Origin of the sequence: Sporomusa rhizae, assembly GCF_041428845.1 — a bacterium.
In the GTDB taxonomy this organism is placed as follows: domain Bacteria; phylum Bacillota; class Negativicutes; order Sporomusales; family Sporomusaceae; genus Sporomusa; species Sporomusa rhizae.
The window spans coordinates 5,457,120-5,572,462 of the sequence record NZ_CP156925.1 but is presented as its reverse complement, the minus strand read 5'-3'; the positions used below and the strand labels follow the sequence as shown (position 1 = coordinate 5,572,462).

At 43.7% G+C, this 115,343-nt stretch carries 105 protein-coding genes, 3 tRNA genes and 1 riboswitch (2 of these 109 cut by a window edge); of the genes, 87 read left to right on the top strand and 21 right to left on the bottom strand.

The annotated features are described in order from the left end of the window. A protein-coding gene (locus SRRS_RS26035; protein WP_371364579.1) for a hypothetical protein crosses the window boundary here: on the bottom strand, nt 1–621 show its 5' portion. 66 nt of this gene lie to the left of the window's left edge; the window shows 621 of its 687 coding nt (coding positions 1–621); it begins with the start codon at nt 619–621; its stop codon lies beyond the left edge, outside the window. Nucleotides 622–1,564: 943 nt separating this feature from the next. Here SRRS_RS26035 and SRRS_RS26030 point away from each other — a divergent pair. The 6 genes from SRRS_RS26030 (at nt 1,565) to SRRS_RS26005 (ending at nt 4,891) form a co-directional block, all read left to right on the top strand. Further along, entirely contained in the window at nt 1,565–2,005 is a 441-nt protein-coding gene (locus SRRS_RS26030) for a hypothetical protein (RefSeq protein ID WP_371364577.1), read from the top strand. Nucleotides 2,006–2,064: 59 nt separating this feature from the next. Continuing rightward, nucleotides 2,065–2,430: a LuxR C-terminal-related transcriptional regulator gene (locus tag SRRS_RS26025; protein WP_371364575.1), complete on the top strand. Its 366-nt coding sequence runs from the start codon at nt 2,065–2,067 to the stop codon at nt 2,428–2,430. A gap of 39 nt (nt 2,431–2,469) precedes the next feature. After that, nucleotides 2,470–2,730 carry a hypothetical protein gene (locus SRRS_RS26020; protein ID WP_371364573.1) on the top strand — a complete coding sequence of 87 codons (261 nt, stop codon included), beginning with the start codon at nt 2,470–2,472 and terminating at the stop codon, nt 2,728–2,730. A 274-nt stretch (nt 2,731–3,004) separates the two neighbouring features. After that, on the top strand, nt 3,005–3,901 hold the full coding sequence (locus SRRS_RS26015; RefSeq protein WP_371364572.1) for a hypothetical protein: 897 nt from the start codon (nt 3,005–3,007) through the stop codon (nt 3,899–3,901). A gap of 203 nt (nt 3,902–4,104) precedes the next feature. Then, entirely contained in the window at nt 4,105–4,314 is a 210-nt protein-coding gene (locus SRRS_RS26010; RefSeq protein WP_371364571.1) for a hypothetical protein, read from the top strand. 220 nt (nt 4,315–4,534) lie between these two features. Continuing rightward, the gene (locus SRRS_RS26005) at nt 4,535–4,891 is read left to right on the top strand and encodes a BhlA/UviB family holin-like peptide (RefSeq protein ID WP_371364569.1); all 357 of its coding nucleotides are present in this window, start codon (nt 4,535–4,537) and stop codon (nt 4,889–4,891) included. Between the two features lie 187 nt (nt 4,892–5,078). Here SRRS_RS26005 and SRRS_RS26000 read toward each other — a convergent pair whose 3' ends face one another. Both SRRS_RS26000 and SRRS_RS25995 read right to left on the bottom strand, forming a co-directional pair. Beyond that, entirely contained in the window at nt 5,079–5,453 is a 375-nt protein-coding gene (locus SRRS_RS26000) for a helix-turn-helix domain-containing protein (protein WP_371364568.1), read from the bottom strand. Between the two features lie 376 nt (nt 5,454–5,829). Beyond that, nucleotides 5,830–6,138 (bottom strand): helix-turn-helix domain-containing protein, encoded by a 309-nt coding sequence (locus SRRS_RS25995; protein WP_371364566.1) that lies wholly within the window; start codon nt 6,136–6,138, stop codon nt 5,830–5,832. A gap of 452 nt (nt 6,139–6,590) precedes the next feature. On the opposite strand from SRRS_RS25995, the gene SRRS_RS25990 reads away from it, so the two are divergent. From SRRS_RS25990 to SRRS_RS25925, 14 genes are all read left to right on the top strand, one after another. After that, entirely contained in the window at nt 6,591–8,606 is a 2,016-nt protein-coding gene (locus SRRS_RS25990; protein ID WP_371364564.1) for an OPT family oligopeptide transporter, read from the top strand. Between the two features lie 24 nt (nt 8,607–8,630). Beyond that, the gene (locus SRRS_RS25985) at nt 8,631–9,743 is read left to right on the top strand and encodes an aminopeptidase (RefSeq protein ID WP_371364562.1); all 1,113 of its coding nucleotides are present in this window, start codon (nt 8,631–8,633) and stop codon (nt 9,741–9,743) included. A 94-nt stretch (nt 9,744–9,837) separates the two neighbouring features. After that, nucleotides 9,838–11,550, top strand: coding sequence for an ABC transporter substrate-binding protein (locus SRRS_RS25980; protein ID WP_371364560.1), 1,713 nt, complete (start codon nt 9,838–9,840; stop codon nt 11,548–11,550). 50 nt (nt 11,551–11,600) lie between these two features. Then, on the top strand, nt 11,601–12,569 hold the full coding sequence (locus tag SRRS_RS25975; RefSeq protein WP_371364558.1) for an ABC transporter permease: 969 nt from the start codon (nt 11,601–11,603) through the stop codon (nt 12,567–12,569). A gap of 12 nt (nt 12,570–12,581) precedes the next feature. Continuing rightward, a complete protein-coding gene (gene opp4C, locus SRRS_RS25970) occupies nt 12,582–13,514 on the top strand; it encodes an oligopeptide ABC transporter permease (RefSeq protein ID WP_371364556.1) in 933 nt (310 codons plus the stop codon). A gap of 11 nt (nt 13,515–13,525) precedes the next feature. After that, a complete protein-coding gene (locus SRRS_RS25965; RefSeq protein ID WP_371364554.1) occupies nt 13,526–14,509 on the top strand; it encodes an ABC transporter ATP-binding protein in 984 nt (327 codons plus the stop codon). Then, on the top strand, nt 14,503–15,471 hold the full coding sequence (locus SRRS_RS25960) for an ABC transporter ATP-binding protein (protein WP_371369930.1): 969 nt from the start codon (nt 14,503–14,505) through the stop codon (nt 15,469–15,471). The genes SRRS_RS25965 and SRRS_RS25960 overlap by 7 nt, the downstream gene beginning before the upstream one ends. Before the next feature lie 31 nt (nt 15,472–15,502). Next, nucleotides 15,503–15,655 (top strand): hypothetical protein, encoded by a 153-nt coding sequence (locus tag SRRS_RS25955; RefSeq protein WP_371364552.1) that lies wholly within the window; start codon nt 15,503–15,505, stop codon nt 15,653–15,655. 78 nt (nt 15,656–15,733) lie between these two features. Beyond that, complete coding sequence (locus SRRS_RS25950) at nt 15,734–17,083, top strand: S-layer homology domain-containing protein (RefSeq protein ID WP_371364550.1); 1,350 nt, start codon at nt 15,734–15,736, stop codon at nt 17,081–17,083. Nucleotides 17,084–17,306: 223 nt separating this feature from the next. Then, nucleotides 17,307–18,683: a TldD/PmbA family protein gene (locus SRRS_RS25945; RefSeq protein WP_371364548.1), complete on the top strand. Its 1,377-nt coding sequence runs from the start codon at nt 17,307–17,309 to the stop codon at nt 18,681–18,683. Next, complete coding sequence (locus SRRS_RS25940; protein WP_371364546.1) at nt 18,683–19,987, top strand: TldD/PmbA family protein; 1,305 nt, start codon at nt 18,683–18,685, stop codon at nt 19,985–19,987. The genes SRRS_RS25945 and SRRS_RS25940 overlap by 1 nt, the downstream gene beginning before the upstream one ends. Nucleotides 19,988–20,301: 314 nt before the next feature. Continuing rightward, a complete protein-coding gene (locus SRRS_RS25935; RefSeq protein ID WP_371364544.1) occupies nt 20,302–21,762 on the top strand; it encodes an ABC transporter transmembrane domain-containing protein in 1,461 nt (486 codons plus the stop codon). A 295-nt stretch (nt 21,763–22,057) separates the two neighbouring features. After that, nucleotides 22,058–23,803 (top strand): ABC transporter ATP-binding protein, encoded by a 1,746-nt coding sequence (locus SRRS_RS25930; RefSeq protein ID WP_371364542.1) that lies wholly within the window; start codon nt 22,058–22,060, stop codon nt 23,801–23,803. 300 nt (nt 23,804–24,103) lie between these two features. Next, nucleotides 24,104–24,922, top strand: coding sequence for a transposase (locus SRRS_RS25925; RefSeq protein ID WP_371364540.1), 819 nt, complete (start codon nt 24,104–24,106; stop codon nt 24,920–24,922). A gap of 282 nt (nt 24,923–25,204) precedes the next feature. Here the strand turns inward: SRRS_RS25925 and SRRS_RS25920 are convergent, their stop codons facing one another. Together SRRS_RS25920 and SRRS_RS25915 are read right to left on the bottom strand one after the other, a co-directional pair. Then, nucleotides 25,205–26,512, bottom strand: a complete 1,308-nt coding sequence (locus SRRS_RS25920) for a metallopeptidase TldD-related protein (RefSeq protein WP_371364538.1) — start codon at nt 26,510–26,512, stop codon at nt 25,205–25,207. Further along, on the bottom strand, nt 26,512–27,942 hold the full coding sequence (locus SRRS_RS25915; RefSeq protein ID WP_371364536.1) for a TldD/PmbA family protein: 1,431 nt from the start codon (nt 27,940–27,942) through the stop codon (nt 26,512–26,514). The genes SRRS_RS25920 and SRRS_RS25915 overlap by 1 nt, the downstream gene beginning before the upstream one ends. Before the next feature lie 238 nt (nt 27,943–28,180). Here SRRS_RS25915 and SRRS_RS25910 point away from each other — a divergent pair, with 238 nt between their 5' ends. The 16 genes from SRRS_RS25910 to SRRS_RS25835 all read left to right on the top strand — a co-directional run bounded on the left by SRRS_RS25910 (nt 28,181) and on the right by SRRS_RS25835 (nt 46,420). Then, complete coding sequence (locus SRRS_RS25910; RefSeq protein ID WP_371364534.1) at nt 28,181–28,843, top strand: transcriptional regulator; 663 nt, start codon at nt 28,181–28,183, stop codon at nt 28,841–28,843. Between the two features lie 298 nt (nt 28,844–29,141). Next, the gene (locus SRRS_RS25905; protein ID WP_371364532.1) at nt 29,142–29,525 is read left to right on the top strand and encodes a RidA family protein; all 384 of its coding nucleotides are present in this window, start codon (nt 29,142–29,144) and stop codon (nt 29,523–29,525) included. Nucleotides 29,526–29,538: 13 nt separating this feature from the next. Then, a complete protein-coding gene (ilvA, locus tag SRRS_RS25900; protein ID WP_371364531.1) occupies nt 29,539–30,747 on the top strand; it encodes a threonine ammonia-lyase in 1,209 nt (402 codons plus the stop codon). A 20-nt stretch (nt 30,748–30,767) separates the two neighbouring features. Next, nucleotides 30,768–32,171 carry an amino acid permease gene (locus SRRS_RS25895; RefSeq protein ID WP_371364529.1) on the top strand — a complete coding sequence of 468 codons (1,404 nt, stop codon included), beginning with the start codon at nt 30,768–30,770 and terminating at the stop codon, nt 32,169–32,171. Between the two features lie 85 nt (nt 32,172–32,256). Continuing rightward, nucleotides 32,257–35,772: a pyruvate:ferredoxin (flavodoxin) oxidoreductase gene (gene nifJ, locus SRRS_RS25890; protein ID WP_371364527.1), complete on the top strand. Its 3,516-nt coding sequence runs from the start codon at nt 32,257–32,259 to the stop codon at nt 35,770–35,772. Nucleotides 35,773–36,046: 274 nt separating this feature from the next. Next, a complete protein-coding gene (locus SRRS_RS25885; protein ID WP_371364525.1) occupies nt 36,047–36,856 on the top strand; it encodes a MerR family transcriptional regulator in 810 nt (269 codons plus the stop codon). A gap of 45 nt (nt 36,857–36,901) precedes the next feature. Beyond that, entirely contained in the window at nt 36,902–38,248 is a 1,347-nt protein-coding gene (locus SRRS_RS25880; RefSeq protein ID WP_371364523.1) for an MATE family efflux transporter, read from the top strand. Nucleotides 38,249–38,464: 216 nt separating this feature from the next. Further along, entirely contained in the window at nt 38,465–39,937 is a 1,473-nt protein-coding gene (locus SRRS_RS25875; RefSeq protein ID WP_371364522.1) for an apolipoprotein N-acyltransferase, read from the top strand. 213 nt (nt 39,938–40,150) lie between these two features. Further along, nucleotides 40,151–40,633, top strand: coding sequence for an HIT family protein (locus SRRS_RS25870; RefSeq protein ID WP_371364520.1), 483 nt, complete (start codon nt 40,151–40,153; stop codon nt 40,631–40,633). 246 nt (nt 40,634–40,879) lie between these two features. Then, nucleotides 40,880–40,958, top strand: a tRNA-Arg gene (locus SRRS_RS25865). A gap of 317 nt (nt 40,959–41,275) precedes the next feature. Continuing rightward, nucleotides 41,276–41,740 carry a cupin domain-containing protein gene (locus tag SRRS_RS25860; protein ID WP_371364518.1) on the top strand — a complete coding sequence of 155 codons (465 nt, stop codon included), beginning with the start codon at nt 41,276–41,278 and terminating at the stop codon, nt 41,738–41,740. Nucleotides 41,741–42,173: 433 nt separating this feature from the next. Then, nucleotides 42,174–43,199, top strand: a complete 1,026-nt coding sequence (locus tag SRRS_RS25855; RefSeq protein WP_371364517.1) for a LamG-like jellyroll fold domain-containing protein — start codon at nt 42,174–42,176, stop codon at nt 43,197–43,199. Nucleotides 43,200–43,796: 597 nt separating this feature from the next. Further along, nucleotides 43,797–43,940 (top strand): hypothetical protein, encoded by a 144-nt coding sequence (locus tag SRRS_RS25850; RefSeq protein ID WP_371364515.1) that lies wholly within the window; start codon nt 43,797–43,799, stop codon nt 43,938–43,940. A gap of 121 nt (nt 43,941–44,061) precedes the next feature. Beyond that, on the top strand, nt 44,062–44,529 hold the full coding sequence (locus tag SRRS_RS25845; protein ID WP_371364513.1) for a DUF5662 family protein: 468 nt from the start codon (nt 44,062–44,064) through the stop codon (nt 44,527–44,529). Nucleotides 44,530–44,585: 56 nt separating this feature from the next. Beyond that, nucleotides 44,586–45,761: an MFS transporter gene (locus SRRS_RS25840; protein ID WP_371364511.1), complete on the top strand. Its 1,176-nt coding sequence runs from the start codon at nt 44,586–44,588 to the stop codon at nt 45,759–45,761. A 374-nt stretch (nt 45,762–46,135) separates the two neighbouring features. Next, nucleotides 46,136–46,420 carry a hypothetical protein gene (locus SRRS_RS25835; RefSeq protein ID WP_371364510.1) on the top strand — a complete coding sequence of 95 codons (285 nt, stop codon included), beginning with the start codon at nt 46,136–46,138 and terminating at the stop codon, nt 46,418–46,420. Nucleotides 46,421–46,738: 318 nt separating this feature from the next. On the opposite strand, the gene SRRS_RS25830 is transcribed toward SRRS_RS25835, so the two are convergent. Continuing rightward, the gene (locus SRRS_RS25830; RefSeq protein ID WP_371364509.1) at nt 46,739–46,945 is read right to left on the bottom strand and encodes a DUF5652 family protein; all 207 of its coding nucleotides are present in this window, start codon (nt 46,943–46,945) and stop codon (nt 46,739–46,741) included. 536 nt (nt 46,946–47,481) lie between these two features. Between SRRS_RS25830 and SRRS_RS25825 the strand changes: the two genes are divergently transcribed. Next, nucleotides 47,482–48,651 (top strand): LamG-like jellyroll fold domain-containing protein, encoded by a 1,170-nt coding sequence (locus tag SRRS_RS25825; protein ID WP_371364507.1) that lies wholly within the window; start codon nt 47,482–47,484, stop codon nt 48,649–48,651. 56 nt (nt 48,652–48,707) lie between these two features. Here the strand turns inward: SRRS_RS25825 and SRRS_RS25820 are convergent, their stop codons facing one another. Together SRRS_RS25820 and SRRS_RS25815 are read right to left on the bottom strand one after the other, a co-directional pair. Further along, the gene (locus tag SRRS_RS25820; protein ID WP_371364505.1) at nt 48,708–48,902 is read right to left on the bottom strand and encodes a hypothetical protein; all 195 of its coding nucleotides are present in this window, start codon (nt 48,900–48,902) and stop codon (nt 48,708–48,710) included. A 165-nt stretch (nt 48,903–49,067) separates the two neighbouring features. Beyond that, entirely contained in the window at nt 49,068–49,556 is a 489-nt protein-coding gene (locus SRRS_RS25815; protein ID WP_371364503.1) for a CBO0543 family protein, read from the bottom strand. A 151-nt stretch (nt 49,557–49,707) separates the two neighbouring features. Here SRRS_RS25815 and SRRS_RS25810 point away from each other — a divergent pair. Next, nucleotides 49,708–49,782: transfer RNA gene (locus SRRS_RS25810), tRNA-Met, on the top strand. Nucleotides 49,783–49,824: 42 nt separating this feature from the next. Here the strand turns inward: SRRS_RS25810 and SRRS_RS25805 are convergent. Beyond that, nucleotides 49,825–50,040, bottom strand: a complete 216-nt coding sequence (locus tag SRRS_RS25805) for a hypothetical protein (RefSeq protein WP_371364501.1) — start codon at nt 50,038–50,040, stop codon at nt 49,825–49,827. Between the two features lie 278 nt (nt 50,041–50,318). Then, entirely contained in the window at nt 50,319–50,462 is a 144-nt protein-coding gene (locus SRRS_RS25800) for a hypothetical protein (RefSeq protein WP_371364499.1), read from the bottom strand. Nucleotides 50,463–51,162: 700 nt separating this feature from the next. Between SRRS_RS25800 and SRRS_RS25795 the strand changes: the two genes are divergently transcribed. The 7 genes from SRRS_RS25795 to SRRS_RS25765 all read left to right on the top strand — a co-directional run bounded on the left by SRRS_RS25795 (nt 51,163) and on the right by SRRS_RS25765 (nt 57,520). Next, nucleotides 51,163–52,389, top strand: coding sequence for an SLC13 family permease (locus SRRS_RS25795; RefSeq protein ID WP_371364497.1), 1,227 nt, complete (start codon nt 51,163–51,165; stop codon nt 52,387–52,389). Nucleotides 52,390–52,503: 114 nt separating this feature from the next. Next, nucleotides 52,504–53,139, top strand: coding sequence for a flavodoxin family protein (locus SRRS_RS25790; protein ID WP_371364496.1), 636 nt, complete (start codon nt 52,504–52,506; stop codon nt 53,137–53,139). 272 nt (nt 53,140–53,411) lie between these two features. Beyond that, nucleotides 53,412–54,317 (top strand): quinolinate synthase NadA, encoded by a 906-nt coding sequence (nadA, locus tag SRRS_RS25785; RefSeq protein ID WP_371364494.1) that lies wholly within the window; start codon nt 53,412–53,414, stop codon nt 54,315–54,317. After that, a complete protein-coding gene (gene nadB, locus SRRS_RS25780) occupies nt 54,317–55,903 on the top strand; it encodes an L-aspartate oxidase (RefSeq protein WP_371364493.1) in 1,587 nt (528 codons plus the stop codon). The genes nadA and nadB overlap by 1 nt, the downstream gene beginning before the upstream one ends. Beyond that, entirely contained in the window at nt 55,900–56,730 is an 831-nt protein-coding gene (gene nadC, locus SRRS_RS25775) for a carboxylating nicotinate-nucleotide diphosphorylase (protein WP_371364491.1), read from the top strand. The genes nadB and nadC overlap by 4 nt, the downstream gene beginning before the upstream one ends. A 152-nt stretch (nt 56,731–56,882) precedes the next feature. Further along, a complete protein-coding gene (locus SRRS_RS25770) occupies nt 56,883–57,305 on the top strand; it encodes a DUF523 domain-containing protein (RefSeq protein WP_371364489.1) in 423 nt (140 codons plus the stop codon). Between the two features lie 14 nt (nt 57,306–57,319). Beyond that, nucleotides 57,320–57,520: a uracil-DNA glycosylase gene (locus tag SRRS_RS25765; RefSeq protein WP_371364487.1), complete on the top strand. Its 201-nt coding sequence runs from the start codon at nt 57,320–57,322 to the stop codon at nt 57,518–57,520. A 130-nt stretch (nt 57,521–57,650) separates the two neighbouring features. On the opposite strand, the gene SRRS_RS25760 is transcribed toward SRRS_RS25765, so the two are convergent. Further along, nucleotides 57,651–58,211: a UbiX family flavin prenyltransferase gene (locus SRRS_RS25760; RefSeq protein WP_371364485.1), complete on the bottom strand. Its 561-nt coding sequence runs from the start codon at nt 58,209–58,211 to the stop codon at nt 57,651–57,653. Nucleotides 58,212–58,397: 186 nt separating this feature from the next. Between SRRS_RS25760 and SRRS_RS25755 the strand changes: the two genes are divergently transcribed. The 4 genes from SRRS_RS25755 to ribB all read left to right on the top strand — a co-directional run bounded on the left by SRRS_RS25755 (nt 58,398) and on the right by ribB (nt 62,049). Then, on the top strand, nt 58,398–58,841 hold the full coding sequence (locus SRRS_RS25755) for a DUF188 domain-containing protein (protein ID WP_371364483.1): 444 nt from the start codon (nt 58,398–58,400) through the stop codon (nt 58,839–58,841). Between the two features lie 103 nt (nt 58,842–58,944). After that, a complete protein-coding gene (locus tag SRRS_RS25750; RefSeq protein ID WP_371364481.1) occupies nt 58,945–59,949 on the top strand; it encodes a nucleoid-associated protein in 1,005 nt (334 codons plus the stop codon). Between the two features lie 77 nt (nt 59,950–60,026). After that, nucleotides 60,027–61,130 (top strand): diguanylate cyclase, encoded by a 1,104-nt coding sequence (locus SRRS_RS25745; RefSeq protein ID WP_371364479.1) that lies wholly within the window; start codon nt 60,027–60,029, stop codon nt 61,128–61,130. Between the two features lie 38 nt (nt 61,131–61,168). Then, nucleotides 61,169–61,315, top strand: a riboswitch (FMN riboswitch). Nucleotides 61,316–61,410: 95 nt separating this feature from the next. Beyond that, entirely contained in the window at nt 61,411–62,049 is a 639-nt protein-coding gene (ribB, locus tag SRRS_RS25740; RefSeq protein ID WP_371364477.1) for a 3,4-dihydroxy-2-butanone-4-phosphate synthase, read from the top strand. Between the two features lie 132 nt (nt 62,050–62,181). Here ribB and SRRS_RS25735 read toward each other — a convergent pair whose 3' ends face one another. From SRRS_RS25735 to SRRS_RS25725, 3 genes are all read right to left on the bottom strand, one after another. Then, entirely contained in the window at nt 62,182–63,939 is a 1,758-nt protein-coding gene (locus SRRS_RS25735) for a radical SAM protein (RefSeq protein ID WP_371364476.1), read from the bottom strand. After that, nucleotides 63,932–65,107: a cyclic nucleotide-binding domain-containing protein gene (locus tag SRRS_RS25730; protein WP_371364474.1), complete on the bottom strand. Its 1,176-nt coding sequence runs from the start codon at nt 65,105–65,107 to the stop codon at nt 63,932–63,934. The genes SRRS_RS25735 and SRRS_RS25730 overlap by 8 nt, the downstream gene beginning before the upstream one ends. A gap of 163 nt (nt 65,108–65,270) precedes the next feature. Further along, nucleotides 65,271–66,929 (bottom strand): ATP-binding protein, encoded by a 1,659-nt coding sequence (locus tag SRRS_RS25725; RefSeq protein ID WP_371364473.1) that lies wholly within the window; start codon nt 66,927–66,929, stop codon nt 65,271–65,273. A 408-nt stretch (nt 66,930–67,337) separates the two neighbouring features. Between SRRS_RS25725 and SRRS_RS25720 the strand changes: the two genes are divergently transcribed. The 10 genes from SRRS_RS25720 to SRRS_RS25675 all read left to right on the top strand — a co-directional run bounded on the left by SRRS_RS25720 (nt 67,338) and on the right by SRRS_RS25675 (nt 81,344). Beyond that, on the top strand, nt 67,338–68,894 hold the full coding sequence (locus tag SRRS_RS25720; RefSeq protein ID WP_371364471.1) for an acyl CoA:acetate/3-ketoacid CoA transferase: 1,557 nt from the start codon (nt 67,338–67,340) through the stop codon (nt 68,892–68,894). 17 nt (nt 68,895–68,911) lie between these two features. Continuing rightward, on the top strand, nt 68,912–70,054 hold the full coding sequence (locus SRRS_RS25715) for an acyl-CoA dehydrogenase (protein ID WP_371364468.1): 1,143 nt from the start codon (nt 68,912–68,914) through the stop codon (nt 70,052–70,054). 46 nt (nt 70,055–70,100) lie between these two features. Further along, complete coding sequence (locus SRRS_RS25710) at nt 70,101–70,886, top strand: electron transfer flavoprotein subunit beta (RefSeq protein WP_371364466.1); 786 nt, start codon at nt 70,101–70,103, stop codon at nt 70,884–70,886. Nucleotides 70,887–70,903: 17 nt separating this feature from the next. After that, complete coding sequence (locus tag SRRS_RS25705; protein WP_371364464.1) at nt 70,904–72,100, top strand: FAD-binding protein; 1,197 nt, start codon at nt 70,904–70,906, stop codon at nt 72,098–72,100. 87 nt (nt 72,101–72,187) lie between these two features. Next, complete coding sequence (locus SRRS_RS25700; RefSeq protein WP_371364463.1) at nt 72,188–72,973, top strand: short-chain-enoyl-CoA hydratase; 786 nt, start codon at nt 72,188–72,190, stop codon at nt 72,971–72,973. Nucleotides 72,974–73,273: 300 nt separating this feature from the next. After that, a complete protein-coding gene (locus SRRS_RS25695) occupies nt 73,274–74,227 on the top strand; it encodes a 3-hydroxyacyl-CoA dehydrogenase family protein (protein WP_371364461.1) in 954 nt (317 codons plus the stop codon). A 237-nt stretch (nt 74,228–74,464) separates the two neighbouring features. Further along, the gene (gene atoS, locus SRRS_RS25690) at nt 74,465–76,306 is read left to right on the top strand and encodes a two-component system sensor histidine kinase AtoS (RefSeq protein ID WP_371364459.1); all 1,842 of its coding nucleotides are present in this window, start codon (nt 74,465–74,467) and stop codon (nt 76,304–76,306) included. Further along, a complete protein-coding gene (locus SRRS_RS25685; RefSeq protein ID WP_371364457.1) occupies nt 76,299–77,675 on the top strand; it encodes a sigma 54-interacting transcriptional regulator in 1,377 nt (458 codons plus the stop codon). Before atoS ends, SRRS_RS25685 begins: the two co-directional genes overlap by 8 nt. A gap of 221 nt (nt 77,676–77,896) precedes the next feature. Further along, nucleotides 77,897–79,222 (top strand): TIGR00366 family protein, encoded by a 1,326-nt coding sequence (locus SRRS_RS25680; protein WP_371364455.1) that lies wholly within the window; start codon nt 77,897–77,899, stop codon nt 79,220–79,222. Between the two features lie 148 nt (nt 79,223–79,370). Beyond that, nucleotides 79,371–81,344 (top strand): methyl-accepting chemotaxis protein, encoded by a 1,974-nt coding sequence (locus SRRS_RS25675; RefSeq protein WP_371364454.1) that lies wholly within the window; start codon nt 79,371–79,373, stop codon nt 81,342–81,344. 214 nt (nt 81,345–81,558) lie between these two features. Here SRRS_RS25675 and SRRS_RS25670 read toward each other — a convergent pair whose 3' ends face one another. The 3 genes from SRRS_RS25670 to SRRS_RS25660 form a co-directional block, all read right to left on the bottom strand. Beyond that, complete coding sequence (locus SRRS_RS25670) at nt 81,559–82,416, bottom strand: 3-hydroxybutyryl-CoA dehydrogenase (protein ID WP_371364452.1); 858 nt, start codon at nt 82,414–82,416, stop codon at nt 81,559–81,561. An 87-nt stretch (nt 82,417–82,503) separates the two neighbouring features. Continuing rightward, the gene (locus tag SRRS_RS25665) at nt 82,504–83,682 is read right to left on the bottom strand and encodes an acetyl-CoA C-acetyltransferase (RefSeq protein ID WP_371364450.1); all 1,179 of its coding nucleotides are present in this window, start codon (nt 83,680–83,682) and stop codon (nt 82,504–82,506) included. A gap of 76 nt (nt 83,683–83,758) precedes the next feature. Beyond that, nucleotides 83,759–85,309: an acyl CoA:acetate/3-ketoacid CoA transferase gene (locus SRRS_RS25660; protein WP_371364448.1), complete on the bottom strand. Its 1,551-nt coding sequence runs from the start codon at nt 85,307–85,309 to the stop codon at nt 83,759–83,761. A 427-nt stretch (nt 85,310–85,736) separates the two neighbouring features. Here SRRS_RS25660 and SRRS_RS25655 point away from each other — a divergent pair, with 427 nt between their 5' ends. The 3 genes from SRRS_RS25655 (at nt 85,737) to SRRS_RS25645 (ending at nt 88,177) form a co-directional block, all read left to right on the top strand. After that, a complete protein-coding gene (locus SRRS_RS25655; RefSeq protein WP_371364446.1) occupies nt 85,737–87,509 on the top strand; it encodes a sigma 54-interacting transcriptional regulator in 1,773 nt (590 codons plus the stop codon). Nucleotides 87,510–87,631: 122 nt separating this feature from the next. Next, on the top strand, nt 87,632–88,081 hold the full coding sequence (gene tadA, locus SRRS_RS25650; RefSeq protein ID WP_371364444.1) for a tRNA adenosine(34) deaminase TadA: 450 nt from the start codon (nt 87,632–87,634) through the stop codon (nt 88,079–88,081). Nucleotides 88,082–88,087: 6 nt separating this feature from the next. Beyond that, a tRNA-Ser gene (locus tag SRRS_RS25645) sits at nt 88,088–88,177 on the top strand. A gap of 164 nt (nt 88,178–88,341) precedes the next feature. Here the strand turns inward: SRRS_RS25645 and SRRS_RS25640 are convergent. Continuing rightward, a complete protein-coding gene (locus tag SRRS_RS25640; RefSeq protein ID WP_371364442.1) occupies nt 88,342–88,575 on the bottom strand; it encodes an IS3 family transposase in 234 nt (77 codons plus the stop codon). Between the two features lie 459 nt (nt 88,576–89,034). Here SRRS_RS25640 and SRRS_RS25635 point away from each other — a divergent pair, with 459 nt between their 5' ends. The 10 genes from SRRS_RS25635 to SRRS_RS25590 all read left to right on the top strand — a co-directional run bounded on the left by SRRS_RS25635 (nt 89,035) and on the right by SRRS_RS25590 (nt 94,947). Further along, on the top strand, nt 89,035–89,544 hold the full coding sequence (locus SRRS_RS25635) for a PadR family transcriptional regulator (protein WP_371364441.1): 510 nt from the start codon (nt 89,035–89,037) through the stop codon (nt 89,542–89,544). A 32-nt stretch (nt 89,545–89,576) separates the two neighbouring features. Further along, on the top strand, nt 89,577–90,173 hold the full coding sequence (locus SRRS_RS25630; protein WP_371364439.1) for a flavodoxin family protein: 597 nt from the start codon (nt 89,577–89,579) through the stop codon (nt 90,171–90,173). Further along, on the top strand, nt 90,170–90,700 hold the full coding sequence (locus SRRS_RS25625) for a 4Fe-4S binding protein (RefSeq protein WP_371364437.1): 531 nt from the start codon (nt 90,170–90,172) through the stop codon (nt 90,698–90,700). Before SRRS_RS25630 ends, SRRS_RS25625 begins: the two co-directional genes overlap by 4 nt. Then, nucleotides 90,667–90,903: a 4Fe-4S dicluster domain-containing protein gene (locus tag SRRS_RS25620; RefSeq protein ID WP_371364435.1), complete on the top strand. Its 237-nt coding sequence runs from the start codon at nt 90,667–90,669 to the stop codon at nt 90,901–90,903. Before SRRS_RS25625 ends, SRRS_RS25620 begins: the two co-directional genes overlap by 34 nt. Before the next feature lie 457 nt (nt 90,904–91,360). Next, on the top strand, nt 91,361–91,648 hold the full coding sequence (locus SRRS_RS25615; RefSeq protein ID WP_371364433.1) for a putative quinol monooxygenase: 288 nt from the start codon (nt 91,361–91,363) through the stop codon (nt 91,646–91,648). 168 nt (nt 91,649–91,816) lie between these two features. After that, nucleotides 91,817–92,149, top strand: a complete 333-nt coding sequence (locus SRRS_RS25610) for a hypothetical protein (RefSeq protein ID WP_371364431.1) — start codon at nt 91,817–91,819, stop codon at nt 92,147–92,149. Nucleotides 92,150–92,358: 209 nt separating this feature from the next. After that, on the top strand, nt 92,359–92,862 hold the full coding sequence (locus tag SRRS_RS25605; protein WP_371369928.1) for an alpha/beta fold hydrolase: 504 nt from the start codon (nt 92,359–92,361) through the stop codon (nt 92,860–92,862). 32 nt (nt 92,863–92,894) lie between these two features. Further along, entirely contained in the window at nt 92,895–93,122 is a 228-nt protein-coding gene (locus SRRS_RS25600) for an alpha/beta fold hydrolase (protein WP_371364429.1), read from the top strand. A gap of 178 nt (nt 93,123–93,300) precedes the next feature. Further along, nucleotides 93,301–93,969 carry a 4Fe-4S double cluster binding domain-containing protein gene (locus SRRS_RS25595; RefSeq protein ID WP_371364427.1) on the top strand — a complete coding sequence of 223 codons (669 nt, stop codon included), beginning with the start codon at nt 93,301–93,303 and terminating at the stop codon, nt 93,967–93,969. Between the two features lie 252 nt (nt 93,970–94,221). Then, the gene (locus SRRS_RS25590; RefSeq protein WP_371364425.1) at nt 94,222–94,947 is read left to right on the top strand and encodes a flavodoxin family protein; all 726 of its coding nucleotides are present in this window, start codon (nt 94,222–94,224) and stop codon (nt 94,945–94,947) included. Between the two features lie 236 nt (nt 94,948–95,183). Here the strand turns inward: SRRS_RS25590 and SRRS_RS25585 are convergent, their stop codons facing one another. Both SRRS_RS25585 and SRRS_RS25580 read right to left on the bottom strand, forming a co-directional pair. Continuing rightward, nucleotides 95,184–95,798, bottom strand: a complete 615-nt coding sequence (locus tag SRRS_RS25585; RefSeq protein ID WP_371364423.1) for an MFS transporter — start codon at nt 95,796–95,798, stop codon at nt 95,184–95,186. Nucleotides 95,799–96,300: 502 nt separating this feature from the next. After that, a complete protein-coding gene (locus tag SRRS_RS25580; protein ID WP_371364421.1) occupies nt 96,301–96,645 on the bottom strand; it encodes a winged helix-turn-helix transcriptional regulator in 345 nt (114 codons plus the stop codon). 253 nt (nt 96,646–96,898) lie between these two features. On the opposite strand from SRRS_RS25580, the gene SRRS_RS25575 reads away from it, so the two are divergent. Next, complete coding sequence (locus SRRS_RS25575; protein WP_371364419.1) at nt 96,899–97,783, top strand: MBL fold metallo-hydrolase; 885 nt, start codon at nt 96,899–96,901, stop codon at nt 97,781–97,783. Between the two features lie 121 nt (nt 97,784–97,904). Here the strand turns inward: SRRS_RS25575 and SRRS_RS25570 are convergent, their stop codons facing one another. After that, complete coding sequence (locus SRRS_RS25570) at nt 97,905–98,246, bottom strand: winged helix-turn-helix transcriptional regulator (protein ID WP_371364417.1); 342 nt, start codon at nt 98,244–98,246, stop codon at nt 97,905–97,907. Nucleotides 98,247–98,351: 105 nt separating this feature from the next. Here SRRS_RS25570 and SRRS_RS25565 point away from each other — a divergent pair, with 105 nt between their 5' ends. From SRRS_RS25565 to SRRS_RS25500, 14 genes are all read left to right on the top strand, one after another. Then, nucleotides 98,352–98,735: a RidA family protein gene (locus tag SRRS_RS25565; RefSeq protein ID WP_371364415.1), complete on the top strand. Its 384-nt coding sequence runs from the start codon at nt 98,352–98,354 to the stop codon at nt 98,733–98,735. Between the two features lie 708 nt (nt 98,736–99,443). Beyond that, entirely contained in the window at nt 99,444–99,671 is a 228-nt protein-coding gene (locus SRRS_RS25560; protein ID WP_371364413.1) for a hypothetical protein, read from the top strand. 547 nt (nt 99,672–100,218) lie between these two features. Next, entirely contained in the window at nt 100,219–100,749 is a 531-nt protein-coding gene (locus tag SRRS_RS25555) for a hypothetical protein (RefSeq protein ID WP_371364411.1), read from the top strand. 999 nt (nt 100,750–101,748) lie between these two features. After that, a complete protein-coding gene (locus tag SRRS_RS25550; protein ID WP_371364409.1) occupies nt 101,749–102,354 on the top strand; it encodes a GntR family transcriptional regulator in 606 nt (201 codons plus the stop codon). A gap of 167 nt (nt 102,355–102,521) precedes the next feature. After that, nucleotides 102,522–104,891 carry a formate C-acetyltransferase/glycerol dehydratase family glycyl radical enzyme gene (locus SRRS_RS25545; RefSeq protein WP_371364407.1) on the top strand — a complete coding sequence of 790 codons (2,370 nt, stop codon included), beginning with the start codon at nt 102,522–102,524 and terminating at the stop codon, nt 104,889–104,891. Further along, nucleotides 104,878–105,783: a glycyl-radical enzyme activating protein gene (locus SRRS_RS25540; RefSeq protein WP_371364405.1), complete on the top strand. Its 906-nt coding sequence runs from the start codon at nt 104,878–104,880 to the stop codon at nt 105,781–105,783. Before SRRS_RS25545 ends, SRRS_RS25540 begins: the two co-directional genes overlap by 14 nt. A 218-nt stretch (nt 105,784–106,001) precedes the next feature. Continuing rightward, the gene (locus SRRS_RS25535) at nt 106,002–107,168 is read left to right on the top strand and encodes a M20 family metallopeptidase (RefSeq protein WP_371364403.1); all 1,167 of its coding nucleotides are present in this window, start codon (nt 106,002–106,004) and stop codon (nt 107,166–107,168) included. A 268-nt stretch (nt 107,169–107,436) separates the two neighbouring features. Further along, on the top strand, nt 107,437–108,099 hold the full coding sequence (locus tag SRRS_RS25530; protein WP_371364400.1) for a nucleoside recognition domain-containing protein: 663 nt from the start codon (nt 107,437–107,439) through the stop codon (nt 108,097–108,099). Next, nucleotides 108,092–108,598, top strand: coding sequence for a nucleoside recognition domain-containing protein (locus tag SRRS_RS25525; protein ID WP_371364398.1), 507 nt, complete (start codon nt 108,092–108,094; stop codon nt 108,596–108,598). Before SRRS_RS25530 ends, SRRS_RS25525 begins: the two co-directional genes overlap by 8 nt. 116 nt (nt 108,599–108,714) lie before the next feature. Further along, entirely contained in the window at nt 108,715–112,221 is a 3,507-nt protein-coding gene (gene nifJ / locus SRRS_RS25520; protein WP_371369926.1) for a pyruvate:ferredoxin (flavodoxin) oxidoreductase, read from the top strand. Between the two features lie 47 nt (nt 112,222–112,268). Then, the gene (locus tag SRRS_RS25515) at nt 112,269–112,646 is read left to right on the top strand and encodes a RidA family protein (RefSeq protein ID WP_371364397.1); all 378 of its coding nucleotides are present in this window, start codon (nt 112,269–112,271) and stop codon (nt 112,644–112,646) included. A 161-nt stretch (nt 112,647–112,807) separates the two neighbouring features. Beyond that, nucleotides 112,808–113,680, top strand: a complete 873-nt coding sequence (locus SRRS_RS25510) for a methyl-accepting chemotaxis protein (RefSeq protein ID WP_371364396.1) — start codon at nt 112,808–112,810, stop codon at nt 113,678–113,680. Then, the gene (locus SRRS_RS25505; protein ID WP_371364394.1) at nt 113,673–114,839 is read left to right on the top strand and encodes a M20 family metallopeptidase; all 1,167 of its coding nucleotides are present in this window, start codon (nt 113,673–113,675) and stop codon (nt 114,837–114,839) included. Before SRRS_RS25510 ends, SRRS_RS25505 begins: the two co-directional genes overlap by 8 nt. A 492-nt stretch (nt 114,840–115,331) precedes the next feature. Beyond that, nucleotides 115,332–115,343, top strand: partial view of a nuclease-related domain-containing protein gene (locus SRRS_RS25500; RefSeq protein ID WP_371364392.1) — the 5' portion only. It continues 840 nt past the right edge of the window; the window shows 12 of its 852 coding nt (coding positions 1–12); its start codon is at nt 115,332–115,334; its stop codon lies off the right edge, out of view.

Sequence of the window (115,343 nt, the reverse complement as noted above, 5' to 3'; positions counted from 1 at the left end):
ACTTTCATCCAACAACTCTTTTAGGGTAATCTTCCCAGAAAAATAATCGCGTAATGTAACTGTATTAGCCACGAATTCTATTTGAGGAAATTTTTCACCCTTTTCGTCAAAGCAAAAATTCAACTCGAGCCTATCAGGAGCCTGATCTCCAAAATAATTAATGAGCTTCTGGGTATAGGGAAGGATGACATTTTTTACTGCATAGGATGTGTTTTCATCTCGAAGAACCCAAAAACAATAGTATTTTGAATCAATATTATAAATACCGAGGACAGTAGATTCGCGACCTGGTACGATATATTTCGACTGGACATTTGTACTATATTCTATTACGAGATCACTATAGCCGTCTCCTGATCCTATTCTTTTAACTTTTTTCTTTTTTCCATCCTTGGTCATTTCGGAATATTCATATCTTATAATATCAGAAGGCGTGTAAAAATGGGTATCTGTTTCTATAAGGAAATTCGATAGCGTTTCTTTTATGGGGATATCTGATTGTTTTAGTAGATCCGCGATATATTGAGGAGAGCCTTTTTCTATAGGTGCAGCAAGGGTGGAACCAGTAAATAACAATGTAAAACAAAAACCAAAAGTTAAGATAAATTTTAAATTTTTCATACTTTCCTCCTATCTAGACATCAACATATTTATTGTATCGTAATTTATATGAGTTTCATTAAATATTTACCAGATGATGAAAAAAAGCAGGCTTTTTGACCTGCTTTTTGGTTTCTTTAACATTGCTTTTCCCTTGCCTTGACTGTCGGTTAATCTACTATGTATCACATGTATAACATGTAAAAAAACCACATTAAATGTCATATTTAAGTCAGTTACAAATTTTAAAAAAAAGTGTATGTTATGTATATGGAAGAAAAAATCAATAAAGTAAATATATTACATTTTTAACCCTTTGTTGTGTTTTACGCTCTTCTTCATCCGGTTGGAGCTTGGCCTAACCTGGATGCTTGCTCCAAGTCACCATGATACTGATTGTATCCAATAAAAGTTTACTTTACATTTTGTGTAACAGTTAAAATTGCTTCACCATAAACAGCAATAGGAAGTGATGGCATTATCAATGGGACATGATCGCAAGTCTGTGAATATAAAACTAGATTATAAAGGGGGATAGCGTTATCGAGGGGTATTGTTCTGCAAATAAAATTGCGTTTTTTAAGCAATCGTTGATGTTCATGAGAAACAGTAATGACTGCCCCGATCGCTTCGGTCACTCATTGATAATCCAATTATTTTTTTATAAATCCATTATAGCCGCTATTATACAGCCATCCTTCACCGATTCAAACATAGATTATATCACTGATAAGTTCTCATTAAGTTCATTGCGGTAAATTCCGATTTATATGTTCTCTGCATCCAGTACTTATGGTTCGAGTTTAATTGTTTCTTCGCCTCATAATTCGTTCCACTCGTTTATAGTTGACGAGGGTCTGGTGCCTGAATAATAAATTCGGAGAAGAGTAGGTTTGCTCTAAAAAGAGTATGCTCAGATGTGGATAGGCTTCAATGTTTTTTAAAATTACATGGGGGTGGAATAATGGAAAGTATAGAGTGGCAATTAGAGCACGATAGAGACAAATCTCAAAACCTTTGGGGAACAAAGAGGAAAGTTGAGTGGCACGCCGAGTCAGCCCCAAATCAACAATTGGTCATGCAAATAGAGTCGGCATTGTACGATTATCCTATGTGGAAAGTTAACTTATCGCAAATTCAGTTCCAGAACGAGAGTCAGGAGTGTAAACATGGGAGTATGGAAGAAAGAAGTGTTGTACGCTGCGAGTTTGCAGTAATGGTCAAGCTTGTAGATAATGCACTTTCTTCTTTAAGTCCTGTGCAGCATAGATTCGTCACTCTGAGATATTTTTCCAGAAAGCCATTTAAGAATATTGCCGAGGAACTGGCGATGACCGAACGCCACTTGTATCGCATTCGTCAAGAGGTTATCAGGCTGTTTGGCATTGCTTTCGGTTGGCAATAACTTCGACTGCTAATTAACTCTGTCGATTACAAAATGGATACAAGGGGAGTAAATAAGTTATGGACAGTAGTTACACGCTAAAGCAGGTAAAACGTACCCTTGAGCGGTATCACGAACTTCGTAGCACCGCTGGAGTGGGAATCTCCCGTTTTGAACAAATACGTGCCAGTGGAATAACTAATTATCAAAATATGGAAGAAATTATTTGCATGTTGGCAGATATCGATCGGGCCGTCATTACGCTGACCTCACGGCAGCGGGCAATCGTTGAGTTAGTTAAAACAGGTTATTCGCCTACTTTAATCAGTCGCAAACTTAACATAAGCAAATCAACCTTCAAGGGTCATTTTGGCGCTGCAATTTCACGTATTACCGCGTATCTAAATTCTATAAAATATGTAGATAAAGACCGGGTGATATTGTAAAGCAGGGAAGTTATTGGTTAGACGTAAGGAGAGAATGTTATGAGAAAAGAAGTGGTTGTACTAGAAAAACATTGTGACTGGTTGCTTACTCTGCCGAATGTGGTAGGCGTGGGTATTGGTAAAAAAGTAAGGGAGGGCGAGATTATTGGTGAACTTGCCGTAGTGGTACTGGTAACCCATAAAGTGGCTAGATGCCATTTAACGCCGGAAAGCATGATTCCAGCCGAGTTGGACGGTGTAGAAACAGATGTTATAGTGGTAGGCGAACCTAAGCTGTTAGGAAACATGGGGAAAACATGACCTGCTTGTCCAGTATATTATTAAATTTCATAGTAACCGTGTAAGCCCTCACTATTGTGGGGGCTTACGCTTTTCTACAGTAAAAATTTTTGATTGTCATAGTCCAATTCTGCTTGCGATGTACGGATAAAGAGTGAGAGGAAATCTCTGAATACCACGTCAGAAACAGATCACAGCCGGATAGAGACGGTACTGGCGAGTAAGGAAGGGACAAGCTTTCAGGGTATGCAGAGAGTCTTTTCGTTGGCGATCAAAATTTTAGGAGGGCTTATTAATGGAAGAGTTAAAGGTAATGCAAAAACATCAAGACCGGATTTTTAACCTGCCCAATATAGTCGGTGTAGGTATCGGCTGCAAAGTGCAGAATGGTATTGTTTCTCAAACACCTGCCATTGTCGCTTTGGTTGTTAAGAAAGTGGACAAAGCTTATTTGCCGGAAGCAAGCATGGTTCCTGCCGAATTGGATGGTGTAGTTACCGATGTCAGAGAAGTAGGGGAAATTAAACTTCTTGGACGTACCGATAAACAACGGCCGGCATGTCCTGGCATCAGCATTGGTCATTACAAAATTACCGCCGGTACTTTCGGCGCAATGGTTTACGACAATCAAACAGGTGATCCACTTATTCTCTCAAACAATCACGTTCTGGCCAATGTAACCAATGGGCGTGACGGCAGAAGCACCATTGGTGATGCAATATATCAACCGGGTAGTTATGACGGAGGTACCTCGGCGGATACGATTGCCCACTTGCACCGGTTTGTACCGGTTTATTACGGTTCGGGCTCGAAAACGAATCTGGTAGATTGTGCAGTAGCTAAGCCGATAAGCAATGATCTCATAATCGATGAAATCATGGAAATTGGTAAAGTTGCCGGGGTTGCTCAGGCCGCGGTAGGTATGGATGTGAAGAAAAGCGGCCGGACTACCGGGCTGACAACAGGCACTATCGACACCGTGCATACCACAGTAAAGGTGAATATGGGCATTGGTACAGCTACTTTCAAGGATCAGATCGTGGCCGGTGCAATGTCCCAGGGAGGCGACAGCGGGTCATTGGTGCTTAATAACCAAAACGAAGCGGTAGGATTATTGTTTGCCGGTTCCGATTCTACGACTGTGTTCAATGACATCCAGAATGTATTGAGCGCCCTGAAGGTAAAATTTTAAAGTAAATTGTAGTAGCCTCCATTCCAATTCTGTACAGGGTAAGGCGCAGAGGTTTTAGTAACGCAGGTTGACAGGCAACTGCGTACATATAAAGGATCGCTCCAATTTGGTCATATACCAGGTGGATAGCGGTCCTTTATATCTTGTCTTTTTCAATGGTGCAGCTTTATAGGGACAGATAAAGGAAGGCTGGGATAAAACCTATGAAATATTATACATTGGAAATGCTGAAAACCATCTACCGTGAAGAGTATTCCGAATTGCCTGCGAACGAAATTCACGATAAAGCCAAAAAATTGCATACGCAGCTTAATACTCTGGATATTTACTGGAAACGTAGCAATCACCGCTTTTACGATAATGTTGATTTATACGGAGGGATCCAGGACCGGGAAGCCAGGTATCGGGATTAGTTATCCTAAGAAATGTAGGAACACAATTTTGTGAGAGGATACATTGATGGATAATAGGACGCGGCGTGGATTGATTTTCCTTGCCGCGTCTTTTAGCTTTTTGGTCAAGCTGGGCAACTATTAGCCCGCGCGAACCTTGACGTCAGTAAGCGGTTATTTTATTGAACGGGTTTTTGTTAGTTTCTAGGATGTTAAAAATGTAGGAAATGAGGGGTGGAGTATGGAACAAATAATTCCATTTGGAGAGATAGCAAGAAATCCAAACACCGCCTGGGCAATACTTGCGATAACCTTAGTTATCTATGTCATGAAGGATAGTGGCAAGCGGGAAGAACGATTGATGGAGATAATTGAAGGTACGTTAGCAGAGCAAACCAAAACATTGAACAATGTCAATGATAGCCTGTTGAGCATGAAAGATGCGGTTTATGACGTAAAGGCCAGAGCTGAGGACATTGAGGACTTAATGGTATCCAGAAAGAGGAAAAGAAAGTTGGACAAAACATGTACTGACCCCGAACACGCCGGAGGTAAGATGGCGGCTGGGGACGTCAGGCTGCGCGAAAACACTAACTAAAAAAGATTTCTAAAGATCCGCCTAACCATGAATACCAAGGGTTGAATGATACTGGTTACGTCTTGGCTGACATAAACAAGGCGAATATAGCAAAAAGCGAAGAATTCCTTAAACGTGGAATTTTCCGCTTTTTTTGTTAGGTGAATTAATTTGGTTTATTGTTTTAATCTTCCTACAGACGAGGTTATCAATATATCTTGTCTTTACCTGATGAATTCACAGCAGAGTTCTGCAAAATGGTTTTGATCGTGCCTAGTAAGATTGCCTGCTTATCGGGAGTAAGTGAATCAAATATTTGCAAAAGTTCAGTACGAAAAACTTTTGGACTTTCAGATTTCGAGCAAGCAGTTGAGTTGTTGCCTGTAAGTATCCAATCAACGGAATAACCAAAGACATCATGAATAGCCTTTAACGCTATAGCACCGGGAAGCGCCCGACCAGATTCCCAGGCACTAATATTTCCGCTTGATTGAATCCCTAATGCTTTCGAAAATTTGTCCATTGAAAGGCCGGTTTCTTTGCGTATCTGTTTAAGGCGTTCTACTATTTCAGCATTGTCCATATAAATCCTCCTTGAAAGGAGTTGTAAATTAACATTTTACTTAAATATTTGCTTGACTTTAAGTAAATATTTAAGTAAAATTAAAACAAGAAAAAATATTTCAAATAGCCTAAAGTCTGTTTTAGGGTGTTAAAAGGTAGAAAGGAGCTGATCTATAATAGTTTGTCCGTAAATTAATAAAAGTGAGGTGAGACCTAGTTGAAAAGCCAGCATTGCAAGTCGCCAAGCACACATGCTGCTGGTTTCGTGTACCCAAAATGCGATATGGCATTAAAGTCCAAAAGAAAAACTTTACATCTATTTTATTATAGCCTAACCACTTTAAAACGTAAATCCAATTATAAAAACGATGCGGTCTTATCGTGAATAAGAGCCATTAATCATTACTTTTCATAAGGTCAATTAATTCAATAAATTTCTCTCTTTCAGCCGGGGTAAGTTTCTTGGCAGAGTGAAGAAACCGTTGCAATTCTGGTTCTATTTCAGTTTTTTCAACTGCAAAGAATTCACTCAGAGGAATGCCAAGCGCAGTACAAATACGTTCTAGAGAGTCTATGGATGGTTTAGTAACATTATGTTCTATCTTATTAATTTGCGAAGGCACAAGACCAATCTTTTCCGCCAGTGCTTTACCGGATATGCCTGATTGCTCTCGTAAAAAACGTAAACGTTCGCCAATATTCATGCTAGCTATCTCCTGTAAAATTTCATTTTCTATATTATTCCCTAAATTAATACAAAATTAGTGAATTATAGGAACAAAAAATATTGACATTGTGAATATAAATCACTATAATAACCGTATGGTGTGAATTATAAGCACATAAAAACGAGAGTAAGATGTTTGTACAACAAAAAAGGTTGATTCAAAATCAACTAAAAAAAGGAGTGTGATTTTTAATTACCTGTCCCCAAACCATTTAAAAGCGAGGTGACAACCTAATCCAAAAAGCAGCATTGTACCGCCAAGCACACATGCTGCTGGTTTTTTGCGCCCAAAATGCGGTATAGCATGAAAGCGCAAAAGAAAAATTTTACACCTATTTTATTATAGCCTATCCACTTTGAAACGTAAATACAACTGCAAAAAACGATGCGGCCTTAACACGTAATACCATAAACAAGGAGGCTTACCCTATGGCTCATCCCCAGGTTGGAAAGTTTCAAATTGATTCGGAGGTGGAAGAAAAGGTACAGGCCCTGCCCGACAATGCCTTTACCCCGCTAGCGGACGGAGAAGAGTATGTGCCCGTTTTATCGCCACAGAAGGAATATAAGGAAGTAACCCTGTATTCCGCTTCGTTGGGGCTGGTACTCGGCGCTATATTCACTGTGGCGGCTACTTACATGCCGCTCAAAGTCGGTCAGGGCATAACATCCGATGTGCCGATTGCCGCGATTGGCATTGGTCTGGCAGCCGTTCTCGGGCGAAAAAATGTCTTAGGTGAAAATACCATAATGCAGTGTATCGGTTCTACCGGTTCCATGGTGAATTCCGGCATTCTCTTTGTCTTACCGGCGTTGTTCATTTTACAAATGCAAAATTCGTACAGCCAATTTGTCTGGACAACCATTCTGGGCGGCGTTTTGGGCATTGCCTACGCCATCATTTTGCGTAACTATTTTGTTCAGCATATGCATGGCAGGTATCCGTTTCCCGGCTCACTGGCGACTACGGAAATACTACTATCCGGCTCGCAGGGAGGCAGCAGCCTGAAAGTGCTGGTGAGCAGCAGTATCGTGGGCGGTCTGGCTGATTTTATCACCAATTCTTTTGGCTGGTGGAACTCGGTATTTACGTCCCGGTTCTGTGCGTTAGGGGAACAGGTGGCCGGTCAATATAAAATGCTTCTTGCCATTGACGTAGAAGCAGCTGTGCTGGCTATGGGTTATATGACAGGACTGCGTTATGCCGCCATTATTGCCGCCGGTTCGCTGTTCGGCTGGTGGTGCCTGATTCCCTTTGTCAATTTTTTTGCTGACGGTCAAACGGTTCCGGTAGGAAACAATGTGGTAAAACTGATTAAAACCATGTCCCCGGAAGAAATATTCCGTAACTACGTTAGATTCATCGGTATTGGTACCCTGGCGATGTCCGGGATACTGGGCGTCTTCAAAATGGCTCCCTTTATCGGTATTGCTTTCAAAGATGCCCTTACCGGAATATTGAAAACCCGTTCCCAGAGCGGGGAAGTGTTACGTACCCAACGCGATCTTCCCATGCCTTGGATCATGGGCGCAATCACTGCGGTTGCAGTTATCTTTACGGTTATTATGAAATCAACCTATGCAGATACCTGGATCCAGTCTGTGCTGATTACGGCGGTTCTCTTAGTGGGCTCATTTCTCTTCTCTGTTGTCGGTACTACCTCCATTGCTTTTACCGCCTCGGAGCCGGTATCCGGTTTAACCTTGCTGACGATTCTTATTGGGGCGCAAGCCATGATCAGCACAGGACTGGTGGGGGATGCAGGCATTATGGTGGTGCTGCTAATGGCAGCTGTTGTTTGTTCTTGCCTGTTTATGACCGGTTGTTTTGTTGGCGACCTGAAAGCTGGCTTTTGGCTGGGGATTACGCCCCGGAAGATGCAGGAATGGAAACTCATCAGTATTATCATTTCTGCTTTTATTTCGGCCGGAGTCGTGATGTTACTGGCAAAAAGTTTTGGCTTTTCCGGCCAGGGCTCGCTGGTAGCGCCGCAGGCCAATGCGGTAGCTGCGGTTATTTCGCCGATGATGTCCGGTCAGGCTGCGCCCTGGATGCTGTATATTGTGGGAGCCTGGTTGGCTGTTTTCCTGGATATGATGAAAGTACCGGCGCTGGCCTTTGGCCTGGGACTGTATATTCCGCTGGAATTGAATCTTCCGCTCTTAATTGGCGGTCTGATTTCTTATATTGTCTCTAGCCGGAGCAAAGACAGTCTGCTCAATAAACTCCGCCATCACCGCGGTATACTCATAAGTTCCGGCTTCGTTGCCGGAGGTTCCCTGATGGGAGTACTCAGTGCCTGTCTGCGTGTAGCAGGCTATGATTTTGCCGCACTGCCCTGGGGACACACCGAAAATCCGGAATTCTGGTCACTCATTATGTATGGTTTGCTATGTTCCTACTTTATCTGGTATGCTACCAGACCAAAATCCTGCGAGGAGTAACACAAAAAAAAGGAGGGTTTTATCATGGATGAAAGAGTCCACGAGTTAGCGAAAAATCTGATTGGGTACTCGGTTCGTCTGCGGCCGCAAGAGAAGATCTTGATTGAAGTGTTTGACGAGGGACTGCCGCTGGCGCAAGCCTTGGTGAAAGAAGCTTACCGGGTCGGCGGGATGCCGTTTGTTACCGTTAAAAATAACAGAATAATTCGTCAACTGCTAAGAGAGGCAACGATTGAGCAGCTAAAAATGATAGCCTTGTGGGAATCCCAGCGAATGGACAGTATGGACGCCTATATCGGCGTGCGCGCCGCTCCGAATATCTGCGAGCTGTCCGATGTTCCCACCGAGCAAATGCAATGGTACCAGCAATACTGGACCAAGCCGGTGCATACGGATATCCGCGTGCCGAAAACCAAGTGGTGCGTGCTGCGCTACCCCAATCACTCGATGGCCCAATTAGCCAATACCAGCAGTGAAGCGTTTGAGGATTTCTATTTCGACGTCTGCAATCTCGATTATGCCAAAATGGATCAGGCCATGGAGCCGTTAATCCATTTGCTGGCGGTTACCGATAAAGTCCATATTGTCGGCCCAGGTACGGATTTACATTTCTCCATTAAGGGCGTTCCGGCGGTGAAATGCTCCGGCCTGATGAATATTCCCGACGGGGAAGTGTATACGGCGCCGGTAAAAGATTCCGTCAACGGTTATCTCGCCTATAATACGCCTTCCCTGCAGGGCGGTATTACGTATGAAAATGTCCGTTTTGAGTTCGTCAATGGAAAAATCGTAAAAGCTACGGCCAATCAAACCGAAAAACTAAATAAAGTGTTGGATACTGACGAGGGTGCCCGCTATATTGGCGAATTTGCGCTGGGCGTTAATCCCTATATCACAACCCCCATGAAAGATACGTTATTTGATGAAAAGATACGGGGCAGTTTCCATTTCACTCCGGGAAGTTGTTATCAGGACGCCTATAACGGCAACCGTTCCGCCATTCACTGGGATTTGGTCTGTATCCAGACGCCGGAGTATGGCGGCGGGGAAATCTGGTTTGACGACCGGCTCATCCGCAAAGACGGCGTGTTTGTCATCCCGGAACTTGCCGGATTAAATCCGGAAAACCTGTTGTAAGGATTACGGTGCCTGAATGGTGGGGGAGGATTAAAGGCTCAGGCATTTTCATAACGTGTTGTGCCTGAAAGTAGCGAAAGGAATGTTCGTAAAGATGAAAAGAGGAAAGTTAAGTATTGTACTGGCAGCCATGCTGGCCCTGGCGGTAGCTATGACCGGATGCGGCGGCGGCCAAACCGCCAAGACTGTGGAACAAAAAGGCGATTTGTCGAGCAAGCTCACCGAGGTTATTAAGGCGGAACAGCCGGAAAAAAATCCTGACCTGGCGAAAAGCCGCAAAGACACGTTAATTATCGGTGTAGATACGCCGGATGGGGTGTTAAACCCCTTATATGCAGACTCTAGTTATGATAACAAAATCAATACAACAATATTTGATTATCTTCTGGGCAAGGACCCGCAAGGGCAGCCGGTGCCTGGTGTGGCCGAACAGTGGGAGATTTCCGCCGACGGGTTGGAATATACCTTTCATCTGCGCAAAAATGCTACTTTTCATGACGGGAGTCCGGTGACGGCGGAGGATGTTGCCTTTAGTTATTACATATTGTCTGACAGCAGTTATGACGGACCCAACGATGTGTTTTCTTCTTTCATCAAGGGCTGTAAGGCATATCATGACGGCATAGCCACGACGATTGAAGGAATACAAATTATTGATCCGTATACGATTAAGTTTGTTTTGGAGAAACCGAATGCTTCTGTTCTTTACAGTTTCACGGAGTACTTTTCGCCCATTTTGTCTAAAGCCTATTATGGCAAAGACTACAAACAGGGTAATACCGAAGGGATAAAAAAATTGCACCGGGCGCCCATGGGCAGTGGGCCGTATAAGTTTGTTCAATATAAGGAAGGAATCGAAACGATTCTAACCGCGAATGAGAATTACTGGAAAGGCAAACCCAAAATAAAGAATGTTATTTACAAAGCTACGAATGAAAATACCAGAATTCAGATGCTGAGCAGCGGTGAAATTGATCTGGACGAGGTCACGGTAAATGCCAGAAATGTTGCGCAGTTAAAAACGGCCGGTTTTCTTACTATTCAGATGCATCCGACCAATGGTTACGGTTATATGGCCATGAACATAGCCAACCCCATGTTTAGTGACCGTAAGGTACGTCAGGCCTTAGCGTATGGCCTCAATCGCAAACAGGTTGTTGATGCTGTGTACGAAGGCTATGCCGATGTGGCCAATGAACCGGAGTCCAAGGTTGGCTGGGCCTTTAATCCTGATGTCAATACCTATGAGTATAATCCGGAAAAAGCGGCTCAGATGCTGGAGGAAGCCGGCTGGCGAAAAGGGGCGGACGGTATCCGGGAAAAGGATGGCAAGAAATTTATCATTCATTTCACTGCTTCTAGTCCCAATCCGGTAAATGACGCGCTTATTCCTGTGGCCAAGCAGAATTATGAACAGTTAGGGATAAAGTTTGTTCCTGAACAGATGGAATTCAATGGGGTCGTGAGGAAACAAAAATCCGGTGAGGCGGAAATGTTCTTTATGGCCTGGGGTCTGAATACCGACCCTGATAATTCGACTATATTTAAAACCAAGGGGACACAGAATTATTTACATTACAGCAATGCCAAGGTCGATGCCTTGCTGGAAAAAGGCTTAGCCACAACGAATCTGGCAGAGCGCAAGCAAGTGTACCAGGAATTATATAAGGAACTCAATGAAGACCTTCCGTATATTTTTATGTATCAGCGCCGTGATATGTATCCCATTAATGCCAGAGTGCAGGGGATCAGCATATCGCCATACCGGAACTTTACTTATGACTTATGGCAGGCTGAAATAATATAAGCCGGTAAGTCAATGCTTTTGGCATACGTTTTAAGGAAAGGCGGGAGGACGTGCGGCAGTACATAATGCGCAGGGTACTTCAGATGATTCCTGTATTGTTCGGTGTTTCGATAATTCTGTATATTTTGTTTACTATGGCCCCTGGCGATGTGGTTACCAATATGGTGCAAAGTAATCCGAAGATGTCTATAGAAAAACAGGAGCAGCTAAGGCATTTATACCATTTGGATGAGCCTCAAATCGTGCAGTACGGCTATTGGGCCCTGGGGGCGATTCAGGGCGATTTCGGTGATTCCTATAAATATAAGCAGCCTGTGGGCAAAGTGATGAACAGCTATATTTGGAATTCGTTCTATCTGGGGCTGGCGTCGCTCATTGCTGCGGTGCTGTGCGCGATTCCGATTGGTGTTCTTTCTGCGACCAGGCAGTATTCTGCTTTTGATTACTTTTTTACCGTGTTGGCCATGGTCGGGATATCGATCCCCTCATTTTTCATGACTATGCTGCTGATCAAATGGCTGGCGATTGATCTGCCGATTTTCCCGGTAGGCGGTATGGTTACCACCGGCAGCAGCGCAACCGGTTTTGCCAAATTTACGGATGTACTCTATCATATGGTGCTGCCCTTCTTTGTCCTGACTTTTATGGAAGTAGCCATGTTCATGCGCTACACTCGGACAAGCATGCTGGAAGTCATCAGACAGGATTATATCCGGACGGCAAGGGCCAAAGGACTTGGGGAAAAGATTGTTATCTATAAGCATGCTATGAAAAATGCCTTAATTCCAATCATTACTCTGTTGGGTATTTCGCTGCCGGTGTTGTTTGCGGGTGCTATTATCACCGAAACGATTTTTTCGTGGCCTGGCATCGGACCGGTAACGTTATTGGCAGTGAATAACCGGGATTACCCCTTACTTATGGGTATTAATATGCTATTGGCGGTTTTGACCCTGGTAGGGAACCTGCTGGCAGATGTCGCTTATGCTCTGGCAGATCCAAGAATTAGGCTTAAGTAAGGGGAGAGAAGGATGGAGGCAAAAGTAGAAGTTAGAGTACAGCCCAAGCCCAACCCGGATTATAAGCAGGAAAAGGCTGTAAGTCCCGGCAGGCTTGTCTGGAACCGGCTTAGTAAAAATAAATTAGCTATAAGCGGCATGTTTATTTTGCTGGTTATCGCTATCGTGTCTGTGGCCGGGCCCTGGTGTTCGCCCTATACCATGGAATCCATGGATTTTTCCAGCAGACTCATGGGACCCAGTGGCGCGCATCTACTGGGCACCGACCACCTGGGACGGGATGTGTTTACCAGACTTATGTATGCCGGGAGAATATCCTTAACCATTGGCATTGTCGCTGTGCTCATAGAAGTGGTCATTGGCGGCGGCCTGGGGGCTGTTGCCGGTTTTTACGGTGGGAAAATTGATGGGATTATTATGCGCGGTGTTGATATATTCTTATGTCTGCCTTTTTTACCGCTGCTCATTGTATTAGGCGCAATACTTTCCGATTTCAAGGTTTCGCCCCAGTATCGAATCTATATGGTCATGTTAATTTTAGGGTTAGTTGCCTGGCCGGTAATATGCCGTGTTGTTCGCGGGCAGATTTTATCGCTGCGGGAACAGGAATTTATGCAGGCAACGGAGGCTGTGGGCTTAAAGGACAGACGGAAAATTTTCAATCACTTGCTGCCCAACACCTTTCCCGCGATTATTGTTGCCGCTACCTTAGGGATAGGCTCAGCTATTCTAACCGAATCAGCATTAAGTTTTTTAGGTTTGGGAGTTATGCCGCCCACCGCGTCCTGGGGCAATATGATCCAGGTGGTGAATGACCTCTACTCCATTCAGCATTATTCATGGTTATGGGTACCCCCGGGAGTATGTATCTTACTGACGGTAATGGCCATTAATCTGTTCGGCGACGGGTTAAGAGACGCTCTTGATCCTAAGTTGAAGAAATAGGGGGAAGGGCAATGGCTGAAAATTTAGTTGAGTTTAAAAATGTAAAGACCTATTTTTTTACGGAAGAGGGCACCGTCAAAGCCGTAGATGATGTTAGTTTTGCGATACAAGAAGGACAAACCCTGGGCGTAGTTGGTGAATCAGGTTGTGGCAAAAGTGTTGCCGCTATGTCGCTTTTACGGCTTATTCCCAATCCTCCCGGTAAGATTGTTGACGGACAAATATTATTTGAGGGGAAAAGTTTGCTGGACTTAAGTGAGGAGGAAATGCGCTCTATACGCGGCAATGACATTTCGGTAATATTTCAGGAACCGATGACCTCACTCAATCCTGTATTTACTATTGGCGAGCAGATTGGTGAAGTGTTAATTCTGCATCAAAACATGAATCATTCGGAAGCTAACCGGAAAGCCGTGGAAATACTGAAACTTGTTGGGATACCCCGGGCAGAGGAAATAGTGAATTGCTATCCGCACGAACTAAGCGGCGGCATGCGGCAGCGGGCGATGATTGCCATGGCGATAGCCTGCAATCCGAAGCTGTTAATTGCTGATGAACCTACCACCGCTCTGGATGTAACGATTCAGGCCCAGATATTGGATCTGATGAGAGGCTTAAAGGAACAATTAAATTCCGCTATTATGCTGATAACCCATGATTTGGGCGTTATTGCCGAAATGGCAGACTATGTGGTTGTCATGTACTGCGGCAAGGTGGTCGAAGCGGCTCCGGTCAGGGAACTTTTTGCGCATCCGCTGCATCCCTATACTGTCGGACTGCTGCAGTCGAAACCGGCCATTCATCAAGATACCGACAGGCTGTATTCTATTCCCGGTCAGGTTCCTAACCCGCTGCATCTTCCCGCCGATTGTCACTTCTCGCCGCGGTGCGGTAAAGTTTGTTCGCAATGTAGAGAACAGGAACCGCCGCTGATAACGATAAGTGAGGGCCACCGGGTGGCCTGCTGGCTGTATGGGGAGGGGAAAATATCATGAGTGAAACGTTAGTGGAAGTCGAAAATCTAAAAAAATATTTCCCCATTGTGAAAGGCGTATTTTCTAAAACAGTAGGCTATGTTAAGGCGGTTGATGATGTATCTTTTACCGTCAGACGGGGGGAAACCTTAGGACTTGTCGGTGAATCAGGCTGTGGGAAGTCAACCTTAGGCAGAACCATCCTAAGACTATTGGACAAGACAGCAGGAAATGTATTCTTTCAGGGCCAGGATTTATACAGCTACAAAAAAGAACAGCTGCGCAGGCTGCGGCCGAAAATGCAAATTATTTTTCAGGATCCCTTTAGTTCCTTAAATCCCAGAATGACGGTGGAAAATATTATCGGCGAAGCGTTAATTGACCATGGAATTGTTCCGCGAAATGAGGTGCGGGATAAGGTGATTGAGGCCATTCAGGATTGTGGGCTGGCGCCTTATCATAGTAAACGGTATCCCCATGAATTTTCCGGCGGACAGCGGCAGCGGATCGGGATTGCCCGCGCTTTGATCCTGAGTCCGGAATTTATCGTTGCCGATGAACCGGTATCTGCGTTAGATGTTTCCATCCAGTCGCAAATTATTAACATGCTGGGAGATTTGCAGCAGCAGCGGGGTTTTTCCTATTTATTTATTTCTCATGATTTAAGCGTGGTAAAACATATCAGCCACCGGGTCGGTGTGATGTATGTGGGCTCCTTGGTGGAGATGGCGGCGAAAGAAGAATTATACCATCATCCGGCTCATCCATATACCAAGGCCTTGCTGTCGGCGGTGCCGATACCTGACCCTGCGGTGAGGCGGCAGAGAATCCTATTGCAGGGGGATACGCCGAACCCTGCCAACCCGCCGCCGGGCTGCAAATTTCATACCCGCTGCGCCTATGTCACGCCCAGGTGCAAGGAAGAAGTTCCTGCTTACCGGGAAATTGCCAAGGACCATTTCGTTGCCTGCCATGTTATCTAGAAGACGAACATTTTTGGCGGAGGCAGAAGCGGTGAAGGATATTGACGAAGCCGGAACCCGGATTGGCGGAAAAGACCTTGTGGCTGTTATGATTGCCCAGGTAATGATATTACTACCGGTCATTCTGTTAATTGGCTTTAGTATCGGCGTGGTGATCTGGATCATGATGAGATTTTGGTGTTAGTGAGTCCCCATAAAGCTCAAAGGCAATTGGCTCGTGCCATTTTGTGCCTTGAGAAAAACGAAAGGAATGGTTATAAGTATGAAAAAACAAGTTGTCCTTGCTCTTGCGGCCACTTTTATAATGAGCGTTGCCGGTACTGCTCTGGCTGCTCCTGTTAATCACTTCAATGACGTTCCTGCCAACCATTGGTCCTATGAGGCCGTGACCAAATTAAATCAGGCCGGGATCGTTAGCGGGTATGGTGATGGCACTTTTCGCGGGGAAAGAACCTTGACTCGCTATGAAATGGCCCAAATCGTGGCCAATGCTTTGACGAAGCTGGAAAAAGCTACTGATGAGCAGAAGGCGTTAATTGAAAAGCTTTCTATTGAGTATTCCTCCGAACTGGAAAATCTCGGCGTTCGTATGGCTGCTATGGAGGCAAAATCTGATAACGTAAAATTCAATGGCGAATATCGGATCAGGTACCTCGGGACGCATGCCACTGACGAAGACGGTGTAAAAACGAAAGATAACGTGGTGGATGGTCGTCTCCGCTTATGGCTCACCGGCAAAATCGACGACAGATGGCAATTCAAGACCCGGTTGCAACAGATCAGTGACTTAAAAACCAGTGACGGTCACTACGGGAGTAGTTATCTAAAAGCTTTCGACGGTGATAACCGTGCCACCTATGGCAATGAAGGAATTGACGGCACGATAAGACTGAACCGTGTTTATGTTCATGGTGATCTTAACTGGGGTACACTCGAAGCCGGGAAAATTCCGCTGTATACGGGTAATGGGTTCCAATATAGCGGTCCGATTGATGGTGTGGCTGTGGGCTTTGGTAAAGAACTTAAAGTAACGGGCTTCTTTGGCCGAACCTTGAATGCCAATCAGATTTCAAAAGGCAGTTATGAAATTAAGAACGGCAAGATAATCACCACTGCGCCTGAGTATGGCGATAACAATTTGACTGGCGTAAACTTAGATTATAATTTTACTAAAAACCTGAACTTTAAAGGTGCTTATATGAGTGCAAACCCGGTTGGCTCCGGGGAAAAATTTCATAAGCAAAAGTATTGGGAAAGCGCGTTAAACTATAACCTTACTCCGGATCTTGTCTTAACCGGTATCTATGGCGGTTCGAATAAGGATGAGGATAATAGAGGCTATTTCGGCATTCTTACTTATAAGAACTGTAATACGTCTAAGCCGGGCTCCTATGGTATGTATCTTGAATATGCTCACCTGGAGGAGAATGCTCTGATGGACTCTGGTTTGACGGATTGGGACCTGGATAAAAACCAAAAGGGTTTCTATTATGAGTTTAATTATTGTCCGGCTAAGAATGTAAAGGTTAATGTCAACTATACGGACTGGAAAGCGGTTAAAGGTTCCGATAAAGCCAAAGCCTATGGCGGTTTTGTCACCTATTACTTCTAAGGGACAAGCAAGTGTTATCGCAAGGTATGCATGCGAAAGCCAGCGTGCATACCTTGCTTTATCCGATGACTAACCCGCTCTAAGACTCCCTCTTCTCCAAGCGGGAGTAAGAGCGGCTAAGTCCCTGGATAAGGGCGACTAACCTTCAGGTGGGGTTAAAACCCCAACTGAAGCTAAGTCTACTTTATCCGAAAATAATGTTCAATAGAAGGGAGAATGTATTATGCGAGAAATGTTGCGTGCGGCTTTGCAGTTAGCGGAAGCCGACTATTGCGAAATCCGCTTGGAAGAAAGCAATTATCTCAATATCACTTTTCGCGGACGCGGGCTGGAACAAATCTTAAAAGAAATTAAATACGGCGGAAATGTCCGGGCGCTTTATAAAGGCGCGTGGGGGTTCGCCGCTTTCAACAAGCTTGACAAGCTGCCGGATATGATTAAAGCGGCTTGCCGTCAGGCAAAGCTGGCGAGCGAGTACCAAAGCGGGGAAAGCAAGCTGGCTGCAGTCCCGGTGGTTGAAGAAGAATTTATGCCTGAGTATACTCTGAATCCGGGAGCTATTACTTTAGAGGAAAAAGTCCGTATCCTGACCCGGTATAAGGAGCTGATCCTGAATTTTCATCCGGCGATTACTGCTGCATCTATTATCTACAAAGAAACCCATAGTGACCTATACTTTGTCAACACGGACGGAACTTTTATCAAACAAAGAAAACTGGATATCGGTGCTTATCTGTCGGCCATTGCCTGCAAGGGGGATGTTACTGTTACGCAGGGGATTGGACGGGGCAGTTCCAGTGGTTTTGATTGTATGCTGAATTGCGATAATAAATTACGGGAAGCTTGCGCTTTGGCCGTCAGGCTGCTTGACGCGCCCCAGGTCAAAGCCGGTGTATATACTGTTGTCTGCGACCAGGAATTGGCGGGCTTGTTCGTTCATGAAGCCTTTGGTCATTTGAGCGAAGCCGACGGCATATACAGAAAACCGGCTGCGCTTGAGAATTTGGCTTTAGGCCGCAAGCTGGGAAAAGATTTTTTACATATTTATGATAGCGGTGAATATTTTGGACATCGTGGCGCAATGCGGTATGACGATGAGGGGGTAGCGGCTGAACGGACTTATCTTATCAAAAATGGCATTTTGGTGGGACGGCTGCATTCACGGGAGACTGCCGGAATTATGAACGAACAGCCGACAGGCAGCGCCCGCGCTACGAACTATACCTTTCCGCCGATCTGCCGCATGCGCAACACCTGTATTGCGCCAGGAACAAGCAGTTTTGATGATATGCTCAAAGAGGTTAAACTGGGTGTTTATGCCGTGGGTAGCGGCGGCGGTGAAACGAACGGCGAAATGTTTACCTTCAATGCCGGGTATGGGTATATGATACGCGACGGACGACTGGCAGAACTGGTAAAGGACGTAAAACTGATGGGTAATGTGTTTACAACCTTGGAGAATATTGACATGATTGGGGACGAAGCCGAGGGACGGGATAGCGCCGGCGGCTGTGGCAAGAATGAGCAGAGCTGGCTTCCTGTCAGCGGGGTTTGCCCGTCTATTCGCATTCAAAATGTCATTGTCGGAGGTGCGAAATAATGACTGATATTCTAGCAAGGCTGCCGCAGAAAGTACAGGGAGAATTATATACGCAGACAGTCCGTACCCAGGAGGTTAAATTTACTGACAGTCAATTGGAGATCCTTAAGCAGAGTGAGCATTGCTGCACTACGATGCGGGTGATAAAGGCGGGCAGACTCAGCATTGCTGTTTCCAGCAAGCCGGGCAGTGAAGCGGCAGTGCTGGCCAATGCGCTGGAAACCGTTACATTCGGTATTCCTGTTACTTTTGATTTTCCCGGGAATTCCACGCTGCCGGTTATTCCTGAGAGAGGTGAGAGCGGCGGTTTATTTGGGCTGGAGCAAATGCTGGTTTTGGCAAAAGAGCTGAAGCAAGCTGTCTGCGATTACGATGCCAGGATTGCTGCAGAAGTTGTCATCAGGCGTACAGAGACAGAAGCTTCACTGGTTAACAGCGCCGGTTTTAATAACCGCTATCAAAAAACGGTTTGGGAGGCAATTTTAGGTGGACAATTGATACAAGGTGACGATTTCTTGGGGGTTACCATTCCTTTGGCCGCTACATCGCCGCAGCTTGATTATGTTGGCTTGAAGCAGGAAGTCACCCAACAGTTTGCGTGGAGCAAGCAAATCGTGCCATTTGCCCCGGGAAGCTATCCTGTTATCTTTGCTCCGGCTCAAGTTGGTTTTTTAACAGCTCCTTTTTTGGCGTGCTTAAATGGTAAGGCAATTGTTAACAAAATTTCGCCCTGGAAGGATAAGTTGGGGGAAAAGCTGCTGGATTCCCGGGTAACGCTGATTGATGATGGTACGCTGCCGCTGTCCGTTGCCGGCAAACCGTTTGACCGGGACGGTATTCCCACTCGGCGAAATGTTCTGATTGAACAAGGAGCAGTCAATCAGTTTCTTTTAGACTGCCAGTCAGCGCAAGAACTAGGCCGGGATTCCACTGGTAACAGTACTGCTGATGGACCGGCCGCCCATCATGTGTTATTGGCTCCCGGCGAACTTTCGGTAGGGGAACTTATCCGGAACATTGACACTGGATTGCTGATTCTGGAGTCCATGGGCGCCTGGAGCGGTAATTCGTATAGTGGCAATGTCAGCGGTAACATATCCCTGGGTTTAAAGATTGAAAAAGGTAACATCGTTGGCCGGGTAAAAAATTGTATGTTTTCATTGAATGCTTTCGAACATTTCCGGGATCACCTGATTGCATTTTCCCGCGAAACTAAAGATGTTGGTGGCAGAGGACCGCTTGATTCGTCAGCGACCACCTATCCCTACGCGGTTCTTGGCAATGTTTGTATTACGGCAGAGTAGAAGAAGTCGAGGACGGTATGTTTAGCAAATTGAATTTTTATGTAATAATCTAGGAATTAACTACTAAATAAAAAAACTGTATTGCAGAAAGATTTACAAACAATAGTTTGTTTTTTCCTTTATTTAATTTGATTCAATAAAATTAAATAAAGGAATTTTTGTATGAATAAATACAATGTTTAAAGAAGCGATAACAGAGAAGTCAAGTTCGGAACTAGACATGGTGCTTTTATAGGCGGTTATTTGTTCTATCTAAGTTTGGTGGTGCTTTTTTTGTACTAAAAATCTGAGGTGAACATATGAAGTCGAAAACTATGTTAAAGAATCAAATAAAAAGTGCAGCAGATTCAATTTATCAACTAATACGTGGGACTGAAGCTCCAAAATATTTGTCGATGATATCCTGTTTGTGTATTGTTCTGGCCTTGGGCAATATCATGTTTTCATTTGGTATGGGCCAATTATTTACTCATACATATCAAGAAAAATTCCAAATTTTTATTTATCCGCTCTTGCTTTTATTATCAGGCAAGGTGGTTTATGCAGTAGCTGAGTTTTTGAAAGGACGATTGGAAGTAAAGCTTCAGGCAAACCTCAATTTTCATTATAGAATGATAATCGCAGAAAAATATGCTAAAGCAAAATATGAATGGCAGGAGACGCAAAAGACAGGAGATTTAGTAGACAGAGTTCAAGAGGACACGGACAGTGCCGCAATGGCAGTTGCCACTTATCTGCCGAAGGCAGTTAAAAGTCTTGTAATATTTGGTGTAACGATTTTTGTGCTTTTCTCAGTGGATTGGAGATTGTCAGTTGCTTATCTATTTCCAGTCCCATTTCTTTTTATTTTTAATGCGTGGGGAAGTAAAGTGAGTCAAAGATATTTTGATGACTCGAGAGTGGCAAACAGTGCACGCAATGCGAAAATTCAGGATGTAATCAATAACAGAACTACAATTAAAGCATATTCTTTAGAAGATACTGTAGAAAGAGAGATAGAGAATAAAATTCTCTGTTATGTTAAAAAAATTTCCAACGCATTAGCTATGATGCCTTTATCGTTTAGTCCTGCAATCCTTTTCAATAAAATTCCTTCGATTCTCTTAGGTGTAATTGGTTGTGCTTTGGTAATACAAAACAACTTACATTCTGAAAGCTTCATTATGATATTCACCCTATCCATTACAACGGCTGATGAAATTCGGGAGTTAGATGATTTTATGGCTAATATTCCCAGTTTATTGGCATATGCAAAACGGCTATTTCCCATTTGGGATTCTCCGCAGCAAGTATTTGGCCGGGAGATTGCCTGCCAGGATACCGTACATGCATTCGAGTTGGAAAATGTTTCATTTGCTTATTCGAATGTCAATTTTGGTGCTTCGAAAATCCTGACTGATTTTAACTTGCGAATAAAGAAAGGAGAAAGAGTTGTCATCGTAGGCAAGAGCGGCAGTGGAAAAAGTACCGTATTAAAACTTGCCGGTGGACTTTACGAGCCAAGTCGGGGAACCATAAAAATATTCGGACGAAAAATAGAAGACTGGGATGAACGGATATTTCATCAACTGGTTGGTTATATGTCACAGGACATTTTTCTTTGGCCGATGAGTATTGAGGAGAATATTCAGCTTGCTCAATCTAACCGAAAAATAATCTCATTAGAACAGGCAGTTAAATTCTCTGGAATCACGGGATCATTGAATAAGCTTTCAGATGGACTGAAAACACAGGTAGGGGAACGCGGAACCAGCTTATCAGGCGGGCAGCGGTAACGCGTTGGGCTGGCACGAATGATATTAAAGAATACTCCACTAATGTTATTAGATGAAGCTACCAGTGCGCTAGATGTAAAGAGTGAGATGTTTATAGGTGAAACCCTTTGTTCTCTTTCCAGAGAGCACACACTTATCATGGTCAATCATCGGTTTACGAATGTTCAATACGCTGATCGCATTATTGTAATGGAGAATGGAAGCATCGTTGAGGAGGGAACACACCGTGCACTTTTAGATAAACGGGGATCGTATGCACACCTTTATTATAGTTCATTACGGGAGAGTCAGATTAATGGATAAAAATTATTCTGTAAACCATATTTTGAAGAGTACTTTAAGGTTAATCTGCTTTGATCCGAAACTCTGGGTAATTTCAGTCGTCGGAGCAGTGATAACGGCGGTAACTTGGTATTGTGTTCAACTGCTGAATGGAATTTTATTGCGTACGGCAGTGGCAGGGGCAACTGGAGCACAGATGGTATGGACAACATTTTTATTAATTTTTATTGGCTTTTGTCTGACTCGAATACCCACTGTATTAGGATATCAATTAAACTCGTGGGCTGCTGAGCGGCTAACGGGTAAAATACAATTAAAAATGGTGGATCATTGGCTAAGACAAAAAGAACTTGATGCAAAGCAGCATCACAGTGGAAATGTTATGACTCGGATTATTACGGATTGTGGTGAGAAAATAGCGGACTTCTATTTTCAAGGTGCCGGAATTATTATAATCGAGCCCTTTGTAACAGGCATCTTAGCTTTTATTACTGTCTGGTCGATAAGCAGTCTTCTGGCAGTGACCATGCTTACGATTGGTATTCTTTCGGCTTTTTGTTCAGCACATTTTTCAAAAGCGATTCATCTTGCCGTTCTAAAAAGCCGTGATAGCAATGAAAATACTGTTCGGACGTTTTCAAATCTCTTTGCGGGGACGATGGAAATGCGCCTGCTTGGGGTTGAGGACAAATTAGTCAAGGAGTGTACGGAAAGTTCCCGCTATACTGCGGAACAGGAAACCAAAGGCGGAAATATAAAAAAACAGGCTGATTTAGTTGCTAGAATCTTTGAGTTATTCAGTCTGTGGAGCTGCCTCTTTATCAGCGCATGGCTTTCAAGCAATCATTTATTATATTTACCGGATGTTATGATAGTCCTTCCAATGCAGGCTCTAATAAGTAATATGATGGGGGGGATTGGAAAATCGTGGAATTACCTGACTGAGATAGGTGTTTCAGCAGATAGAGTATTTGAGATTATAGATTTGCCAGTAGAAGATGAAAGAAGCAATTTACCTGATTTCAAGCCTCTTGAAGGGGACAAGATAATAGATTGCAAAGATATTTTTTTTACTTATGACCAAAAGAGATTTGTTTTGCGTGGCCTCTCATTGTCTGTTCGCAAACGGACACGGACGGCGATCATTGGCGAAAGCGGCGCTGGAAAAAGTACAATTTTAGGACTCATTCTTAATTATTTTAATGCAACATGCGGAACAATTACGCTGTCGGGAATTTATCCTAATGAGTGCAATTTAAAGTCCTGGCGAAAACAGATTGCTCTTGTTCAACAGGAAAGCCCCTTGCTTGATATCAGTATAGCGGACAATATAGCAATTGGTGCGTTGCGTTATGGAGCTAAACCAACGTTTGCAGAAATAGTTAACGCGGCGAAGAAAGCGGAGGCACACGACTTCATAAAAAAATTGCCATATGGATATGACACGCTGGCAGGCGAAGCAGGAGCAGCATTATCCGGTGGACAGCGGCAACGAATTGCAATTGCCCGTGCTTTTATCAGTAAGTCTCCTTTAGTCCTTTTTGATGAACCAAGCAGTGCATTGGATTCTGAATCGGAAAAGGTAGTTATGGAAGCAATAGAACGCCTTTCCGCGGAAAAGACAGTAATTGTTATTTCTCATCGTATCTCTACAATTAAAGATTTTGACAACATCATTGTTTTGCAGGACGGGAAGGTGGTCGAGGAGGGAACCCATGCTGAGCTTTTAAACAGAGGCGGTGTCTATGCGATGCAGTGAAAATTATGAATACTAACGCCTGCCAGGTCACCAGTTTTCATTTCCCATTTGTAATAAGCAGATCGTGCTACAAAAAGTCCCCCTATAGGAGACAATTTATTGTTTCATTGTCTTCTATGGGGGCAATGTCATTAAGTTAATGCTGAAAAACACAACCATCCAGATTAAGATGGTTGTGTTTTTCTTATACATACAGGTGGGCATATAAAATTTATCAATTATAAAAAAACACTTGACAAATAAATAAAAATCGAAGGCTTTGCCTTGAAAATGAGGACATTTTTAAGGAGGCCTTTTAAAATGAAAAAGAAAGCATATCCAGAGCAGGTACGAACTGCGCTGCACCAAGCGATACGCTCAATCACAGCAGATTTACCGGCTTGCGTGAAACGACCAGGGCAAGATTTTTCACGCGAACGCAAATTATCACTTCAGGAGAAATCATGGTACTATATCATCCGGGCGAAAGAATCCTATGGGATTATATCAAGGCTTTCTCTACCAAATTGCCCGGAATACGATGAAGAAATCACGTTAACTCTCACCCGGCGCCAAACCAAAGAAACGTTACCGCTTTTAAAAGCATACCCCCATCGGTATCGATGGATACAACCACATACGACATTTGACTTCATTAAACCGAAAGATTCCAAGTTTTATGATTTACATTTTCGTGCCGTTCGCTTCGCTATTGCTGATGGTGTGTATGAAACGGTTTATACAAATCTCAATGCCGAAGATTTTCCGCCGGAGAAAATAAAACAGTTCTATAATCTGCGCTGGGGAATTGAGACATCTTTTAAGGAGCTTAAATATGCTGTGGGTTTGGCAAGTCTGCACAGCAAAAAGAAGGATTTTATATTGCAAGAGATTTTTGCCAGACTAATTCTATACAATTACTCTTCCATTATCATGCATCACATCAGTATTTCGGAAGATTTGCGAGTAAATTTTCCAGTGGCTTTAAATATATGCCGTCAATTTTTGAGAGAGTTAATTCCAGCGGTCCAAGTTCTTAAACTGATAGGTAAGCACCTTTCCCCAATACGCCCTGGCCGACAATTTCCTAGATATCAAAATCCAATTTCAGCAGTAGGGTTCCAGTACAGAATTATTTGAGATTTAACATGCGTGAAAGGACTTTACAGATGCTTTTCGGGCATCTGCTTTTGTGTTGCTCAAAAGTCAAAAACACCTGCGTTTTCTATGTTATTCTGTGTATGCGACAACCCCAGCGGTATCACTTTTCTACTACTGGGGTTTCTTATAAGCTTATCTTAATGACATTGTCTATGGGGGGAGCATATCAAGGTTTACAACCAAATCTGAGATAGCCCTTTTGTTGGCAAACATAAAGAGAAACACTATCTAGTGAATAATGCAGCCATATCTCTTTTGAACTTAATTTCCTGCGCCGGCAATCGCTACGTTAAACAATTGAATGGTTCGCGGTATTAAATAATTATTGTTCTTTTGCAGTTCGCTGGAAAGATACATTTCTTCCTGCATTTCTTTAATATTGCCGGAAATGGAACCGCCTGTTACCGGTATGGTTTTTGTACCGTCGAAGTACCAGCCTAATCGAATTTCTCCGGCAAAATCACCGGTTAGACTATCCATCTGAAAATCGGAAAAAGCTACTAGTTCAAAATAGGGTGCCTGTTTCATAGCCGTGATGGACTTTTTGCCGCCCTGGACTACAATATTGTGAATCATGCCTGTCGGCTCTACGTTCAAGTAGTGACAATGTCTCACGTCACCCCAGTATTTTTTAAGGATACCGTTTTCATATAAGACTGCTGGTTTTAGCGGGAAACCATCTTCGTCAAAAGGGGCGGAATCGGTAGAGTTCTCCAGGGTAGGATCAAGTAGCAGGTTAATCAAATCACCTTTTACGTTGAGTCCCTGAATATTTTCGCCAAGCTTGGCTTCGGACAGCTTATTATAAACACTGTGTGCACTCGCTTTAGCGGTGTAATATTGTAAAAATTCTTCGACCGGTTCGCCTGTTAACAGAACCGTATGCTTTTTCACTGCAGGCGTAGGACAAGCACAGGCCCGTTCCTTACATAAGGCCAGCATCTCTGCCACTTCGCCGGCAATAGCCTGAGCATCATAACCGGCAAATAGCAGGTTTTTATAAAGCTCTATTTCTTCGGATTTTCCCTGGCACGCAGTGATAAATTCTAGTTGTCCTTTATAACCTTCAAAAGAGCTATCGATACCTTCCGAGTTAATGACGCGCGTATATACTTTGTCAAGGAAAAGCTCGCAGGAATTTAGGCCGCCCTGAGACTGAATGTCGTTCTTAAAAACAGCCTCAGTAATTTTAGGCAGCCAGTGGCTAATGGGATGACTGGCAAAATTGCTTAGCGGCGGTTGTCCATCTGTCGCTGCCGGCTGCGGCAATGGATAATACTGATTTTTTACGAATCCGGCAGCGAAGGCTAAGTCAGCAATAACCTGCTTTATTTCTTCCTCATTCATTGTTGGATGCAGATTGGCGGTGGCAGAACCGCGATACTTAATATTATGTTCACTAAAATCTTTGTAGACTGTAACAGTAAAGTGATGTACAGCTTTGACGCGATTCATGTCGAGTTCTTTTTTTACAAAAAACAGTTCGCCTGCTTCCACCTTATGCTCGATGATTCTAAAACCCGCAATTTCTTGACAGGTACTAAGCCGTTTTTTAATTTTTCCAAGCATTAGCCTAACCTCGCTTTCGCCTTGATATATGGGCCGCCGGAGGAGACCTTGACCCATTCCTTATAGCCTTTGCCGCAGGCACCGCTGCCGGAAAGCTCTACGATGTCCGAGACCATGGAGATAGATTTTAATAAATCAGGTACATAGCCTGTCATAATAATGGGCGAAACAATCTTGCCTGTAAGCCTGCCCTCAACGATTTCTTCCCCCTGCAGCACCATGCACTGAATGCCCCAGCTTTTTGGGTCTTCCATTCCGCTCATGGAATGGTCTATAAGGTAGCCGGATTTTATTGAGGCGATCATGTCGTCTAATTTATCGTTACCTTGGGCAAAAAACGTGTTGGTCATTCTCGTATAGGCCTTGCGCTCGAAGGACTCCCGTTTGCCGTTGCCGGTAGGAGCAATGCTGAGCTTCTGCGCCGCTAACGTATCGCAAATGCCTGTTTGTAAAATACCCTTATTGATAATGATTGTATCAGTCCCCAATACTCCCTCGTCGTCAAACAGGAAGGAGGAAACATGGGAAGCAGACGCTGCGCCGTCATGCATCGTGACAAGCTCAGAGGCAACCGGCTTGTTAATGTACTCTACGGCCTTAGCGCGGCCCTTAACGAACATATCCATCTCAACGCCGTGGCCAAAGGCTTCATGGGCGATTAAGCCGGCAACATCGGGCGAACAAATTACGTCATATTCACCTGGCTCTACCGGTTGTGCATCCAGCAGCTTACTGCTGGTGTCGATAACCGTATCGATAGCGGCCGCCATTTCATCCAGCAGTTCTGCTGACTGCAATCCGGAAAACGCCTTATGACAATACTTTGTATTATTATCGCGGCGTACAATGGAAACCAAGTAGCCCTGGCTCCAAATATAAGCTTGTTCCAATTTCTTTTTACTAGAGATAAATACCTTAGATACGCTTACTTCTTCATATCTGACCTGAAAATCCACTAAAAGCTCAGAACTGGCAAGTGCCTTCTCCTTAATGGCGGTCATTTTGGCCAGCTTTTGCTCGGTGCTTAGTTCTCCGGGGAAGATTTTTACTTCCCCAGAGTAGCTGTCGGTTATTGTTTTTTCGTCAATTAGATCATACTTACTGAACGAAACCGCGGCGTCGGTTAACGTTTTTATTGTGTCTTTTACAGCGTGACAAATTTTTTGTACTAATTCACCCAAGGTTTCTGCCTTTATTTCATTAAAAGAAAACTCCGAATAGTTTATGCCATTGTAAACCCGCACTACAAAGCCCCGTTCTGTCCAGCGGGAGTCATTTACGCTTACTCCGTTTTTTTGCACAGAATATAGTTTACCGGCGCAGTCGGTTCCCAGGATTGAAACATATTGAAAGTGTTCCTGAAGTAATGTCAGCAACTCTTCTAGTACCGGTTTATGATCGTTCAGAAATTTTGACATAGCAACTTTCATTCTTCATCCCCCTATCTCTCCATTAATAATTACTATTCTGCAGAGAATAAGTCCCGCAGAATTTTTGCTGCTCTCTTTAATTTCCATACTTTTACAGAAATTCCTTCCTTCGCGAAAGGAAATATTGGTTGGAGAAAATAATAACAATTTTTTATTATTAAAAGAGGAATTTTTTATTATTAATAGAATAAGTAAAATATAAAACAAATTCTGAAAACTTTCCGGGAGAGGCATTTACATGAAATCAAGAAAACTACTCGAAACATATATTCCCATCGTAGACTTTATCGCAGATCTTGTCGGACCGAATTGTGAAGTGCTCTTACACGATATTGTAGACGTACAAAACTCAGTAATAGCAATTCGAAACGGCTATATAAGCGGACGGCGGTTAGGTTGTCCATTGACCGATCTGGGGCTTGAATTGTTGGAGAACAAATCCTATGTAAACCAAAATGCCGTTGTTAATTATTTAAGCCGTACTGACAATGGTGAAAAATTAAGATCATCTACCTATTTTATTAAAGACGAAACAAGCAAACTCATTGGTATGCTGTGTGTGAATATCCTTATGTCGCCCGACAGCCAGATCGTCAAAGACTTAGCAGATAAGCTTATGAATGCCGTGTTTGCCAATAGCGTGGCTGCTAATACCGTAGTAAATGAAAAAGTCGTGGAATCGTTACATTCCTCTATCGAAAATGTCGTAGACTCTGCTGTTGAGAAAATACTTGAGGAGTATGATATGCCGGTGGAGAGGATGTCGATTGAGGAAAAAACTGCTATCGTGCAAAGACTGAATGCAAATGGGATTTTTAAAATAAAAGGAGCCATTACCAAAGTGGCTGGTAGATTGCAAACTTCAGAAAGCACCATCTATCGATACCTGTCTACTAAGTAAATAGCGATAGTAAGGGAAGCTCGCGGGCCTGGGAGGCCCGCGTAATGACGGTAGCTCAACGGGGTGGGCTTGCATTGTCATGGAATTTTGTACAGTGCAAATGGACACGATATAATTTTTTTTGTAAACATGTAATAAGAAAATATTATTATAATAATATTTTATTATGAAATATGACTTATTTCTACAGGTTTGGCAGTAAAGGCAATATAAAATGGTGACTGGTGGAACCCTATCAGTAAAATTAACTGAAGATTTCCGCTTAAAAAAATATTACGCATATTACAAGGAGGAAACTATGAAAGAAATAATTGAAACAACCCAGGCTCCTCAGGCCATCGGCCCTTATTCTCAGGCGAGAATGTTTGGCAATCAACTGTTTACTTCCGGTCAAATCGGTATTAATCCCCAGACAGGTGAGGTTGTATCCGGGGGAATTGGAGCACAGGCAAAACAGGTTCTGGAAAATCTTAAACAGGTACTGATTGCTGCAGGAATGGGCTTTGATGATGTGTTAAAAACTACCGTCTTTATTACCGATATGAATAACTTCGCTGCCGTCAATGAAATTTACGGACAATACTTTACCGGTAAGTTGCCTGCGCGTTCATGTGTAGGAGTGGCCAGTTTGCCCAAAGGAGTTTTAGTTGAAATCGAACTAATTGCATGTAGTCATAAATAAGGAGATGCTAGCAATGAATATCTCATTGGAAGATGTAAAAAAAGCCAGGGAAACGCTGGCTGGGATTGCTGTCCGGACAGAACTGGCTTATACCAACACGTTGAGTGATATGACGGGTAACAGTGTGTACTTGAAGATGGAAAATCAACAACGTACGGGTTCTTTCAAGCTGAGAGGCGCATACAATAAGGTCGCAAATTTAAGTGAGGAAGAAAAAAAACACGGTATTATTGCTTCGTCCGCCGGTAACCATGCGCAGGGAACAGCCCTCGCCGGTACGCTGTTTGGCATTCCGTCTACCATTGTAATGCCGAAAAATGCCCCTCTGTCCAAAGTTAAAGCCACCAGAGGGTATGGCGCAACCGTTGTGCTTGAGGGCGGGGTCTATGACGAAGCCTATGCAGCGGCCCGGCGTATTCAGGAAGAAAACAAACTGACATTTATTCACCCTTTTAATGATCCCCAGGTCATTGCCGGTCAGGGAACAATTGCCTTAGAGATTTTAGAGGATTTGCCGGATGTAGAAGCCGTTGTTGTGCCAATTGGCGGCGGCGGACTGATCGCCGGTGTGGCCTTAACCATTAAAAGTCTAAAGCCTGACGTAAAAGTCATTGGTGTACAGACCAAAAATATGCCGTCCATGGCCGAGTCTGTTGCCCAAAAGAAAATTATTACCTATAACGGCAATCCCACCATTGCCGATGGAATTGCTGTAAAAACTCCGGGTGAGCTGACTTTTGAGATTGTGCAGCGCTATGTAGATGAAATTGTAACTGTGGATGAAGAAGAGATCGCCAGTGCCATATTGCTATTGATGGAACGTATCAAAACGATTTCCGAAGGAGCGGGTGCAGTTCCTGTTGCGGCTATATTAAACCGGCTGCAGCACTATAACAATCGCAAAATCGCGGCAGTGATCAGCGGTGGCAATATTGACGTAAATATGATGTCACGCATTATCAATAAGGGCTTGGCGAAGTCAGGACGGAAAGTCATTTTTGATATACTAATCCCCGATAAACCTGGTTCATTATGGAGATTGCTGCAATTGACGGCGGAAACCGGCGCCAATGTACTGACGGTTACCCACCACCGGGAAACCCGTGGAGTGCCATTAGGCTACGCCACCGTGGAATTGGAGCTGGAGACTGCCGACCAAGAGCAAATCGACATGATCAAACAACTAATGGAGCAGCATCAATATTGCGTAAATATAGTTTAATTTAGGAGGGGAAGAAGAGTATGGAAGAAAGAGAACTAACCCGTGGATTGAAGGCCCGCCACATTGAGCTCATTGCTTTGGGTGGTACCATTGGTGTTGGACTGTTTATGGGTTCAGCCAGCACGATCAAATGGGCAGGGCCGTCGGTTCTGCTGGCGTATGCGCTAGCCGGTATCGTAATGTTTTTTGTCATGCGGATCATGGGGGAAATGTTGTATCACGAGCCGGTTACCGGTTCCTTCGCTACCTATGGCCACAGATATATCAGCCCTTGGGCCGGATATATCACGGCCTGGTGCTATTGGTTTTTGTGGGTTACAGTAGGCATGTCCGAGGTTACGGCTATTGGCATTTATATGAATTATTGGTTCCCGGACCTGGCGCAATGGATACCTGCGTTAATCGGGGTGGCCGTTGTGGCCATTGCGAACTTAGCGGCTGTTAAGTACTATGGCGAATTTGAGTTTTGGTTTGCACTTATTAAAGTAGCTACAATTGTAGTCATGTTGGTCATTGGTTTTGGTATTGTCTTTTTTGGAGTTGGCAATGGCGGCCTGCCGATGGGTGTCGGCAATCTCTTCAACAATGGCGGTTTCTTTGCCGGCGGTTGGGAAGGCTTCATGTTTGCCTTGTGCCTGGTAACTGCTTCGTATCAGGGTGTAGAACTTGTTGGTATTACTGCCGGTGAAGCACAAGATCCGAAGAACACGTTGCGCAAGGCCATCCAAAATATTATCTGGCGTATTTTAATCTTCTATATCGGCGCTATCTTTGTTATTGTAACGATCTATCCCTGGAATCAAATCGGTACCATCGGCAGCCCGTTTGTTATGACCTTCGCCAAAGTAGGTATTACCGCCGCTGCCGGTATCATTAACTTCGTTGTTCTTACCGCCGCCATGTCGGGCTGTAACAGCGGTATTTACAGCGCAGGCAGAATGCTGTATACATTGGCTGAAAATGGACAAGCCCCGGCATTCTTAAAGAAGATTTCTCCCAGCGGCGTTCCTGCCAACAGTATTAAAGTCACCATTGCCTGCCTGCTCTTAGGCGTATTTTTCAACTATATTTATCCGAATTCCAAGTTGTTTGTTTATATTTACAGTGCTAGTATCCTGCCTGGAATGGCTCCGTGGTTTGTACTGTGCATAAGCCAGTTTAAGTTTAGAGAAAAATGGGGCAAGGAAGAAATGGATGCACACCCCTTTAAATCACCGCTGTTCCCTATCAGTAACTACGTCACAATTATCTTCTTATGCTTAGTTCTGGTGGGAATGTGGTTTAACCAAGATACCCGTGGCGGCCTGATTGCCGGCGCAGTATTCTGCGCCATCATTACGGTAATGTACTTCGTACTGGGTATCGGCAAACGGCAGCCAGGACAACCATTAGAAAAAGAGGTCAGTGTTGGCGAACAAAAATAATAAGTAATTAAATTTAATTGACTCTCATAGTACTCAACTATTGAGTGCTATGAGAGTATTTATTTGTAGGACGGGGGATGAGTTTATGAACAACACCAAGAGAAAAATGAAGACAATGGACGGAAACACGGCCGCCGCACACATTTCGTATGCCTTCACCGATGTAGCGGCAATCTTCCCGATCACACCGTCATCGAACATGGCGGAAAGCGTCGATGAATGGGTAGCCCAGGGAAGAAAGAACATCTTCGGGCAGACAGTAGAAGTAGTAGAAATGCAGTCCGAAGGCGGTGCCGCCGGCGCAGTACACGGCTCCTTACAGGCCGGTGCGCTGACCACTACCTACACCGCATCCCAGGGCTTACTACTGATGATTCCCAACATGTATAAAATTGCCGGTGAACTCTTGCCGGGTGTCTTTCACGTAAGTGCCCGCGTAGTCGGGGCCAATGCCATCAGCATCTTCGGTGACCATTCCGATGTTATGGCCACAAGACAAACCGGCTTTGCCCTACTCGCCGAAAGCAGCGTGCAACAAGTGATGGATCTGGCGGCCGTCGCCCATCTGTCGGCCATCAAAGGCAGAGTGCCCTTCCTTAACTTCTTTGATGGTTTCCGGACCTCGCACGAAATCCAAAAAATTGAGCTCCTAGAATATGAGGAACTGGCCAACCTAATAGACTGGGAGGCACTGAACCAATTTAGACGGCGGGGTTTGAACCCCGATCACCCCGTATTACGGGGAACCGTTCAGAACTCCGACATCCACTTCCAGCAACGCGAAGTAACCAACCGCTACTATCAGGCCCTGCCCGATATCGTCGAAGAATACATGGGCCAAATCAGCAAACTCACCGGCCGGGAATATCATCTCTTCAACTACCATGGTGCGGCCGACGCCGACAGAATCATTATTGCCATGGGTTCCATGTGCGGGGCCATCGAAGAAGTAGTTGATCATCTCAACTCGCAGGGCGAAAAAGTGGGCCTATTGACCGTTCATCTCTACCGGCCCTTCTCCATAAAACACTTCTTTAAATACATACCCAAAACAGTCAAAAAAATCGCCGTCTTAGACAGAACCAAAGAAATGGGTTCCTTAGCCGAACCCTTATACCTTGACGTAAAAACAGCCTTCTATAACACCGACTGGCGTCCCGTTATTGTCGGCGGACGCTGTGGTGTTGGCGGCAAAGACGTCATGCCAAGACATATACAGGCCGTATATCAAAGCCTCAAGCAGGAGCAACCCCAAGACAACTTTACCGTGGGCATCATAGATGACGTCACCAATACCTCATTGCCATTCGGTAAAGACATTGACACCACGCCGGCAGGAACCAAAGCCTGCAAATTCTGGGGACTTGGTTCTGACGGAACCGTAGGCGCCAACAAAAGTGCCATCAAAATCATCGGTGACCATACCGACATGTACGCACAAGCCTACTTTGCCTACGACTCCAAAAAATCCGGCGGTGTCACCATCTCCCACCTACGATTTGGCAAACAGCCGATAAAAGCCCCGTACCTCATTAACAGCGCTGATTTCATCGCCTGCCACAACCAGTCCTATGTAGACAAATACGACCTAGTAGAAGGCCTAAAGCCGGGCGGCAGCTTCCTCCTCAACTGCACCTGGAACCAAGAAGAACTGGGCAAAAATCTGCCGGCGGCGCTGAAACACTATATTTCCGAAAATAAGATTAACCTCTATACCATCGATGCGGTTGGTATTGCTCAGAAAATAGGTCTTGGCGGCCGGATCAACATGATTATGCAAGCGGCCTTCTTCAAAATCGCCGCTATCATTCCGCTAGAAGAAGCTACCCACTACCTCAAACAAGCCGTTGTCCAATCCTACGGCAAAAAAGGCGAAAAAGTGGTCGCCATGAACCATGCCGCCATCGATGCCGGCGTAGCCGCCAGCGTCAAAATAACTGTACCTGCTGCCTGGGCCAATACCCAGACAGAACCGGATACGGCCAAAAACGTCCCGGCCTTTATCAACAACATACTTGCGCCCATGAACCGCCAGGAAGGCGACAAACTGCCCGTAAGCGCCTTCCTCAGTGTCGAAGACGGTACCTATCCCTTAGGCACGGCTGCCTATGAAAAACGGGGTATTGCCATAAACGTACCAGAATGGCAAGCCGAGGCCTGCATTCAGTGTAACCAGTGCGCCTATGTGTGCCCGCACGCCGCCATTCGCCCCGTACTTGCCGATCAAGACGAAATCAAACAAGCACCGGCAGGCTTTACCACGAAACAAGCTACCGGGGCCAAACAACTAAACTTCCGCATCGCCATATCCCCGCTGGACTGCACCGGCTGTGGCAACTGTGCCCAGATCTGTCCGGCCAAACAACCAGCGCTCATAATGAAACCCCTCGATACCCAGCTTGCCCAGGATAAACTATGGGAGTATGCCCTGACGCTCAGCCCCAAAGCCAATCCGGCAAGCAAAACCACCGTCAAAGGCAGCCAATTCGAACAACCGCTGTTAGAATTCTCCGGCGCCTGTGCCGGTTGCGGTGAAACTCCGTATGCCAAACTAGTCACCCAACTATATGGTGACAGAATGATGATCGCCAATGCTACCGGCTGCTCCTCCGTGTGGGCCGGCAGCACACCCTCCGTACCTTATACCACCAACCACCGCGGCCATGGCCCGGCCTGGGCCAACTCCCTATTCGAAGACAACGCCGAATTCGGTTTGGGCATGCTTTTAGCTGTCAAACAAGTACGGAAAAAATTAGCCATGGATATAGAAAAAGCAGCCAAACTTAACTTAGGACAAGAATGGCAACTGGCCTGTCAAGAGTGGTTAGCGCATCAGGATACCGGCGAAGGATCACGGGAGCGAGCCGATCGTCTGATAGCCGCGCTAGAACCAATAAAAGACCAGGATGACCTACTCAAAGAAATCTATCAAAACCGGGATTTCCTGGTCAAACGGTCTCAATGGATATTTGGCGGCGACGGCTGGGCCTACGACATTGGCTTTGGCGGGTTAGACCATGTCTTAGCCTCCGGCGAAAATGTCAATGTACTGGTATTTGATACCGAAGTCTATTCCAATACCGGCGGTCAGTCCTCCAAAGCTACGCCGACCGCAGCCATTGCCAAATTTGCGGCCAGCGGCAAACGGGTTAAGAAAAAAGACCTGGGCATGATCGCGATGAGCTATGGGTATGTCTATGTCGCGCAAATTGCCATGGGGGCTGACAAAAATCAAACCTTGAAGGCGATTGCCGAAGCCGAGGCTTATCCGGGGCCATCCCTGATCATCGCCTACGCGCCGTGCATTAATCATGGTCTGAAAGCCGGTATGGGCGCAAGCCAACAAGAGGCGAAACGTGCTGTGGATAGCGGTTACTGGGCCCTATACCGGTATAATCCAGAGGCCAAAGAGGCAGGCAAAAATGCCTTCACACTGGATTCCAAAGAACCAACTGCCGACTTCAAAGAATTCCTGATGGGCGAAGTTCGTTACTCGGCTTTGAAAAAGCAATTCCCCGAAGTGGCCGATCAGTTATTTGATAAAACCGAGCAAGATGCTAAAGAACGGCTGGCCACCTATCGGCAGCTGGCAGGCAAGTAGTTTATAAAGTACGATAGTAAAAGGGTAGAGGAGCACGCAGTGCTCCTCTACTTATTAGTACGGGAATTTCAGCAGTAAAATGCTCAGTAATTCCTACCTTATAATGATACTCGTGTATTCGGCTCTGGGGGGGGTCCTCAGGGCATTTTTGTTTTTGATTTTCGTTGATGCGCAATGTATGGTAATAGGTTATGCTATTATTAATATAGGTCTTTTTAGTACTGTTATCGAGAGAATATAGATAAGAAACTCGTGGGCAAGGAAGGATGCAAAGATGGATGGTAAACTGACGATAGGGGAACTGGCCGAGCTTTTCGACGTATCTACTGACACATTACGGTATTATGAAAAAGCCGGTATACTTTCGTCACATAAAAACGACGACAACGGCTATCGATATTACACATATGAAGAGATTATCGTCCTGATGGATATATTGTTTTTTCGCGGTATGAAGCTATCGATTAAGGACATTAAGCAGATCATAACGAAGATGGGTATAGCCGATATTAAAAAATTGCTTTATCAAAATCAAAGGGTAGTTGAAGATAGAATACAAGAGCTAATCAAATTACAGAAAACAATTACCCAAGTCGTTTCCCATTACGAACAGTGTGAACAGCATGTGGGAAAATTTTCGATTGTCCCTGCACCTGATTTCAAATACAAACTCCTGGGCAAGCAGGCAGATAACCTGGTTGCTATCATTCGAAAATATAAAAAGGAGAATTGGGATTGGCTTGACAGCATTCGGTATACTTTATTAATCCCCCAAGAAGATTTTCTAAAAAATCCAAATTTCAGTTCAGCTCAAGCCGCTATCAGTATCGACAAAGAGAATTTGTACATGCTGGATTTGGCGGAACAGCAGGAGCTTGCTTCTTTACCTGAGGCAGAATATTTATATACGATAGTGCAGACAGACTATTTTGAACAGGATAATGATGCACTGGGAAAGGCTCTGGAGTATCTGAAAGAAGAAGGCAGACGAGTAAGTGGTCCGATGATTGGCAGGTACATGGCAAGCTCGCATAAAGACGGCCTTGATTTTTATGAAATTTGGATTGCTACTAATAGCCATTGACATTGGAGTTACTCCAAGGTTTATCATCTTATATAGGTGATAAATATGAATGAAAACATATTAGGCAAAGAAAATATTACTGCTTTATTTTTCAAATATAGTGTTCCTGCAATCGCGGGAATGTTGTTTCTGGGACTGAATACCATTGTAGATGGTTTTTTTGTTGGCAATTATATCGGTGTACATGCGCTGGCAAGTGTTACTATTGCGATGCCCTTTTTTAGCCTGATGATTGCGGTTGGTGTGGTAATCGGCATTGGTACGCAGAGCATGGTGGGGCGAAAGTTAGGCGAAGGGGATAACGGGGCTGCGGATGACACCTTTAAAACATCTCTCCTTTTAATGCTCGGCGTCTCGTTGCTGCTTTCGCTGATCGCTGTTGGTTTTACCAAGCAGATCGCTGTATTTTTGGGGGCAAGTGCGCAGTTAATGCCGTTGGTAACAACCTATATTAGTTATACGGGATTATTCTTGCCGCTGTTAGGGATAATGTTTGTTCTTGATTATGTGCTAAAGGTAATGGGGAAACCTCTCTATTCCATGCAGGTTCTGATCGCTGCTGTTTTAAGTCATATGCTGTTTAACTATTTATTTATAGTACAACTGGGACTAGGAATTAAAGGCGCTGCTTTAGCGACTGGATTAGGCTACGGTATTGCTTTTGTTATGGCGATAATTCCTTTTATTACGGGAAGAACCACTTTGAAATTGGGTAAAGGAAGTTTTAAGAGAGATTTAGCCTATAATATTATCTATAATGGCTCTTCAGAGGGGTTATCTGAGATAAGTACGGGGATTACAACTTTTCTATTTAATATTACGCTTATGCGTTATGTAGGCGAAGTTGGCGTAGCTGCTTTTACCGCTGTTAGTTACTTGTCTTTTGTCGGGAATAACATCCTGATAGGGTTATCTGATGGGGTTGGCGCGATTATTAGTTATAACTATGGCAGCGGTAAAATAGAACGGGTGAAAGAAGCACTAAAGCTTACTGGTTTTGCGGCATTCGCAATTGGTGTGAGTGTTTTTACCGTGATCTCTTTATTTGCCGGAGAAATAATTGCGATATTTTTGGATGCAAATAACGATACGGTACTTGCCTTTGCGGTTTATGGTGCCAAACTGTATGCTTTTGCGTTTATCGTAAATGGTCTGAATATCGTTGCCTCCGGTTATTTTACCGCTATTTGCAATCCTCTGCGTGCAGCGTTAATTGCTTTGAGTAAAGGAATAGTCTGGATAGGCATAGGGCTAGTCATGCTGCCAAAGCTGCTAGGGGTAAACGGCATATGGCTGACGGTTCCTGCGGCGGAAATGCTAACATTCCTATTATCTATAGCCTTGCTATATAATCATTTTAAGTATCAAATTCAAATGAATATCAGGCAATAGTATTGGATTTTTGACTCTAAGGTGATAGCCTTAGAGTTTTTTTATTAGTAAGTAAACAAAAAGCTTTAAATAGCAAAAAAAATGGATGCTTTGCATTTATAATAGTAATAGAATAAAAGAGATTATAGGAAGTTCTTGGGATAGTGTTCCTAATTTCTATGTTTCCCATTAAGTAGAGCATCATTTTTTTGGACTTCAAATGGAACGGGTGAGAGAATGCGGCTAGACAAGATTTTTGATAAAGAATTCAAACGGCGGTTGATCGATTTTGTTGTAACAGTTTTGCTTAGTTCGTCAGCTTATTATTTTTCGGACGGGGTATATAATTATTGGTTATTAACCTGGCTAGCTCCAATACCGCTTCTGGTATATGCACTAAGAGCATCTACGCTTTGCGTAATTTCTGCCAGCTTAATTACAAGTTTTTTAGGGTTCTCCAGGGCTATTTTTGCCTATGCGAATACGATAATTCCTGTTTCGGTTTTTATCTATGGAACATTTATCAATGCTATTATATATACAACTTTAGTCATGTTGTTTCGTTATGTGGTTTTGCGAAACGAACACTGGGCAGGGTGTTTTATTCTTGCAAGCGGGTGGACTGCTTATGAGTTTATCTCATCATTATATTCTCCGGCGGGAACTGTTGGTAGCATTGCTTATACCCAACTATTTAATTTACCCATTATACAAATTGCCTCTATCACAGGAATTTGGGGAATATCATTTTTGTTACTGTTGGTTCCCGCGAGTATTACCTTAGCGTGGCATTATCGCAAAAACGCAAAATTATGTTTAAAAACGATAGCTATTCCGATGAGTATACTAATCGTTACTTTACTATTTGGCGGGTATCGCTTATACGTGCCAAGCCAAGGGGCTGTTGTGAAAATTGGCATGGCAGCTATACCTATGACTATGGAAGAGATGCGTTCGCGTGGGCAGCAACAAGAGGCGGAGAAAATTATCAGCAGATATGTTCACTGTATTGATTTGCTTTCCCGTGCAGGTGCTGAGGTTATTTTGCTGCCGGAAAAAATTGTAGCATTAAATCTGAATGACCAGGTGAATCTTTTAGAACGGTTGGCGGAGGCTGCACGAAAAAACCAAGTTACGGTAATTGCGGGAGTAAGTGTTCAGGCGGATGACAAACTATATAATTCGGCCTACTTCTTCTCACCCCACGGCGAAACGGTATTACGATATGACAAGCAACATTTGCTGCCATTTTCTGAGGGGCGTTTTACGTCCGGCGAAACACTTGGCATTGGGGATAGGGGAGACCAAGGAGCATGGGGGATTGCCATTTGCAAGGATATGGATTTTGAAGAGCCTAGCCGAGGGTATAGTCAGGCAGGAGTTAATTTGCTGTTTGTGCCCGCTCTGGACTTTAAGACCGATTCGCTATTACATGCCCGAGTTGCTATCATGCGTGGCGTTGAAGAAAATTATGCAGTAGCACGAGCTGCGCAGTGGGGATTATTGAGTTTGAGCGACAACAGAGGAAATATTATTACAATGGAATCCAGTGCGGCAGAAAAAGAAGATGCACTTCTACTGGGAGAAATCCGGATGGGAGAAGGTAAATCGCTATATAGTAAGTTGGGTAATTGGTTTGGGTATCTTGCGGTGGGGGTATTTATTTTATTGATAATATTCTTTTTGAGACAAGTAAAAAGGCAAAGGTAAAAGTATATTGGCTTTGCCTCAATTCCACTCGGATTATCTTATGAGCAAACTGTAGCCTGCTAAAAATATAATGACGCTTCAATAGTTTGTATTTTTACAGGGATTTAATGGTAATAAGGCGAATCAATAATGTTATCAGTTAATACTGCCTTTCATAATATGAACCTAAAAGTAAGGAAGGAGAAAGAGTAATACTTTATTTGGAGGAGCCTTATGTGTCTTACTTGTAGTATAGTTAACGCTGAGCTATTGCCAACTGGCGGAATAATTTATAAAGATGATTATATTGTTTTACATCATTGTATTGACATAAATATACCCGGATATTTGATTATTTCACCGTTGCGGCATGTAGAATCATTTAGTGATTTGAATCAAACGGAGATTTTGCAGATGGGAACTATAATGAAGTTGGCTGTGACGGCTTTAGAACAGGTAGACGGGGTCGAGAAAGTATATATAGCTAATTTCGGTGAGGAAACAACGCACTTTCACATGCATATCTTTCCGCGCTATAAATGGATGCTAAATCAATCTGCCCAAGATATATACATTGGTAATAGAGTAGATGGAGCCAAATTATTAAGCTTTTACAGACAAAAATGCAAAACAACGCCAGAACTTATGAAAGAAAATGATATTGTTGCTGTAACTGCGTATATCCAAAATCTGATTTCTTCTCATATATCTGGTTGAAAAAGCTAGTGCTGGGGGAGTTTACAATTGACACACCATACCCAAAATGCTATACTGATTATCGTTATCTCAACGGATGTCATTCCTGTAGAACCTGCCAGTTATGCTATTGTGTAACTTTTTTAATGTCATATGATTCCATTTGGTTTGATTGATACTAAAAAGTTGATTTTCAAGCTCAAATAGAGTATTATAAGCAGGTAAGGAAGATAGCTCAAGTACAGATAAATCAAGGATTTAAGACATGCGCCCGTAGCTCAGGTGGATAGAGCGGTGGTTTCCTAAACCGCGTCTTGCGGGGGTTCGAGTCCCTCCGGGCGCACCAGAAAATGTAGTAAACTCAGGCATCTATGGTGTGGAGCAATCATAACCGCGTCTACGGGGTGGTGCAACCCCGTAGCAACATGATGAATTTTTAATGCAGGTTCGATAATTTCGAGCCTGCTATTTTTGTTTTGAATCATCATTTTCATCGGTTTTCAAATCATAAATCTTGCTTACATTTTTTGCTGATTCACGATCACGGCCTGGTATAGAGTGGAGAGTATTCCATACGCCCAATAGACATAATGAATATACACATCACCTAATTCTGCGTAGCGTCATATAATGGTAACAAACGCCCAGAAAAAGGAGGATAATATGAATTACCATTGCCCCAAATTTTACATGAACAAAGCGCCAAACGCTTATCAGATAATTGACCATGGTCCAAAACCTTTTGTCATAAATATAGCGCAGGCGACAAAACAAAATAAAACATTCCGCACCGCTATATGGACGGGCGACTTTATGCAGCTAACCCTAATGTGTATTCCCGTTGGCAGTGATATCGGGCTGGAAATTCACCCTCATCTTGACCAGTTCATTCATATTGAAAAAGGGTTGGGAATTGTTAAAATGGGCGCACGCAAAAATGATTTGTGTTTCCAAAGAAATGTCGGTGATGGTTATGCCTTTGTTATTCCAGCGGGGACTTGGCATAACCTAATTAATACGGGGGAAATCCCATTGAAACTATATTCAATTTATGCGCCACCCCAACATCCGAAAGGAACTGTACACCTAACAAAGGCAGATGCCGAGGCAGATGAACACAGCTATTAAGAAACAGCTCACGGATAACGAGTAGTTCGCCATTCATAAACTATCTGATTTGTTGCAAAAGATATTGCCGCCTACCGGCTCGCCTGGTAGGTGGCTTTTTTGTTTTTAAGAGTTCTGATGATAACTTATCCAAAAGCAAAGTTATATGTACGGATAAAAAGTAGAAATAGTTTCATTTGGTAGTTTAGTTTATCGTAACTACGGAATGTATCTTAGTGGAAGCCGATGTACAGGAAACACACAGCGATAATAAGAGTTCCTTGGCTATGTCGGCTTAATAAATTAATTGGAGGAATGAAGAATGGCATTAGATCAGTACACAGTATCATTATTACATTTTGATGATGGGATTAAGGATGAAACGGGGAAGGTATGAACTGCTGAAAATGGTGCTAGTGTAAGCACTGCTCAAAGCAAGTTCGGCGGATCAAGTTTGTTTTTGAATGGTAGCCAAACTATAACTGTGGGTGCTTCAGATGATTTTAACTTTGGTTCGGGTGACTTTACAATTGATTGGTGGCAATATTTAACTGATATAACAGGCACAACAGTTAGTGCTGAATCGAGCGATGGTAATTATTTATTTGCACTTAATTATCGTACTGGTTCCGAGTACACTACTCCTGATTTAGCATTTTATGCATCTTCCGCAGGGAATAGTGTGTGGGATGTTGCTAGTAGTGTTAAAATGGGGACTATTCGTAAGGATATTTGGGTTCACTATGCTGTTTGTCGCCGAGGCAATACAATATATCTATTTGAAAATGGGATCCTACAAAATAAAGTAAACGTTACAGGCAGATCATTTGTGTCAGCAACTAAGGTGAATATTGGACGATATCGCAATCTCTACTGTAAAGGCTATATTGATGAATTCCGAATATCAAAAGGCATTGCCCGTTGGACTGACAATTTTACACCGCCAACGGAACCTTATGAGGGCGGTACACCAACAATTCCAGCACCAACCAACCTAACCGCTACCGCAGGCGACGCTAAAGTAACCCTTAACTGGAACGCAGTAACCGACGCAACAGGTTATAATGTTAAACGGTCAACTACTGCTGGTGGCCCATATACTACTATCGCCAGCAATGTGTCTGGAATCAGCTATGTGAATTCTGGTTTAACTAACGGTACCACCTACTATTATGTAGTGACTGCTATTACCGCTAATGGGGAGAGTGGCCCATCGAATGAAGCATCTGCTACACCTAAGGCCAACACTACACCTGGAGATAATGAGCAATCATTATTGCGAGTCATTATGATTGATTCCAGTGAGCGTGAATATTGGTTGTCGAAGAGCGAAATTGATGGGTTTGTTAACTGGTATAATCATCATGTAGCTGCTGATGCTATGAGCTATGCAATTAATGACTCAGTGGATCTGAGTAAGGAATATTTATCCTTTGATAAAATTATTAGCTTTAAAGTTGTTTCGGTAGTTAATAAGTAACTTTACCACATTACATGGTTTTTCCCATTCGCTCTCTTATGCTATCAAGTGAGCCACATCCTCCGGGGCGCAGTTTTTATTGTTAGTGGCGGTTTTTCTCTACCTATCATAAATTACATTGATAAGTTATTTCGTGGGAGGTATTGTTCATGCGCTTTGGTTGTGGTTGTGATTCTCTTGTTCCGGAGTGCGATTTGACTTGGCTCATATTGGTAATCGTCGTACTTTTGTTAAGAATTTTTTGCAGTTGCTTCTGACTATTAATTACCAGCGCTAGGATGGGTTTACCTGTGGCCGAGGTATTAGATATTTGTGTCGTATCGCTAATAAGGAAGTCAAACTGCTTCACGGTGAAAATTTGTGGTTTAATTGAGCATTAATGGAGCAACTGGTGTAAATACAACAAAAGCAAGGCATCAGAGATTCTGAGCCTTGCTTTTTCGTCTTTTGCCCACTCCTAACTTTGGACGAGAGTGGGCTTTTTTTAGTTCTAAGGAAATTCTATATATTGGCGTTTATTATCTAATTATTGGATTTGCATTAAGAATGCAGAACGATATACATTGATCTTCGATATTGAACTGAGGGGGTATTTATATGTACGGTCATATGCCTTATGGAATAATTGTTTTTCAAATATTTCATGTAGCAGTAGTAGGTGGAGGTTTATACTTGCTGTACAGTATTTCAAAATCGTTAAAACGAATTGCCGACAACTTGGATAAAGCAGATCAGCAATAAATTGAGAATCCTATTCCTCAGCCGGTGCCGGGGGATGGGATTTTTTCTTTAAGATTCGGAAGTGATGGGCTGATTTGCTTGGAGCTTTCTTTTGTTTTATTATTAATATATGAGTGAGAACATGTCATATTTTGTATCCGTATTAAAACATAAGTGGTTTGTATTTATTGAATGCTGCCGTTTGGGTATTCCCGTGCAAGGATTATTACATGATCTAAGTAAGTTTTTTCCGGCGGAATGGATACCTCGTACTAAGGCCTTACGTGTTGGATGTAATGCTTTTCAGTATGAAGACGTTTATTGTGACCTTCATACATTAGAATGCCAAGTAATAGCATGTTGGAATCATCATTACCATAACAATCCGCATCATTGGCAGTATTGGGTTGTGTATTTAGATAACGGGGAACAGAAGGTATTTCCAATTCCTGAGCGGTATAGGAAAGAAATGCTTGCAGACTGGTTGGCAGTTTCGCGAAATCCCGAGCGTAGTGATATATATACTTGGTATTACAAATGGAAAGATAAACTTGTCTTACATCCAGAAACGCGCCAATGGTTAGAACTTGAAATAAATAAAAGAAGATAACCCAGTGGCATTCGTATAGTATGCAGCCTAAACATTCCAGGAGATAAGGTGATTTTATGCAAAAGCAATCAATATGGACGCAAGGTTTTGTAGGAATGAGCTTAAGCAGTTTTTTTCAGTATATGACCCATTATGCCTTAGTTGCTGCACTTCCGGTCTTTGTTATGGACAGCCTCAATGGTAATGAGAGGCAGGCGGGACTAGCTATGACCTTTTTTCAGATTGGTGCTGTTTTAGCAAGACCTCTCGCAGGTAAATGGATAGATAGTTTTGATAAAAAGAAGATGCTCTTACTATCCTTAGGAATTTTTTTCTTGACCAGTATCATGTACCTAGTTGTAAACAATCTGTATATTTTATTAGCGGTACGGCTTCTCCACGGGGCTATATTTGCCATAGGCACCACAACAGTAGCAACGATTGCTACCTTGGTGCTCCCGCAGCAGCGTAAAGGAGAGGGGATAGGTTATTTTGCTGTATTTACCAATTTGGCGATGGTAGTAGGTCCCTTTTTCAGTTTAATAATTATTTCTCATTATCCGTTCACTATACTATTTGCCGGGTGTGTTGCCTTGGCGACGTTATCTTTTTGGTGTGGGAATAGAAATAGCTTACCCCAAAATTCCGGAGAGGCAGTCAAACTGACAACCGAATCTTCACAAGGTAATCGGTTTATAGAACCCAAAGCTTTATCAATGGCTCTGATGGGGGGGTTGGTATTTTTTGCTTATACAGGGGTATTAGTGTTTATTCCGCTATATGCTAAGTACATAAATCTGATAGAGTATACGAGTGCCTTTTTTGCTGTCTTTGCTTTAGTTATTTTGGCAACGCGGCCGATAGTAGGTAAAATATTTGATCAATATGGTGCTAATATGGTAATTTATCCAGGGTTCATAATGTTCTTGCTTGGGTTAATTAGCTTGAGTCAAATACAAGGGTTACTAGGATTTCTAATATCAGCAGCTATTATCGGGATAGGATTTGGGGCGCTTAGTCCTGCCTTCCAAACGCTTGCTATACGGAATTTACCTGAACACCGCGTGGGTGTAGCTACGGCCACGTATTTTTTAGCTTTGGATATTAGTGTTGGACTTGGATCCTTTCTTCTTAGTATAGTAGTTGCTTTTGGAGGATATAGTTATATGTATTTGTTTAATGCAGCTATTGTTGGTATTACCGCGGTGTTTTATTATATTTTTATGTCGAAAAGAGCTGCGCCGGCTAAATGAGAGGCTAATATTCGAGTTCCTCCAGGCGCACCATTTAATACAATAATAGCAAGGCTTCGGAGTTCTGGGCCTTGCTTTTTTGTGTTCTTTTTTAGTGCTGCACTATATTCCTTTTTTTCTGTAGTAATATGGTATCAAGCCGCCAGTTAGCTCAGGCCGGCGGCGTTGATGGTTTTGTTAAACGAGAAGATTAATAAAGTATATGTTTTGGGGGTTACCTGTTGGTAGCCTTTTTTTGTGTCTGGATTTACTAAGTTTATTTTCATAACCTTTAAGAATGTATGAAATTAGATGGAGGTGGGGTAGTGATTGAATACACACAAACTGAACTCTGCGTCAGTCAACTCTAAATAAAAAAATCAGGAGGAATTAAAATGACAAACGAAATGAAAAATATCCAAAGCCAAGCCATTAATGAGGCATTAAAAGGAATGTCCGAAATGTTAAGTACTGTTGCAAATGATGCTGTAACAGTAGCCGTTAATAAGGTTATTGCACAGCAAAAGGCAGAGATTGAGAAAACCTCAAGCCTGTGGGTTAAAATGCGAAACAATTTCTATATTTCTGGTTTGACGCTTGTGGCTGGCACTTTGGTTACGGCTTTGCAACTAGAAATGGATGCGGCAATTACTAAACTAGTAGACAAGCTTGACGGCTAATAACACTTAGCAAGCCCTCGGGAACTAAAAAAATAAATAGCGACTTATCGCCGCTATTTAACAAGTATGGAGGTAGGAATGGAGGTCAGGAGCCAGGGTACATTTTTTTCCGATCAGTCCCCTGGCTATACAAGAGGAAGCGTCATCCTCGATATTATGTTATGTCCGGTAACCTAATCTTATACAAAAATAAAGAACGGTAATTAATACCGCTCTTTGCTAAGAGATAGCCTAAACGTAACCGTGATTGAGGGAGTGGTACAGTGTCATTAGTATTATATGCGATATTTGCCTAAACGGTGACATGATAAATAACTCTTATTTCGATTTTCTTTTGGAGAAGAAGACAAGATAAATAATCTCTAATATGCCCAAAGTATTGACGACAAATAGGGCAATAAACCATGCTGGTTGATTATTCCTAGCTGCATGCCAGGTAGCAATCGCCTTCCATGCTAAACTCCATATAACTATTAAACTAAGCATCCACGGGTTCTGGTAAATGGTAGTCATTACGTTTTCCATAAAATTCTCCCTTTATGTTTAATTAAGCATAGGATGGCTAGGACAAGTTTTTATCATACAAAAGGGCAACGAGTCGGGAATTTATCAATATCTGGCAAAAAGAGGAAATAAATTTCTTTTGCAGAATCTAAATCCTGAGAGGGGTTGGTATTATTAAATGCTTAATTTGTGATAATGACATGCCTTTTGACTGTATATGCTCAGATATGGGAAAACGAATTCAACTTGTTAGGGACGCCAAACAGATGGCTGATAATGAAGAGTTATTTAAAGAGTTTTCAAAAATAAAACTAGGTGTAGATGTAGATAAATAGTGCAAGAATTACAGTGATGATAAACACTGGATACGTAATGATCGTTATTTATCTAAGAGCCACAAGGCTCTTTTTTTCATGCAAAAAAGTAAGATTGTCTAGTTTAAAAAGAGATTCAACATGAATGTATCTATATGAGAGCCGATATACAGGAAACACACAGTGAAACTAAGAGTTCCTTAGCTATGTTGGGTCTCAAAATATTAATTTGGAGGAATGTAAATGGCTTATCAAGTAGACGAACATACAGTGTCGTTATTGCATTTTGACGATGGGATTAAGGATGAAACCGGGAAGGTATGGACTGCGAACGGAGGTGCCACGACTAGTGCTTCGCAGAATAAGTTTGGCGCAGGAAGTCTTTATCTAAATGGGTCAGGACAGTATTTAAGAACACACAGTTCGCTAAACGATTTTAGCTTTGGAGCAGGAGACTGGACTATTGAGTTTTGGGATTACTCTCTCAGCTCAACTGAAGTTGGAGGCCTTTTAAGTAGTGATCAAATGAGTTTCGGTTCTTGGGCAATAATGAATAATCACGCTTATGGGGCGAACGCTGTTGTGTTATATTTATCGTCTAGCAATTCTAATTTTGATTTGGTATGTAAAATTGGAACACAACAAGCAAATAAATGGGTACATCGAGCCATAGCAAGAAGCGGTTCTTATGTGTATTCGTTCGAAAATGGTGTACTAACCAGTACAAATAATGTTGGAACTCTGTCGTTAATAAATTCGACTAGCCCATTAATTGGATATTATTATAACTCTAGCAGTAATATAGACTTTTTCCATAAAGGCTACATGGATGAGATAAGAATCTCTAAAGGGATTGCCCGGTGGAATCCCGATTCCCCACCTCCTTATGATGGTGGGACACCAACACCATCAGTACCCGCACCTACCAACCTAACCGCCACCGCAGGTGACGCTAAAGTAACCCTTAATTGGAACGCAGTAACTGGTGCAACCGGCTATAATGTTAAACGCTCCACCACTGCCGGTGGTCCGTACACTACTATTGCTAGCAACGTATCAGGAACCAGCTATGTAGATTCACCCTTAACAAACGGTACTACCTACTATTACGTGGTGACTGCCATTACCGCTAATGGTGAGAGTGGCCCCTCAAATGAAGCGCCAGCTACGCCTCAGGCAGTAGTAACACCGCCTATAGGGGATAGATTGCTTCGGGTAACCGTAATTGACTCCAGTGAGCGTGATTTCCAAATGCCTATTGCTGATATCGACGCTTTTGTTAACTGGTTTATGAAGCATACAAGTGCAGATACGGCAGGATATATGCTGACTAAAAAGGTAGGCACTCAGAGCAGCAAAGAATATTTGGCTTTTGATAAGATTATCAGCTTTGAGGTACTGGAACTTAAGTAATCACAATAATAATTAGACCGCCCGCCAGACTTTCTGGTGGGCGGTCTTCATTTCTGCTAGGGTTCTGTTCTATTAACTATTTTTACAGATGGATTAACATCAGGTACGGTATTTTTCCCCTCGATATACTCTGTAGCTGAATGCAGTGCATCTTTTTCTACCGGAAGATTTGATTCTTTTAAGGAAGGTGGCTCGGGGTTGTTGGGGCCATACCCAACCGAAGCATTGGTTTCTTCAGCGGAATTTTCCATAAATGTTGCCTCCTTGTAGTGTTTTTTTTGTTGGCAGATGTACGGATTTTCTAATTTAGGTTATGTAGATTGTAATCATTTATTCTCTATCCCTCATCTAGCGGTTTCACGGTTGGTTGTATCTTCGAGAGAAGGAAACACTGATTTAAGATTATACACAGTAATTTAAGAACGTTTATTATATGACTGAAAAAACCACAGACAAAACTGCCGCGTAATATAGAATGTGATAAAGAGCGAGAGCCAAGTCGAGTAAGCATTCCAATGGATATATACGATAAGATTTGAATGATGTAATATAAATAACTCACTTAATGTCAGTGCAGTACAGAATAGTGCGTAATATGCCAGCTTTACCAGTGGGGACTTATCTTCTGGAAAGTAAATATTGAAATAGGCACAAATAATAGGGCTGAAAAAAAATTCAAAAGTAAAACTAGTTTGATTTGCATTTTCGAAGAATCGTATCGGGTACTGTATCCAACCCATATCAACAACATATAGGCCTAACGGCCAAGTTAAAACTTGTTTAAACATGAAGGCCAGCAATGCTAAGTGCAGTTTGCTTTTAGGAATACAAAAAAAAAAACTTAGTATTGTTATACTCCAGGCAAAATAAAGGAGAATCGTGTCGTCTAGTATCAAGTAATTCACCCCGTAAAAGCAGATAACAGTATATTTCCCATTTACCGGACAAACATCTCGGCCCTCCTATTAATTGTTTGATAAGACTACACCGGAGCTGGCCCTCGTTAACTACTTTAAATTTTTGGAGTAATTTCTAATAAACGGGGAAATATATAATCGCGGGGTAGAGCAGCGGTAGCTCGTCGGGCTCATAACCCGAAGGTCATAGGTTCAAATCCTGTCCCCGCAACCAAATATTGACCGCGTTTCTTTTTCTATGGTAGACGTTCTTGTTTTAGTAACCAAGGAACAAAGGAGCAATAATTGCAATCAATATAATGAAATAGACAATACCGGCGACAATCATCTTCCATGGCGTTTTCGTACGAAATCCCGGTAATAGTCTCCAGTTAGGGATGGGCTGCTCGTGTTCTATTGTTAGCAGATAACCGCAAGAAGGACAACGAGAAAAATCAAAACGAGTAGTTGTGCCACAGTTAGGACATTGCATAGGATCACTCCTTTACTGAATATCGTCTATTTTTTTAGCTAATTCTATACTTGAGGTGATTTTATCATTACCCATTCGGGTATAGAAGAGAAGCGAAATAAGTAAGAAATAAATTTGCCGTATCGATTTGGTGCGGCTTTTTAAATTTAGCTAACTGCTAAATAAGCTTCTTAAGAAAGATTAGTAGCGTATATAACATAAAAACGGTGACGAAGAAGTCACCGTTTTTATGGAAAAGAATATAACAGGGAAACCGGAGATTGATCTATTTGAGAAGATTACCGTTTTCTGGCGCAGCCACCACCGCAATTTTTCTCATCACAGCGTTCCTCTACGTTGGATAACTCACGTGCGAATTCGAGGTTTTTACGGCTCTCATTACGGCACTGATCGTTATTCTGATTCCGGCATTCATTTCTCATAGTATCACCTCCGAAAATATTTTGCCCATTTAACAGACTTTAATGGCTGGTAAAAAACGAGAAAAAAAGGCCACTCCATAATAGTGGCCTTACCTTTGTTTGGACCAGGTTGGGAAAGCCTAATGGTTAGCCTGGTGGGTGACACTTTATTTATTAGTGAAATAGATTTTGATTTCTGGCATGTATTAAGTCTACTAAGTCGATTAGCGTAAAGAACAAGAGGAATCCACAGATAACCTTTACAATAAATTTTATACTATCCAGTATTGCAGCAAAATTATAGTAATCCTTTACCAACGGGGTAATGAGGACTAAAGTTAGTAGGGTTAGTATCGAAAAAAGAAATAATTGAGTAGCAGGATAATTTTTAAGCATATTACCGCCTCCCATTATTATTCCTATTTTCATTATATTCTGTCTATTGCCTTTTTGTCTACCATAAATTATTATTTTTTCGAGTTCAGCAAGATTTTTTTATTTAGAGTTCTTCTGTCGTAAAACCAGGGCAGCTCATTTACTTAATTTCCCCAATGATTGCAAGGAAAAACTGTATAAATAACGAATGATTATAGTAAATATGCTTAACGATTTGAAAAAACAGTATGTTTTGTGGTATTTTGGTATCCGTAAGCATTGCGCTTGCGGATTTTTTAGCTTTTTCGGTATAGGTTAAGGTTGATAGGAGGAAGGTGGCGTAAGTGTGGAATATAGGGTAGAAATGTTCTGGGCCGGATTAATACTGATTGCAGTGCTTGTTATTTTTACGTTGGGAAAAAGTCCGATATTTCGAGTAGATCGGGCTGGGGCCGCTATTATTGGAGCCGTTGCGACGATCGGTACAGGCGTTATGTCGTTTGAGCAAGCGACAGCTGCTGTTGATTTTAAGACAATTATAATATTGTTTTCCATGATGATTATTGTTGCAAATTTGAAGCTGGCAGGCTTCTTTGAATGGGTGGGCGAGGTGGTATGCCGACAGGTTACTAGTAAGAGGCAACTTCTTTTTGCAACTATAATATCGAGCGGTATTATGTCGGCGTTGGCTATCAACGATATTATTTGTTTGCTCTTTACACCAGTTGTGTTGCTGGTATGCAGAAAGGTTAGCTGCAATCCTCTACCGCATCTACTTGGTGTAGCGATGGCATCTAATATTGGCAGTGCAGCAACCTTATTGGGTAATCCCCAGAATATTTTGGTCGGGAGTTTGTCAGGAATGCCATTTGTCAGTTATTTTTCTACCGCTTGCCCTGTAGCGCTTATCGGGCTGATTGCTGCGTATACCGCCATAGCCTGCTTCTATAGACAGGAACTTGAGGGACGTCTAAGTGTATCAGAGACAAGCAGTGTTACTATACATATGTATCTTATCATCAAGAGCTTGATTGTGTTTGTACTCGTTGTGGCGGCCTATATGGTAGGTTATGATTTGGCATTGGTTTCCTGCTTGGGGGGAGCAGCCCTCCTTATTACCAGGCGGGTTAAGCCTAACAAAGTATATTCCAGCGTGGATTTTAACTTATTAATCATTTTTATTGGTCTTTTTATCATTGTTGCCGGTGTTGAAAGCAGTGGCTTGATGACTTATGTGTTCAGCCATATGTCTCTTTCCGGTTTTAATAATATGGGATTGTTTGCGGCAGTGACGCTCATTTTATCCAATATTGTAAGTAATGTACCGGCAGTTTTGTTGATGAAGTTCTTTATTCCACTGGAGCATGCGGAACAGTGGTGGAAGGCGCTTGCGTTATTTTCAACCTTGGCAGGGAATCTTACTATTTCCGGCTCCATCGCAAATCTCATTGTTGTGGAAATTGCTAAACGCGATCATATTGATGTAAAAGCATGGGACTATTTTAAAGTGGGTTTTCCTCTTACCTTATTGACAATCCTATTAGGAGTAGTATGGTTGTCCTATGTGAGGTAAGGGTTTTGTGACTAAAAAATGAGTGAATGCTTGTTCGAATAGGATTCATACTATATAGTAGTTGCTAGAAGTTTTTTTGGTTTTTGCAAGGAATGAATTTTAGGAGGATTACACATGAAAGTTGTAGCTTTTAACGGAAGTCCCCGCAAGGACGGCAATACCTACTACGCGTTAAAAACTGTGGGGGAAGAGTTATTAAACCAAGGGATAGAATTTGAAATAATTCATGTCGGCAATAAGGCCGTTCGAGGCTGCATGGCCTGTATGGGTTGTGTTAGAAATCAGAATGAGAAGTGTGTAGTTACTACTGACGAAGTGAATGATTGGATTCAAAAGATGAAAGAAGACGATGGCATTTTATTAGGTGCACCTGTGCATTATGCCGGAATCGGCGGGACAATGAAGTCTTTCTTGGACCGGGCTTTTTTCGTTACCTCTGTTAATAAATCTATGCTGCGTAATAAAGTTGGCGCGACTGTGGCAGCGCTAAGACGTTCAGGTGGAATTTCCACCTTTGATGGACTCAATCATTATATAACCTATTCGGAAATGATTATGCCAACATCGAATTACTGGAATATTACCCATGGCCTTGCTGCCGGTGAAGCGGAAAAAGATGAAGAAGGCAATCAGATCATGCGTATACTAGGAAAAAATATGGCTTGGCTGCTGAAAGTATTGGCTGCAGGTAAACCGCTGGTTGAGCCTGTTTTACCTGAGAATAAGACTTATACCAATTTTATTCGATAGAAAATCCGGGGGTTGTAGTAGTTTTGTAATAATTCCTGGTATGGTTCAATATGTTACCAGTGGAGTCTTACTCATAGAGTATTCTATAAAGAATTATCCGTAGACAAGTTGTCTACGGATTTTTTTATTTTAAAGAAGGAGGCCTAACCAAAAAAAATTGGGAGATCTCCAATGACAATAATAATGTGTATTGACAGTTGTCATGACAGTAAGTAGAATGGGTGTAATGAATTTTACGTACGATGTTGACAGAAAGAAGGGGGAAAGGGATTTTGACTGAGTGGAGAAGAGAAATAGACAGGTTGAAAAAAGACCGTAATGCGGTTATTTTGGCACATAATTATCAACTTGAGGAAGTACAAGCTGTCGCCGATTATGTGGGGGATTCTTTTTACTTAAGCAAAATTGCGGCTAAGGTGGCTGCCGAGGTTATTGTTTTTTGCGGTGTTCGGTTTATGGCCGAGACGGCGAAAATTCTTTCGCCGGATAAGACGGTGTTATTGCCGGAAGTGGCTGCAGGCTGTCCGCTGGCCGATACCATCACCGCGCAAGATATTGAAAGACTTAAGCAGCAGCATGCCGATGCAGCGGTTGTCTGCTATATAAACTCATCGGCACAAGTAAAAGCGGCAAGCGATGTCTGTTGTACATCAGCTAATGCCGTTAAAATAGCAGGCTCGCTGCCTAATAAGAAGCTTATTTTCGTGCCGGATAAGAACTTAGGCGACTATATTGCTAAACGCCTGCCAGAAAAAGAATTTGTTCTTGGGGAGGGCTGCTGTCCTACTCATGCACAGGTTACTCCAGACCATGTTGAAAAAATGCGGGCAAGGTATCCTGGTGCACAATTACTAGTCCATCCGGAATGTTGTCCGGAAGTTACGGGACAAGCTGACTTTGCCGGCAGTACCTCTGCGATTATCCATTCTGCCGAAAGTTCAGCGGCGCAGGTATTTCTTATCGGTACGGAAATCGGCGTGCTGTTTGCCCTAAAAGCCAGCCAGCCCCATAAGCAGTTTATTTTGCTGCATGAGGGCTTGGTGTGTCCTGATATGAAAAAGACCAATATTCAGAGTGTATATAATGCGCTGGCTAATAACTGCCACGAGATCATGAATGATAAGGCGCTCTTTGATAAGGCCAGACAGTCTATCAGCCGGATGCTGGAGTTGGCGTGATGGCGGGACGGGAATATATTGCCTGTCAGCCGAGGCGGCTGCAAGAGGCGGCAGGCAAGCAATATGATGTTCTAATTGTTGGAGCCGGGGTCGCCGGAATGGCAACGGCCTTATCATTAGACCCTAAATTGCGGGTTGGGCTTATCAGCAAAGGCCAGCTTAGTGATAGCAGTACCTACAAAGCGCAAGGCGGTATGGCTGTGGCTGTAGGCCAAGATGACAGTATAGAGGCGCACCGGGAGGATACTTTGCGGGTGGGGCAGGGAATTTGCTACGAAGAGTCTGTGCAGGTACTGGTTAGTGAAGGGTCGGTGGCACTGCGTTTTCTGGAGTCGTTGGGAGCCCGTTTCTGCCACAACAAAGATGGCCTTGTTCTAACCAGGGAAGGCGGTCACTCCCGCAACCGGGTAGTGCATTATTACGACTATAGCGGTAAGTATATTGCGGAAATATTGTACGGTGAAGTGGTCAAGCACCCCAATATTGAACAGATCGAAAACGCATTCCTTGTTGATTTGTTGACGGCACAAGACAGTTGCTGCGGCTGTATGATTGAACAAAACAGAAGACTTTTTACCCTGTCGGCAGCGGCTGTGGTTGTGGCAACCGGTGGCTATAGCGGATTGTTCGGCAGGTCAACGAATGCCGTTTCCTCCTGTGGGGACGGCATTGCCGCCGCTTACCGGGCCGGTGTCGTGCTTGCCGACATGGAATTTGTTCAGTTCCACCCGACCACGTTTGCGACCTCAGCGGGTAACGTCTTTTTATTAACCGAAGCGCTCAGAGGTGAAGGCGCGGTATTGCTTAATGCTGCGCGCGAACGGTTTATGCAAAATTATCATTATCAAGGCGAGCTTGCTCCGCGGGATGAGGTATCAAGAGCTGTCTTGCGTGAAGTCAATCGTTTGTGCGGCCCAGTTTTTCTGGACATCCGGCATTTGGGCAAAGGGTACTTGGCAGACCGGTTCCGGCAAGTATATAGCGAGTTGGCTCATAACAACTACTTTCTAGAGCAGGATATAATCCCCATTGCCCCGGCGGCGCATTACACGATTGGCGGAATTAAGACAGACCTGTGGGGTAGATCCAATATAGCCAGCTTATATGCTTGCGGCGAGGCGGCGGCAACCGGAGTGCATGGTGCCAACCGGCTGGCAAGTAACTCGCTGCTGGAAGGCGTAGTATTTGGACGAAGAGTTGCATTATCGATCAATCAAGACTTTCCCAAGCCGAGATCAATCTGCCATCTTCCTTCCGATGGGACTGAAACCGTGTTAGGTTATCCGGATGCAAAATTGCTGAGAAGCAAACTGGATCAAGCTGCCGGAGTCATACGGTGCCAGGAAGATTTGGCAGCCATGGCCGATTGGCTAAGTGAACCTGTGGATGCGGCTGATACTAAAACAACAAGTACTAATGCCTACAGTGCCTATAATGAATATCAGTTGGCTAAGCTGGTAGTGGAAGCGGCGCTGTTTCGCCAGGAAAGCCGGGGAACGCATTATCGCACGGATTTTCCGGAAACAAGCACGGAGTTTCAAAAGCATACTTTGCAGCAGTGGGGAAGGAAGGTTGTTATGCAATGAATAAACTAGCCTTGGATGAATTACTGCGTCAAGCGTTACTGGAGGATATTGGGTCTGGCGATATTACCAGTGAGGCGATTTTTGCTGAAGGCCATCGTGCCAATGGTTTTCTTATAGCCAAAGGGGATATGGTTTTGGCTGGTCAGGAGGTATTTTCGCGTGCCTTTACCCTTCTCGACAAAAGGGTAAAGGTTGTTTTTCACTTTGCGGACGGAAACAAGGTACTAGCCGGGCAAAAGCTGGCTCATGTTTACGGACCGACACGCGCAGTATTAGCTGCCGAAAGGGTTGCGCTAAATTTTTTGCAGCGCTTAACGGGGATAGCAACTCAGACAAGCCGTTTTGTGGAAGCCTGCGGCAGGCACGAAACAATCATTGTTGACACCCGCAAAACTACGCCCGGTCTGCGAATGCTGGAGAAATATGCTGTAACGGTGGGGGGCGGTAAGAATCACCGCTACGGTCTGGACTCTATGGTTATGATTAAGGATAATCATAGTAAAGCAGCCGGCAGCATTTCGGCGGCAGTACAAAAAGTTCAGAGCAGGATATCGCCGTTTATTAAAATTGAGGCTGAAGTTGAAACAATGGCCCAGGTACAGGAAGCGCTGAATGCCGGTGTGGATGTTATTATGCTGGATAATATGCAGCTTGCTATGATTAAAGAGGCCGTAAAGGTCATCGCTGGCCAGGCGTTGGTAGAAGTATCAGGTAATGTAACTTTAGAAAAAATAGCCGCGTTAGCGGCAACCGGTGTTGACATTATTTCCAGTGGTGCGCTCACACATTCTGTCAAGGCCGCTGATATCAGTTTAAGGTTGGAGTAGCAAAAAAAGCTGGGAAAGGGGGAAAATACCCTTATCTCAGCTTTTTCAGTTTTAATGGACTGGATTTGAGAGGAAAAGAGCCAAGATAAGAGAAGTATTATAACTTATAAATTAACGGACGTTAGTATCATGCGGGAAACGGAGGAAAGTTAATGATAGTTGTTAGTGCTTGTTTAGCAGGAGTAGAGTGCAGGTATAATGGTCAGGCATTTCCGGTACCTGCAATCGTTGAGATGGTAAAACGTGGTCAGGCGATTCCTATTTGTCCGGAACTCTTGGGGAATTTACCGATTCCCCGGCCTAGTGGCGAACGAAGAGCGGGACGGATCGTTTCACGGGACGGCGAGGATGTTACGGCTGAATATGAATATGGCGCAAAAACTGCATTAAGTATTGTAAAACTAGTCAATGCGGATAAAGTTATCCTTAAGTCGAAATCGCCGACCTGCGGCTGCGGGCAAATTTACGATGGTTCCTTTTCTGGCAACCTCATACCTGGCGATGGTATTTTTGTCGAGCTGCTTAAAGAGAATAACATCGCAGTATATAATGAAGATCAGCTTGATGAACTGTAATAGAGGAGGGTGTCATGTCGGAAGCTGGTACAAGGGGGCTGCCTTCACGTCTCCGGTGTGTAGGGTGCCAGCACTACTACATTACTTGGGATAAAACGTTCCCCTATGGCTGCAAGGCCATGGGGTTTAAAAGTTATAAAACGCCATCGGCAGTGGTCTGGGAATCCTCAGGGCGGGAGTGTCTGGCTTTTCTCGATAAAAAGAGTGGCCAATAGAGCTGTGTTTCTCTTGTGAGATATTTTATTAGATAGAGTCGTAAATCGTAGGAACAACAGGTGGATTAGCATTGAAAAAAGCCGCGAATTTATCGCGGCTTTTTGTATATCACTCAGAATATTTCAATGTTTAGTTAGTGCCGTTTGTTCCCCAGCGTTTAACCATATTGTGTTCTATATCCAACAAATCAAAGATTCTTCCAGTATGATGGGCTACTATATCATTAATAGTAGCTGGTCTATGATAAAAGCTAGGCATGTATGGCATAATGACAGCGCCTTTGTGTGCCATATGTAACAGAACCTCAAGCTGCTTGATTCCCAGGCGAGGTTCGCTGGTTACCAATATTAATTTCTTTTTGCTTTCTAATGTAAATGCCGCTGCATTTTGCAGGCTGTTTTGCGGTGGTGACTGAACCATTGCGGCGATAGCTTCTACGCTGCAGGGGACAATAACCATTGAGTCTGCAGTTTCCATTACTTCAGGCGTCATTTGCTCATCGGCAAAATAAAAATGCGAAACTAACTGTTTGACAGCTGCCAGGGTTTTATTGGTTTCACGCAGCAGGGTAGATTCGGCATCGCGGCTCATAATCAGACGGGTTTTTGCGTTGCGTTTATTAAATTCTTCCAGAAGGTGTACGGCATACGCCATGCCTGTGGCATTTGTTATTCCAACAATAGGTTTCATAATTAGTTCCTCACAACCAAGGTTTTTGATAGTAATGCTTACTTGATTATACCAGAATAGTGAGAAAACGAAAAAAGGCACGTCTAATTATTCTATCTTTAGAAAAAGCTAGACAGTATGTCCTGAACAAGGAATTTTTGGTAAACTAAGATAATGAATAAAATAGTTACTTAAGAAAGGGTAATCATGAAAATAGTAGTCGACGCTGACGCCTGTCCGCGGGCGGTTTTACAGATATGTATGTCTATTGGCGGCAAATACAAGATTCCGGTCTGGACGGTAGCCAGTTTTAACCACAATATTGTGTCAGACCACCATGTAGTAGTAGGCAGCGCTTCACAGGAAGCCGATATAAAAGTTATCAATTTAACTGAACCCGGGGATATCATTATTACTCAGGATTGGGGCTTGGCAGCTATGGTACTGGGGAAATCCGCCTGTTGCCTTAGTCCGTCGGGAAGAGAATATCGTAAGGATTCCATTGAATTTTTGTTGGAGGAGCGGGAGTTAAAAGCTAAGTTTCGCCGGGGTGGGGGAAGAACAAAAGGGCCCAGCAAAAGAAGGCGTGAAGATGATGAGTGGTTTAAAGCGTCGCTGGAACGAATAGTGACTTCTCAGCTCTTACAATGAGTGATACAATAAAATAGACTTGGCTGAAGGGACTAATCTTTTCAGATGTAATCAGGAATAAAATCGGATTCATTCTTCAAAAACTGAAAAAGGACGATGAACAATGCTAGTAACAATAAATAATGCAATCTTACATATACTTGATTTTCATTCTGGTGTAACCGTATTTTCCGAACAAGAACTTGACATTGAGAGCAACAGTGTTATGGCCTTTCTGACCAAACATATCGAAAAATCCTATACGGCGCAGAACTCTAAGACAGGTACTTTTCATCCCGATAGCAAATTCAAAAGCCATGTTTCGGAATATCTTACCGGTAATGTTGATTTTATTAGTTTTTCGGTATCTGTAGCCGAAGCGATGTATACGGCTATTGCCCAATCTGACGTATTAGATTCCACCGATATTGTAATTTGCGATTTTGCTATTGATGGCACGCGCGGCATTGCGATTTTAAAATGCAGTAATAAGGTAGGCTTCATTCATCAAGTAGTGCAGGAAAATGACAAGCTCAAAAATGATATTGTCAATCATTATGCAATTCTGCCTAACCCTTCGCAGAAACTGGATGAATACGCCTTTATCGACGCCGAGACGCTGGATATCAAGTTTATTGAAAAGAAACGCTCGGTTAACGGACTGGATGCGTACCTGCTGGCAGATAGTATCCTGGAATGCAGCTCGCTGATTTCTCCTAAGGAAACACTGGATTTAGTCAACTCGATTACACTGATGGTGGCAGAAAACCATGGGAAAAGCACGGTTGAAGCCGCCTCGAAAACCAAAAACTATATTATGGACAACATTGAAGTATCCGAATATCTCGACCCGGTGGAACTAGGTAAAGAAGTCTTCAGTTCGTCTCCGCTCATGCAGGAAGAATTTATTAATGAAGTAAAGAATGCCGGAATTCCTGAAACCGTCAAGGTGGAAAAATCTCTAGCCGTCAAGGCGGGTAAAAGTCACAAGATTAAAACCGACACAGGGATAGAACTTACCTTTCCGGTAGATTACTTTGAAAGCAGTGAGTTTATCGAGTTTGTTAATAACCCGGACGGAACCATATCGATTCAATTAAAAAATATTGGAAGTATAATCAATAAATGATGCCAATTCTAAAAACAATTCCTTTTTGTCTATTAGCTATAGTGTGTATTGCTTATTTTCAGCTTATGGGAGATTATATGCTGCCTCCGAACCTGGCAGAATTGTCTTATGTCATTTATGGCGTAGGCATGCTGCTCGGCTGGTGGTTTAATCGCGGCAGGGTCTTTTTTGTTGTTACTGTTTTAGCGCTTTCGCAGTGTGGGCTTAGTGGTTTAGCCACAAGTGCTGCAGGGATGCCTGCCGTAACAACAGCTGTTTTTCCTGTCATTAGCACATTGCTGCCAATTAATATATTTATTTTTTCCCAACTGAAAGAACGAGGCATTTTTACCGCCTGGGGCCTTGGTCGCTTTGCCGTTATTGCTTTTCAATTAATGTATATCGCAATCGCAACGATAACAAATGATAACACCTTGCTGAGTTTTTTTGAAAAAACTGTATCCGGCGAAAGTCTGCCAATGGACACAGCAATGCCGCAATCGGCTATTGCTGCCTATAGTATTGTTTTTCTGCTGTTCGCGCTAAAGCAATGGAAAGCGAAGTCTTACCTGAATAATGCCTTTATTGTAGTATTAGCTTCCTCTGCTGTCGGGCTGTATTTAAAAGCAGAATCGTTGGCTCTGCCTGTTTTCTTTGGTGTTGCCGGCGTTATTCTCATCATTGCAGTCATTCAGGATTCTTATGCCATGGCGTATCTGGACGAATTGACGGGCGTGCCCGCTCGTCGGGCTCTTAAGGAAGATCTAATGAAGCTAAGAGGCGAGTATGCTATTGCCATGGTAGATATCGACTTTTTTAAGAAGTTTAATGACACCTATGGCCATGATGTCGGTGATGATGTGCTGCGCCTGGTGGCTTCTGTGCTGCGGCAGGTAACAGGTGGGGGAAAGGCATTCCGTTACGGCGGCGAAGAATTCACGATCGTGTTTCCCCATAGCAGTATAGAAGAGGCTATGCCCCACCTGGAAAAGATACGGGAGTTAGTAGAGAAAACTCCGTATGCTTATTTTGGGAAAAAGGGTAAGGCTAAGCGGAAGTCTGCCAAGAAGCTTTTTGTGACAATAAGTATTGGCGTAGCCGAACGCAGCGAAAAACATAGTCAGCCGGAAGCGGTAGTCAAGGCTGCTGACACTGCGTTGTACCGGGCTAAGAAAAAAGGCCGGAATTGTGTAAGTAAGTAGTATTGACAATATTAGGGAAAGTAGTATGCTATAAGTAGACTTATTCTCAGGGCGGGGTGTGAATCCCCACCGGCGGTAACCTAGTGTAAGCTAGGAAGCCCGCGAGCGCTCCTTTTGCTAAGGAGGTCAGCAGATCTGGTGAGATGCCAGAGCCGACGGTATAGTCCGGACGGAAGAGGATAGGACAGGTTGTTCCTGTTGTATTGTTTCTTTTCTCTAGCTTCTGTCCCCAAAACGCCCTGATTCTAGTAAGTCGACACATTTTAAGGAGGCGACTTAATTGAATCAGAATTTATTAACTCCATTTGGTACTTATCAGGAAAGGGTGGAACGGGCACTTGCTGCGTTGCGCCAAGGCCAAGGTGTTCTGGTTACCGATGATGAACAGCGGGAGAATGAAGGAGATATTTTTTTTGCTGCCGATTCTTTAACCCAAGAACAAATGGCTATACTCATCCGTGAGGGAAGTGGTATTGTATGTCTTTGCTTACCGGAAGAAAAGGTGCAGGCATTAGGTCTGCCCATGATGGTAGAACACAATACCAGCCAGTTTCAGACTGCCTTTACTGTCTCTATTGAAGCTGCTTGCGGAGTAACGACAGGTGTTTCGGCTGCCGACCGGGTAGCCACCGTAAAAGCTGCTATTGCCGATAATGCGAGTCCCGCACATCTTAGCCGTCCGGGCCATGTGTTTCCGCTTCGGGCGAGAGCCGGTGGTGTTTTGGAACGGCCGGGGCATACAGAAGCTAATGTAGACTTAATGCGGTTGGCCGGACTAAAACCGTATGGCGTATTATGCGAACTTACGAATATTGACGGCACTATGGCTAGACTGCCGGAGATTGTTGATTTTGCCAGGAAAAACGCGATGCCTGTAGTTACTGTTGAAGATATCATCAAGTACCGGCAGGAAAAATAATAACAAAGGATTGACAATCCGCAGACGTTGTCTGCGGATTTTCTATTGTGAAATATAGTTTCTAACGAAAGAAGAAGTCAGGACCTGCCGGAACGGCAAGTCCTGACTTTTTACGTTTGCATTTAACGCAGGTTACTCTTTACTAACGGGTTGTGCACGATTGTTGCGGTTATTAGGATTCGAACCTGCCAGTATACGGCTACGCTCGTTCATCTTTTTTGTAATTTCTTTGATGTAATTGCAGGTTCCACTGATAATATCAACGAACGAGGTTTGCTTGAATTCAAATAAATTGGCCTTTGAACTGTAACCGATTGCCTGACTCATCATTAGATAGTCATCCGAAATGTTGATGGGAATGCCCATGTCTACAACAGCGCGGTTAAGTCTGCCGATTTCTTTTAGTATTTTTGGCATGTCTAAGTCATTTAAAGTATAGTCCATCTTCTTCCAAAATTCCACCGGCTTATAAATAGAATACTCGTAGTTCATTAGCTCGTTAACAAAGTTTTCGCCAAGCTTAAAACCTAGTTTCTCTTTTTCGTCAAACCAGCCTGTTCCGGGGAATACACCGGGCGGGTTTATGATAACGGCGTCGGGATTAGCCTCTTTAATAAGGCTAACATTTTGAGTAAAAACATCTTCTAAGGTTACTCCGGGAATGACAGGGCAGGGGTAGATCATAGCCAATACTATCTGGCAGGAGGCTCCTTCGGCTGCTGCTGCCAGTTTTACGCATTGAATTGTGTCGATAATATCTTTTCGCTGGACCCCTTTGTTCATTATTTTATCGTTGATTTCATCATGACCTGTTTCTCCACCTAAGAATATTGCTCTTAGCCCCGAACGAATCATCAGGCGATAGCTTTCATACATGTATTCTGAAGCTTGGGCGGGGCGGGCAAAGATAGAATAGTTCATTTTTATATTATTATCTAAGATCATTTTAGCAATTGCCCGCCCGTGACCTAATGGTGTCTCGGAGCTGCTAAACCGGAAGAAGGCGATACCACGACCAGTCATTGCTAAAATTTCTTCTTTTATTTCTTCTATTGGCCGGGGTGTGTAGTGTGTATTCTGTCTTGTATGCGAGCAGAAGGTGCATTTGTTCCAAGTGCATCCCAATCCGTCTATTAGGGTGTGAAACCATACCTTATCAGTCATGTCGATAGCCCGATAGTTTGGGATGGTAAACGAATGAAACATATAGTCGCCTTGTTCGTGGTAGTGTCCTGTTCTAATCAAAGGAAAGGAGTCTATTTCCTGTCTGAGCAGTTCGAGATAAACAGTTTTGCCGGGTGTTGACCTCCTTTTAATTAAAAGGTCCTCCAGGATCTCTTCGCCAGGGCCCATTATGGCCAGATCAAACTCATTGTGCGCTAATACATATTCCCCATAAACCTTAACGTGGGGGCCGCCGGCAATAACAATAGTTTCGGGATTAGCCTCTCTAATCCTTTGGGCTAGTTTTACGCTCCAGGTATAAGGAGCTCCGCCCCAAACTTTTATTCCTACAAACGGAATTTGATCAGTTTGTACTAAGGTAGCAATGTTATCGATTAGCTTGTCCATATAGTGTTTGCGGAAGTAAAGAGCTAGAGATTGAATTGGCCAAGCTAGCAATAGGGCAAATGCTGCAAAAGGTTTAAAGCAAGCGCTAAATTTATTTAGCTGTAGTTTAACTAGCTTACGAAGGAGCCATGTGCACCATTTCGGAACCCCTTCCTCTACCCGGGAAACTCGTTGCTCATCAATTACGTGTACACTAACATCCCGTTCTTCCAAGTAAGTTCGTATAACAGCTAACCCATTTTCTAAGGCTGCATCGGAAGCGATTCTTTGTCTGGGGGCAAAGCTATTCACAAGTAATAATTCAATACCTTTATTCATGGTTTTCCCCTCCTTGGGTGGTTATTGCGCAAAGGCGTAGCAAATCGTGAGTATTTATTATATTGTGTAATAATATTTCCGCCGCGTGCTGGTGAAGGTGTGTATATCGTGAATGGGCTTGTCCTGTCAAAATAAATAACTCGGAATCAGTTAAAGATAAAATTGATTCCGCTTGACGAAATTTGCTTGTAAAGGTGAAATTGCCAAATGGAGATCCAGGCATCAGGAAGCGCGAAGACTTTTGCGAAGATGCTTCCAGAGTTCCTGACAACAAAATATATAAGTCGTTGCAAAAGCTATTTTCATATAAGATGTTGTCACCTTGATAGCAGGAAAAGATCATTCCTGATATCAAAAGCTCTTTGATACTTTCAGCATCTAAGTGGTTAAATAGAGGCAGTGAAAATGGAGAAATACCTAATTTTTGTTCAAAATGCTCCCATAAGGTATCACGGGTTATTAACCGAGTATTAAGGTGTTGTGTTACCTCAGGGAATATTTGCACAAAGCGCTTCGATATTGTTGGATCATTTACATACTTTCGAGCGAGGCGAAGCATAGGGGATTTAATAGAACGGAAGTGGTCGGTATCTTCTAGAAGCATTACTAATGGTATTAGTAAGCTGTAACCTGGATCGGTAAAGTTACCGGCATATCTTCTAAACCCGACGCGTTCGTAGAGTGGAATAACATACGGGTTGCCCCCTGTAAAAATGAGAGAAGAGTTCTCACTTCTGAGAAGTCGGTAAGCTTCAGTGAGAATTAAATAAAAGGCAGGCGAATTCCTAAATGGCGCTTTGATGGCGAGTTTGGTACCAAGTCCAAGTTTAGGGTTTAGAGAATGGGGGAATACAGCATTGAACTTTTGCATGTGAAATGCGTTGGATAAATCCGCTGGGTAGTCTTTTGCTGAAGCTATGGTAATGCGTTGTGTGGCAACAATTTCACTGCCAGCTTGTACATAAATCAGATAACTTTGATCATCTAGAGCGTCGGTAATTTGCTTGGCCCCCTGAATGCTTCTGTCCAAAGGTTTATCCATTTCCGCGACATATACATCGTAACGTAACTTGTAAACTTCCTTCTTCTCCCAGGTCTGAGTGGCAATACGGACTTGTAACGTGTTATCGACAATATCGTTGGCAGAGTTTTTAAGATTTTCGTTCACATTAAAACATCCTTTCCTTTTTTTATTAGATGGAGGAGTGTCTAAACAATCAAAGGCATCACCCCTTTCAAGAGAAGAAAGGAAAATATTTAATAAAATTCAATAATTATCCACAAAAATAAAAAGGAGCCCTTTGGAAGGACTCCTTACTGTTTCTAGCCTACTAATCTGTTTTAAATTTTATGTTGAAAGTTGTTCCTTGTGGCCCCGAATCTACTTGAACTACAGCTTGGTGGTCGTGGGCTATCCTATACACTACGGCAAGTCCAAGACCGGTTCCGTTCTCCTTCGTAGTAAGAAATGGTTTACCGATGTTATCTAATATATGTTGTGGTATTCCCGTTCCGTTATCTTGAATCGCTAGAATTACATCATTGTCTTTTTCGTAAGTTCGAATCGTTACTACACCATTATGATTTGTTGCCTCAAGAGCATTACGAACTAAATTTAACACTAATTGCCGGATTTCCTTTTCATCTAGATAGATAGTAGGTGTAACTTCCGGATAATATAAAACATCTTTGCTAGATGCATTAGCGGCAGCCTTAAGTAAAGGATAAATATCTTGAATGACAGAAATTAGCTGCATAGGTTTGAGATCACGTGATTTATTTTTGCAAAGGGATAAGTATTCTCTGATTATTAAATTGGCACGATCTAATTCGCTTATAAGTAAGGAAAACTGCTCAATATATGCGGAAAAGTCAGGTTTTTTAAGGTAAAATTGTAAGTAGCCTTGCACTGTTGTTAAGGGATTTCTTATTTCATGAGCCATGTTGGCGGCCATTTGCCCGACAGTGTTGAGCCGATCCAGGCGAGACACGTTTTGTTCTAACTCCCTTCGGGCAGTAGTATCGCGAATAATTCCTTCAAAAGCAATGCAGGTACCACTGTCATCCATAATGGGAACGGTTGTTTGTTCTACCCAAATAATAGTGTGATCACGCCGAATAATGCGCAAAGTCATTGGTGCTGATGAAGCTGTAATAGGATCAGATATAAGCTTGTCAATTAATGCTTTGTCGCTTGGATGGACTAGTGATAAAAATAAATTTGGCGTTTTAAAAAAATCCTCCGCACTATAACCGGTTAGGTTTTTAGTCGATGGAGTTACGTACTCGATTTCCTGAGTTGGTTTTAGTTTATAGAGGTATATAGTGTCGGCAGCATTCTCTGCCAGCAGACGGTATTGTTCTTCTTTTGAAGCTAAATCTCGAAAATTTCTTTCCACATAAAGCATTAGAATTCCAATTGCTATAATAAATCGGAGGGTACCGCTAATTAGGAATCCCCAAGGAACAAACCAAGTTACCGATAGCAGAAAAGGCATGTCCAAAGTGTGCAGGCCAGAGCCAATAAAAGCCAGACCAACAATAATCTTTCCCCAGCCTTTATTGTCAAGATGATGAATAAACATCCATCCAAGCCAAAAGTATATATAAGCAATATAAAGGAAAGTTGGCATTGCTCCTACAAGTAGGAGGGGAGGAGCAACAACAAAGGTAATATTCGCAATAATGCTTACTATCAATGCCCAGTAGTACCAGCCCTTACTCATTTTAATATCCAAGAATTTACAAGTGGCAAATACTAATAATACATAGTTTGCGACCTGGGTAACTTGAACACCCATTATCATTGGTTTGCTCATTTCTTGAAGAGGAGTTCGGTAAAGAATCTGACTTCCAAAGGTAACCAGCCAAAAGACAGCCCACAAACCAATATAGGTTTGGCGGTAAAGAGAATATAAAAATATATATACACATACAACTGCAAATGTAGCCGACAAAGTTGCGATAATTGAAAGGTCATAAAAGTTCATTTCATGAGGCCCCCTATTCGTACTTGTCTACTTGCATCTAATTTACATATTCTAGATAATTATAGCAAATAATGGATAAATATATTGGAGGATTTTGTCGAAAATGTTATATTGCGAAATATCTTTGCAAATAGTTGAGCTTTCGCTAATCGCAATCTCATTTGTAAGGCGTGTCATTTTGGCTTGTGTCTATTTTGATGGACATTCTGTACACATATATATACATTTGCATTTGGATCCCATGAAGGGAATTCAATTGGGGAAAGAGAATATCTTCACAAAGAATGTTGATTTCACAGGGGTTCTTGGCTCAATTTTCTAACTTTTCTCTAAGCCAAGTATAGTTGGCACACTTCTTGCGATTACTATTGGTGGATGCAATGTGTATTTGGGAGAGGAAGTGAGTATATGGCAAAAGTAATTAGTGCTGCGGAGGCTGCCAAGCTTATACAAAATGGTACTACGATTGTTACCAGCGGATTTGTTGGCAACGGCCATCCGGAAGCACTGACAGCTGCGCTAGAAGAACGCTTTTTACAAGAAAATGCGCCCCGCGATCTGACGCTTCTATATTGCGCTGGACAAGGGGACGGTAAAGACCGTGGTTTGAACCATTTGGGACAAGAGGGAATGCTTAGGCGTACCATCGGCGGCCACTGGAACTTATCGCCAAAACTTGGCAAGTTGGCTGTTGAAAATAAAATGGAAGCTTATAATTTCCCACAAGGTACCTTGGCGCAATGGGCTCGCAATATTGCCGGCCGCAAGCCTGGGGTTATCACCAAAGTAGGGTTAAATACCTTTGTTGATCCGCGGGTGGAAGGCGGCAAAATCAACGGAATAACTACCGAAGATTTAGTTGAAGTTATCGAATTAGGTGGCGAAGAGTGGCTTTGGTATAAGCCGTTTCCGGTTGATGTTGCTTTACTACGAGGTACTAGTGCCGATGAGAAAGGCAATATCACCATTGAACGCGAAGCCGTTTCCCTGGAATTGATATCGCTGGCGCAGGCAGCTAAAAGCTCAGGCGGTATTGTAATTGTTGAGGTTGAGCGTTTAGTTGCTAACGGCAGCATGCATCCCATGAATGTTAAAATTCCGGGAATTATTGTTGACTACGTAGTAGTTGCCGATCCATCGCAACACATGCAAACCTTTGCGGAACAATATAATCCAGCATACTCCGGCGAGGTTCGTGTTCCCCTGTCAGCCATTCCGCCAATGGCGCTTGACGAGCGCAAGATTATTGCCCGGCGTGCCGCTATGGAACTCATTCCTAACGCCAAAGTCAACTTAGGTATCGGTGTTCCGGAAGGAGTAGCTATGGTGGCCAACGAAGAAGGTCTAGGTGACATGATGACCCTGACTGTCGAAGCTGGCCCGGTGGGCGGCGTCCCGGCAGGCGGTTTAAGCTTTGGTGCAGCTACTAATGCGGAAGCAATCCTTGATCAGACTTATCAATTTGACTTCTACGATGGCGGTGGCTTGGATCTGGCCTTCCTTGGACTGGCCGAAACCGACAAACACGGTAATATCAATGTTAGTAAATTCAAAGGCCGGGTTGCCGGCTGCGGTGGTTTTATTAACATAACCCAAAACGCCCAAAGAGTATTTTTCTGCGGCGCCTTCACTGCAGGCGGGCTCAAGGTTGAAATTGCCGATGGTAAATTAATAATAGTTAATGAAGGAAAATCGAAAAAGTTTCGGGAATATGTTGAACAGATTACTTTTAGCGGTAAGTATGCACAAAAAGTTAAGCAGCCTGTTATGTACATCACTGAACGCGCTGTGTTTGAGCTGACTACGGAAGGAATGGTACTTACCGAAATCGCTCCTGGTGTAGATTTAGACAGGGATATCTTGGCTATGATGGACTTTAAACCGATTATCTCGCCTACCCTTAAAACTATGGACGAACGAATTTTCCGCAACGAGTTAATGGGTTTAAAAAATAAAAGGGGTTAAAAAGAGGAGGAGTAACAATGCAATTTCAATTAACCGAAGACCAAAAAATGATACAAAAGCTGGCTCGTGATTTCGCTGAGAAAAGACTGACAGACGTAGCTGAACGTGACGAAAAAGAAGAGTTTTCCCGCGAACTGTTTGACGAAATGGCAGGTCTTGGCCTGACCGGTATCTGTTTCCCTGAAAAATACGGCGGTGCAGACGGCGATGTATTAAGCTACATTGTGGCTGTAGAAGAATTATCCCGTGTTGATGATGGTATCGGTATTACTTTATCTGCTGATGTATCCCTGTGCGCTTGGCCTATTTATGCATTCGGTACGGAAGAACAAAAACAAAAGTATCTTACTCCGCTGGTAGAAGGCGAAAAAATGGGCGCTTTCGGCCTGACCGAACCAAACGCGGGTACTGATGCTGCATCCCAACAAACAGTAGCTGTTCTTGACGGTGACCACTATGTAATTAATGGCAGCAAAATCTTCATAACTAATGCTGGTGAAGCAGAAACTTACATTGTATTTGCCATGACCGACAGATCCAAAGGCGTTAAAGGTATCACCGCATTCATTTTGGAAAAAGGTATGCCTGGCTTCACTTTTGGCAAAAAAGAACACAAAATGGGTATTCACACTTCCCTCACCATGGAATTGATTTTCCAAGACGTACGTGTACCGAAAGAAAACATGCTTGGCAAGGAAGGCGAAGGCTTCAAAATCGCTATGGCTACTCTGGACGGCGGCCGTATTGGTGTTGCTGCCCAGGCACTAGGTATTGCCCAAGCTGCTCTCGACCATGCTGTTAAATATTCCAAAGAGCGCACTCAGTTCGGTCAACCTATCGCTAAAAACCAGGCTATTGCCTTTATGTTAGCTGATATGGCTACTAAAGTAGAAGCTGCCCGTTTGATGGTATACCGCGCTGCTTATACGAAAGACCAAGGACTTCCTTATTCCAAAGAAGCAGCCATGGCTAAAATGTATGCTTCCGATGCAGCTATGGACGTTACTACCGATGCTGTACAAATCTTCGGCGGATACGGCTATAGCCGTGAATATCCGGTAGAGCGCCTGATGCGTAACGCTAAGATTACCCAAATCTACGAAGGAACCAACCAAGTACAACGCATGGTAGTTTCCGGCGCATTGTTAGGCAGATTCTAGATCGTAGTTACTGCCCCAGACTATATAATTGCAGGAGGATTCCAATATGAATATAGTAGTTTGTGTCAAGCAAGTTCCTGACACTACCGAAGTAAAAATTGATCCAGTTACTAATACCTTGATTCGTCAAGGCGTTCCCAGTATTGTCAATCCGTTTGACAAAAATGCTGTGGAAGCTGCTTTGCAGCTTAAAGAAAAGCATGGCGGCACTGTAACCGTTATTTCCATGGGACCACCCCAAGCGAAAGAGGCATTGAAAGAATGTCTGGCTATGGGCGCTGATGAAGCTATTTTGTTAAGCGACCGCGCATTTGGCGGTGCCGATACGTTAGCTACCAGCCATACTTTGGCTGCCGGTATTAAGAAGCTGGAAAATGTAGATATCATTTTGTGCGGCAAGCAAGCTATTGACGGTGATACCGCGCAAGTTGGTCCGGAGATTGCCGAACACTTAGGCATCAGCCAAATCACCTATGTTGCCAAAATTGAAGTGGAAGGTAAAACCGTACGGGTAGAGCGGGAACATGAAGAAGGCTATGAAGTTATTGAAGCCTCCATGCCTGTAGTGATGACTGTTGTTAAATCAATTAACGAACCGCGCTATCCTACCATCAAAGGCACAATGAAAGCAAACCGCCGGGAGATTCCTACCTGGACGGCGCAAGACATTACCATTGACGAAAAGGTTATTGGTCTTAAAGGTTCGCCTACCCAAGTTCGGCGTATTTTTACCCCTCCGCAACGTGTCCAGGGCCAGGTAATCGAGGCAGATACCGCTCGCGAGGCGGCACAAATTCTGGTCAATAAGCTAGCAGAAGCAAAAATCGTATAAGCAGGGGGTAAATAGAAATGGCTGTAACTGTAAAACAATCAGAATGTGTAGGTTGTGGCGCTTGCGTTAACACCTGTCCTTTTGGCGCTATTGAAATGAAAGACGACAAAGCGGTAATTACCGACGCATGTACATCTTGCGGCGCTTGTGTAGAAGCTTGCCCGGTTGAAGCTATCCAGAAAGATGCTGTAGAAAAAACAGTAGCTATGGATAAAAACGATTATAAAGGCGTTTGGGTATATATCGAACAATTCGACGGCAAAGCCCGTAATGTAAGCCATGAATTATTGGGTCAAGGCCGTATTCTTGCTGATGCTATGGGGCAGGAACTGGCCGGCGTTATCATCGGTGACAATGTTGCCGACTTGGCGAAAGATGCTTTTGCCAGCGGTGCTGATAAGGTATATCTGGTAGAAGGATCTGAGTTTAAACATTATTCTACCGACGGCTATACCATTACCATGACTGATTTAATTAACACCTATAAGCCTTCCGTTGTCCTGATGGGCGCAACTAACGACGGCCGTGATCTTGGCCCAAGAGTTGCAGGGCGTGTAGGTACAGGCTTAACGGCAGACTGCACCAACCTTGGGATCGACGAAGCTACCGGCTATGTAGCCTGGACTCGTCCGGCCTTTGGCGGCAATATCATGGCAACCATCCTGTGTCCGGATCATCGCCCGCAAATGGGTACTGTTCGTCCTAAAGTATTTAAGCGTCCTGAGCAGGACTTCTCCCGGACTGGTGAAATTGTACGCGTAGCCAGCAAGGTAAAAGCTGGCGATATCCGTACCAAATTAATCGAACTTATTAAAGTAGGCACCGCTTCCTGCAACCTGGAAGAAGCTGAAATTATCGTATCCGGCGGCCGCGGTATGGGCAAACCGGAAAACTTCAGCCTGATTGAAGAACTTGCTAATGTACTGGGCGGTACTGTAGGATCATCCCGTGCAGCAGTAGACGCTGGCTGGATTCCTGCTTTACACCAGGTAGGCCAAACCGGTAAAACAGTTGGACCTAAAGTGTATTTTGCCTGCGGTATTTCAGGCGCTATCCAGCACGTTGCCGGTATGTCTTCCTCTGATCTTGTAATCGCCATTAATAAAGATCCGGAGGCTCCTATCTTTAAAATGGCTGACTATGGTATTGTCGGTGACGTTATGGAAGTTATCCCTGCTTTAGTTGAAGAATTCAAGAAAATTAAAGCCGAATAAACTGATTCAAAATTAATAGGTCGTATGAGCTAAGGGCAAGCCTAACCGCTTTGCCCTTTGCCCTTAAAAAAAAGGAGGTCTATGGAAATGAGCCAATATAATAACCTTTTGTTTGAGGTAAATAACGGAATCGGTACGATTACTTTGAACAGGCCGAAAGCCCTCAACGCCTTAAATTGTGAGCTGCTTACGGAATTAAATAACTTATTGGATGTCATTCTAAAAGACCAGTCGATTCAAATTGTTATTGTAACAGGCAGTGGGGAAAAATCCTTTGTTGCCGGCGCGGATATCACGGAAATGAAAGACATGTCAGCGATTGAAGGCCGCAACTGGGGTAAGTTTGGCCAGTCTGTATTTGAAAAACTGGAAAGTCTCCCCCAACCGGTTATCGCTGCTGTTAACGGTTTTGCCCTGGGTGGTGGCTGTGAATTGGCCATGGCCTGCGATATTCGTATTGTATCTGAAAAGGCTAAGTTTGGTCAGCCTGAAGTTACTCTGGGTATTACTCCTGGTTTTGCCGGTACGCAACGGCTGCCGCGTTTGGTAGGCAAAGGCAGAGCCAAAGAATTGCTCTACACCGGTGATGTAATCGACGCTCAGGAAGCGTACCGTATTGGTTTAGCTAATAAAGTAGTACCTGCTGAAGAATTAATGCCGGCAGCGATTGCTCTGGCTGAAAAAATTAAATCCCGTGCAGCCGTAGCTGTACAGCTTTGCAAGGCTGCTGTTAATAAAGGTTTGAATATGGACCTCGAATCCGGTGTTGCTTACGAAGCCGAAGTATTTGGGCTGTGCTTTGCAACTGCCGACCAAAAAGAAGGCATGACTGCCTTTGTTGAAAAACGTAAAGCTGCTTTTACAGGCAAATAATCTAGAAAGCAGACCTATGGTTATCTGATGGCTACCCCGCTGTGACACCCGGCTTCTAAAGAGGGAGTTTCCCCTGCGGGACAGGCAAGAGGTTAAGTCCCTGGATAAGGGCGACTGAACTTCAGGTGGGGTTAAAACCCCATCTGAAGCTAAGTCTATTTTATCCTGATAGAAAGCGCCAAGGCTCGGCGCAAGCCGTGTTTTCCTTATAACTGTGCAGTTACAGGCTTGTAAATGCGATTGCATTTACAAGCCTTTGTCCATAAAACAAAATTCAATCAAGGAAAGAGGAATGTCTAAATGAAAGTAGAAAATATTAAAAACATTTGTAACCTTGGGACAGGCACCATGGGTTTTGGTACTGCTTTAATGTTCAGTATGGCAGGCTACAATGTCCGGATGTATGGCCGTTCGGAAGCAAGTATCGAACGCGGTTTCAAAGGAATCAACTCAGCGTTAGAGGCATATGTTAATAATAATCTGGTAGACAAAAAAGACGTTCCGGCTATCCTTGGACGCATTAAAGGAGTTACAACTCTGGAAGAAGCTGCCGAAGGTGCTGATTTTGTTATTGAGTCTGTCGCAGAAGAATTAGCCATTAAGCAAGAGATATTTGGCAAACTCGAAACACTGTGCAAAGAAGATGTTATCTTTGCTACCAATACTTCTGGTCTTAGCCCTACGGCTATTGCCGAAACTCTAAAGCATAAAGAAAGATTTGTTGTTGCTCACTTCTGGAATCCGCCGCATTTAGTGCCGCTGGTCGAAGTAGTTCCAGGAAAACACACTGCCAAGGAAACCGTAGATACTACCTGGGAATTAATGAATAGAATCGGCAAAAAACCGGTTGCTCTTAATCGCGAAGCCTTGGGCTTCATTGGCAATCGTCTGCAGCTGGCTCTGTTAAGAGAAGCTCTGTATATTGTGGAAGCCGGTATTGCTACTAAGGAAGCGGTAGACACCACCATCAAATACAGCCTTGGCCGCCGGTTATCGACCACTGGTCCGTTAGAAAGCGCCGATTTGGGCGGACTTGATATATTCTATAATATCTCCAGCTACTTGCTGAAAGACTTGTGCAATTCCTCTGAAATTTCCCCGCTGTTAAAAGAGGCTGTGGCCAAAGGCACTCTTGGTTCTAAAACCGGTTCAGGCTTATACGAATGGAATGACGAAGCCTTAACTAAGATTAAAAAAACCCGGGAAAACATCCTGATTGAATGGCTTCAAAAAGACAAAACCATGGAGTTTTAATCAAATAAGCAGTAAAATGGGGTAGTTGGATTCCAACTACCCTTCCTTCACCTTAAACCATAATTGTGTCAAATCCGATTATCTACTTTATCCGATGACTAACCCGCTCTAAGACTCCCTCTTCTCCAAGCGGGAGTAAGAGCGGCTAAGTCCCTGGATAAGGGCGACTAACCTTCAAGTGGGGTTAAAATCCCATCTGAAGCTAAGTCTACTTTATTTAATGCAAGGGGCGGCTTTATGAAAAATCTGTTTCCTCAGACCATACGAAATAAAATGATATTATTTACCTTGCTTATGGTAAGCATACCAATGCTTCTTACCGGCTATGTAGTCAAACTAAAAGCTGAGGATGCCTTGTTGGAAGAAAAGCAGATCAAACTCTTTGGTATTGCCGCGCTCTTGGATAACCATCTTGGCGACGGCTATAATCAAATCTTGGCGGAAAAAGGAGCTTTAGACGCCGACCGTCAGACTAAGATTAAAATATTAAACGAAACGTTGAAAAATTATACCGATACTGTTGTAAAGGCGAATCCCGGAGTAGGTGCAGGCTATTATAATAAAGAGCTTGATGCCATCATTACCTACGGGCCGAGTGAACATTACGCAGATAAAGTCGGTGTTAGCATAGAACCCAGCCACCCCGGGCGGGTAGTTATGGATATTGGCAAGAAGCGGGTGGAATCAGGCCGGCTTGTCAGAGGGAATATCATGAATTGCATGATTCCGATCCAACGTAACGGAAACGTCATTGGATATATCTGGACAAATGAATTTACCGATGACATTCGCGCTCAGATGGCAGTAATGGATTATAACATTTATCTTGCCCTGGGAGCGGGAATTATCATCAGTTTGACGTTAATCCTCTGGATGTCCTATAGTTTTGCCCATGATGTAGAAACTATCAAGAGAGGGCTGGAAAACCTCAAGTTTGATTTGCATAGGCAGCTGCGTCCGATGGAAGGGGAAATGGGAGAAATATGTGAAGCCATCAACCACATGGCACGCTCCTTGGTTAACGCCAGTACCCTGACGGAAAACATAATGCATAGTATTGCCGATGGAGTAATTACGGTTGATAATAATGGCAACATTACCAGTATCAACAAGGCGGCTGAGCTGATGACCGGCTTTACCCCGGAAATCATAATAGAGAAATCTTTTGCCGAGGTTTTTTGTCAAAATGAGTCGCTAACAACTCTTCTTGGTGATACCTTAGCAACAGGTACAAACCACCTGGGCCTGGAAATGGATTGCCCTTTCAATAAAAAAACAATGCATATGAGTATAAACATCAGCCGGTTAAAAGACAGCAGGAATCAAATTATTGGAGCTGTCCTGGTATGTAAGGACTTGACCGAGCACCATCGCTTGCAGGCTCAGATCAACAGAGCCGAGCGGCTGGCTTCGTTAGGGGAGCTGATGGCGGGTGTTGCCCATGAAATACGCAACCCGCTTACAGCCATCAAGGGATTTGTGCAGTACCTTGAAAGTACCGAGGATGAGGAAGAACGCAAAGAATATATGCCTGTAATTATCAAAGAAGTAGACAGGGTAAACCGGGTAATTCAGGAACTGCTTCACTTTGCCAGACCCTATAAAACCGATTATAAACTGGTAAATATTAATGGCATACTGCAGGAAACTCTGGTTTTAATTCAAAATAAAAGTATTAGGCATAAAATTGAGATAAAACTACAGTTCGCAGAAGGACTGCCCTGGGTAGAAGGCGACGCCGAACAGCTTAAACAGGTATTTTTGAATTTATTTATTAATGCCGTTCAGGCTATTGAGTATAGTGGCGAAATCGAAATTTCCACGTGGCAGGAAGAGCGTAATTTCGTCTACGTAAAAATTACGGATACAGGCAGTGGGATTAACATTGAGGATGTAGATAAGATTTTTGATCCCTTCTTTACTACTAAACCAACAGGCACCGGATTAGGGTTGGCAGTAGTGCAGCGTATTATTAGTGCCCATCACGGACAGGTGGATATAAAGAGTCAGGTTGGTGCCGGTACGGCCATTACCATAAAATTACCTGTGGTACATCAGAGAGGAAGAGAACATGAGTAGCTATACTGTATTAGTTGTCGATGATGAAGATAGTGTGCGCAAATTGCTGTCTGCTGTGCTCAAGCGGGAAGGGTATCAGGTAGAATGTGCGGCAGACGGTCAGGAGGCTTTAGAAAAGTTTCAGAGTGTACAGCCTGATTTGGTGCTTATGGATATTCGCATGCCAAAAATGGATGGTTTGACGGCATTCAAAGAGATGCGGAAACTTCGGCAGGAGGTGACTGTCATCCTGATGACCGCATATGCCGCGGTAGAAACGGCCGTTGAGGCAATTAAGCTTGGGGTATTTGACTATCTGATTAAGCCCTTCGAAATCGAAGAAGTAAAACTCCTGGTAAACCGGGCCATGCAAATCCGGAAGATGGCAGAACGTATTACCGTCTTAAACCAGGAACTTTTAGATAATTACCGTCTTGACCGTATACTAACAAACAGCCCTAAAATGAAGGAACTCTGCCGAACCATTGATAAGATTGCGCAAAGCAATGCTACTGTGCTGGTTACCGGCGAAAGCGGCACAGGTAAAGAGTTAATTGCCAATACCATACACTATAACAGTAAACGCCGGAACGGGCCGTTTATAAAAATAAACTGTGGGGCATTGCCGGAGAGTCTGCTGGAAAGCGAATTGTTCGGGCATGAGAAAGGGGCATTTACCGGGGCGGCTATGCGGCGAGCTGGCCGGTTCGAATTAGCAAACCAGGGAACTTTATTTCTTGATGAAATCGGAGAGATATCGCAAAACCTTCAGGTAAAACTGCTGCGGGTATTGCAAGAACGCGAATTTGAGCGGGTGGGCGGAACCGAAACCATCAAAACAGATATCCGGATTATTGCTGCCACTAACCGTAATTTGGAAGAAATGATTAAACGGGGTGAATTCCGGCAGGATTTATATTATCGCTTGAATGTCGTATGCTTGTCGGCACCGCCGCTTAGAGAGCGGAAAGAGGATATTGGGCTGTTGGCGGACTACTTTTTACAAAAATTCGCCGGGGAAAATAATAGAGAACTTATGGGATTTGATACGGCGGCCCTAAGAATTTTGGAAAAATACCGCTGGCCGGGCAACGTGCGGGAACTAGCCAATGTTATTGAACGGGCGGTCATAATGAGTAATGGCAGAATGATTTTTACTGAAGATCTGCCTGACAACCTGAGAGATAGCTACAAAACGGTCGACGAAGTAATTGTCGATATTAAGCAGCCTAAAGGGCAGCCTTTAAAAGAAATGATGAAAAAGGTAGAATGTAATTTTATTAAAGAAGCCCTAGACCGCAATCAGGGGAATAAAGCCAAGACGGCAAAGGAATTAAGGATAAGCAGGCGATCGCTGTTATACAAGATCGAAGAGTATCAATTGGAATGAAGTGCGCAAAAAATGTCTGATTGTGCGCAAAAAAATGCGCATGTCTAATAAAGTGCGCAAAAGGAGATAGTGATAAAAATAACTTCCTGCTGTTAGCAGAAAGCATATATGACAAGCCTTTAAGTAGATTTGCCGATTTTCCGGCAAATCTTTTTTTTATTTGGCATGATTCTTGCGATATACATAATAGAAATCAAAATTTTTATTAAGGAGTGAGTTTTTTGGTAAGTGCTATCTCAAGATTCCTGACCAGTATTGTAAACAAGTTTTTACCTGACCCACTAGTGTTTGCAATATTACTGACAGTAATCACCTTTGGCCTTGGTGTTGCAATGACTCCCAACACCCCCGTACAAATGTTTAAAATGTGGGGTGACGGCTTCTGGAACCTGTTGGGCTTTTCCATGCAAATGGCATTGGTTTTGGTTACCGGCCATGCGTTAGCAAGCTCTGGTCCTGTTAAAAAGGCTATGAGCAGCTTGGCTTCTATAGCTAAAACTCCTGCACAAGGCGTTATGCTTGTTGGCTTTAGCTCTGCTGTAGCTTGTGCAATTAACTGGGGCTTTGGCTTGGTTGTAGGCGCTATGTTCGCTAGAGAAGTGGCTCGCCGGATTCCTAAATCCGACTATCGCTTATTGATTGCTACCGCTTATATGGGCTTTTTAACCTGGCATGGCGGTTTCTCCGCTTCAGTTCCATTAGTTGCTGCAACTAAAGGCAACCCAATGGAAAAATTGATTGGCCTAATTCCAATTTCTCAAACCATCTTTACTGCTTACAATATCTTCATTACTGTTGGACTAATCATTTTGGTACCATTGATTGCTCGTATGATGCTGCCTAAAGAAGAAGACATTGTGGCTGTAGACCCCGCTTTACTGCAAGAAGATACCGCTTCCACCCTTCGGGTGCTAGGCCCTAATGCTACCTGGGCTGAGAGAATAGAAGAAAGCACCATTATGGCCTGGATTGTTGCTTTATTTGGTTTTGTTTATCTTGGTCTTTACTTCCAGGCTAAAGGTTTTGATATCAACATCAATACCGTTAACATGATGTTCTTAACAGTAGGTATTATCCTGCATAAAACTCCTATGGCCTATGCCCGTGCCATCGGCGCTGCGGCAAAGGGTACAGCCGGCATTATGATTCAGTTCCCTTTCTACGCCGGTATTCAGATTATGATGGAACATTCCGGTCTGGGCGGGATTATCACCAACTGGTTTGTTAACGTAGCAACCGCTGAAACCTTCCCGGTATTGGCGTTCTTCAGCTCGGCCTTAATTAACTTCGCGGTTCCTTCGGGTGGTGGTCACTGGGTTGTACAAGGACCGTTCGTTATGCCTGCTGCGCAAGCACTTGGCTGCGACCTTGGTAAAGCCGCAATGGCTATTGCTTACGGCGAAGCATGGATGAATATGGCTCAACCGTTCTGGGCACTGCCGGCACTTGCAATTGCCGGACTTGGCGTACGTGATATCATGGGCTATTGTGTAACTGCTCTGCTCTTCTCCGGAGTTATATTCATCGTCGGCTTACATTTCCTATAGGACTTAGTTCCTATTTTTGGATAGTTAACCCCTCTTTTATGTAAAAAGTAAGGCTTATGCTTATATGCTAAGCCTTACTTTTGCATTACCAATATTATCAAAAAATAACGGCAATAGTTGCCAAATGGAGTAAGATTAGGAGGAAATTGTGAAAAGCATAAAAACTCTTTTGATTGCCATGGTGGTCGCTGTTATTGTTTTTTCCCTTGGTACAGTAACGGTACTAAACTATTTTAATAGTGAAAAGTTAATAAAAACAGAATTAGAATCCGAAATAGGCCGGACTACACAGGTTACAGCCAATGAGTTGGGCACATGGATTGATATGCGGAAGACGGAAATGGAAATGCTGGCAAACTCTCCGGTATTAATTAGCGGGGATAAGGCGGCCATTGTTAAATACTTAGGCGGTGAAAGCAAACGGCTAAACAGCTTTAGTGCTATGTGGGTTTCTGACATGGACGGCAACTGGTATTCCCCGGTAGGAACCTCCGGCAGTATTAAAGAAAGGGCGTACTACAAAGAACTTTTAACTTCCGGGCAGCCAGTTATCTCTGATCCGTTAATCGGTAAAGCCGATGGCAAGATGGCTTTCGTTGTGGCTGTGCCAATCAGACAGGATGGCAGGGTAGTTGGGATAATCGGCGGCAACGTAAAAATGGATGAATTTTTCCGAATTGTCAGTGCGATTAAAGTAGGCCAGACTGGCTACGCCGCGGTTTTTGCCCCGGATGGTATGACGGTGGTGCATCCAAACAAAGACTATATTATGCAGTACAATCCATTAAACGATGAATCCTTAAGTAAAGAAATTAAAGATGCCTATGCTGCCGGCAGCCGGGGCGAAAATGGTATAAAGAATGATAAGCTTGCGGGACAGGAAAAATATTTGGCGTATACCCCTATTCCGGGCGTCAAATGGACCCTCAGTGTTACAGCGGTTGTCGATGAATTTATGGGACCGCTCAAGTCTTTGACTACAACGGCAGCAGTAACCACAATTGTGATATTGATTATAGCAGTGCTATTGGTTATTTTTGCCTCAGAGCGGATGATCCGGCCGCTTAAAGTCATCCAGTATGGCGCTGAAAAAATTGCCCAGGGTGACTTGGATGCTAAAATCAATGTTAAATCTAAGAATGAATTTGGTATGCTGGCTCAATCGTTTGCAATCATGGTGCAAAATCTCAAAAATCTTATTGGACAAGTAGCAAACTCGGTAAACACGGTGGCAGTTTCCTCAGGCAACCTGACCGCCAGTGCGCAACAGTCGGCTCAAGCGGCATGCCAAGTGGCTGATAGTATTGCCAGCGTCGTGGAAGATAACGAAAAACAACGGACGGCAGAAGAGGCTGTCTTTATGACAGTAGAGGAAATGTCGGGGAAAATTAAGCAGGTTGCCGAAAATACAGGCAGTGTCGTGGCTACAAGCAGTAAAACTGCGGAAGCAGCCCATGAGGGTGGTAAGGCAATTGAAGTCGTAGTTAAACAAATGGAGACTATTGAAAAGACAGTGGTCAGCTCGGCGCAGGCGGTACAAATGCTTGGTGAAAGTTCTAAGGAAATTGGGCAAATTGTTGATACCATTTCCGGGATTGCCGGACAAACCAATCTTCTGGCGCTTAATGCAGCGATTGAAGCAGCCAGAGCCGGTGAATTGGGTAAGGGGTTTGCCGTAGTTGCCGATGAGGTGCGCAAGTTGGCCGAACAGTCGCAAAAGGCAGCCATGCAAATTGCTCAACTAATAAATGGTATTCAAAATGATACCAGTAATGCTGTTGCCGTTATGAATGAGGGAACCCGCGAAGTTAGAAAAGGTTCCGAGGTAGTTCATGTAGCTGGTGAGGCCTTTGCCGAAATTGCAGCAATGGTCGATGAGGTGTCAGATCAAATTAAAGATATCTCTCAAGTGGTTGGCCAGATGGCCGACAGCAGTCAACAGATTATTAGTTCAATTAAAGAATTTGAAAACGTAAGGAACCATGCCTCGCAGGAGGTAGCGGCAGTATCGGCAGCTACTCAGGCCCAGTCGGCATTTATGGAGGAAATCGCAAGTTCCAGCCAAAACCTGTCCAGTTTGGCAGGTCAATTACAAAGTGCTATTGATAAATTTAAACTTTAATTATATCAATAAATAAGACGACTTGCGCCAGAACTTGGTGCAAGTCGTTTTTAGTAAGAAAGCCATGTTTGCTATTGGAGGGGAATCCCGCCAGACAAACATGGCCTTTATTTTAGTAACTGCGATTTATTCAAAGGAGTTGACATGCTCACCACTTCATGCTGCTAGTTATCCCGGCTAACAGCATGACGGCAAGGAGTAATCGTTAGATTGATTATTTTGTGTAGTCAAAGAAGCCTTTACCAGTTTTACGGCCAAGGTATCCGGCTTGTACCATTTTCTTAAGCAATGGGCATGGACGGTATTTGGGGTCGCCATAGCCAGCGAATAATACTTCCATGATATAAAGTACAGTATCGTTACCGATTAAGTCAGAAAGAGCCAAAGGTCCCATTGGATGATTGAAGCCTAATTTTGCAACAGCATCAATATCTTCGGCGCTAGCTACGCCTTCCATCAAAGTGAAGATAGCTTCGTTAATCATCGGAATCATAATCCGGTTGCCGACGAAACCAGGGAAATCAGCTACTTTAACAGGAGATTTACCTAACTTGACAGCTAAATCATGTACTGTAGTGTAAGTTTCTTCGCTTGTTGCCAGACCGTTAATGATTTCTACGAGTTTCATAACAGGTGCCGGATTGAAGAAGTGCATACCGACAACTTTTTCAGGGCGTTTGGTGAAAGAAGCTACAGCAGTCAGTGGTAAGGATGAAGTGTTGGTACCTAAGATGGTGTGAGCTGGGCAAAGTTTGTCCAGGGTTTGGAAGATATCTTTCTTAATATCCATGTTTTCTACGGCAGCCTCAATGACTAAGTCTACATTGCAAGCTTCGGTATTGAGTTCTACTACACCGAAGATTCTGCCGGTGATAGCAGTTTTTTCTTCGGCAGTGAGTTTGCCTTTTTCTACTGCTTTAGCCAGGTTCTTTTCAATACCTTTAATGCCTTTTTGTACATATTCTTCAGCGATATCTCTGAGGATAACGGTAAGACCGCCTTGGGCCATAACCTGAGCAATACCACTGCCCATTTGGCCGGCGCCAATGACTAGGACTTTGTTTATTTCCATTTTACGTACTCCTCCTAAATTAAAATTTTTTATAATGACTCCTTCAGGTGGGGGTAAAACCCCGCCTGAAGATTTGTCAGCATTACACTAGATGCGTTCTACGATAGTTGCTACGCCTTGGCCGCCGCCGATGCACAAAGTTGCTAAACCAAGTTTGGCGTTTCTGGCTTTCAGTGAATGCAGCAGGGTAACAAGGATACGGGCACCGCTGGCTCCGATTGGATGACCCAGGGCAATAGCGCCGCCATTTACGTTGACTTTTTCTTTAGTAAAACCAAGTTCTTTGCCTACAGCCAGGAACTGAGCGGCGAAAGCTTCGTTGGCCTCAATCAAATCGATATCGCCAATTGTCAGGCCGGCTTTAGCCAGTGCTTTGCGGGTAGCAGGAACTGGGCCCACTCCCATGAGGGAAGGGTCAACGCCGGCTGAAGCAAAGGACCGGATGCGAGCCAGTGGTTGGAGATGCAATTCTTTAGCCTTGGCTGCTGACATAATTACAAGAGCAGCTGCCCCATCGTTAATACCGGAAGCGTTACCGGCGGTAACAGTGCCATCTTTTTTGAAGGCTGGTTTTAAGCCGGCGAGAGATTGGAGAGTGGTATTCGCTTTGGGGAATTCATCGGTGGCAAAAACAATTTCGCCTTTTTTATTCTTAATAACTACTGGGCAGATTTCTTCTTTAAAAGCGCCGCTCTCGATAGCTTTGACGGCTTTGGTTTGGGATTCGAACGCCAATTGGTCTTGTTCTTCCCGGGAGATGCCGTGAAGGGCAGCAACATTCTCGGCGGTAATGCCCATATGATAATCATTGAATGCGCACCAGAGACCGTCACGAATCATAACGTCAATTAATTTGGAGTCACCCATGCGATAACCCCAGCGGGCTTTTTCTAAAACATAAGGAGCCTGGCTCATGCTTTCCATACCGCCGGCCACTACGATGTCGGCATCACCGGTCATAATAGACTGGGCAGCAAGGTTGACGGTTTTAAGGCCTGAGCCGCAGACTTTGTTGATAGTATAAGAGGGGACTTCTTGGGGGATACCTGCTTTTATTGCAGCTTGACGCGCTGGGTTTTGTCCCAGACCGGCTTGCAATACATTGCCGAAGATAACTTCATCTACGGCAGCTTTATCAATGCCGGCTTTTGTGGTTGCGGCGCTGATAACGGTGGCACCAAGATCTGCTGCGGACACGGGAGCGAGAGTGCCGTTGAAACTTCCTATGGCAGTACGAACTGCACTGACGATTACTGCTTCTTGCAAAATAGTACACCATCCTTATTTTTATATTGATATATTTAGAGACTAGCTCAGAGGCACATACCCCATAGCGAGGTAGTTATATGCTAAGTCCCATTGGTTGGTCACGGAAGATGCGTTTATCCATGACTTTCAGCTTGGGTGAGATGATGGGCGCAAAATCCATTAAAGCTAATACGTCTTTTTCTAGATCAATGCCAGGGGCTAATTCGATAAGCTCCATACCGCCTGCTGTGAGTTCGAAGACGGCACGTTCGGTGATATAGAGGACAGGCTGGTTTATGCTTTGTGCATACTTGCCGCTAAAGGTAATTTGTTCGACCTGTTCCAGGAACTTCTTGGCGCGGCCTTCATTTAGAATAGTCAGTTTGCCGTTGGCTACCTGTACTTTGAGTCCGCCGGCGGTGAAGGTACCGCAGAAGCAAACTCGTTTAGCATTCTGTGTTATATTAATGAAACCGCCGCAACCGGCGACCCGGCCTTTGAATTTGCTGACATTGATATTGCCTTGTTTGTCGGTTTCGGCCAGTCCAAGGAAGGCCAGATCCAAGCCGCCGCCATCGTAGAAATCAAACTGATAGGCTTGATCCAAGATCGCTTCGGCATTGGTAGCTGCGCCAAAACTTAAGCCGCCTGCCGGTACACCACCTATAGGGCCGGCCTCAACAGTCAGGGTCATCAGGTCACCTAGACCTTCTTCGTTAGCGATCATGGCAACTCCTTCCGGAACGCCGATGCCTAAATTAACTTTGGCGTTAGGAATGAGTTCCATGGCTGCCCGCCGGGCAATAATTTTGCGCTCATCAAGCGGCATTGGTGCAATGGCTGACAGGGGAACGCGAATATCGCCGGAATAGGCTGGGTTATACTGTTCTGCATATGTTTGCATGTGTTGGGAGGGATCGTCGGCAACGACAATATAGTCAACGATAATTCCCGGGATTTTGACACTCATGGGGTGCAAGCTGCCGTTGGCCACTAACCGCTCAACCTGGACAATAACTATTCCGCCTGAGCTTTTGGCGGCCTGTGCCAGTGAAATTAGTTCTAGTGATACAGCTTCGCGCTCAATGGTAATATTTCCTTTTTCGTCGGCGCTGGTGCCTCGGAGTAAAGCTACATTTAGCGGGAAAGGTTTGTACCAGAGCCATTCTTCGCCGCCGAGTTCGACAACTTCTACTAAGTCTTTGGTAGTGACTTTGTTGATTTTTCCGCCTTCGACCCTTGGGTCGACAAAGGTATTGAGTCCGACTTTGGTAAGTACGCCCGGTTTGCGGCCGGCAATCGAACGAAACCAATGTGTCAAGGTGCCTTGCGGGAAATTATAGGCTTCCATTTTGTTTTCAACAGCCAGTTTGCCTAATTTTGGAGCAAGGTTCCAGTGGCCGCCAATGGCTCTTCTAACCATGTTTTCTCTACCGAAATGATTGAGTCCGGCTTCTTTGCCATCCCCTTGTCCGGCGCAAAAAACAAGAGTTAAATCTCTGGGAGCTCCTTCTTGTAGAAAGCGTTCTTCCAATGCGGCAGTTAATGCTTCGGGGTGGCCGTTACCGACAAACCCGCTGGTAGCCACAGTGACTCCATTTTGTATCAGCTTGGCCGCTTCCTGTGCGCTAATCACTTTAGCCATAAGCCCACTCTCCTTGTTTTAGTATCTCGACTATTTATAATGCAAAAATCGTGCCAAACATTTTAGGGAAAATTTTAAAAATGCGGCTGGATACAGTAAAATACGACAAAATTTTTATATAATGGTGTCGATATTTTGGAATAATATACAAACTAAAGTATATTAATGTGTTTATTGATATGAACACAATGTCTATTTTTATGTACAAATTCTTTGCTGCAAGCGTCTAAATTGTCTTAGGGGCGGCCTATAATCCCTTAAATTGCACTTTTTCCTAGACATGTACTTACTTATGGCGTATAATTTTTATAGAGAGCATTAGAAAATGCTGATTAGTAGGTACGAAGCCTTAGTAAAGACGTGAGTCTGCATGCTTTGTGCCTTTTTTGTATTTATAAAAATAGAGAAGGTTATAGGAGGTTTCCTGATGCCTAAGCGCGGTACGGGCAGTGCCCCGGCAGCATTTTCCCTGGCTAGTATGCCGGAAATGCTGGCTGTGATGAATTCGGTTTCCAACGGGGTCCTGGTAGTCAACTCTGATGGGATTATCACTCTATTTAATACAGCTGCAGAAGCCATTAGCGGAATTAGCCGGGCAGATGTAGTTGGCCGCATGGTTGAAGAGGTAATTCCGAACACTGAACTTATGCGGGTGTTGGAGACCGGCGTGGCCGAACTTAATCAGCAGCAAAATATCGGGAAATGTATCATTCTAACCAATCGCACTCCTATTATTATAGATGATAAGTTGGCTGGAGCTGTGGCGGTATTTCAGGATATAACCGAATTTACCGAAGTCACGAACCAGTTGGAAGACGTTAAAAGACTAAAAAGTACCTTGGAATCAGTGGTAGAAAACCTGCAAGATGCAATTGTAGTTGTAAATAAACACGGCATTATCCAACTGATGAACAAAGCCTATGGGGAATTTTTGAATATTGATACATCAACAGTTGTTGGTAAACACGTGCGGGATGTTATTCCCAACACCCGGATGCATTTGGTAGTTCAGGAAGGTAAGGCTGAAGTTACCGAGATACAAAAAATTCAAGACCATAACTGTATCGTAACGAGAATTCCGATTATTAAGGACGGCGAAATTGTAGGTGCGATCGGTCACCTAATTTTTAAAGATGTCAAAGACCTGCGGACACTGGCCGGCAGAATCAGTAAGCTGGAATCTGAACTTGCATATTATAAGGAAGAGTTATGCAAGGCCTATGGTGGTAAGTATACTTTTGACAATATTATAGGCAACAGTGATAAGATGAAATGGCTCAGAGAAATTGCCGCTAAAGCGGCCAAGGGTACCTCGACCGTACTCATTTTGGGGGAGAGTGGGACAGGCAAGGAATTGTTTGCGCATGCTGTCCATAATGCCAGCCGCCGGGGGGAAGGTCCGTTTATTAAGGTCAACTGTGCCGCATTGCCTGAGAACTTGCTGGAAGCCGAGCTGTTTGGTTATGAAGAGGGCGCTTTTACCGGTGCGCGTAAAGGCGGTAAACCGGGTAAATTTGAGCTTGCTAACGGCGGAACCATTTTCTTAGATGAAATCGGCGAAATGACACTGGCTATGCAGGTAAAATTATTGCGGGTGCTGCAGGAGCGGGAACTGGAACGCTTGGGTGGAACCAAAACAACCGAATTGGATATCAGGGTTATCGCGGCAACAAACCGGGATTTGGAGACGATGATTGAAGAAAATCGGTTCCGGCAGGATTTATACTACCGGTTGAATATCTTTACATTGAACATTCCGCCACTGCGCGAAAGACTGGAAGATATCCCGTTGCTTTGTAAAATCCTATTAAAGAAAATAAGCAGCCAGGTAGAGCACCAGGTCGAAGGGGTAACTCCTGAGGCTATGGCGTTACTGCTGCAGTATAATTGGCCAGGCAATGTCCGCGAGCTTGAAAATATCTTAGAACGGACAGTTAACTTAATGGACGATGCAACCCATATTAAACCGAAGCATCTCCCGACGATGATCAAAAAAGGATCTAAAGGCGGAGAACCACAGGTTATTGAAGAAAGTCCGAATGATTTGGCGGATATTAAAGAAGATGCAGAGAAACAAGCCATCTTGCGGGCACTGACTGCATCTGGCGGCAACAAAAGTAAAGCGGCCAAGATGCTGGGAATACATCGGTCAGGATTTTATCAGAAACTACAAAAGTATAATATCAGTACTACTAGCTAATAATTGTAGGGTAAAAAATTACTCCATAATCTACCGGACGGCGGGAGTTGATTTTTTTTACCCGGCGGGATATAATAGCAAAGTAACATTTTTTTTAGAAGCCCTTGCGGCGGTGAGAACGGATGAATGACAATTACTATATGGGGTTAGCCCTGGAAGAAGCCCAAAAAGCCTACGACTTAGGTGAGGTACCTATTGGTGCGGTGCTGGTCATGGATAACCAAGTGATAGCTAGCGCGCATAATATGCGGGAATCCTGTCATGACGCTACAGCTCATGCTGAAGTAATTGCTATTCGTGAGGCCTGTAATTCCTTACGCCGCTGGCGGTTGACTGGAGCTACGCTTTATGTTACTATAGAGCCGTGTCCCATGTGTTCTGGCGCTCTTGTTATGAGCCGCATTGATAGGTTGGTATACGGGAGTCCGGACTACAAAGCCGGAGCAGTGGAGTCGCTGTTCAATATAGTGCAAAATCCTGCGCTGAATCATCGTCTGGAAGTAACTGCCGGTGTACGTGCCGATGAATGCACCGCTATCATGAAAGATTTCTTCCGGCAGCGCCGAAAATAATATAATGGAGAGGTGTCCGAGTGGTCGAAGGTGCTTGACTCGAAATCAAGTGTCCTGTCAAAGGGACCGTGGGTTCGAATCCCACCCTCTCCGCCATTGAGAATCAAGGCTTCTAGTGTTTTTGCTAGGAGCTTTTTTATTGTCCCAAAATAACTTCTGGCAACAAGGTCAACAAAAGTGGTGTGCACCCCGTCAAGAGGACAATGAAAAAATAGAACTATTTTTGGAATGCTGCCCATGGAATCAGGGGGCAGCATTTTCTATGCAGCTTTTGCGTAGTGTTCGTGGAACTCCATCGGCGACATTACAGACAAGCGACGCTGTAAACGCTGGTAGTTGTAAAAATAGAGGTAGTCTAAAATGGTTTGTATGAGTTGTTCACGGCTAGCGAATTTGTGGCCGTAATACATCTCGCGTTTTAGGATACCCCAAAAGCCTTCCATCGGCCCATTGGATTTTCTCCACCTATCACCTGCGATTCGTTCGTTTTCCAACTCATGATCGCTCTTTGGACACTTTAGCCATCTGTAATACGTTGACCGCGTGATGTGTAAAAAGGCGCAGAGTTTCTCACGGGAAATGATCGTTCCTCAGATAGGATCCGCACCGCGTCATAGGCCAATGGATGCCTCAGTCATAGAAATAGAGCTTTGGCTTGGTTACCATGCGTTTAAGCATATTGTTAGAATATGGATGAAGATAAAACACAATGCCCAGTCTCTCTAAAATACCAAGCAATTTTTGACGGTAATCTGTCAATACCGGCAGCGTCAGCAATGGTCTTGTATTTTCGTTTTTAGAAACCCTGCGGTTACCGATACGTATAAGCCCTGATTAACATACTCTACCTCAACAATGCTAATTGACAACACTGACAAATAGTGGTATTATCAAACTGCATATATCGATTTTATATATGCAAAATAGATATATGGTGTAATTGGAGGCTAAACATGTTAGAGTACATAATCTTAGGTATTTTAATGTACGGCGATAAGAGCGGATATGATTTGAAGCAGTACATTCAAAGAATTATGTCCAATTTTTTTGACGCCAGCTTTGGCAGCATATACCCGGCATTAAAAAGGATGGAACATAGGGGGATTATAGTTTCCAGGGAAACTGTGGAAGGAGGAAAGTTTAAAAAATTTTATACCATCAGTGATTCAGGGAAAGCAGAGTTTATGAACTGGATGGAGCAGCCAGTGGAGTTTTCAAAAACCAAACCGGATCATTTGATTAAAGTTTTCTTTTGCAGATTTTTGCCAAAGGAAAAAGTGAGAGATCATTTGTGTGCCCTAAAGAAAGAAGTGGAGCCCGTCTTACATGTGTTGGAGCACAATGGACCTGAGGTTAAGAAACAGTATGATATCTATCAGTTTTCTACGTTAAAGTTCGGTGTAGGATACTATAAATACATATTGAATTGGTGCGACGATTTACTGCGAGCATTGGAGGATTGAAAAAATAAAGATAACAATGAGGAGGATGAGACATGAAAATAGCAACCATACTGGGGAGTCCAAAAGAAAACGGGAAAACATCCCAGGCGCTGACTATGCTGGAAGACAAACTCACAGCCCTGGGACACGAAGCGGAAAGGATCTGGATTTGTCGCTATACTATCAGAGGCTGCATCGGCTGTTACGCCTGTATGGCCAATAATGATGAACCCAGCTGTATTCAAAAGGATGATGCTGGTTCTCTGTTTCAGCGGCTGGTAAACTCCGACGCGATTGTATATGCAGTTCCTATCTACTTTTTCGATTTTACTGCTCAATTCAAGGCATTTTTTGATAGGCATTATTGTCTTACCGTTGATTTTGGCACTCCCGCCGCGTCATCGATGCTGGCTGGCAAAAAAGTCGCTTTGCTAATTACCTGCATGGGACAGGAGGAAGGCAACGCCGACCTTGCTCAGGTCATTTTCGACAGATCAATGAATGGAATATTGAAATGCAACGTTGTGGGAAAACACGTTATTGCCTTAAGTGAGGCGACCGATTTTGCGAAGAGGGCGGATGCAGCGGCCTATAAACTGGTCCGGGAGATTACGACAGAAAATATAGAGTTTAAGGAAAGAGAAAGATGAAAAATCGGCAAAGAATCAGAAAAACACTGCTGCTCATATTGTATTTATCATTTCCTGTCACCATGTTTTACTTTTCACCTATGTTAATAATTATCGGGGCAGCTCGCGGAATTATTACCGGCAGTTTCATTGTGTTTCTGTTGATGTTCCTGGCAGCTTTGTTTTTGGGCCGGGGGTTTTGCGGCTGGCTATGTCCGGCCGGAGGGCTACAGGAATTATGTACGCTGGCAAACGACAAACCGACTGCGGGCGGCAAATATAACATAATAAAGTATTTGCTATGGATTCCATGGATAGGCGCCATCGTCTACTGTGCTGTTATCGCCGGCGGACTGCACACCATTAATCCATTGTTCGGCACCAAGTGGGGCATATCCATTGCACAGCCTATGGATTACATCATATTTTATTTCTTCACCGGCTTGATTGTCATACTGGCACTTGCCAGTGGTCGGCGCGGGTTTTGCCACTATGTTTGTTGGATGCACCATTCATGGTTATCGGCAATAAAATCGGCGGCTATCTAAAAACCCGTGTACTCGGACTGACGGCAGATAAAGCTAAATGCGTCAATTGTATGAAATGTACCCGCAATTGTGTGATGAGTCTGCCAGTGCAGGAAATGGTGCAAAATAATTCTCTAGGCCATTCAGAATGTGTGCTGTGTGGAATATGCGTGGATAGCTGTCCTAAAAAAGCCATTTCATTTACAGTTTTTAATAGCCGGTGAACATCATGGCATAATCACTGCGAGATGCTGTCGTCATCGGCTCGTCATCTATATGCCGAATAAATGATAAATGACATGTAATAGAACCCGCCTTGATGGCTTATGGGACTTGGATTTGCTGGCCTTTATAGACTCGCAAATTATCCATAAGCTGAGAGTGGTGCTACATCCGTAAAAATCACATTTTTCATTACGCAATGCAAGAAATATTACTTGACAAAAAGATGTGTCTATAGGATATAACCAACATAACATCCTTTCAAAAGCTTTTAAATCATTACAAGACAGAAAAGAAGGAAAGGTTATTGGATTATCAAGTTGAAGTCTGTTTAGCATAAAATTCTATAGTTTGTTACAAATACATTTTTATCTGAGACAGTTTTTTAATTTTTACTTGAGTTTTTCACGATCAAACATAAATAGGACGTGAAACATGGGAAAAATAGGGGGTATTAAAATGGTTACAATAATTTGGGATACATTACTTAAAGAAAAATATCAGGCTGAAGGATTAGGGATAATTAAACGGATATGGAAGGATATGCAGCAATTTGAGGGCTATATTAGGCATGAAATTTTAGTTGATGCTGATGATCCAAACCACATTGTTATTTTCAGTTGCTGGACTACGCGTGAATTGGCTGACCAAACTGTAGTCACTTATTCGACTTCCGAGCCAGTTCGCCTACTATCCCCTTTACTTGATGGCCCAAGAAAACGTACCGTTTTATGTGGAGAAATTTAATCATTATGAATAACGTTCCTTTACTTGTAATTGAATTAGCTAATAGCAGAAAGCTTAAGCGGCCATCAGGAACACGCGAAGCGTATATTTCCGACCCATTAGAAAATAGGGGAAACTCTTCTTGATTTTTTAAAACAATTAAAGCATCCCTATCTAAAATATGAAGGTTTGGATAAGCTGACTATTGACCTTGACAAAATCAAAATTTTACGCAAAACAGTTGAACAAATTGTTTCCCAGCTTGCAAATAAAAAGGAATTTGCGCTAGACTCCATTACTAAGCTGAACGAAATTGCTAAGGATTACCGTTGGGTTCATCAGTTAAACCAAGACGGTACTTATTCTGATGCTTTTCAATCAGGCACTTTAACCGGAATAATAGCTTCGATATGTATACTGGAGACAGCAAAATGCGATGTTACACGTATTAAAATCTGTTGTCGCACATCGTGCGGTTTCTACTTTTATGATACGACTCGTAATCGTAGTGCTCTCTGGTGAAAACCCCTGCGGATGGCAAACACGTTCTGAAAGACGAAAATAATATCTTTTTTTGCTCTTCTCTTTTTATATCATAAGTTAAATATAAGGGGGTGAAGGCCAGCAGTATCTAAATATAAGTTAAGTCAATATATTTTGCCTTTCAACATGATAATCCGAATACCCAATTTATTTTCGCGATTGAAATGGAGGAATTTTTAGTGAGTTTAATGCGAGTAAATGGAATAGACTTAAATGTTGAAATACAAGGAAATGGGCATCCCGTAGTACTTATTCACGGACTTAAGATGGATAATACGCAGTGGAAATATGAAATTGCCCGCCTTAATCAATATTGTAAAACAGTTGCTTTGGATTGCCGAGGACATGGAAAATCAGACAAACCAGATAGCTATACTTTAAAAGATCATATACAAGATATTATATCGTTAATGGATATTCTGAATTTTGATGTTGCGAATCTTTACGGCGTTTCAATGGGAAGTTATATTGCGCAAGGCGTAGCAATTGCCCAGCCGGATAGAATAAAAAAACTTATTTTAACTGTTCCTAAGTCCAATGGATTAACTTCATCAACCCAAAGATTAATTTCAACTCATGCCGGAGAACTAACCGGATTAACTGACAGAGAAGCTATAAAAGCCCTTGCAAAATATATGGTTTATAATCCAAAAGTGAGGGCTGATTTAGCGGACATTTTAAGAACTCATTAACTCCTGAACAAATTGCTGCAGCAAATAAAGCATTGACTGGGTTTGATTGTCGTAGTGAATTGCACAAAATAACGGCAGAAACATTGGTTATTAGTGGAAAATATGATGGGTTAAACCCGCCGGTCGATGGAAAAGTTTGTGCAGAATTAATACCAAAAGCAGAGTTTGTTGAAATGCAATATTCAGGGCATTTACCTATGCTTGAAGAAATGGAAAGGTACAATGAAATAATTGATAATTTTTTACGGCCAGGTTCCTGATGTATGTGCCTAGTATGAAGGCTGCCATTGACATAGCAATGATCGGCATTGTTCCGGCGGCGATAGCCTTCCGGCCTTTTCATGAGTTTTAATTGTTCCATTCAGAGCAACTTTTTTGGGGTTTCGGATTTACGTGTTGAAAAGACGATGCTTGTTTGCATAATATTGGAGGATAGATATGGACACAGTTGATAAGATAATAGAAAAAATGATTGGAAGCTGGCCTGATATTATATGGTCCGTTGCAGATATATCTTATTCTGATTTTAATGCAGACTTTACCAGAGCAATTATTATAGCTCTAGGCTATAAAGATTTCATTACAAATAAAGAATATAATGAGGAAAAATACCATCATGTACTACTCGAAGCAAAAAAATCTATTGACGAAAGAATGAATCTTTTGAAAAAGTTATTGGATCATTATGGTATAAAAAATTTTATACCGCCAACAGTTCAAGCAGATGAAATAGAACTTGTTGCTCCATTTTCTTTTAAATATGCGACAGTGCAAGCTGGCATTGGCTGGATCGGTAAAAATGATACCTTGATTACTAGAAAGTTTGGCCCAAGGGTTCGATTAGGGGCAATACTTTTAGATTACCCTATAAAATGCGGTAATCCAGTAAGTAAAAGCTTATGTGGAAGTTGTCATGCTTGTGTCGATGCTTGCCCATGGAAAGTAATTAAAGGAGTGAATTGGAATATATCATCGAACAGAGAGGATCTTCTTGATTATCAATTATGTAATAAAAAGAGAAGTGAATATATTGAATGTAGTGGTAGAAAACACAATTGTGGTTATTGCATTTTAGCCTGTCCATGGGGATTAAAAATGAATATTTAACGCATGTAATCCGAAAAGTAACAGAATTACATTCAGATTACAGTTCCAGTATTTGATAATAATTATGTTGAGTTAATTTCAACCCAATAATCCCAATACCCCTTTTTTAAAAATTGGAACTGGGGCTGTACCTCCCTTCATTATGTACCTTCCATTACAGAAGGATGTCGCCAGGGCTCTAGTTTGCAAAGTTTCCTGGGGTTTCCCAAGTGCGAAAGCTGGGTTAATTAGAAATGAAAGAAGTGTGATTCAATGAAAATTGCAGTGATTAACGGCAGCCATCGCGGCAGAAATGGCAATACGAATATTATGGTTTCTGCTTTCTTAAAGGGAGCAAAGGAAGCAGGAGCAGAAACTGTAACTGTTTTTTTAGCGGAAAAAGAAATTAAATATTGTACGGCGTGTAAGGCCTGCTGGTTTAAGATGCCAGGGAAATGTGTCATCAAGGATGATATGGACGAAATTGTATCTCTCATCGAAGATGCGGATATTCGTGTGTTGGCGACGCCGCTTTATTTTGATAATATTTCAAGTATGCTAAAGACTTTTATAGACCGACTTATGGTAACAGCCAGCCCCTATTGGGGAAAGGATAGTGAGGGAGAATGCCGTCATATAACAACGAAAGTGGCTCCACAGTTAGTGATGATGGCAAATTGTGGCTTCCCGGAAAAATCTCAGTTTCAGGTGATTTCCCATTGGCTTAAACGGCATGCACGCAATCTAAATGCACAAATAATTGGGGAAATATATGCTCCCCAGGGTGCGCTATTGAGTATCCGTGAAAATGAGGTGGGCATCGTTGTCTCTAATTATCTGAAGACTTTGGAAACCGCAGGCAGGAAAATTGCTATTGATAGAAAACTGACGTCAGAAACACAAGCATTATTAGAACAAAAATTTATTCCAGATGAAGTGTATATACGAGAAGTTAAAAAATATGTTGATAGTCTATTGGTAAAGCAAGATGACCAATAAAATTTAGTCTGGGAATTACTTAGGTGTTTATGAAGGTTGTTCAAGACGGACGAATTGTTACCGCTGAAGGGGAGAAGGGCCGGGTGATTTTTTCCATAATGTTCAGCTATGCAGCGTGGTTGGCTTTTGGATTAAGGGCAGGGAGGCAATAGGAACGTTGCGGGATAAGCAGGATAATAGAGCGAAACATTAAAAAGGCAAGCCAGACGTATAAAAACGCACCAGCACTTGGTGCGTCAGTATAGCTGATGTGGAACTGAATTCACTAAATTAAGTTTGGAGTTTTTTATTGTTGCTAAATACAAAATAACAGCTAAAACTATTAAGAAAGAAGAAGCAATGTAAATATAACTAAAGCCAACTAGCCGGGCGACAATACCCCAAACAACGGCACCAAGAATTCCCCCCATATCCAGGGCACATAAAAAGGTAGCATTGGCGACACCTATTCTGTCAACCGGGGCACGGGAAACCACCAGTGCATTTAAAACAGGCTGAACGATTCCATAGCCCAAACCGTAAAAAATAGCGGCAAGCAAAAATAATGGCAAGGATGAGGCAAAGAGTAATATTTGTAAGGCAATTGCCAATAAAAACATGCCAGGCACTAAGAATTTGATAGCTCCACAGCGGTCGGCAATCCGGCCGGTCGTCAGTCTTGTAAACATCATTGCCAAAGCAATGACGATAAAAAATGTCCCGATATTTGTTATACTTCTTTCACTTGCGTAGGGTGGTAAAAAAATCATAATGGTAGAATAAGTTGTAACAATGATAAAAAAATAAGAAAGAGGCCATAACGCAGTTTGCTCAATAACTGCAATTTTTTTCTGCGCTGCAGGTGCCGACATTTTTTCCGTAACCGGTTCAACCTTACTTATTTGATTTTTACCACTATCTTTCTCGCCCCATCCGGTAGCTAAGACCAGTAAAATGAAACAAGAGAGAGAAGGTAAAGTAAACTATAGCTATAATGTTCAACAATAAATAAACGTAATTCAGGCCCGGTTATCATTGCCAACGATATAGTTCTATGCGTAATGACGAACAAGAAGGCATTTCTAACATAAACGCATGTTTTATGAGGTTCTGTTTAAGGTATTAGTGACGTTTCCACCCTCTCCGCCATTAAAAATCGAGCTTCTAGCAATTTTGCTAGAAGCTTTTTTATTGCCGGAAGACAGCTTCTGGCACAAGGCTGGCAACAAAAGAGCCGCAGCTCACATTTGGAGCGGCGGCAATCGTATCAGGGTGCTTTCGGCTAAAGGCTCGGTTGTATAGGAGTAAGTCTTGGCAGGCCCCCCTAGATTGGTCCCCTTTAATCTCTGAGGAATCTATTTTGGCATGTTATTGTTAATGTATTTTTTTATACTCATATCCCCATATTTCAAGTTCTTTTAGAACAGGTAAAAGTTTCAATCCCATTTCGTTTAATGAATATTCTACTCGTGGCGGAACTTCTGGGTACACTTTTCTATTTATGAGTTGGAAACTCTCTAACCTACGGAGTTCTTTTGTTAAAGTAGCTTGTGTTATTTCTGGCATTTGACGATTCAATTCTCCAAAGCGAAGCATTCCTGTACTTAAATGGTATAGTATCCGAAGAGCCCATTTCCCTCCAATTATTTTCTGCGCTATTGCAATTGGGCAGTCTTCAAGATCGATTCGATTTATACTTTTCCACCTCCATACTATCATTTAAGATAGTACCTATTAAATATAATCCTACTTGATATATTTATTGTAACATTATAATATGTACGTGTAAATGAGACCCAAGGATAAATAAGTTTTAAAGTGAGGGAGATAAATGAATCAAATCGTAAACATCATTACTGACGGCGTTTGTCAAGCAAGTTGTTAGGGCTGGCTAGAAATGTAAACATTGTAAAGGCGGGTCAAATTATCGGGAATAATACCAAATGTAATTTTTCGAAGAAAGGTGAAAATCATGATTACATCAACGGATTTTTGTAAGGTGCAAAAACTGGACGATGATTTATATATCATTACTGAAGCTGGACTTGTGCATTTTTATCTTATCTTGGGGCAGAAGAAAGCGGTCTTAATTGACGCCGGTTTTGGTTTCGAGGACATAAGGCCTATCATCAGAAGTATAACGGATCTGCCGGTGATGCTGGCATTGACCCATGGCGATCCAGACCACAGCTACGGAAGCGAGTACTTTGGAGATGTATGGCTGTACCAGCCGGACTACGGTCAGATTATGGGGTTTGACACAAAGTCTGAAAGGCAGTTCGCGGCTGGGTTGGGAGTAGAATTTCTGAAAGAGAATAACCCTGAAGGCATTGAACGTTTCGATAGCAAAGCATTCGCTGAAAAGAGCCTGCTCCGAGTCCTGACTCCACATTTTGTAAAGGATGGAGAATTGTTTGACTTGGGTGGAAAGACATTGGAGGTAATATTTACACCAGGGCATTCTTATGGGCATATCATGCTGCTGGATAGGGCAAAAAAGAGACTTTTTTCAGGAGATATGATTTGTGATTACGTCATTATTTACTTTTTCGAATCTGATAGAAACGCCCCGTTTTTCATGGCACTGGACAGTTGGAAAAGGATAAAACGATTAGAACAGGATATCAAAGATATTTTTAGTAGCCATGGACAGAATCCAATTACAATGGACTTCGTCGACGCATATATCGAATGCTTTTCGGGAGAATTTCAGCAGAATTATTTAAAGGATAAACCGTTTTCCAGGGGACATTTAGGCTACGGGTACCAGCATATCTATAAAACCGTCAATATCCAATACTCCGATAAGAGGCTAGAGGAATTTTTAGGACACAAAGTGGAACGGATTGATCTGTAGTTAAACAGGCTATCCACGCGAAAACGCCGCCTTAGTGGGACTATGGGCGGCGTTTTTGCGCGGATAGCGGTACTTCGGGTCAACTTGGCTCGGAGTAGATAAATCCGCCTGACAGGGCAGCTTATTTATTTTGATTCCTTGCTCCCCATTCGCATAATCCTTCCAAAACAGGCAAGAGCGTTTCTGCTTTAGCTGTCAAACGGTACTCAACTTTAGGAGGAATTTGAGGATACTCTTTTCGTTCTACCAAACCATCTGATTCCAGTTCTTTCAATTGTGAACTCAATATCTTAAAGGTAATCGAGCCAATTTGTCTTTTTAGGTCATTAAAGCGGATTGGCTGATTTTCTGCTAAAAGGTATATGATAACCATTTTCCATTTACCGCCAATCACTGATAAAGTGTATCCAAAAGGTGTATCTTGGATATTTTTTACTTGGCCCTTATATGCAGCCATTCCCATAATTGACACTATCCTTTCTAATAGTACCTATCAATAAAGTGCGTACTATATTTTTATTTGCTGTCTTGTTATACTAAATTTACCTTAAAGTAAAGGAGAGAGAAAATGACTAATATTAAGACTTATAATCATAATCTTTGGGATCATGGCATTTCCCAAGCCTACAGCGTGAATGGCACAATTTATGTTTCTGGGCAGTTTTCCCATGATTCAAAGGGCGCATTTATTGGCGAAGGTGACATTGAAACGCAAACTCGCCAGACACTTAAAAATCTTGACCATGTACTAGCGGAGTTTGGTGTCACGAAATCCAACCTCGCTTATGTGGAAATTTATCTGGCAGATGCTGGGGAGCATTCGGATTCCGTCATTAAGCTGTTCAAGGGATACTTAGGGAAGCACCGGCCAGCGGGAACTCTTGTAGGAGTGCCGTATTTTGCTTTTCCGGCACAATTAATTGAAATAAGTGCTGTCGCATATACAGACTAATGTATAAAACAATCTCTATCTGGCTGTCAGGTAGGGATTGTTTTATATAGGAATATCGAAAATTCCCTGTTTATGTAGAGAAATTATACTTTAAAACAGTTGAAAAAACAAGAATTTTCAAACAGCAGTGTGTTTAACTTGTGATAATGGCTACCTATATATATGCTTAATGAAACCTTCTCGCTCGGAAGATACCAATTGGTTTTCCGGTCAGTTCCCTTTAATTTGAATGTAGATGCCATTTTATGCGTGAAAGATACATCGCGGGTAGTTTCGGGATTTGAACGAGAAAGTGAAGATGAACCTTTGCTCTAAAACGTCCTCTTTACCAGCACTTCTTGTAGAAGATGGCGTTCTGATAGCCGGTTTAAGATATTTTTTTTAAAGTAATGTTTACAAATCTGTAACACAATAGCATCCAAGCTATTGTAACATTAAATTAGCCTTTAGCATCTCTTCCTATCGCCTGCCGGGTTCGTCCTGGTGGGCGGCTTTTTTGTCTTTGAAAAATTTTTGCCGCATCCTCCCGGGTGCGGTTTTTATTTCTAAAGTAATTCTAAAATTAACCAAGTAAAATAAAGTTGTTCCATATTATGGTTTACATATACTCCTCTAAACACCCGGTCAGCGCTGGCCGGGTGTTTTTACCAGCTATTCCCTCTTGTCTGTTACGAACATGTGTTCTATAATGACCCCGGGAGGGGTAATATGAAAACGTTCGTCGGGATTACAGCGCTACACGATAAACAAGGCAATATACACCCAATGGTAATGCATTGGCCAGATGGCAGACAATGGCCCGTAGATAAAATATTAGACATTCGCAAGGCGGCGGCAATGAATGCCGATGGGCGAGGTGTTAGATATTTGTGTCATATCGCCAACAAGGAAGTAAAACTGTTTCATGATGGAAGTAAATGGTTTATTGAGCACTAAACGGAAAACTGGGTAAAATTAGCCTACAACTGCACCCAATGTAATATATTTTTGTGGGGTACAAACCTTGGTACAAGAAACATAATTCAATTCACATGAAAACGCCAAAATGCACCTAAACACATGTTGAATTTGACTAGAAATCAAGTGTCCTCTAACAGGGACCGTGGGTTCGAATCCCACCCTCTCCGCCAGTAAATTCAAGGCTTCTAGCGCTTTTGCTAGGAGCTTTTTTAAATGAGTATCAACGCTTGCTAAAAAAACGTAAGTTTGTCTGCAGTACGTCTCGTAAAGGAAATTGCTGAGACAATGTCCCTAAATATGCATTATTCAATGAAAAAGGTAAATATAAATATTATTTTGGAGGATATAGAAATCCTCCTGCAGGAGAAGCACCTACCGCAAAATCAATAAAGGTATATGTTTGAGGTTACAGCACTCGAATCTCTATACGGTACAAAGTTTTATTATTTAAACTTTGTACCGTGTTTTAAAAAAAAGGCATATTGTGGTATAATTTTTATAAAACAAAAAAAGGTGGTTGAAAATGCTAAAAACTATTGCGAAAAAATGCTTGCTAGTCATGTTTCTAACTTTACTTATAACTCCGATGTTATCACAAAAAGCTAATGCCGGAGTAAATTTACATTATGGAACATTGGGCTTATTTCTTGATTCGTTTATGATTAAATCTGATTTTAACCCACAGGAAGCTAAAGGCTTCGAAATAATAAACAAGAAGAATAGTTTTAGTGATAAAAACATTGTCGAATACCAAATGTCGTATTATGGCGAAAAATTCTCTGTTGATGTAAACCAAAAAAGTAATAAGATAGTTGGATTAAGAATATATAGTCAAATGCAGCATGATATGTCAAAAATAAGAAATAAATTTAATGATTTATTACCAGCGCTAACATCTCGCTATGGAAACCCACAAGACCGAACATCTCAAGATTCGTCTATTCTTGAAGAAGCCAAGTTTACAGAAGACGGAAAATATAAATATCAATTAACGGCAACATATGCAAATAAGCATCTAGGAAGCTGTATAAATCTTTATATTAAAGCACTTTAATCTTAAAATACAGTACAAAGTCTATTATTAAAACTTTGCACTGTATTTTTTTATCAATTGCTATTGCAGTCAATGAAGATGGCTATCGTGAAGTCATTGGTGCCGCCGAAGAGTTTCCCTTTGAGTATTGGACGAAAATCCGCCTTTGGCTAATGTTCGTGCCTTTGATAATATTTTGGAGAATTTTTTCGCCCTTTTACAGCAACCGTACGGCAACGGCTATGAGTTACATTCCCTGATGTAGTCGTCAAATTTCTGTTGCAATGGGCGGAATGATAGCCTTGTCAGATTCAGTGCGAAAATTATTATACCTTATCGTTTTTTCTGTAGCAAAACTGCGCAACTATTCATAGATTATAATAAATATACCCCTTATTTTATGAATGGGAGGCGCACACATATGGGATTCGGTGGCTTTGGAGGTCGAGGCGGCTTTGGTGGTTGCTTTATAATAATTATCATCATTCTTTTGTTGTTCTGCTTCTGTGAAGATGAGTGTAGTCCGACCTGTTAAGTAATTTCGCCATACGCCAAAACCAAACGTGACATTCAGTTTATCTCCTCTATCAAATAGCCGTTCGCAGTGAACGGCTTTTCCCATTTAAGTTTCCGGCAGCCACCTGCTGAATCCAGTGGAGTTTGCACATTTAATTTCCGTATCTCTGGACCAAATGTGGCAGGAGAGTATATTTCATTGCGTCGAACACACGGGTTTAGCCGGTCTACAACCAGCGGTATCTAAGCCATTGGTCTAAAACACAAGGAAATAAAGAAAATGATGAATAATAGTGACTCCCTCTAAGAATGCTTATTTACTTTGGGACGCTTAGACTGTGGAAACAGATGGAGTACCAATTTTGAGTGACATGAATTATTTTCGAATGTATACTGTATACATTCGAAAATTAAGTTTACAAATTTGTCAAAAAGTTTTATATTAAAAGCATGAAAAATAATTTCACAGGTCAGATAAAAACCTCATATCGGACGTTGCCTGGCATGATTACGAATATCCTGCGCGAATCCATTCTGTCAGGTGAACTTGGCGGGGGAGTACAACTCAAGCAGGAGGAGTTGGCAACCAAATTCGGCGTAAGCATGAGTGCCCTACGGGAAGCCTTGAAAAGCCTGGAGGGCGAGGGATTGGTACGCTTCTATCCTAATCGCGGCGCGGTGGTTAGTGAATTATCCGCAGACGAAGCGCAGGAGATTTTTGATATCCGGCTTTTCCTGGAATTAGGGGCACTGGAGCTGGCTATTCCCAATTTGACCGAAGCCGTGTTGGCAGAGGCGGATGAAATTCTAAAAAAAGCAGATGAAGAAACCCAGAGTGATCATCGGAGCGAGCTCAACTGGCAGTTTCACGAAACTCTTTATCGGTCCGCAAACCGGCCGAAGTTACTGGCGTTGATTCAAAACCTGCATAACAATGTGGAACGATATATGCGTTTATATTTGACAACAATGCATTATCAGACAAAATCGCAGGAAGAACATCGCGCGTTACTAAGTGCCTGTGCTCAGGGAAATGTTAAAGGCGCACAAAAAGTATTACGCAAACATATGGCAGATGCCAGCAATAACCTGATCGAATACCTAAGCTGATCAATTCGTACTGTTTCCCTTGCTAGTAATTGTAACGTTTAAAGTGAATACCCCAAAGCTAAATGCCTTAGCATTAGCTTTGATTATTGTATATATTCGAAAATCGAAAATATAAACCTAATATTCATTTGTTGGATTTTGTGATCCGAATCTGAGGAGGGACAAAGATGACTAGTAAACGTATTGAAGGATTTAAGAAGTCGTACCTGGATGCTAAGCCGTCTATCAGTGTTCACCGGGCAGTAGCTTTCACGTTGTCACATCAAAATACCGAAGGGGAAGCTGTTATTATCCGGCGGGCAAAAGCATTTCAGGCTGTATGCAAAAGTATTCCTGTAACCATTTTTGATGGCGAACTGGTTGTTGGTTCTGTCGGCGAGTTTTTGAAGACCGGGGTTATTTGTCCTGAATACTCATGGAAATGGGTTGAGCAGGAAATGGATTCGTTTGAAAGCCGGGACCAGGATCCCTACTGCATTGATGACGAGGCGAAAGATATATTGCGCAAAAAGATTTTTCCTTATTGGCGCGGCAAGTCGCTGGAGGAGAATTTCTTATCGCGCATCAATCAGGAAACGGCAAAAATATTGATTGACACCGGTATTATTGATAATGACTCCAAGTGGAGAAACGCAGTCGGCGAAATTACGGCTGATTATCAGGATATCATTTTCAAAAAGGGTTTTGGGGGACTAAAACAAGAAGCGCTGGCGAAGCTGCAAAGTTTGGAGCCGGTTAGTGCCGAAGCCTTGGAAAAGATTGATTTTTACAATGCAGCTGTCCTGGTATGTGACGGGATTATTATTCTGGCTCGGCGCTATGCGGATAAAGCTGCAGAATTAGCTCAGACGGAAACAGATGCTCTGAGGCAACAAGAATTGCTTGAAATCGCACGGGTTTGCCGCAAAGTGCCGGAGCATCCCCCGGAGAACTTCTATGAAGCTGTACAGACCGTATGGTTTACTCAGCTAGGCTCAGTTCTGTCAGAGAATTCATTGGCATTAAACATAGGCAGATTTGATCAATACATGTATCCCTATTACGCCGGCGACATAAAGGCTGGTGCTATCACGCCGGCGGCAGCGCAGGAATTAATTGAAGCGCTCTGGATTAAGCTCTCGGAATGGGTATGGGCTATTTCCAGCAACACGGCCAAATTTTTCGCCGGATATAATTCTTTCCAGAATTTGACCATCGGCGGCAGGACAAGAGACGGCCGTGATGCAACAAATGAACTTTCGTATATGTGTCTGAAAGCGACAGAAAACGTAAAAACACATCAGCCAGGCTTGAGTGTGCGGATTCATCCTGACAGCCCGGAAGAATTTCTCCTGGCGGTTTGCAAATTGATTCGTGTTGGGACAGGGTTCCCCGCAGTGCATAATGACAGGGTTGGTTCAGAGATGCTGCTGGCGGAAGGATTGTCGCCGGAAGACGCACGCGACTGGAATAACTGCGGCTGCGTAGTACCGCATTTCAGAAAAGTAGGCAAGTGGACATCGGCAGTTAACATTAATTTGGCGGCTGCTGTGGAATATGCGCTGAACCGTGGACGAAGCCGCATTACCGGTAAGGATATGGGGCTGCCGGAAATGCCTGTAGCTGAATTCAAGAGCTATGAAGAAGTGAAAGCGGCTTTTTACAAGCAACTCGCTTATTTAATAAAACACTCGGTTATCGGCTCAATTACTGCTCAGCAGATTCATGCCGAAATGGTGCCCAGACCGTACATTTCCATGCTGGTCGACGGATGTATGGAGCAAGGAAAAGACCTTAGCAAAGGCGGCGCCAAATATAATCTGGGACCAGTCCTCACCGGCATAGGAGTGGCTGATTCGGCCAATTCGCTGGCAGCTATTAAGAAACTGGTATTTGAGGACGGAAAATATACCTTGGATCAGATTACTAAAGCGCTCGATGCCGACTGGGATGGTTATGAGGAGCTGAGACAGGCGGTGCTCGCCTGCCCGAAGTATGGCAATGATGATGACTATGTTGATTCCATTGCGGCAGAAATAAGTGATTTTTACTATCGGGAAGTACGCGCCTATAAAGACTATTTCGGCTCACCTTTCAATTCGGCGTTTATGGGAATTTCCAACTATATTCCGGCCGGGAGTGTGATTGGCGCGACGCCGGACGGCAGAAGGGCGAAAACTCCATTAACGGAAGGCGTATCACCGCATGCCGGCACTGATTTGACCAGTCCTACCGCTGCTATGCGTTCTGTTGCCAAAATCAATCATGACGTACATTCCGGCGGAACCTTGATGAATATAAAGCTGGCGCCCGAACTGTTGGAATCGGAGCGCAACCTGAAAAATCTGGCGGCTATTATTCGGGCGTATTTTGCGCTGGGCGCTTTCCATGTTCAGTTTAACGTGATATCCACCGAAACCTTGAAAAAGGCCCAGGAACAACCGGAAGAATATAAAGATCTGCTTGTCAGAGTAGCTGGGTACAGTACGCAGTTTGTCAACCTGTCCCGTGAAGCCCAGAATGCCATCATTGAAAGAACCACCTATGAAGCCATGTAGTGGCAATATATTTCAAATACAGCGCTGGTCGATTCATGACGGTGAAGGGGTAAGAAGTACTGTTTTTTTAAAAGGCTGCCCGCTGCGTTGTAAATGGTGCGCCAATCCGGAATCCTGGAATAGAGATACTGAAGTTCTGTTTTTTCAGGAGAAATGTACTGGTTGTAACCGCTGTTTGTCTGTTTGCAGTAAGGGTGCCATTACCAAGGGGAATCCCATACACCAGTTTGCTCGTGAGAAATGTGATTGTTGTACAAGGTGCTGTGAAGTGTGTCCCACAGGCGCCCGCAAGCTGATAGGCTCTACGGTGACTGTCGATGATGTCCTTAAAGTAATCAAAAGAGATGCTGTTTTTTATCGGGAGTCTGGCGGCGGGGTGACGTTTTCCGGCGGGGAGCCATTTGCCCAGCCCGAATTCTTGCGGCAGCTCGTGGCGGCCTGCAGCCGGCTCGGGATTGATACTGCTGTTGAAACCAGTGGTTATTTCGACTTCGAGCAAGTAAAAGACATTTTCGAACTGTTAGACTGCGTTTTTGTGGATATCAAACACATGGATGACGAATGTCATAAGAAAATGACCGGGGTTAGTAATCGAAAGATTCTAGAAAATATTACGCTGATATCCCGGCTGCATCCGAATACAATTGTTCGTGTTCCGCTTATTGAAGAAGTTAACGCCCATGAGAAAAATATTAAGGCAATGTGTGAATTTATTAGGAAAGAGACACAGGTCAAAGGGATCGAGCTTCTGCCTTATCATGATTTCGGCGAGTCGAAGTACCGTGCTATCGGGGCTCAGGGTCAGGCGTTCACAACGCCTACTGCAGCAAAAATGGCTGCAGTAAAAGAAATAATAGCTGGTTATGGTATCAATATTGTTGATTATAAGTAACTTAGCGGTAGTTTTTTGAATAGAAGGATGTTATAAAGCAAAGGTGCTTTAAATGGAGTCGTGAAGAACAGTTTCATTTGAAGCACCTTTTATTAAGGATACAATTAACAGAATAAATATAAACTTTTAAATATTAAATTTTGCCATTAGTTTCCCTATTGGCGCTCCAGCAAGCGTCCCAATAAATATATATAAACTATTAGGAGGACAAGGCAACAATGAATGACAAAAAACAGAAAGCATTTCAGTTTGTAGACGCGCATCGTGACGAAATGGTGTCACTATGGGAAGAGGTTGTTTCGATGGAGAGCGGCCCGCATGAAAAGCAGGGAATAAACAAGGTTGCCGACCGCTTTAAAGAGATATTGGATAAAGAAGGGGCGGCTTCCCGCCTGGTCGAGTTCGAAAAGGCCGGCAGTATGTTGATTGCTGAGATTGGCGAAAGAAAAGCCCAGCCGGGCGTAATCTTCGTGGGGCATATGGATACTGCCTGTCCGGCCGGCGCAATCAAAGAGCGGCCCTTTACCATAAAGGACGGCATTGCTTACGGGCCGGGCGTTCTTGACATGAAAGGCGGTATCGTGTCGGCTATTTATGCCATAAAAGCACTAAAAGCCGCCGGTTATGACTCGCGTTCGCTGAAAGTCCTTCTGGCTGGGGATGAAGAGGTATTGCACGCCCATTCTAATGCGCCTGATATTTTTATTGAGGAAGCAAAGGGCTATGCGGCGGCGTTTAATGTAGAAACAGGTTTTGTCGACAATGGAATTGTTGTCGGCCGCAAGGGTGTCGCCCGGATTATGATGGAAGTAAAAGGTGTCGCCGCCCACGCGGGCAATGATCCGGAAAATGGCCGGAGCGCCATTTTGGACATGGCGCACAAAATTATTGCCGTGCAAAAGTTAACCGACTGGGACAAGGGTATTAGTTTCAATGTTGGGGTAATGCAAGGCGGTACGACCTCCACAGCCGTTCCTGACTATGCCAAAATTTATATTGATGTACGTTATAAGAACCCGGATGATTTGCCGGACATTATTAAACAGATCGAAGACGTAGCCGGCAAAGTCCATGTGGAAGGCACAGCTGCCACGGTTACCTTCATGGACGGCATCAAGCCGATGAAGACGACGGACGAGGTTATGCAGTTATTTGAGATAGTGAAAAAAGCTTATGAAGAAAACGGCTTTGGAACGCCTTATGCCAAGAAGGTGGGCGGCGGCTCCGATTCTGCCTATACTGTTTTGGCGGGAGTGCCAACGGTATGCGCTATGGGCGTAAAAGGCGGCCGTAATCACAGTCCGGAGGAGTATGCCATTGTCGACAGCCTGTTTGAAAGAGCCAAACTGATGGTTGACTGCGTACTTAAGCTGGACAGCCTGTAATTGCCCGATTTGGGTTGATGCCCCTGTGCCTTGGCCAGATTAGACAAAGAGTTACTCTGGTCAAGGCATTAGTGGAGCGACTACTTTGAAAGCGTTAACGAATTTGCGGGGATTTTTTCGTAAGGCGAGGCGGAGGAGGCGCGCATATCGGACATATGTAAGCCGACGACAACGAAGCATTACGGAAAAAGACCCGTGAAGTAATTATGATTTCAGAGTAGACGCTCCACTAGGATACTAGATATTTTAATGATCAGGAGGAGAGCATATGGCAGAGGAAAATCAGGAAAAGTACAAGGTTACCTGGAAAGGTTGGCTATCATTAATCATCTTGCTTATTTCTTTTTCCGGTGTGTTTGCCAAGATGGACGGCCCTTTGCGGGCACTGGATTTTCAGGTGCTTACGGGCGACTTCGGGCAAGTGGCCAAGGGGGTAATCTTTACCGGTAAAGGCGGGACCGGGGCGCGTGATGGTTTCATGTTTGCGTTGACACTGTTTCCGACACTGATGTTTGCGCTGGGCTGTATTCAGGTTGCCGAATCACTTGGCGCTTTGCGGGCGGCCGAAGTTCTATTCCGCCCTATTTTAAAGCCTTTCATGGGGCTGCCGGGGGCTAGCGGCCTGGCCTTTGTCAGCAGTTTAACCAGTTCTGACGTAGCGGCGGTAATGACGAAGGAACTAGTGGAGGACAACAAAATGATGACCGAAGAAGAGCGGGCGATATTTGTTGCCTATCAGTATGCCGGGTCTGCCCCGGTTACCAATACCTTCGGCACCGGCGCAGCCCTCTTGCCTATCAGTGTTTTGCCGGTGGGGATTATTATCGGCCTGATCTTTCTTGTTAAAGTCCTGGGCGCTAATTTGGTCCGTTTCTATATAAAGTGGCTTGCTTCTAAAAACAAGGTAGAGGGGAGCGGAATAAATGTCTAATCAAACTGCCGTCGGCATGGATTTAAAAAAGGCTAAGCCCAGTGTAGTTGAAGAATTTGTGGCGGGGGCCAAAAAAGGATTTTATATTGGCGCGGAAATGATTGCTCCGGCTATGGTTTTGGCGTATGTACTCATTCAGTTTCTGGATATCACCGGGTTAATGAAGAGCGTAGGTCAAATCCTGGAGCCGGTAATGACCGTGTTTGGCCTGCCGGGTGAGGCTGTCTTTGCCCTGGTTGCCGCCTTTTTTGCCAAGGCGGCAGGGTGTGCTACCGCGGCCACCCTGTATTCCAAAGGGGTTATAACGGCTGCCCAGGCGACAATTCTGTTTCCAGCGTGTGTAACCATGGGAACGCTTATCGGTCACTTTGTGCGCATTGTAATTGTTTCCAATGTCGACCGGAAATGGCATTCGCTGCTCATTTGTGTTCCGCTTGTAGACGCCGCTGTTGTTATGGTACTGACCAGAGTGGTTCTAAGTATTATGGGACTGAACTAATAACTTCTATAACAGCAACGAGGGGGCAGAATTGTGGTGCTAAACCGGACAAGCCTGTCCCCTTGACTTTCACGCAATTACGTATTTGATTCCAGACGAGAGGATCGATGAAGAATATGACAAGAAAAATGAAAACAATGGATGGAAACACGGCAGCAGCCTACATCTCTTACGCCTTTACCGATGTAGCGGCGATTTTTCCGATTACGCCGTCGTCCAATATGGCGGAAAGTGTGGATGAATGGGCCGCTCAGGGCAAAAAGAACCTGTTCGGGCAAACGGTTGAGGTTGTGGAAATGCAGTCAGAGGGCGGCGCCGCCGGCGCGGTTCACGGTTCGCTGCAAGCCGGAGCCTTGACTACTACCTATACCGCCTCGCAGGGACTTTTGCTGATGGTTCCCAATATGTATAAAATTGCCGGTGAGTTATTGCCTGGCGTCTTTCATGTCAGTGCCAGAGTAGTTGGCGCCAATGCCATCAATATATTTGGCGACCATTCCGACGTTATGGCTGCCAGGCAGACTGGTTTTGCCATGCTGGCCGAAAGCAGTGTCCAGCAAGTTATGGATTTGGCGGCCGTGGCGCATTTGTCGGCAATCAAAGGCCGGGTGCCGTTTCTCAACTTCTTCGATGGGTTTAGAACCTCCCATGAAGTACAAAAAATTGAAGTTCTGGAATATGATGAACTGGCCAAACTGTTAGACCGGGATGCTGTCGACACCTTTAGAAAACGGGCGCTCAATCCCGATCATCCCTTGACCAAAGGCACTGTGCAGGGGATTGATATTCATTTCCAGCAAAGAGAAGTATCCAACCGTTTCCATCAGGATGTTCCGGCAATCGTCGAAGGCTATATGGCCGAAATAAGCAAATTGACCGGCCGGGAATACCACTTATTCAACTATCACGGTGCGCCTGACGCCGAGCGGATGATTATTGCCATGGGCTCCATGTGCGAAGCTATTGAAGAAGTAGTGGATTATCTCAATGCCCAAGGCGAAAAAGTAGGTTTGCTGACCGTACATCTCTACCGGCCGTTTTCGCTGGAACACTTCTTTAAATACATTCCGGCTACCGTACAAAAAATTGCCGTATTGGACAGAACCAAGGAAATGGGTTCGTTGGCTGAACCGCTGTACCTGGATGTCAAAAGCGCCTTTTACGGCAAGGAGTGGCAGCCGGTTATCGTTGGCGGACGCTGCGGCGTCGGCGGCAAAGATGTAATCCCCAGCCATATCCATGGCGTTTTTGAAAACCTTAAGGCCGACAAGCCCCGAGACAACTTTACTGTCGGCATTATTGACGATGTAAACCATACCTCGCTGCCGTTCGGCGCAGATATTGACACCACCGCCGCCGGCACAAAAGCCTGCAAATTCTGGGGAATTGGCTCAGATGGAACGGTAGGCGCCAATAAAAATGCCATTAAGATTATCGGCGATCACACCGATATGTACGCACAGGCCTATTTTGCCTATGATGCGAAAAAGTCCGGCGGCGTTACCATTTCCCACTTGCGCTTTGGCAAAAAGCCGATAAAATCTCCCTATCTCATTAATAAAGCAGATTTTATTGCCTGCCACAATCAGTCCTACGTGTATAACTACAATGTTCTGGAAGGACTGAAGCCAGGCGGCAGTTTCCTCTTAAACTGTCAGTGGAGTGTAGCCGAACTGGATCAAAATCTGCCGGCGGTGATGAAAAGATACCTTGCCGGCAATAACATACAGATGTACATAATTGATGCTGTAAAGATTGCGCAGGAAATCGGCCTTGGCGGCAGAATTAACATGATCATGCAGGCGGCCTTTTTCAAGATTGCCGGGATTATTCCGGAAGAAGACGCTGTAAACTACCTCAAGGATGCTATTCAAAAGTCCTATGGCAAAAAAGGCGAAAAAGTGGTTGCTATGAATAATGCCGCTGTAGATCAGGGAATAAACGCGATTGTGAAGGTCGCTACGCCTGCTTCCTGGCAAGCGGCGAAGGAATCCGAACCCCATAGTAAAGAAGCGCCGGCATTCATTAAAAATATCCTCATCCCGATGAACCGGCAGGAAGGCGACAAATTACCGGTTAGCGCCTTTATTGGTTTGGAAGACGGTTCCTATCCGATGGGAACTTCCGCCTATGAAAAGCGGGGCATTGCCATTGACGTGCCAGAGTGGCAGGCGGATGCCTGCATTCAGTGCAATCAGTGCGCGTATGTCTGTCCGCATGCCGCGATCAGGCCGGTATTACTTTCCGAGGAAGAACAGCAGCAGGCTCCCGCCGACTTTACTGTAAAACCCTGCAATGGACAGAAACACCTGTATTTTGCGATGGCGGTTTCCCCGTATGACTGCACTGGCTGCGGCAATTGCGCCCAAATTTGTCCGGCGAAAGAAAAAGCATTGGTAATGAAAGCGCTGGCAACCCAATTGCAGCAAGCGCCGCTTTGGGATCATGCGCTGACAATTGCGCCGAAAGCTAATCCGTTAAATCTCTTCACAGTAAAAGGCAGCCAGTTTGAACAGCCGCTGTTAGAATTCTCCGGGGCTTGCGCCGGCTGCGGTGAAACGCCGTACGCCAAGCTGGTGACCCAGCTCTTCGGCGACCGGATGATGGTGGCCAATGCCACAGGCTGTTCCTCGGTTTGGGCCGACAGCGTCCCGTCAATGCCCTATACCACTAACCATCGGGGGCATGGACCGGCGTGGGGCAACTCCTTGTTTGAAGACAATGCGGAATATGGCTTAGGCATGATGATGGCTGGCAAGCAACTGAGAAACCAAGTCGCGCTGGCCATCGAAGAGGCCGCGAAACTGGAGTTGGGAGAAGAATTCCGCGCCGCTTGTGAAACCTGGCTGGCCAATAAAGACAAGGGCGAAGGCAGCAGAGAACGGGCGGATAAACTGATTGCACTGTTAGAACAAGTAAAGGGCAAAGATGTCCTGCTTAATGAAATCTATAACAACAAAGACTTCCTGGTTAAACGCTCACAATGGATTTTTGGAGGTGATGGCTGGGCTTATGACATTGGCTTCGGCGGCCTCGATCATGTGCTGGCGTCCGGTGAAGACGTCAATGTGCTGGTATTTGACACCGAAGTATATTCCAATACCGGCGGACAGTCTTCCAAAGCCACCCCAACCGCTGCTATTGCTAAATTCGCTGCCAGCGGTAAAAAGACCAAGAAGAAAGATCTGGGCATGATAGCCATGAGTTATGGCTACGTCTATGTAGCGCAAATTGCCATGGGGGCAGATAAGAACCAAACCCTCAAGGCCATTGCCGAGGCGGAGGCGTATCCGGGCCCGTCCCTGATTATCGCCTATGCTCCCTGTATCAACCACGGGATGAAAGTAGGCATGGGCTGCAGTCAGCTCGAAGCCAAGCGTGCAGTGGACAGCGGCTATTGGGCGATGTACCGTTATAACCCGGAGATAAAAGAAGCAGGCAGCAATCCGTTCACCCTGGACTCCAAGGAACCGACCATGGACTTTAAAGAATTCCTCATGGGTGAAGTGCGTTATTCGGCCCTGAAACAGCAATACCCCGATTTGGCTGGGGAGTTGTTTGCCAAAACCGAACAGGATGCCAAAGAAAAATTGGCAAAATATAAAACGTTAGCCAAGCAATAAGGTGCAGTAATCCGCAAAGGCAAGCGGAAAATAGGAGGAATTACTCTATGAAAAGTGTTGTTAATACCGACCAGGCGCCGGCGGCGATTGGTCCGTACTCGCAAGCGATAAAAGCAGGCGGCTTCCTGTTTGTTTCCGGTCAGATCCCTGTTGATCCTGCCACGGGAGCAGTAGTGTCCGGCGGCGTGGCAGCCCAGACCAAACAGGTTTTAGAGAATATCACAGCAATTTTAAAGAGCCAAAACCTGACTCTTGAGAATGTCGTTAAGACAAGCGTATTCCTTGCCGACATGAATGATTTTCAAACCGTAAATCAAGTATATGGGGAATATTTCTCGCAGGCTGCTCCGGCCAGGGGCTGTGTCCAGGTAGCCCGGCTGCCTAAAGACGTTTCAGTTGAGATTGAAGCTATTGCTTATCTATAATTTAAAAAATCATGATATTGATAATAATTTTATAAGCTAAGCAGGGTATTCTTACCCTGGGTACAGGGAAGAAGCGGGGCAGCTCGCGGTCTTCCCTGTAAGCCTATCCGGCATAATCAAACGGGCATTATGCTGGCGGCTCTTAGCGGAGGAGGATAGCAGTGGATAAAGCTATTGCCGATAAGATAGTTGATTTTATTTTTCAGGAAACAGAACTAAGTGCGGTTATCTGTAACCATGAAGGGATCATTGTGGCCGCCAAGGATGCTGCAAGAGTGGGTAAAGCTCACAGTGGCTCGCAAAAGGTACTTACCGAGAGAATCGAGCATCGCATTGTAACTGCTGAGGATGAGCAGCGGTCGGGCGGGACTGCTAAAATGGGCGTTCATCTGCCTATTATCTATAAAAACGAGTGGGTTGGCAGCTTCGGTATAGGCGGAGACCCTATTTATTCCAAACCTATCGCCAAGATTGCCACAGGTCTTTTCCGCTGGGAACTGCAGGCAGCGGAAAATAAGGCAATGCTGCTTGAACAGGCGCAGCAGGTTACCGATTCGATTACCACCATCGCCGCCACGATTGAGGAATTGAACGCTTCCCAGGAGGACCTGGCTGCTACCATGCAGGATGTAGCGAATTTATCTGATCGTGTGTCGGTTAATGTCAATAATACCGATACGGTTATATCAACCATTCAGCAAATCGCCAGTCAGACAAATCTGCTCGGCCTTAATGCCGCTATTGAGGCCGCCAGAGTGGGTGAGCAAGGCCGGGGGTTCGCTGTCGTAGCTGAAGAGGTCCGTAAACTTTCCGATCAGAGTCATCATTCCGCAAAAGATATTCAGGTCACCCTTCAGGAGCTAAAGTCATCGATGGAACTGGTTATTAATCATTCCCAGCAAACGGCGGGTATTACCAAAGAACAAGCCAAGGCGACTGAATCGATTACCGAGCGGGTGATCACATTAAAGCATGTCGGGGAAAAATTGCTTTCCATGGCGAAAGAGGAGGAGGCTGGAGGAATACATGCATAGTCAGAAGGAACAAGCCTGCCAATTTATTGATGAACACCGGGAGGAAATGCTGGCGTTATGGCAGGAGCTTGTCAATATGGAAAGTGGATCACAGAATAAGCCGGGGATTGATGCGGTTGCAGGCCGGATTCAGCAAGTGCTGGCAAGCCAAGGGGCAGTTACCCGGATCATTGAGATGGAGCAGGCCGGCAATATGTTAATCGGTGAGATAGGCGCCGATAGAAAAGAACCGAAAGTGTTGTTCCTTGGCCATATGGATACCGTTTTTCCCGCGGGGACAGTTGCCAACCGGCCATTTACCATTCGTGAGGGTGTCGCTTACGGGCCGGGAGTCCTCGATATGAAGGGCGGAATTGTGGCTGCATTGTACGCCATGAAGGCACTGCAGGCAGCCCGGTACAACGCGCGCCCGCTGAAGATGATTCTGGCCGGTGATGAAGAGGTAGCCCACGTGAAATCCAATGCGGCTGACGCTTTTTTAACAGAAGCACGGGGGGCGGCGGCTGCGTTTAACTGTGAAACAGGGTTTACCGATGATGCCATCGTTGTCGGGCGAAAGGGAACAGCGATGTTTGAGCTGAAAGTAAAAGGCGTTGCCGTGCATGCCGGCAACGAGCCGGAAAACGGGCGGAGCGCTATTCTGGAGGTAGCTCATAAAGTAATTGATATTCAGAATCTGACAAACTGGGAGACCGGTACAACCTTTAACGTAGGCGTGATTGAAGGGGGAACGGTGCCGAATGCAGTGCCGGGGCAGGCGAAAATCGTCGTGGATGTCCGGTATCTTGAGCCGGCGTTATTGCCCGAAATTATCCGGCAAATAGAGGAAGTAGCCGCTAAAACATATGTCCGGGGAACCACTACCACGGTTGCAGAGATTCCTGGTATCGCTCCGATGAAAAGAACGCCCGGCGGCGATGAACTTTTTGCCATCGTCAAGCAGACCTATGCGGAAATGGAGCTGGGGACCCCCTATGCAAAACTGGTTGGCGGTGGTTCGGATTCGTCTTACAGCGTAATGGCCGGTGTACCCACGGTCTGTGCCATGGGCGTTAAAGGCGGCAGAAATCATAGCCCGGAGGAGTTTGCCATTGTGGAAAGCCTGTTTGAGCGGGCCAAACTACTGGCCGCCTGTATAATCAATTTGGCGGCAAAATAAAAACTAACCTATATCTTCTGTCGAAAGCATTAGTTAAGGCCTACTGATTAAACAGTAGGCCTTTTACATATCGTGGAAGGGAAATGAAACTGCATGGAGAAAGGGAATGCTGGCCGAGTAGATGCTCGGACGGGTAGAAAATTGGAGGAAATTAAAATCCATAAGGAGAATAACACTGTTATCATGTCAAAAAAAGGAGAATTTTTGATATGAAACGATTGTCATTTGTTTCACCAGAGCATCTTCAACTATGCTGTTATTTTTACTTTAGCGCACCCTGCAGAATATACTGCGTATAAGAAAAAAAGTTTTTATTTCGATGGCGAAATCCATAAGATTGATTTTAACCCATCAGTCGATTGATAGAGAGCGATAATTGAAGATGGAGAAGGTATATGCCTTTATGAAATTGAGAAAAAGTCGCAACTTTACAGAACCGGCTAGGATTCTGTTTAGGGTAATTCGAATATCTGCCGAAAGAGTGTGATTGATTTGTCTTCACGA

What these genes read in the sequence shown, in the direction of transcription:
- SRRS_RS25980 (WP_371364560.1), top strand. Translation starts at nt 9,838, where the DNA reads ATGAAAAGAGGAAAGTTAAGTATTGTACTGGCAGCCATGCTGGCCCTG.
- nifJ (WP_371364527.1), top strand. Translation starts at nt 32,257, where the DNA reads ATGAACAACACCAAGAGAAAAATGAAGACAATGGACGGAAACACGGCC.
- SRRS_RS25720 (WP_371364471.1), top strand. Translation starts at nt 67,338, where the DNA reads ATGGCAAAAGTAATTAGTGCTGCGGAGGCTGCCAAGCTTATACAAAAT.
- SRRS_RS26015 (WP_371364572.1), top strand. Translation starts at nt 3,005, where the DNA reads ATGGAAGAGTTAAAGGTAATGCAAAAACATCAAGACCGGATTTTTAAC.
- SRRS_RS25835 (WP_371364510.1), top strand. Translation starts at nt 46,136, where the DNA reads ATGACAAACGAAATGAAAAATATCCAAAGCCAAGCCATTAATGAGGCA.
- SRRS_RS25985 (WP_371364562.1), top strand. Translation starts at nt 8,631, where the DNA reads ATGGATGAAAGAGTCCACGAGTTAGCGAAAAATCTGATTGGGTACTCG.
- SRRS_RS25820 (WP_371364505.1), bottom strand. Translation starts at nt 48,902, where the DNA reads ATGGAAAATTCCGCTGAAGAAACCAATGCTTCGGTTGGGTATGGCCCC.
- SRRS_RS25565 (WP_371364415.1), top strand. Translation starts at nt 98,352, where the DNA reads ATGACTAATATTAAGACTTATAATCATAATCTTTGGGATCATGGCATT.
- SRRS_RS25570 (WP_371364417.1), bottom strand. Translation starts at nt 98,246, where the DNA reads ATGGGAATGGCTGCATATAAGGGCCAAGTAAAAAATATCCAAGATACA.
- SRRS_RS25755 (WP_371364483.1), top strand. Translation starts at nt 58,398, where the DNA reads ATGAAAATAGTAGTCGACGCTGACGCCTGTCCGCGGGCGGTTTTACAG.
- SRRS_RS25545 (WP_371364407.1), top strand. Translation starts at nt 102,522, where the DNA reads ATGACTAGTAAACGTATTGAAGGATTTAAGAAGTCGTACCTGGATGCT.
- SRRS_RS25685 (WP_371364457.1), top strand. Translation starts at nt 76,299, where the DNA reads ATGAGTAGCTATACTGTATTAGTTGTCGATGATGAAGATAGTGTGCGC.
- SRRS_RS25560 (WP_371364413.1), top strand. Translation starts at nt 99,444, where the DNA reads ATGAAAACGTTCGTCGGGATTACAGCGCTACACGATAAACAAGGCAAT.
- SRRS_RS26030 (WP_371364577.1), top strand. Translation starts at nt 1,565, where the DNA reads ATGGAAAGTATAGAGTGGCAATTAGAGCACGATAGAGACAAATCTCAA.
- SRRS_RS25550 (WP_371364409.1), top strand. Translation starts at nt 101,749, where the DNA reads ATGATTACGAATATCCTGCGCGAATCCATTCTGTCAGGTGAACTTGGC.
- SRRS_RS25705 (WP_371364464.1), top strand. Translation starts at nt 70,904, where the DNA reads ATGGCTGTAACTGTAAAACAATCAGAATGTGTAGGTTGTGGCGCTTGC.
- SRRS_RS25695 (WP_371364461.1), top strand. Translation starts at nt 73,274, where the DNA reads ATGAAAGTAGAAAATATTAAAAACATTTGTAACCTTGGGACAGGCACC.
- SRRS_RS25990 (WP_371364564.1), top strand. Translation starts at nt 6,591, where the DNA reads ATGGCTCATCCCCAGGTTGGAAAGTTTCAAATTGATTCGGAGGTGGAA.
- SRRS_RS25940 (WP_371364546.1), top strand. Translation starts at nt 18,683, where the DNA reads ATGACTGATATTCTAGCAAGGCTGCCGCAGAAAGTACAGGGAGAATTA.
- SRRS_RS25595 (WP_371364427.1), top strand. Translation starts at nt 93,301, where the DNA reads ATGGACACAGTTGATAAGATAATAGAAAAAATGATTGGAAGCTGGCCT.
- SRRS_RS25805 (WP_371364501.1), bottom strand. Translation starts at nt 50,040, where the DNA reads ATGCAATGTCCTAACTGTGGCACAACTACTCGTTTTGATTTTTCTCGT.
- SRRS_RS25630 (WP_371364439.1), top strand. Translation starts at nt 89,577, where the DNA reads ATGAAAATAGCAACCATACTGGGGAGTCCAAAAGAAAACGGGAAAACA.
- nadB (WP_371364493.1), top strand. Translation starts at nt 54,317, where the DNA reads ATGGCGGGACGGGAATATATTGCCTGTCAGCCGAGGCGGCTGCAAGAG.
- SRRS_RS25860 (WP_371364518.1), top strand. Translation starts at nt 41,276, where the DNA reads ATGAATTACCATTGCCCCAAATTTTACATGAACAAAGCGCCAAACGCT.
- nifJ (WP_371369926.1), top strand. Translation starts at nt 108,715, where the DNA reads ATGACAAGAAAAATGAAAACAATGGATGGAAACACGGCAGCAGCCTAC.
- SRRS_RS25580 (WP_371364421.1), bottom strand. Translation starts at nt 96,645, where the DNA reads ATGATAGTATGGAGGTGGAAAAGTATAAATCGAATCGATCTTGAAGAC.
- SRRS_RS25555 (WP_371364411.1), top strand. Translation starts at nt 100,219, where the DNA reads ATGCTAAAAACTATTGCGAAAAAATGCTTGCTAGTCATGTTTCTAACT.
- SRRS_RS25715 (WP_371364468.1), top strand. Translation starts at nt 68,912, where the DNA reads ATGCAATTTCAATTAACCGAAGACCAAAAAATGATACAAAAGCTGGCT.
- SRRS_RS25670 (WP_371364452.1), bottom strand. Translation starts at nt 82,416, where the DNA reads ATGGAAATAAACAAAGTCCTAGTCATTGGCGCCGGCCAAATGGGCAGT.
- tadA (WP_371364444.1), top strand. Translation starts at nt 87,632, where the DNA reads ATGAATGACAATTACTATATGGGGTTAGCCCTGGAAGAAGCCCAAAAA.
- SRRS_RS25735 (WP_371364476.1), bottom strand. Translation starts at nt 63,939, where the DNA reads ATGAATAAAGGTATTGAATTATTACTTGTGAATAGCTTTGCCCCCAGA.
- SRRS_RS25790 (WP_371364496.1), top strand. Translation starts at nt 52,504, where the DNA reads ATGAAAGTTGTAGCTTTTAACGGAAGTCCCCGCAAGGACGGCAATACC.
- SRRS_RS25845 (WP_371364513.1), top strand. Translation starts at nt 44,062, where the DNA reads ATGTCATATTTTGTATCCGTATTAAAACATAAGTGGTTTGTATTTATT.
- SRRS_RS26005 (WP_371364569.1), top strand. Translation starts at nt 4,535, where the DNA reads ATGGAACAAATAATTCCATTTGGAGAGATAGCAAGAAATCCAAACACC.
- SRRS_RS25885 (WP_371364525.1), top strand. Translation starts at nt 36,047, where the DNA reads ATGGATGGTAAACTGACGATAGGGGAACTGGCCGAGCTTTTCGACGTA.
- SRRS_RS25910 (WP_371364534.1), top strand. Translation starts at nt 28,181, where the DNA reads ATGAAATCAAGAAAACTACTCGAAACATATATTCCCATCGTAGACTTT.
- SRRS_RS25995 (WP_371364566.1), bottom strand. Translation starts at nt 6,138, where the DNA reads ATGAATATTGGCGAACGTTTACGTTTTTTACGAGAGCAATCAGGCATA.
- atoS (WP_371364459.1), top strand. Translation starts at nt 74,465, where the DNA reads ATGAAAAATCTGTTTCCTCAGACCATACGAAATAAAATGATATTATTT.
- ilvA (WP_371364531.1), top strand. Translation starts at nt 29,539, where the DNA reads ATGAATATCTCATTGGAAGATGTAAAAAAAGCCAGGGAAACGCTGGCT.
- SRRS_RS25575 (WP_371364419.1), top strand. Translation starts at nt 96,899, where the DNA reads ATGATTACATCAACGGATTTTTGTAAGGTGCAAAAACTGGACGATGAT.
- SRRS_RS25920 (WP_371364538.1), bottom strand. Translation starts at nt 26,512, where the DNA reads ATGCTTGGAAAAATTAAAAAACGGCTTAGTACCTGTCAAGAAATTGCG.
- SRRS_RS25625 (WP_371364437.1), top strand. Translation starts at nt 90,170, where the DNA reads ATGAAAAATCGGCAAAGAATCAGAAAAACACTGCTGCTCATATTGTAT.
- SRRS_RS25925 (WP_371364540.1), top strand. Translation starts at nt 24,104, where the DNA reads ATGAAAAAGAAAGCATATCCAGAGCAGGTACGAACTGCGCTGCACCAA.
- SRRS_RS25605 (WP_371369928.1), top strand. Translation starts at nt 92,359, where the DNA reads ATGCGAGTAAATGGAATAGACTTAAATGTTGAAATACAAGGAAATGGG.
- SRRS_RS25505 (WP_371364394.1), top strand. Translation starts at nt 113,673, where the DNA reads ATGCATAGTCAGAAGGAACAAGCCTGCCAATTTATTGATGAACACCGG.
- SRRS_RS25615 (WP_371364433.1), top strand. Translation starts at nt 91,361, where the DNA reads ATGGTTACAATAATTTGGGATACATTACTTAAAGAAAAATATCAGGCT.
- SRRS_RS25710 (WP_371364466.1), top strand. Translation starts at nt 70,101, where the DNA reads ATGAATATAGTAGTTTGTGTCAAGCAAGTTCCTGACACTACCGAAGTA.
- SRRS_RS25655 (WP_371364446.1), top strand. Translation starts at nt 85,737, where the DNA reads ATGCCTAAGCGCGGTACGGGCAGTGCCCCGGCAGCATTTTCCCTGGCT.
- SRRS_RS25880 (WP_371364523.1), top strand. Translation starts at nt 36,902, where the DNA reads ATGAATGAAAACATATTAGGCAAAGAAAATATTACTGCTTTATTTTTC.
- SRRS_RS25840 (WP_371364511.1), top strand. Translation starts at nt 44,586, where the DNA reads ATGCAAAAGCAATCAATATGGACGCAAGGTTTTGTAGGAATGAGCTTA.
- SRRS_RS25950 (WP_371364550.1), top strand. Translation starts at nt 15,734, where the DNA reads ATGAAAAAACAAGTTGTCCTTGCTCTTGCGGCCACTTTTATAATGAGC.
- SRRS_RS25870 (WP_371364520.1), top strand. Translation starts at nt 40,151, where the DNA reads ATGTGTCTTACTTGTAGTATAGTTAACGCTGAGCTATTGCCAACTGGC.
- SRRS_RS25800 (WP_371364499.1), bottom strand. Translation starts at nt 50,462, where the DNA reads ATGAGAAATGAATGCCGGAATCAGAATAACGATCAGTGCCGTAATGAG.
- opp4C (WP_371364556.1), top strand. Translation starts at nt 12,582, where the DNA reads ATGGAGGCAAAAGTAGAAGTTAGAGTACAGCCCAAGCCCAACCCGGAT.
- SRRS_RS25700 (WP_371364463.1), top strand. Translation starts at nt 72,188, where the DNA reads ATGAGCCAATATAATAACCTTTTGTTTGAGGTAAATAACGGAATCGGT.
- SRRS_RS26000 (WP_371364568.1), bottom strand. Translation starts at nt 5,453, where the DNA reads ATGGACAATGCTGAAATAGTAGAACGCCTTAAACAGATACGCAAAGAA.
- SRRS_RS25930 (WP_371364542.1), top strand. Translation starts at nt 22,058, where the DNA reads ATGGATAAAAATTATTCTGTAAACCATATTTTGAAGAGTACTTTAAGG.
- SRRS_RS25620 (WP_371364435.1), top strand. Translation starts at nt 90,667, where the DNA reads ATGGTTATCGGCAATAAAATCGGCGGCTATCTAAAAACCCGTGTACTC.
- SRRS_RS25535 (WP_371364403.1), top strand. Translation starts at nt 106,002, where the DNA reads ATGAATGACAAAAAACAGAAAGCATTTCAGTTTGTAGACGCGCATCGT.
- SRRS_RS25830 (WP_371364509.1), bottom strand. Translation starts at nt 46,945, where the DNA reads ATGGAAAACGTAATGACTACCATTTACCAGAACCCGTGGATGCTTAGT.
- SRRS_RS26010 (WP_371364571.1), top strand. Translation starts at nt 4,105, where the DNA reads ATGAAATATTATACATTGGAAATGCTGAAAACCATCTACCGTGAAGAG.
- SRRS_RS25725 (WP_371364473.1), bottom strand. Translation starts at nt 66,929, where the DNA reads ATGAACTTTTATGACCTTTCAATTATCGCAACTTTGTCGGCTACATTT.
- SRRS_RS25895 (WP_371364529.1), top strand. Translation starts at nt 30,768, where the DNA reads ATGGAAGAAAGAGAACTAACCCGTGGATTGAAGGCCCGCCACATTGAG.
- SRRS_RS25850 (WP_371364515.1), top strand. Translation starts at nt 43,797, where the DNA reads ATGTACGGTCATATGCCTTATGGAATAATTGTTTTTCAAATATTTCAT.
- SRRS_RS25905 (WP_371364532.1), top strand. Translation starts at nt 29,142, where the DNA reads ATGAAAGAAATAATTGAAACAACCCAGGCTCCTCAGGCCATCGGCCCT.
- SRRS_RS25585 (WP_371364423.1), bottom strand. Translation starts at nt 95,798, where the DNA reads ATGTCGGCACCTGCAGCGCAGAAAAAAATTGCAGTTATTGAGCAAACT.
- SRRS_RS25875 (WP_371364522.1), top strand. Translation starts at nt 38,465, where the DNA reads ATGCGGCTAGACAAGATTTTTGATAAAGAATTCAAACGGCGGTTGATC.
- SRRS_RS26020 (WP_371364573.1), top strand. Translation starts at nt 2,470, where the DNA reads ATGAGAAAAGAAGTGGTTGTACTAGAAAAACATTGTGACTGGTTGCTT.
- SRRS_RS25770 (WP_371364489.1), top strand. Translation starts at nt 56,883, where the DNA reads ATGATAGTTGTTAGTGCTTGTTTAGCAGGAGTAGAGTGCAGGTATAAT.
- SRRS_RS25540 (WP_371364405.1), top strand. Translation starts at nt 104,878, where the DNA reads ATGAAGCCATGTAGTGGCAATATATTTCAAATACAGCGCTGGTCGATT.
- SRRS_RS25660 (WP_371364448.1), bottom strand. Translation starts at nt 85,309, where the DNA reads ATGGCTAAAGTGATTAGCGCACAGGAAGCGGCCAAGCTGATACAAAAT.
- SRRS_RS25765 (WP_371364487.1), top strand. Translation starts at nt 57,320, where the DNA reads ATGTCGGAAGCTGGTACAAGGGGGCTGCCTTCACGTCTCCGGTGTGTA.
- SRRS_RS25590 (WP_371364425.1), top strand. Translation starts at nt 94,222, where the DNA reads ATGAAAATTGCAGTGATTAACGGCAGCCATCGCGGCAGAAATGGCAAT.
- SRRS_RS25760 (WP_371364485.1), bottom strand. Translation starts at nt 58,211, where the DNA reads ATGAAACCTATTGTTGGAATAACAAATGCCACAGGCATGGCGTATGCC.
- SRRS_RS25945 (WP_371364548.1), top strand. Translation starts at nt 17,307, where the DNA reads ATGCGAGAAATGTTGCGTGCGGCTTTGCAGTTAGCGGAAGCCGACTAT.
- SRRS_RS25525 (WP_371364398.1), top strand. Translation starts at nt 108,092, where the DNA reads ATGTCTAATCAAACTGCCGTCGGCATGGATTTAAAAAAGGCTAAGCCC.
- SRRS_RS26025 (WP_371364575.1), top strand. Translation starts at nt 2,065, where the DNA reads ATGGACAGTAGTTACACGCTAAAGCAGGTAAAACGTACCCTTGAGCGG.
- SRRS_RS25825 (WP_371364507.1), top strand. Translation starts at nt 47,482, where the DNA reads ATGGCTTATCAAGTAGACGAACATACAGTGTCGTTATTGCATTTTGAC.
- SRRS_RS25965 (WP_371364554.1), top strand. Translation starts at nt 13,526, where the DNA reads ATGGCTGAAAATTTAGTTGAGTTTAAAAATGTAAAGACCTATTTTTTT.
- SRRS_RS25915 (WP_371364536.1), bottom strand. Translation starts at nt 27,942, where the DNA reads ATGAAAGTTGCTATGTCAAAATTTCTGAACGATCATAAACCGGTACTA.
- SRRS_RS25635 (WP_371364441.1), top strand. Translation starts at nt 89,035, where the DNA reads ATGTTAGAGTACATAATCTTAGGTATTTTAATGTACGGCGATAAGAGC.
- SRRS_RS25530 (WP_371364400.1), top strand. Translation starts at nt 107,437, where the DNA reads ATGGCAGAGGAAAATCAGGAAAAGTACAAGGTTACCTGGAAAGGTTGG.
- SRRS_RS25745 (WP_371364479.1), top strand. Translation starts at nt 60,027, where the DNA reads ATGCTGCCTCCGAACCTGGCAGAATTGTCTTATGTCATTTATGGCGTA.
- SRRS_RS25935 (WP_371364544.1), top strand. Translation starts at nt 20,302, where the DNA reads ATGTTAAAGAATCAAATAAAAAGTGCAGCAGATTCAATTTATCAACTA.
- nadC (WP_371364491.1), top strand. Translation starts at nt 55,900, where the DNA reads ATGAATAAACTAGCCTTGGATGAATTACTGCGTCAAGCGTTACTGGAG.
- SRRS_RS25750 (WP_371364481.1), top strand. Translation starts at nt 58,945, where the DNA reads ATGCTAGTAACAATAAATAATGCAATCTTACATATACTTGATTTTCAT.
- SRRS_RS25515 (WP_371364397.1), top strand. Translation starts at nt 112,269, where the DNA reads ATGAAAAGTGTTGTTAATACCGACCAGGCGCCGGCGGCGATTGGTCCG.